This is a genomic window from Nonomuraea sp. NPDC049378 (assembly GCF_055586745.1).
Genome location: NZ_JBVJHP010000022.1, coordinates 1 through 112,602, shown reverse-complemented (window position 1 = coordinate 112,602; position 112,602 = coordinate 1). Strand labels below are relative to the sequence as shown.

Below are 112,602 nucleotides of genomic sequence, written 5' to 3'. Positions count from 1 at the left end.
GCAGTCCCATGGCGAGGCCGCGCTCCGGCGGCTCGAACCAGCGCAACACGATGCGCCCGCCGCCGACCATCGCGGCCGAGCCCCCGGCCCCGGCCAGGACCAGCAGCCCGATCACCGCCCAGATCTGGTCGGCGAACGCGACGGCGCCGAACAACACGGCGGCCAGGCCCACGCCCGTGCCCAGGATCACCCGCTCACCGTGCCGGTCGGCCAGCGCGCCCCAGGCCACGAGCGCCAGCAGGACGCCCAGGGAGGGCGCGTTCACCATGATCCCCGCCACGGCCAGCGGAACGCCGAAATGCCGCTCTATCTCAGGAATGACGAGGGGAAGGCCGAACAGCCCCAGCGTGACGCTCGCGTGGGCGTTGACCCCCAGCGCCAGCATCAGCCAGCGTTTCATGCGGAGAAACGTTTGAGGTACGCCAGTTCGCTCTCCGAGAGCCTGCGCGGGGCGGCCCGCTCGACGTCGTACGCCGCGAGCTCGGACGTGGCGGTGACGTAGACCGCGTCGTCGTCGCGGATCTCGTACGCGAGGGTGAAGCGCACCGGCCTGATCTCCGTCACCCACGTCTCGACGCTCACCGGCTCCGCGCGGAAGCCGAGCGGGCGGCGGTAGTCGATCTCGTGCCGGGTGACCACCAGGCCCTTGAACGGCTCGTCACCCGCGTTGTGCGGATCGATGTGGAACATGCCGAAACGGGCGTCCTCCAGGTAGTCGAGAAAGCGCACGTTGTTCACGTGCCCCTGGGAGTCGACGTCGGCGAATCTCACCGCTCGGGGGTAGAGGTGGCGCTGGGCCGGAGTGCGTTCAACCACGCCAGTCACCGTACCTGCCCCGGTCAGGAGGATCTGCGGCGGGCCAGGCAGGCGAGCACGGTCAGCACCGAGACGGTGGCCATGGCGGCGAGCGCCCAGCGGTAGCCGGTCACGAGTTGCTCGACCGCGCCGCCGTGCAGGTGGGAGAGCGTGCCCGCGAACACCTGCTCGTGCAGCGCGGCGGGCAGCGGCGCGGTGATGATCGACAGGACCAGGCCGGTGCCGACCACGTTCCCCGTGTTCTGCAGCATGAGCCGCATGGCGTTGACGATGCCGAGCCGCGCCGAGGGCAGGCCGTCCAGGATGGCGGTGGTGTTGGAGGGCATGAACACGCCCGAGCCGAGCCCGATCAGCACCAGCCCCGCCGCCACCGCCGCGTACGGCATGGTCGAGGACATCACCACCAGCATGACCACCAGCCCGCAGGTGGTCGCCGAGGCTCCGGCCACGGCCAGGGTGCGGGCGCTCATCAGGCGCTGCAGGAAGCCGGAGGCCACCGACGCGGTCATCGCCGCGACGGCCAGCGGCAGCACCTTCAGCCCTGCCTGCACGGGATCGTCACCACGCACGGCCTGGAAGTAGAGGGCTACGAGGAACACCATGCCCATGCGCGCGACGGCGTTGAGGAACGACGCGAGCGTGCCGAAGGAGAAGGCCCGGTCGCGGAACAGGCCCAGGTCAACGACCGGATGCGCCGCCCGCCGCTCCCTGACCAGGAACAACGGCAGCCCCACGGCGAAGCACGCGAGCCCGGCCAGCACCACGGGGTGTCCCCAGCCGAGCCGGGTGAACTCCGACAGCGCCAGTAGCAGCCCGCCCAGGGTGACCAGCACGAGCACGCTGCCGGGCAGGTCGAGCCCTCGGTCGCGGCGGTCGGGGACGGTCCTGCGCAGCACGAGCGCGCCCCAGACCAGGCAGATCACCCCGATCGGCACGTTGAACCAGAACACCCAGCGCCAGCCGAGGCCGTCGGCCAGCACCCCGCCCAGCGTCGGCCCGATCAGGCCGGCGATCGAGAACGAGGCCACGTAGACCCCCATGCCCTCCCCCAGCCGCTCGCGCGGGAACGCGTCGCTGACCAGGGCGGCGCTGTTGGTGAGCAGCATGGCCGCCCCCGCCGCCTGGACCACCCGCATGGCCACGATCACCCACGCGTTCGGCGCCAGGCCCGCCAGCAGCGCGGCCACCGTGTACGTCGCCAGCCCGAGCAGGTACAGCCGGCGCCGGCCGAACAGATCCGCAAGCCGCCCGAATACCACCATGAGCACGGTCGTGGTCAACTGGAAGCCGAGGAGGATCCAGCCCGCGGCCGTCGCGTCGGCGCCGGTGTGCCTGGCGATCTCGGGCAGGGCGACGTTCATCGCGCTGCCGCCGAGACCGGTCAGCACGCTCGCCAGGCTCACGACCGACAACGTCCGCCACGCGTGGCCTAAGGGGGTCGCAGCCGGCAAGGGCCTGTCCTTTCTAGATCTAGATACTAGAATATTATTCGAATCGTCAGCAGGTCGAGGAGCGAGGTTTCGGATGGGCGGGATCGTCGAAGGCCGCGTGGTGATCGTCACAGGTGCGGCCAGGGGCATCGGGCGCGGGCACGCGCTCGAGTTCGCCAGGCAAGGGGCGAAGGTGGTGGTCAACGACCTGGGCGCCGCGGTCGACGGCACCGGCTCGTCCGGAGCGTCCGCCGAGGTGGTGGCGGAGATCGAGGCCATGGGCGGCCAGGCCGTCGTCAACGGCGAGGACGTCTCCGACTTCGACGGCGCCGAGCGGCTGATCCGCTCGGCCGTCGACCACTTCGGCGGCCTCGACGTGCTGGTCAACAACGCGGGCATCCTGCGGGACCGTATGCTCGTCAACATGACGGCCGAGGAATGGGACGCAGTGATCAGGGTGCACCTCCGGGGCACCTTCGCGCCGCTGCGCCATGCCGCCGCCTATTGGAGGGCCAAGGCGAAGTCGGGCGAACACGTGGATGCCCGGATCATCAACACCACCTCGTCCTCCGGCATCTACGGTAACCCGGGGCAGGGCAACTACGGCGCCGCCAAGGCCGGCATCGCGGGCCTCACCGTCATCGCGGCCAAGGAGCTGGAGCGCTACGGCGTGACCGTGAACGCCGTGGCCCCCGCCGCGCTGACCCGCATGACCGAGAACCTCATGCCCGCCGGCGCCACGGGCGCCGACCCCGACGACATCGCGCCCCTGGTGGTCTGGCTGTCCAGCGCCGAGGCCCGCGGCGTCACCGGCCGGGTGTTCAACGTGCGCGGAGGCGCGATCAGCGTCGCCGAGGGCTGGCACGCCGGGCCGGGCGTCGACAAGGGCTCCCGGTGGGACCCGGCCGAGCTGGGCGGCGTCATCCCCGCCCTGGTCGACAAGGCCGCGCCCAACGCGATGACCAACGGCCGCATCCCCGGACGGGAGGACTGACATGCCGCTCGACCACTCCATCGTCGGTGTCGAGGGCCCGGCCCACGAGCGCACCTGGACCGCCAGGGACACCATGCTGTACGCGCTCGGCGTCGGCGCGGGCACCTCGGAGCTGGAGTTCACCACGGAGAAGGGGCAGCGGGTGCTGCCGACGTTCGCGGTGCTGGCCGCGCAGTCTTTCGGGCAGTCTTTCGGGCGGCGGCTGGGCGACTTCGACCCGGCCCTGCTGGTCCACGCCGAGCAGGGCTTCGAGCTGCACAGGAAGCTGCCTCCCGAGGGCGGCGTACGGACGACCTCGAAGGTGACCGGCATCTACGACAAGGGCTCGGGCGCGCTGGTGACCTCCGAGGCGCGGGCCGTCGACCTCGGCACGGGCGAGCCGGTCATCTCCAGCCGCAGCGCGGTGTTCATCAGGGGCGAGGGCGGGTTCGGCGGCGACCGGGGGCCGCGCGAGGCGTGGGCCGCGCCGGACCGCGCGCCCGACCACAAGGTGACCTACCCGACGCTGCCGGAGCAGGCGCTGATCTACCGCCTGTCCGGTGACCACAACCCGCTGCACAGCGACCCCGAGTTCGCCGCCAGGGCGGGCTTCGACCGGCCGATCCTGCACGGGCTCTGCACGTACGGCGTGACGGGCCGGGCGCTGCTGCACGCCGTGGCCGGATCGGACCCCGGCCGTTTCCAGGCCATGTCGGGACGCTTCACCAGCCCGGTCTTCCCCGGGGAGTCGCTCACGGTGTCGATCTGGGTGGACGGCGAGGACGTGCACTTCAGGACCGCCAAGGACGACGGCACCGTGGTGATCGACCGAGGCCGCGCCACGATCAGTCGCCGGTGATGTCCTTGAGGGGATCGAGGCGGCGGATCAGCTTCATCGCCGCCTCGATGACCTCCCTGGCCTCCTCCTCCGTGTCCGAGGTGGCGACCTCGCGGGCGGCCTCGCCGATGATGCTGGTCAGCACCGCCACGGTGAACCGGGCGAGCGCGTCGCCGCCGGCCCCGAGCAGGACGGCGTTCTGGCGTACCCACTCCCTGCCTCGGGTGCGGCGCAGCAACTCGAACCCCGGCGGCCCGTCGCCGTCGATGAACAGCCTGACCAGGTCGCGCCGCTCCCACGCCCCGTCGAGGTAGGCGCGGGCGCCGGCGATGAGCAACTCGACCGGGTCGTCGACGCCGGACTTCCTGGCCTTGGCCACGCTGGCGGCCGACGCCTGCTCGTGCGCCGCCTGATGGTCTTCGTAGAGGGCCAGGAAGAGCTCGGTCTTGCCGCCGAAGTGGTGGTAGAGGCTGCCGACGCTGGACCCGGCGCGGGAGACCACCTCGGCGACGTTGGACTCGGCGAAGCCGTGCTCGCTGAAGACCTCGCGAGCCGCCCGCAGCATGCTTTTGCGGGTCTGGGCCGTACGGCTCCACTCCCACGAGGACTTGCGTGCCATGCCGGCCATCCTACCGCGCATAATTCTAGAATTCTGTTCTTGACACGAGACCTCATCGGCCAGAACCTCTTCCTAGATAAATATTCTAGAAATTTCCGGGAGGCGGCCGTGGACTTCTCGCTCACCACCGAGGAACGCCAGATCCGCGACACCGTACGGTCCTTCGTGGAGAAGGAGGTCATGCCGCTGGAGCCCGAGGTCCTGCGCAACGAGCGCGAGGGCCGGCCTGCGCTGGACGCGGACGCCCTTCGCGACCTACGGACCAAGGCCAGGAAGTCGGGCTTCTGGGGCATCAACACCCCCGAGGAGTACGGCGGCGCCGCCCTGGGCCCGATCATGTCCGCGATCATCGCCATGGAGCTCGGCAGGACGTTCGTGCCGTTCTCGTTCGGCGGCAGCGCCGACAACATCCTCTACGCGGGCACCGAGGAGCAGAAACGCCGCTACCTGCTCCCCACCATCGAGGGCGAGCGCCGTTCCTGCTTCGCGATCACCGAGCCGGGCGCGGGCTCCGACGCCCGCAACATCCGCACCCGCGCCGTCAGGGACGGCGCCGAGTGGATCCTCAACGGCGAGAAGACCTTCATCACGGGCGGCAACGAGGCCGACTTCGTCATGGTGTTCGCCGTGGCCGAGCCGTACGGGGTGACGTGCTTCCTGGTGGACCGGGACATGGGCTGGCGCTCCGAGCCGATCCCCACCATGGGACAGTGGGGCCCGGCCTCGCTGGTGTTCGAGGACGTACGGGTGCCGGAGGAGAACATCCTGGGCGAGCCGGGCAGAGGCTTCGAGCTGGCCATGGAGTGGATCGGGCAGGGACGCTACATGATCCCGGCCCGGGCCATCGGCTCCGCCGAGCGCATGGTGCAGATGGCCGTCGACTACGCCAAGATCCGCAAGTCCATGGGGCGGGCGATCGCGGAGTACCAGGCCATCCAGTGGATGATCGCCGACTCCCAGGTCGAGATCGAGGCGGCGAAGTGGCTGACGCTGTACGCGGCGTGGCGGGTGCGGGAAGGGCTGGACGCGCGGCACGCCTCGTCGATCGCCAAGCTCAACGGGGCCGTGATGGCGAACCAGGTGGTCGACCGGGTGCTGCAGATCCACGGGGGCATGGGGTACACGAAGGAGCTGCCGATAGAACGGTGGTATCGCGAGCTGCGGCTGCTGCGCATCTTCGAGGGCACCGACGAGATCCAGCGGCGCACGATCGCGCGCAACCTGATCAAGGGACACGCGAGGCTCGGCCTGATCGGTGAGTGATCGCGGCGCCCGAGGCCGGAGCCCCGTCTCCCTACGGTGCAGGGCGGCGGCGGGCGGCCGCCGCCGTGCCGGGGAGCCGCGTTACCCGCCCCGGAAGCGGCCTGCCGTTCAGAGCGACGCCTCCTCCCGAGCGCGCGGTCTGGCCCGCATGTGCATGCGCTCCCCCTGGCGCCCGAACAGGACGTACAGTGCTCGGGGTCCTCGCGCGGCACACGCCGGCCGTCATCCCCCTCGTCCTGCTCCTCGGGATCGCAGGTTTCGTCCTCAACCCGGCCATCTACGCGCGGGTGTTCGCCATCGCGTCCGACGCCCCGACGCTTGCCGGGGCCACCACCGTCTCCGCGTTCCAGCTCGGCATCAGCCTCGTCCCGGCGCTCGCCGGGGCGGCACCTCAACGCCGGCGCGGGCATCACCTCCGTCACGTGGATCGGCGCGGCCCTGGCGGCGGCCGTCGTGCCGGCCGTCCTCACCGACCGGATGATCTCCCGTCGCGGGCCGCGCCAGGGTTGAGGGTCGCCGTGACACCGCCTATCGCTGCTGGGACCGGGATGTGGGGCAAAGGCCGGTGGGGGCACAGGAGATGGTCGACGACGCACCAAGCCAGGCCGGGGTAGGCCACGCTCGGCGAGGACCCAGCGGATCGGGGAGGCCGCACGCCCGGCGAGGACCCAGCGGATCAGGGAGGCCGCACGCTCGGCGAGGACCGGAGCGGGGTCAGCAGGGGTCCGGGCGGTCGGCGAGGGGTGCGGGGTCAGGGAAGGCGGTTGGCGAGGACCAGGGTGGCGGCCGAGGCGAACATGCCGCCGTTCCCCAGCACCACACCGACCTCCACCCCCGGCACTTGGGCCGCCGCCTCACCGCGCAGTTGCCGCACCGACTCCTGGATGGCGAACATGCCGTACATCCCCGTGTGCGTGTACGACAGGCCGCCGCCGTTCGTGTTCAGGGGGAGGCGGCCGCCCGGTGACGTGTGGCCCTCGGCGATGAAGGCGCCGGCCTCTCCCCTGCCGACGAACCCCAGGTCCTCCAGGCCGTAGATCGGCACGTGGGCGAACGCGTCGTACACCATGAGGTGGTCCACGTCGTCATGGCCGATCCTGGCCTCGGCGAAGGCCGCCTCGCCCGAGAGCCGGAACGCCTTCGACGTGGTGAAGTCCTCCATCTGCGAGATGATCGGGGACTCCGCCGACTCCCCCGAACCCAGCAGGTAGACCGGCGGCCGGCGGGACAGCTCCTCCGACGTGACGATCAGGGCGCCGCCGCCGTCCGTCACCAGGCAGCACTCCAAGAGGTGGAACGGGTACGCCACCATCCTCGACGCGAGCACGTCGTCCACCGTGATCAGGTCGCGGTGGAGGGCGCGCGGGTTGAAACGGGCCCACCGGCGCTGGGCCACGGCGACCTCCGCCAGCTGCTCGTGCGTCAGGCCGGTCTCCTTCATGTGGCGCAGGGCCGTGATCGTGAACGACGTCGGCGGGCCCATCACCCCGTACGGCAGCTCGAACTGGCCGATCAGCGAGTCGGGGCCCATTCCGTAACGGCCCGCTCCCACCCGTGACCTGCCGGACTCGCCATGGGTGATCAGCACCGTCCGGCACAGGCCGGCGCGGATCGCGGCGGCGGCGTGGCGTACGTGGAAGAGGAACGACGAGCCGCCCACACCCGTGCCGTCCAGCCAGGCGGGCGTGATGCCCAGGGCGTGGGCGATCTGGATCGGACCCGGGGTCCCGACCGTGGCGATGCCGTCTATGTCGTCCTTCGTCATGCGCGCGTCGGCGAGCGCGTTCCTCGCGGCCTCCAGGTGGAGCCGCATGGTCGAGTGGCCGGGAAGGCGGCCCAGCGCATCGGTCTCGGCGGCGCCCGCGATCACGACGGTCATCTGCGGCCCGCGGCGGGCTCGAAGAGGGGCACGTGCACGTCCCCCCGCTGCTCGAACACCACCCGCAACTCCATGTCGAGCGGCAGGTTCTCGGGGGTGCTGGGGACGCCCACGATGTTGCTCATCATGCGCACGCCCTCCTCCAGCTCGACCACCGCGATCGTGTACGGGGCATCGTCCTCGAAGCCGGGGGCGGGCCGATGATTGATCACGTACGAGTAGAGGGTCGCGCGGCCGCTGGCGCGTACCCACTCGACCTGGTCGCCGCCGCAGTGGGGGCAGCTCGGCCGCGGATAGAAGTAGTGTCGCGCGCACGTCTGACAACGCTGGATCCTGAGCTCGCCCGCGGCCGTGCCGTCCCAGAACGGCTGGGTCTCGGGCGTGGGCTTGGGTACCGGCTTCATCGGCTCCCCCATCTGGTTCTAGAATTTCACTCTAGATCCAGATCGGGCAGCCCTTCAAGGGCTCGGTACGCCGTCGCCGTCCCTGCCCCGGCCCGACAGCACCTCGTCGAGCGTCGGACGGGTGTCGCCGGGAAGGCGCGGCCCCGGCTGGGCGAGCTGGATCAGCACCCCATGCGCCTCCTTCGGGTGCAGGAACACCTCACGCCAGCGCGGGTCGGCCGTGTTGAGGCCGTGCAGCCGGTAGCCGCGGGCGGTCAGCCTGGCAACCGCCTCGTCCAGGTCATGGACATGGAAGTTCAGATGGTGAACGCCGCCCCTGCCTCTGGTGAGCTCGAAGAAGCTGTCGAAGAACGTCGAGCCCGACAAGGGCTCCATGAGCTCGACCTTGCCGCCGTTCGCGTACGTGAGTTGCAGCGTGCGGTAGCCGGCGATCCGGTGGTCGCCACCTCCGCCCAGGTGCCGGCCGCCCAGCAGATCGCGGTAGATCGGCAGCAGATCCCTGATCCGGGGAGCGGCCACGGCGGTGTGGTCGAAGGACACGTCGAGGCCGTCGAGTTCGAGATCCAACGCGGGCTCCTTGGGTGGGGGCGATCCTAGAATCCGATTCTAGCGGCCGCGGTTCGCACCGCCCTGACAGACGTCCGAACACCATCACCACCGGGGATCTCCGGAGCCGGCTACCACTCGACAGGCGGGCGCCGACACGAGCACGTCCGTCCCGGCTCACCACGTGCCTCGCCGTCTCGTCCGGCCGGAAAGCGTGTCCGCCGACCCCGGGGTGACCGATCGGTCCACCGCCCGGCGCAGCGCTCAGCGGCTCGCCGGAGGGTCGCACGGCTCTCACCCGAGAGTGCGCGCGCCGCACGGCGCTCCCCAAGGGTCGTGTACGCGCGCAACAAGGACGGCACATGCCCACGAAAACGCCCGGGTCCATGCCGTGTCACCACCCAGACGGCCGACGGGCCCGCCGTAACGGCGGGCCCGGTGTGCGGGTCAGCGGGCGTCACCCTGGACGCCACCAGCCACGGTCGGCGGATGGCGTGCCCCTGGCTGTGCCGTACAGACGAAGCTCTTCTCCGGGACCGATCCCGATACGGACCGATCCCGCCTTACAGATCCACCGTCGGGCGGATCACTCTCGGTGCAGCTTCCGGTAGGTGACACGGTGGGGACGGGCGGCGTCGGCGCCCAGCCGCTCGACCTTGTTCTTCTCGTAGTCGGCGAAGTTGCCCTCGAACCAGAACCAGTTCGAGCCCTCCTCCCACGCCAGGATGTGGGTGGCGATGCGGTCGAGGAACCACCTGTCGTGCGAGGTGATCACCGCGCAGCCCGGGAATTCGAGCAGCGCGTTCTCCAGCGACGACAGCGTCTCCGTGTCGAGGTCGTTGGTGGGCTCGTCGAGCAGCAGCACGTTTCCGCCCTGCTTGAGGGTGAGCGCCAGGTTGAGCCGGTTGCGCTCGCCGCCCGACAGCACCCCCGCCTTCTTCTGCTGGTCGGGCCCCTTGAAGCCGAAGGCCGCGATGTAGGCCCTCGACGGCATCTCCACGTTGCCGACCTTGATGTGGTCGAGCCCGTCGGAGACGACCTCCCACACGTTCTTGCCGGGGTCGATGCCACCGCGCGTCTGGTCGGCGTAGGAGATCTTGACGGTGTCTCCGACCACGATGGAGCCGCTGTCAGGCGTCTCCGAGCCCGTGATCATGCGGAACAGCGTGGTCTTGCCGACGCCGTTGGGGCCGATGACGCCGACGATGCCGTTGCGGGGCAGGTCGAACGTGAGCTTCTCCATCAGCAGGCGGTCGCCGAATCCCTTGGTCAGGTCGTCGGCCTTGATCACCGTGGTGCCGAGGCGCGGGCCCGGCGGGATCTGGATCTCGTCGAAGTCGAGCTTGCGGTGCTTGTCGGCCTCGGCCGCCATCTCTTCGTAGCGCTGGAGGCGGGCCTTGCTCTTGGTCTGGCGGGCCTTCGGGTTGGAGCGCACCCACTCCAGCTCGCCTTCCAGGCGCTTCTTGCGCTTGATGTCCTTCTGCCCTTCGACCTTGAGCCGCTGGGCCTTGGCCTCCAGGTAGGTGGAGTAGTTGCCTTCGTAGATGAAGGGACGGCCCCGGTCGAGCTCGAGGATCCAGCCGGCGACGTTGTCGAGGAAGTAGCGGTCGTGGGTGACGGACAGCACGGTGCCCGCGTATTTCTCCAGGTGCTGCTCCAGCCACTGCACGCTCTCGGCGTCGAGGTGGTTGGTGGGCTCGTCGAGCAGCAGCAGGTCGGGCGCCTCGAGCAGCAGCTTGCACAGCGCGACCCGGCGGCGCTCACCACCGGACAGCTTGGTCACGTCGGCGTCGGGCGGCGGGCAGCGCAGGGCGTCCATCGCCTGCTCGAGCTGGCTGTCGAGATCCCAGGCGTTGCGGTGCTCCAACTGGTCCTGGAGCTTGCCCATCTCCTCCAGCAGCTCGTCGCTGTAGTCGGTGGCCATCTGCTCGGCGATCTCGTTGTAGCGCTGGAGCATCGCCATCGTCTCCGCGACGCCCTCCTGCACGTTGCCGAGGACGGTCTTCTCCTCGTTGAGCGGGGGCTCCTGCTGGAGCATGCCCACCGAGAAGCCGGGCATGAGCTTCGCCTCGCCGTTGGACGGCTGCTCCAGGCCGGCCATCATCCGGAGCAGCGTCGACTTCCCGGTGCCGTTCGGCCCCAGGACACCGATCTTGGCTCCGGGCAGGAACGACAGGGTGACGTCGTCAAGGACAACCTTGTCGCCGTGCGCCTTGCGCACGCGCTGCAGCGTGTAGATGTACTCCGGCATGCTCTCTAGCTTAGGGGCTCCTGGCCCAGGCTTCCGCCGCTCCCTCCGTCGGCCTCCGCCCGGACGCGCTCCAGGCAGATGTACGGCCGCCGGAACAGCCAGGCCGTCCGTGCGGGGCGGGGGGCCGACCCGCTGGAGCGCCGATCCGGGACGTGCCATGGAAGCGCGCGGACATCGTCGCCGGAGCCGGGACGGGCAAGGGAGCGTCGGTCAGGAAGCGGGGTCGTCGGGGAGCGGTCGTGGGGGCGGCTGGACGACAGGAACGCAGACGCGGTCACGACCGAGCTCCTTGGCGCGGTAGAGGGCCAGGTCGGCGGCGGCCAGCAGCTCGATCAGGTCGTCGCCGTGCACGCTCATCAACGCGACGCCGACCGAGACGGTGACTCTGATCAGGGTGTCGTCGGCGGGGACGGCCATGTGGCCGGTGCGGGTGCGCAGGCGCTCGGCGACCCGGCGCGCCTCGTGGATGTCGGCCCCGGGCAGGAGCACGACGAACTCCTCACCGCCGAACCTGCCCACCACGTCGTAGTCGCGCAGCTGGCTGCGGAGCGTGGCCGCCACACCCACCAGCACCTGATCGCCCACCAGGTGGCCATGGGCGTCGTTGACACGTTTGAAATGGTCGATGTCGATGATCAGAAGCGCCAGTGTGTCGCCGGTGCGGCGCGCCCGGACGATCTCGGTGTCGGCCTCGCGCTGCCAGGCGGCCGCGTTGAGCAGACCGGTCTTGGCGTCGGTGCGGGCGGCTGCCTGCAATTGGGCGTGCAGGAGACTGCGCTGGAGCAGCACCACCGGCGGCAGCGCGAGGAGCAGCAGCACCGGGTTGACGCCGCAGCCGATCGACACCGTGACGCCCAGGCAGAGCTCGACGATGTCGAGCAGCAGGCTCTCCTTGTTCCACAACACCTCGCGCCAGGGCGTCTCGGGGTCGGCGGTGTGCGCGGCGATCGCGATCAGGGAGATGTTGAGCAGCGAGAAGAGCGCGGCCGCCGCCACCGCGTGGAAGATCGGCCCGCCGTCGCCCTGCGACAGCGCCCACGGGTCGTCGACGACATGGTGGAAAGCCAGGGAGGCCATACACCCTGCCAGGCCGATGGCGGCCGAGCTGAACACCCGCCGATAGAGCACCGTCGCCTTCACGCGCACCTGCAGCAGGATCTGCAGCACGATCGGCGAGAAGAGGGCGTAGACCGGCGGCAGCAGCAGCGCCACGGGCAGCCACCAGGCGGACAGCAGGTCTCGCGCGACTCCGGCGGGCATGCCGAGACGCCTGGTCGCCTCGATGCACACCGCGCCGCACCCCATGAGGGCGCAGAACATCAGCAGATCCCGCCACCGCAACGAGGTGGACGCTCCGAGCACCACCATCGCGACGAGATCGAGACCGACGATCGCGCACAGATAGATCACAAGCGGGCGGCGTTGCCCAAGCAACGGCCATCGACCAGCGAGTGTTGACACACCGTCATGAGACTTGATCGAGGCGTGACCGGTAGCCGCCATCGCATCTCCTCCCTAACTAACGATGTGTAACACAATAATTGCGGAGTGTGCGTTGCGCGATGGGAACCGATACGTTGATATGGACCCACTCCCGCTCAGTCCACGAGCGGGCGGTGTTGTGGAGCCGCGCTGGAAAGGAGCAGCCATGGTGCGGGGCGTGACCTGGACCTATCAGGTGCCTTAGCCACCTGATCAGAGCTACACTCCATCGGCCGCCCTCGGGGTGCCAGTTCGGGCCACGCCGGTGCCCCCTCCCCCTCCGCTCAAGCCACGCCTGCCTGCTCTCCCAGCGTGTGATCCATCTCCTCCTCGCCGTCCCCGCAACATGCGCAAAGCCCCGACCGGCCTCCCAGCGACACCCCGCATCCCCGCCATCCCGGGCCCACCATCGGTGCGCGGCCCTCGGAGACACCCTCCGCACCGGCCCACCGGCAACCCTGAACACCGGACTCGGCGGCGCCGGGTGTGCCGGACAGGGGGCATCGGGCGGCGCCGATGCCCCCTGCGCGACCCTCTGCGCGCGGGCCTACGCAGCCACGCGGTCCTCCAGCTTCACCTGGTGCTCCTCGTCGTCAGAGCGCCCGTCTCCGGTGACGGACCGGTCGGCTTCGGCCCCGAGGATGCGAACGGTGTCGCCCTTCGACCGGGCGGAAACTCCGGCGGTGTCGCCCTTCGACGGAGTGACGGCGCCGGGGGTGTCGGTTGCCGGGGTTGGCTCGGGGCGGGACAGGGCCCGGAAGGGACGCGAGCCCATGGCCCAGTCGCTGGTCTCCTCGTCCAGGCGCTCGCGCATCTCCTTGCTCATCGAGCCGAGCCCGCCGCCGCGCTCGGGCTTGGCGAAGACGCCGGTGCCCCAGCGCAGGTCGTGTCCGACCGCGCTGGCCTCGATCTCGGGCACGAAGCGCCGGTCGCCCTCCGCGCCGAACTCGCGGATGCGCAGCTTGCCCGACACCACCACGGGCTGGCCGGCGCGGATGGAGGCTGCGACGTTGTCTCCCAGGGCGCGCCAGCAGCGAACCGTGAAGCAGACCTTCTCACCGTCTGTCCACTGGCCCGTCTTCCTGTCGAAATAGCGGTGTGAGGTGAGCACCCGCAACGAGGTGACCTTGGTGCCTTCGTCGAAGCTGTATTGCCTCGGCTCTGCTGCGACGTTTCCGGTCAGCGTGACGTAGATGTCATTCATCCCTGTGCCTCCCCATCTGGCGGGCCGGGTGCCCGCGATCTGGGGCCCAGCGTGCCGCAGGGAGGCATGGCGGCGGCGTACGGAACGCGGTTCTGTGGACAGAGGGAAGGACGGCCGGAGAGCCTGTGGACGGAGGGTCAGACCGACAGGTCCCGCAACGCGGTGAAGAAGGAGTGATGGCGGCCCAGCTCCCGCTCGACCGGCTCCACCACCATCGTCGCGGACACGGCGGCCACCCTGCGCCTCATCTCCCGCTCCAGCCGCTCACGCTCCCGGGAGGCGCCCAGCTCCACGAAGTTGCGTGCGGCGATGCCCGACAGCGCCCCCAGCCCCAGCACCGAGGCCATCATCAGCCCCACCCAGGGCAGCGCCCCGCCCTCGCCGAGCAACTCCAGCTGCGGAGGCAGCTGTCCCGGCATGAGCAGCCCGGCCACCAGCCAGACCACCCCGGCCACGAACACCCCCACCAGGGTGTACTGCCACACCTTGAGCGCGCGCCACCAGCCGGGTATCCGGTCGAGCTGCGGCGCCACCTCCGTGAGGTCCTCGGTCAGCGCCTGCGGGAGCTGGCCGGAGCGCGACCTGGCGGCCTGGTGCACCGCGGAGCGCCACACCGGATGCATGCCGGCGGAGAGCCCGTCGGCGAGCGCCTGCACGGCGTTGGCGACCTCGGCGGACTGGGCGCTCACGGAACCGGTCGTGATGCCGCGGATCTCCGCGCTCACGTCCTCCAGGCGCAGGGCCTTCAGCGGATCGGGGCGCAGCTTCGCGAACCACCGAGGGTACGGCCACCCGACCCACTGGCCGGACCGCTCGGCGTAGACGTTCTCCAGCGCCTCGCCCACCGCGGGCACGCCCACGGCGTCGCAGAGCGCGTCGGTCAGCCCCATCCGGCGGGCCTCGTCGACCGACGACGGCGCGGAGAGCGCCTCGCCGAGCGGCATGGCCTCGCCGAGGCGCTGCTCCAGGCGGTGCAGGTCGGCCTCGAGCTTCTGGATGGCGGCGCGCCGCCGGGAGACGGCGGTCGCTATGACGCTCTTGAGGCTTTCGATGCCCCGCCCGGTGACCGCCGAGGTGGGGACGACGCTGGGGTGGTCGACGCCTTCGCGGCGCAGCAGGTCGTTGAGGTCGATGACCAGCTCGGCCAGCTCTTCGGTGGTGAGCCGGTCGGCCTGGTTGAGCGCGAACACGGTGACCGCGTCGTGCCCCGCCAGGTCCGTGACGTAGCGCCGGTGCGTGGAGGCGTCGGCGTATTTCTGCGGATCGAGCACCCACACCACGAGGTCGGCCAGCCCGATCAGCCGGTCGGCCTCGGTGTCGGTGAGCGCCCTGATGGAGTCATGGTCGGGCAGGTCGAGCAGGATGAGCCCGTGGAGCTGGCTGTCGCCCTTGTCGAGGGCGCTGGCGCGGGAGAAGCGGTGCCGCCACTGGATCTGCAGCCAGTCGAGCAGCGGCCCGGCGCCCTCCAGCCCCCACACGCAGGCGTGGGTGCGTGCGGTGGTCGGCCGGCGTACGCCGGTGGGCGAAAGCTCAAGCCCGGAGATCGCGTTGAACAACGACGACTTGCCGCTGCCCGTGCCGCCCGCGAGGGCGACGACGGTGTGCTCGGACGACAGCTTGAGCCGGTCTCCGGCCCGCACCAGCACCCCGCTCGCCTCGTCGAGCAGCTTCTTGTCCAGCCGCCCCGGGCCCAGCTCCACCACCTTGGTGAGCGCGGTCAACCGCGGAGCGAGCCCCGGCCTGGTGGTCGTGGTGGTGGTCATCGAGCGACCTCGAGGTTGTACGTTGCCTGGTAAAGGCGGGTTGCGACGGACTCGTCGGGGATGCCCGCGGAGTCGAGCGCTTTCACGTAACGCATGGCTTCCTCGTCGAACAGCATGCTGATCCTGGTGCGCAGGTCGCTGAGCGCCTTCGCGCCGATGCCGCGCAGGGACTCGGCACCGAGCAGGGCGTTGACCAGCCGATGCGGCACGCCCTCGCCGTTGCTCCCGCTGAACATCGCGACCATGAAGATCAGGGCGAGCGAGTCGGGGTCGAACGAGACCAGCTTCGACACCGACCGCTTGGCCACACCCTCCGTGCGTACGAGCTCGCCCAGGTGGTCCTGCCAGGAGGCGATGGCGCGGCCGGTGTGGCGGATGAGGTTGTCAGAAGGGCTGTCGAGGCCCTCCGAGATCTTGGCGCCCAGCTCAGAGCGGTGCCGCCATCGCGCCACCACCTCCTCGGAGGCCCGGTGGGCGGCGGCGACGATCACTGACTCGAGGCCCGTGCGGATCGCCGCCTTGAACGCCAGCACGCGCTCGGGCGCCTGCTTGGCCGCCTTTCCGCGCCTGCGCAGCTGCAGCGAGCGCATGAGGTCGCCGGAACCGGCGAAGTCCTGCCATCGTGCCAGCACCTCGCCGTGCAGCAGCGAGCCGTTCTTGTACGCCTTGTCGATCTCCGTCAACGCGCCGCGGAAGGCCGCCTCCACGTCGCTGCGCAGCTCGGTCCTGAACGCGACCTGTCCCTCCAGATGCTTGGCCAGCGCGGGTACGCGGGTGCGGAAGCTGTCCAGCACGCCGTTGAGCGTCTCGCGTACGGCCTGCGCCCGGCGATCCTCGTCGACGGAGAGCTCGGCCAGCCAGAGCCGCAGCTCGGTGACCTCGCTGTCGGGCAACCTGCCGTCAGCCACCTTCGCCTCGTTGATGACGAACCTGTCGATGTCGCCCATGCCGTATTCGGTGAGCATACGGACGAAGTGCTTGAGCACGACGTCGGCGGACCGGGGCTGCACGCGCGACAGCACGATGGCGAGCCGGGCGCCTCGCTCCTTGGCCAGGCGCAGCAGATTCCAGGCCGGGGCGTCGGCGTAGCGGGCCGCCGTGGTCACGAAGATCCACAGGTCGGCGGCGTCGAGCATGCGGTGCGCGATGTCGTGGTGCTCCTCCACGACCGAGTCGATGTCGGGGGTGTCGAGCAGCGCGACGCCCTGAGGGAGCTTCTCGGTCGAGACGACGACCAGGCTGCCCGGCCCGGCGTCGGGCGTGGGCGCGTCGAGACGCTGCAGGCCGCCGAGCAACTCGCCCTCCGCGAACCACGCGCGGTCGTCCGGGTGGCAGGCCAGGACGGGGGTGCCGGTGGTCGGGCGGCGTACGCCGGTGCGCGAGACGGTCTTCTCGGCGAGCGTGTTGACCAGGGTGGACTTGCCTGCGCCTGTCGAACCCGCGATCACGATGAGCGCGGGAGCGGCGCTGGTCCTGACCCGGGGCAGCACGTAGCCCTCGAGCTGGGCCAGCAGATCGGCCTGGGCCTGCCTGGCCTCGTCCACGCCTGGCAGATCGAGCCCGAAGTGCAGGTCGGCGACGCTCTCGCGGAGGGTGTCGAGCGCGTTCGTGAGCGTTTCGGCCGCCTCCGCCGGCAACTCCTCACCGGCCGCCTGCCCGCCCGCGTCCTGATCGCCGGCCTGCTCGGCCTCACTGACCGCCGCGCCGTCACCGCCGGCGCCGGACTCGCCGCCGGCCACCGCGTCGACGATCTCCTCGTCCCTGCTGCCGGTGGCGACATCGCCTACGGTCCCGGCATCGCCGCGCGACCCCGCCTCACCGACCGCCGCCGCCCCAGCGGCCGGCTCCGGCTTGCCGGCCGCTCCTGGCTCGCCACTCGTTCCTGGCACGCCGTCGCCCGCGGGCACGTCGACCGCCCCCGGGTCGTCGCCCGCCACCGAGCCGCCGGGCTCCGCGGGCACGTCGACCGCCTCCGGCTCGTCACCCGCCGCCGAAGCGCCGGGCTTCGCGGGGTCGTCGGTCGTTGCCGGGCGCTTCGCCTTCCGGGGAGAGTCGCCGGCCTGAGGCTCCGGCTCGTCGGCCGGCGATTCGCTGGAGTGCGGCTCATTCGACGATCGCCCGCCGGTGGTCCGCTTGCCGGGCCGCCGTCCGCTGGGTGAACGCTTGCCGGGGGAACGTTTGCCTGACGACCGGCCGGCAGTGGCGCCCTCGCCGGGAAGCGGCGCACCGGAGCTCTCGCCGCCCGGCCCCTCCGCCTCCGTGTCACCGGCGGCAGCGCGTGCGGGGGGCGTACCCCCTGCTCCCGGTCTGCCCCGGACGGCGGGCCTGCGCGCGAAGAGGCTGGGGCCGGCGGGTGGCGTGTCCTGCGCCGCGGGTCCGGATCCCGGCTCGGCTCCGGCCTCCAGCCCGGAACCGGCGCCAGATCCGGAACGGTCAGCGGGCACGGAACCGGCGCCAGACCCGGTCCGGGCTCCCTGCCCGGAGCCCGGCTGGGAGCCGGGACGGGCGGCGGGCTGACGAGTGAACAGGCCGCCGGCGGCGGGAGACCCCTCGTCCGCGGGCTGCTCTTCGCGGGCGGCAGGTCCGCGGCTGGAAGGGCCGTCATGGGAGGTCTTGCGCGGGCCCGGGCCGCCGAGTGAGGCGGGCTTGACGAAGAGGGAGGGGCGCTCGGCGGCGCCGGAGTCGTCGGGAGCCGAAGGGGCGCGCAGGGCGGCCGGCTTCTCGAACAGGGACTGCCCTGACGGCTCCTCGGCGGGCTCGAGCGCAATGGAAGGATTCTCGGCCGCCGCAGGCTTCTGCGAGGCCGACGGCTCACGTGCGCGTCTGTCCACCGCCTCCGGCTCCTCTCGTGCCCTCTCCGGGGCACTGTCGTCCCGGACCTCGTCGAGGTCATCGTCAGTCACCGGGCGGAAGCTCATCGTCTGCTCCCCGGGTGACCCTTGCCGCCCGTCATCCATGGCCGTGTTCACGGCAGGCGCTCCGCTCGAACCATCTCGACCTCCTGGCCGACCCTCACGACGTCACCGACGACGACGATCGCCGGCGGGCGGATCCCAGCCGCGGACACGCGGTCGGCCACGGTGGAAAGCGAAGCGGTGACCGCCCGCTGGGTCGGAAGGGTACCGTCCTGCACCACCATTGCGGGAGTCTCCGGGGCACGTCCGTCTCGAACGAGTGCCTCGGCCACCTTCGCGAGCCGCTCGACGGCCATCAGCAGCACCAGAGTGCCCTGGGAACGGGCCATCGCGGGCCAGTCGACGGTGGACCTGGGATCGTCGGGCGCCACGTGCACGGAGATCACGTGGAACTCCTGGCTGACGCCCCGATGCGTGACCGGCACCCCTGCCGCGGCGGGGACCGCGACGGCGCTCGTGATGCCCGGCACCACCAGCACCGGGATGCCCGCGTGGGCGCAGGCAATCATCTCCTCGCCACCGCGCCCGAACACGAACGGGTCGCCGCCCTTGAGCCGGACCACGAACTTGCCCTGCCGGGCGCGGTCGACCAGCAGCTCGCTGATCGTCTCCTGGGACAGCGCCCTGCCGTAGGGGACCTTGGCCGCGTCGATCAGCTCGACGTCGGGGGCGAGCTCGTCGAGCAGGGCGCGGGGCGCGAGCCGGTCGGCCACCACCACGTCGGCCTGCGCCAGCAGCTGCCGGCCGCGCACGGTGATCAGGCCGGGGTCTCCGGGCCCGCCGCCGACCAGGGCGACGCCGACGGGTTTGGTGCGGTTGCGCCGGGCGTCGACCGTGCCGTCGCGCAGCGCGCCGACGACGGCGTCCCTGATGCCGGCGGCCCTGCGCGGATCGCCGCCCGCGGTGACGGCCACGCTGATCTCGTCGACGCGGCCCGTCGCCGGGGTCCAGGCGGCGGAGGCGTCCTTGTCGTCGGCTCGCACGCACCACACGCGCTTGGCCTCGGCCTCTGCGGCGACGGCCGTGTTGACCGCTCTGTCGTCGGTGCAGGCCTGCACGAGCCAGGCGCCGTCGCAGTCGCCGACTTCGTAGGGCCGGGCGTGCCAGGTGATCCTGCCCGCGGCGATGAGGTCGTCAAGGGCCGGGGTCACGCCCGGCGACACGACGGTGACCTCCGCGCCGGCCTCCAGCAGCGCGGGGACCCGCCGCTGCGCGACGCGCCCGCCGCCCACCACGAGGACCCGGCGGCCGGAAAGCCGCAGGCCGAGGAGGTAGGGACCCATGGGGGGAATCTCCCATTCGCGAAGGTTGTGTTAGGAGGTAAAACCTACCGGCTGTCTCTGCGCCGAAGTGCTGCGCGCGGGCTAACGACCGTCAAGGAGCGGCTGACGGGGATCCCAGCGCGGCCCGCCCAGATCGTCCTTGCGGCGTCTGGCCGTCGCTGACAAGGCCTCAAGGATAACCCGGTTACCGAGGTGGGCGGTGATGTCCGCGTGGTCGTACGGAGGCGCCACCTCCACCACCTCCATCCCCGCCACGGGCAGCTCGTAACAGATCCTGCGGACCGCGTCGAGGAGCTGCCTGGCCGTCAGCCCGCCGGGCTCGGGCGTGCCGGTGCCGGGCGCGTGTCCCGGGTCGCACACGTCGATGTCGACGGACAGGAAGACCTGGTCGCAGCCGTCGAGCGCGATCTGGAACGACTCCGTGAGGCAAGCTTCGAGCCCTCGGGCGACGATCTCGGTCATCTCGTACGAACGCATGTTCCGGGCGGCCATCCAGTCCAGCGTCTCCGGCTCCGGCCAGTAGCCGCGCAGCCCGAGTTGCAGGAACCTGTCGCCCCTGATGGCGCCGGACTCGATGAGGCGCCGCATCGGCTGGCCGTGGCCGTACAGGTGGCCGAACGAGATGTTCCCCGTGTCGGCGTGCGCGTCGAAGTGGATCATCGACGTACGGCCGGGCGCGTACGCCCTGGCGGTGCCCCTGGCGTCGGGCAGCGCGACCGTGTGGTCACCGCCGAGCACGAGCGGGACGGCGCCGGAGGCGGCGACGCGGTGCACCGCCTCCTCGATCGCGGCCAGCGAACCCTCCACGTCGCCCGAGTAACACTCGACGTCGCCCGCGTCCAGCACCCGCAGGTCGCGCAGGGCGTCGACGCGCAGCGCCAGGCTGGGCCTGGAGCCTCGTGCGGCAGATAGCAGGCCTGGCGCAGCGCCATCGGCCCGAACCTGGCGCCGGGGCGGTTGGAGGTGCCCCCGTCGAACGGGGCGCCGACGATCACCACGTCGGCGCCTTCGTAGCTCGCCGGATCGGCCACGTCGCAGCGGTCAACGCCGAGAAACGTGATGTCGGGGCCGTACATGGGACCGTAGCGGGACAAGCTCTCACCTCCAGGTGTCACACGGGCTTCTCGGTCACCCCTGCAGCGTCGAACGTGGCCACGTCGTGCATCATCCGCACGGCCGCGCAGATCATGGGATGCGCGAGCAGCGCGCCGGTGCCCTCGCCGAGCCGCATCTCCAGGTCTATCAGGGGGCGCAGGCGGAGGTGGTCGAGCGTGGCGGCGTGGCCGGGCTCGGCGGAGCGGTGCCCGGCGACGCAGTGGTCGGTGGCGGCGGGGTCGAGCGCGGCCGCCGCGAGTGCCCCCGCGCCCGCGATCACGCCGTCGAGGATCACCGGCACGCGTGCCGCCGCGCCGTACAGGATGAAGCCCGCGATGGCGGCGTGCTCGAACCCGCCGACGGCGGCGAGGGCCCGCAGCGCCTCGCTGGGCGACGAGCCGGCGGCGGGCTGGGACTCCCCGTGCGACAGGCCGTTGACGTGCAGCGCCTCGCGGACGATGGCGACCTTGCGCTCGTGGGTCCCGTCGTCGATCCCGGTGCCCCTGCCGGTCACCTCGGCAGGGTCCTTGCCGGTGAAGACGGAGACGAGGGCGGCCGAGGCCGTGGTGTTGGCGATGCCCATGTCGCCGGCGATCAGGCAGCGCGCGCCCTCGGCCACCAGGCCCCTGGCCACGACGATGCCGGCCTCCAGCGCCCTGACGGCCTGGTCGACGGTCATCGCGGGCCCTCGGGACAGGTCCGCGGTGCCGTACGCGATCTTGCGCTTGACGAGGTCGGGAGCGTCGGGCAGGTCGGCCGCGACCCCGACGTCGACCACCGTCACCGGTACGCCCGCCTGGGCGGCGAAGGCGTTGGCGACAGCTCCTCCGGAGAGAAAGTTGGCGACCATCTGCACCGTGACCTCCTGCGGCCACGGGGAGACGCCGCGGGCGTGCACGCCGTGGTCGGCGGCGAAGATGGCCAGCGCCGCGGGTGCGGGCATGGGCGGCGGGCAGGCGCCCGCCGCGCCGGCGAGCCGAATCGCGACGTCCTCCAGCGCGCCGAGCGAGCCGCGCGGCTTGGTGAGGCGGTCCTGGTGGGCGCGGGCCTCGGCGAGTGCCCGCTGGTCGGCGGGGCGGATCGCGGCGAGCGTCTCTGCGAGCACGGCAACCTCCGGGTCAAAGGACGAGCTGGAGTGGACCTCCGGGAGCGGGACGAGCTGGAGGGGGTGAACCTCTGTCAAGGGGCGGTGGACCGGCGGTCACGGGACGAGCTGGAGCGCTTCCTCGTACCGGTCGATCACGACGTCCGCCAGGGTCTCACAGTCGCCGATCACCTCGGCGCAGCGGATGTCGAGATCGGGGTGCCCCGCACCGTACGCCAGCGCCTGCGCCCACACGCGCTCCAGCAGGCCGCCGGCGAACAGCAGGTAGGGCACCACGATCACCCGCTTGGCCCCCAGGCGGCGGCAGCGCTCGAGCCCGCCGGGCACCCCTGGCGGGGTGACGGACACGAACGCGGTCTCGACCGTCATGAAGTCGTAGGCGTGCGTCTCCCAGAACAGCCGCGAGACCCGGTGGATCTCGGCGTTGGCGGCCGCGTCGGTCGAGCCCTCGCCGACCAGGACGACGGCGGTGTCACCCGGCTCGACGTGCGCGTGGTGCTCCTCGGCGGGCAGCGAGTCGACGGCCCGCAGCCGCGGCCTGGCGCCCGCCAGTTCGAGAGCGCGCGGCCTGGAGATCTCGGTGGCGGCGTCGTTGAGCCGCTCGGCCAGCAGGGCGAGCACGCGGGGGTCGGGGCCGAGGGGACGGCCGTGGTCGTACATCAGCGTGGGGTGGCGCTGCTGCTCGCGGGCCATCGCGGCGGGGAAGTCGTCGCCCACCCTGCTGAGGCTCAGCGGCAGCGCCACGAGCCGGTGGTGCCCCCTGGCGACCAGGGAGGCGACGGAGTCGCTCAGCCTGGGCGTGGCGCGCTCGAGGTAGCCGCCCGAGACGTCGGCGCCCGTCTGGTCGAGGCGGCAGCGGAGCCGGTGTACGAACCTGCCGAACTCCGCGGCGTAGGCGTCATCCTGTGAGCCCTGCCCGATCAGCAGGAGCGGCGGCTTCATTGTGAGGGATTCTCCGGTGCGCTAGACAAAGTCACGCGAGGATAACCGATGCACAGCGGTAGGGAACAGGTCACGTTGTGTGCGCGGGTGTCGCGTGGACGACGAAAACCGGCTCGGCGGCGGTCAGGTGGTGGGATCCGTCGGGGTCGTGGGTGAGTGTCGAGGCCAGGATCTGGGTGCCTTCTCCGTGGTAACCCTGCTCGCGCAGGCGGCCGAGCACGGCGGGCACCTGCTCCACCTTCCTGACCACGCACACGAGCGAGCGGGGGCCTCGGGCGGCGCAGGCGACGATGACGTCGGGGCCGCCGCCGCCCACGTAGACGGCGTCGGGATCGGGCAGCGGCTCCAGCGCCGGCGGCGCCTGTCCCCTGGTCAGGGCCACTTTGACGCCGTGTTCGAGCACGTTGGCGCGGAGCCTGGCACACGAGTCCTCGTCGCGTTCGACGGCCACGACGGCCGCGCCCAGCCTGGCGCACTCGACGGCGATCTCGCCGGCGCCCGCGCCCACGTCCCAGACCAGGTCGCCGAGGCGGGGGCCGAGCTTGGCCAGGATGTACGCCCTGGCCTGCGCGGGCAGCGCGCCCTCGAACGGCAGCGCCCACTCGGCCGGCCCGGGCCGCGCCCCCGCGACCCAGCTCGGCTCCTTGGGCTGGTGGAGCGGGTCGACGACGAGCACCACGTCGGGGTCCTTCCACGGCCGGGTCGTGGCCTCCCCCATGCGGCTGTGGGTGACGCGCTCGTCGGGCCCGCCGAGGTCCTCGCACACCAGGAGCGCGCGCGGCGTGGTGGGCGCCAGTTCCCTGGCGACCTCGCCGGGACCGGCGCCGGGGGCCACGAGCAGCGCCACCTTCGGGTGGGCGCGGCAGGCGTTGACGACGCGGCCGAGCTCGGCAGGGCCGGACGGGGCGACGACAAGCGCGTCCTCCCAGTTGAGCCCGGCGCACGCGAAGGCGCGGGTGACCAGCGACATCGCCGGCAGCACGGCCGGCTTGGCGCCGTGGGCCCGCAGGGTGCGCACGACGCCGAAGAAGCCGGGATCGCCCTCCGCGAGCACGACCACGGGCCCTTCGCCGTGTTCGAGATGGTCGTCGAGGGTCTCCAGCAGCGAGCCGTCGGGCACGGCCGGCGCGGAGAGCTTGAGCTGTCCCAGGATGGCGTCGGGACCTATGACGAGCCGGGCCTCGCGCAGTTTCTCCGCCGCCTTGGGGGAGAGATCCGATCCGTCCCAGCCGACCACCGTGATCATCACGCCTCACCGTCCCTCATCTCAAGGGTGACGGCTACCGGGTGGTTTCACAAAGGGTGGAAGGGAAAGTCCGGTGTGCCTTCAGGCCAGGTCGGACGGGATGAGGCTGTAGACCACCAGGTCGCCGCCGCCCAGCGAGGCGCGGGCGACGCCCTCGCGGACGAAGCCGGCCTTCTCCGCCACGCGCTGGGAGGCGGCGTTCGGCACGGCCACGCGCAGCTGGAGCCGGTTGAAGCCGTGCCGCTCGAACAGCCAGCGGGCGATCGCGAGCACGGCCTCGCCCGCGTACCCCATGCCTCGCGCCCGGGGGGCGGTCATGTAGCCGATCTCCGCGGTCCGGTGGGACCAGTCGACGTCTCTGAGGTCCACGGTCGCGGCGTAGCGGCCGGTCTCCTGCTCCACCGCGGTCCAGGCGATGCCCGCCCCCCTGATCCGGGTGCGCTCGCAGAAGTCGATGAACTCCCGCGCGTGCTCTTCGGTGTAGCCGCGCGGCACGCCCGTCCTGGCCTGGGTGACCGGGTCGGCGGCCGTGGCGGCCAGGTCGGGGACGTCGTCGGGGGCGGGCGGCCTGAGCAGCAACCGTTCCGTGCGCAGCTCCGTCCTGGGCAGGGTGTCGGAGGGGACGCGGCGGTCCTCGCGCAGCAGGCCGAACATGACGAGGTCGTGCGGGCCGTCGTCGTCCAGCACCGCTGCCCGCAGCACGCCTTCCCAGGTGAAGCCCGCTTTCTGGGCCACGCGGAGCGAGGCGATGTTGCCGATGTCGGCGGTCAGGTCGATCCTGCGCAGTGCGGTGGCCTCGAAGGTCCAGGCCACCAGCGCGCGTACGGCCTCCGTGGCGAGGCCGCGCCCGCGGTAGAGCGGGTGGACCCCGTAGCCGACCTCGGTCGTGCCTGCGCTCCACGAGGTCTTGAACAGGCTGATGGCGCCCACGACGAGCCCTTCGGCGTCGATCATGGCCAGGTGGATGCCCTGCCCCGAGCGGCGCAGCTCGTGCACGCCCCTGGCCAGCCAGGCGGGGACGCCCGAAGCTCTGTCGGGCGCGCCCGGCGGGAGGAACCGGGCGTGTCGCTTGACGATGGCACGGATCCGCGCGGCGTCCTGGAGGCCGAACGGCCGCAGCGTCAGCCGTTCCGTCGCGATGCTCACGTCGGGATCGAACACCCTCGGCAGGGTACACACTCGCGATGTTTGCCCACGAAAGCAGGGGTAGGGGCGCAATTGAGAGGAGTGAGAGAACCATGGAACGTGGGAGCGACAAGCACGGTCCCCGGCTGGACGAAGAGCAGAAGCACGAGACCGAGGGCATGATCCGCGGCGGTGGCACGACGCACGCCGAGGAGTGGAAGGAGCCCGAGGCCATGCCCGCTCCCGGCGAGGAGGCGCAGTCGTACCCGCCAGGACACGAGCCAGGCACCCCCGAGGGCATCACGCAACGGGGGGTCGACGTCCGCAGCGAACTGGCCAAGTGGCTGAGCGACGCGCACTGGCCCGCGTCGAAACAGGACCTGGCTCGGCACACCGCACGTGTGGACGCGCCGGACCAGGTGGCCGACATGGTGGGCTCCCTTCCGGAGCGCCGCTTCACGAATGTGGCGGAGGTGGCGGAGGCGCTCGGGCTCGGCGTGGAAAAGCGGAGGTGGTGACGTGCGGCTCGACCTCATCCGCCCGCTGTACGAGCGGAAGGGCCCGTACGCCTCGGTCTACCTGGGCGCGCTCACCATCCCCGAGCGCAAGGCCCAGTGGCGCAGCCTGCGCGACCGGCTGCAGCCGAACGGCGAGAGCCGCAAGGCCACGCTGGACGCTCTGGAGGAGGAGGCACGCCTGGCCACGCCGGGGCGGTCGCTGTTCGCCGCCCACGGGGACGTGGTGCTGGCCGAGCCGCTGGCCGAGCCGCCGCACCTGCTGGCCCTGTGGTCGCCGCTGCCGTGCGTCACGCCCATGCTGGCGCGGCGCGGCGAGAACGTGCCGCACATCCGGGTGATCGTGGACCACGCGGGGGCGGAGGTGACGGTGTTCGGCGCCGGGTCGCCGCGCAAGACTGTCGTGGAGGCGGCCTCGTGGCCGCTGCAGAAGACCTCCCAGGGCGGCTGGTCGCAGAAGCGGTACGAGCGGGCGGTGGACGAGACCTGGGAGAAGAACGCCATGGCCGTCGCGCAGGAGGTCGACGAGCAGGCGCGCCGCATCGGTCCCGAGCTGATCCTGGTGGCGGGCGAGGCCAAGTCGCGCTCGTACCTGCTGCAGCACCTCGGCACCAAGACCGCCGACAGGGTGCTGATGGTCGAGCACGGCAGCCGCTCCAACCACGGCCAGTTCGAGGAGGACGTGGAGCGGGCGCTGGACGGCTGGCTCGACCGCAAGCGGGCCGAGCTGCTGGAACGTCACCAGGAGACGGGCGGGCCGACCGGGATGGCGCGGGTCGCGCACGCCCTGCGCGAGGGCCGGGTGCAGGCCGTGCTCACGCCCGGTGAGTTGCCGAAGCCGGTCTGGATCGGCGAGGGCGGCACCCAGCTCGCCACCGACCCGGACGAGCTGCGGCGCTGGGGCGTGTCCGAGCCCGTACGGGAGCGCTCCGACTCCGCGCTGGTCAGGGCGGCCGCGATGACGGACGCGGAGCTGTGGTTCACCGACGCGGTCGCCGACGTGGCCGCCGTGCTCAGGTACTGATGATCACTTCGAGCGTTCTGGGGCCGTGCACGCCTTCGACCCGGTTGAGCTCGATGTCGCTGGTGGCCGAGGGGCCGCTGATCCAGGTGAGCGGGCGCGACGGGTCGAGCCGGGCGACGGCCTCCGGCACGCCGGCCACGATCTGGCCGGCCCGCACCACGCACAGGTGGTAGTCGGGGACGAGCGTCTGCGCTCTCGTTCCCTGCCCGGGGCCGTGGTCGAGGACGATCGTGCCCGTCTCGGCGATGGCCACGGCGCAGCCGGTTATCACGCCGTCGGCCGTGCCGAGGTCGGACCAGCCGCCCGCGCGGCCGAAGCCGTCGGGGATGATCATCCGCCGGTCGCCGGTGAGCTCGTCGATCCTGCCGGGGACGTCGCCTTCGGGGAGGACGTGCACGATCGCGCGGTAGTCGTCGACCCGCTCGGCGAACAGCCCCACGAGATCGTCCACCCGCTGGGTCGTGCGGTAGCCGCGCGGGATCTCGACGTCCTCCGCGCCCGCCACGGCCCGGCCGATCCTGGCGAGGATCTCGTCACGCGCGCTCATCCGGCCCTCCTCGCTTCCACCAGTCCCTGAAGGACTCGGCCGGGATCTCGGGGAGATCCCGGGTGTCCGTCCACGCCGACGCCGGCCCGGGCAGCCGTTTCGGCAGCAGCCCGCGCAGGCGGGCGGCCGCGCGCTGGGCCCCGGCGAGCCGTACGTGGTCGTTGAGTATCCAGCCGGCGACCTTCATGCCCGCCCGCTCGGCGGCCGCGTGAGGGGCCTTGGAGCGCAGGTCCACCAGGACCTCCGGGATGTCGATGGCGACCGGGCAGACGTCGTAGCAGGCCCCGCAGAGGCTGGAGGCGAACGGCAGCGAGGCGTCGAGCTCGGACGACATGCCCCTGAGCTGCGGGGTGAGGATCGCGCCGATCGGGCCGGGGTAGACCGAGCCGTACGCGTGGCCGCCCGCGCGCTCGTAGACCGGGCAGACGTTCAGGCAGGCCGAGCAGCGGATGCAGCGCAGGGCCTGGCGGCCCACCTCGTCGGCGAGCACGTCGGTGCGGCCGTTGTCGATCAGGACCAGGTGGAAGTCCTGGCCTTCGACGGCGCCCGTCCACATGCTCGTGTAGGGATTCATCCGCTCGCCTGTGGAGCTTCTCGGAAGGAGCTGGAGGAACACCTCGAGATCCCGCCATGAGGGGAGGAGCTTCTCGATCCCCACCACGCTGATGAGCGTCTCGGGGAGGGTCAGGCACATGCGGCCGTTGCCCTCGGACTCCAGCACGACGAGGGTGCCGGTCTCGGCCACCACGAAGTTCGCGCCGGAGATGGCGACCTTGCTCCTGAGGAAGCGTTCGCGCAGGTGAAGCCGGGCCGCCTCGGTCAGCGCGGGTGGGTCGTCGGTGAGGTTCTCCGGGACCTCGGGCATCTTGTCGAGGAAGATCTCCCGGATCTCCGACCGGTTGCGGTGGATCGCGGGGACCAGGATGTGGCTGGGGAAGTCGTCGCCGAGCTGGACGATCAGCTCGGCGAGGTCGGTCTCGTACGCCGCGATGCCCTGCTCGGCCAGCGCCTCGTTGAGCCCGATCTCCTGGGTGGCCATCGACTTGACCTTGACGACCTCGCGCTCGCCCGTGGCCCGCACCAGGCCGGTGACGATGCGGTTGGCCTCGGCGGCGTCCCTGGCCCAGTGGACGGTGCCGCCCGCCCTGGTCACCGCCTCCTCCATCATGACGAGGTAGCGGTCGAGGTTGCGGAGGGTGTGGTCCTTGATGGCCTTGCCGGCCGCGCGCAGCTCCTGCCAGTCGGGCAGTTCGGCGACGACGCCGGCGCGCTTGCCTCGGATGGTGTGGGTGGCCTTGCGGAGGTTGTAGCGGAGCTGTGAGTTTTGTACGGCCTGCGAGGCGTTTTTCGAGAAGTTTCCTGGCATGCCGAGGAACGTGGCACTCATTGGGCCTCCTCTGTCGATGCGAGGATCTCGGCCAGGTGCATCGTCCTGACCCCGGTCCTCTGGCGGCTGAGGGTGCCGCCGATGTGCATCAGGCACGAGTTGTCCGCCGCGCAGAGCACCTCGGCCCCCGTGTCCAGGATGTTGCGGGTCTTGTCGGCGCCCATCGCGGCGGAGACGGCCGGGTTCTTGACCGCGAACGTGCCGCCGAAGCCGCAACACTCCTCCGCGCCGGGCAGCGGCACGAGCTCGAGCCCGCGGACGTTCCGCAGCAGCCTGGCCGGCCGGTCGCCCAGGCGGAGCCCGCGGAGCGAGTGGCACGTCGGGTGATATGTCACCCGGTGCGGGAAATATGCGCCAACGTCGTCTTTCTTCAGAACGTCGACCAGGAACTCCGACAGCTCGTACACCTTCGGAGCGACCTCGGCGATCGCCGCCGCTCCCCTGCTGCCCGGCCGGGCCAGCTTCGGGTACTGCTCGCGGACCATGGCCGCGCACGACCCCGACGGCGCCACGACCGCGTCATACCCGGCGAAGACCTCGGTGAAGTGCCGCGCGAGCCGCACGCCCTCCTCCCGGTAGCCGGTGTTGACGTGCATCTGCCCGCAGCAGGTCTGGGCGGCGGGGAAGTCCACGTCGCAGCCGAGCCTGCGCAGGAGCGACACGACGGCCTTGCCCGTGCCGGGGAAGAGCGTGTCGTTCACGCATGTGATGAACAGAGCGACTCGCACAACTCTCCCTCTGAGGTATGGTCCGACCACAGTATGGTCAGACCATATCGAACCGTACTCTTTTCGGCCACCATGGGGAGGTTCCGTTGGGCGACGGCGGCTGGCGTCCCGTGAAGCGGACGCGGACGTTCGAGGACGTGCTCGCCCAGATCGAGCGGCGCATCTCGGAGGACGGCCTCACCGCCGGCGACCGGCTGCCCGCCGAACGCCAGCTGGCCGAGCAGCTCGGCGTCAGCCGGTCGTCCGTACGCGAGGCCATGCGCGTCCTGGAGTCGCTCGGCGTGGTCTCCTCGCAGGTGGGCAGGGGCCCCGACGCGGGCGCGGTGCTGACCTCCCGCCCCGACACGGCGCTGACCGACCTGCTCCGGCTGCACCTCGGCATGGCGGGCCTGGAGCTGCGCGAGGTCATCGACGCCCGGCACATGATCGAGCAGTGGGCCGCCTCCCACGCGGCCTCGGCGCGGGCCGGCACGTCCGCGCTGGCCGCCGCGCTCTCCGGCATGGACGGGGCGAGAACGGCGGAGGAGTTCGTGGAGCACGACACCGCCTTCCACTGCGCGATCGCTGACGCGTCCGGCAACCGGCTCATCGCGGCCATCATGCGCTCGCTACGCGACTCGATGCGGAGGTACGCGGTCGAAGCGGTCGAACGCCTCGGGGACACCACGATCCTGCGCGCCGGCCACGTACGCATCCTGCGGGCCATCGAGGCAGGCGACGCGGACGAGGCCGCCAGGGCGGTCTCGGAGCACCTGGCGCAGGCGTATCCGTCGTTGTCCGGTCACTGAGCCATGTCCGCCTGCCGGCAGGTGGCGCCCGAGCAGGCCGTCATCGCCTGCAGCCGCCGCTCCAGACCGGCCACCAGCGCGGGATCGGCGCTCCCCGCGAGGTTGTCCAGCTGGTACGGATCCTCGTGCAGGTCATAGAGCTGCCGCTCCCCCGTGTCGTACCGGACATAGGTGTACTGGTCCGTGCGCAACGCCCGATAACCCGGCACGGGGGTCTGCCGGGCCGACTCCCTGTTGGCCGGCCTGGCGAACTCGACGAGCACGTTCCTGCGCCACTGTGCCGGCGGCCGGCCCCCGAGCAGCGGCACCAGCGAGCGCCCCTCGGCGAACGGCGGCAGCGGGGCCCCGCCCAGCGCGGCGAACGTCGCCGGCAGGTCCACCACGGAGGCCAGGGACGAGACCCTGGAGCCCGCGGCCACGCCGGGGCCGCGGACGACGAGCGGCACCCTGACCGCCTCTTCGAACGGGGTGGTCTTGCCTCGCTTGAGCCGGTGAGTGCCCAGGTGGAAGCCGTTGTCGGAGGCGAAGAACAGGTAGGTGTCGTCGAGCTTGCCCGACTCGCGCAGGGTCTTCACCAGCGAGCCCACGAGGTCGTCCACGCCGAGCATGGCCCGCAGCCTGGCGCGGAACCGCTCGTCGATCCGCCTTTCCCCGGCCGGCCCGATCCTCGGCAGCTCGCGCATCCACAGCGGCTCGCGGCTGACGTCCTCCTGGTCGAATGACGGGGTCCGCGGCGCCTTGGCGGCGGGGAAGGCGCCGGCGTGCCGGGGCGCGGGGTTGGCCGGGTTGTGCGGCGGGATGGCCCCCAGGTAGAGGAAGAACGGCTGCTTCGACTTCGTGACGAAGTCGCGGGCCTTGCGGGACAGCACGTCGGTCAGGTAGTCGTTCTCCGACCAGCCGTAGTCGGCCACGCGGCCGTTCTCGTTGAGCCGGTAACCGTACTCCTGGTAGAGCTCGCGCACCGGCACGGCCCACTCGTCCCAGCCGGGCGGCACGTACGTCTCCCGGGCCGCGGCGCCGGGATAGTGGTTGAGATATTTACCCATGAGGGCGGTGCGGTAGCCGGCCTGCTTCATCCAGGTCCCGATGGTGGAACGTTCCAGGCCTTGCCGATGAAAGCGGTCGAACCCGCCTTCCGGCGCGGTGTTGGTCCATACGCGATGGCTGTGGACGTACTGCGAGCGCAGCGTCGACGCCCTCGACGGGCAGCACCAGGGATTGGTCGCGAAATACCGCTCGAACGAGGCGCCCCGGTGGAGGAGATGCCGGGTGATGTTCGGGAAATAGCCGAGCGTCCCGGTTTCGAGGTCGTCGGCCAGCACGAACACGATGTTCGGCCGGGAGCCGCCCTCGGCCGTCGCGATCCCGCCCGCCGGCAGGAGAAGCAGCAGGCAGACGAGTCGTGACAGGGCCTTCAGCACGAGCTTCCACTTCCCCCGAGATGTCCGTTGACACGGAGGAGCGCCCCGGGGTGAATGGAATCTACCTCCGGAGGTGGATCATGAAGCTCGGCCTGAATCTCGGTTACTGGCAGCGCGGCGCCGACGACGCGACGGAGTCGGTGCTCGCCGCCGAGCGGCTCGGCTACGACTCGGTGTGGACCGCGGAGGCGTACGGAAGCGACGTCTTCACCCCGCTGGCCTGGTACGGCGCGCGCACCAGCCGCATCAAGCTGGGCACCTCGATCGCCCAGATCTCGGCCAGGCCGCCCGTCACGACGGCGATGACGGCGATGACCCTCGACCACCTCACCGGCGGCCGCCTGCTGCTCGGCGTGGGCGCGTCGGGCCCGCAGGTCGTGGAGGGCTGGTACGGCCGGCCGTTCGCGAAGCCGCTGGCCAGGACCCGCGAGTACGTCGAGATCATGCGCAAGGTCTGGCGCCGCGAGGAGCCGGTCACCAGCGACGGCCCGCACTACCCGCTCCCGCTCGCGGGCGGGCTGGGCAAGCCGCTCAAGCTCATCACCCATCCGCTCCGCCCCGACATCCCCGTCTACCTCGGGGCCGAGGGCCCGAAGAACGTGGCCCTGGCCGCCGAGATCGCCCAGGGCTGGCTGCCGCTGTTCGCGTTCCCCTCCAAGATCGAGGAGATGTACGGCGCGTCGCTGGCGGGCGCCCCCGAGGGCTTCGACGTGGCGGCCATGGTGATGGTGGTGATCTCCGACGACGTCCGCTCCGCCCTCGACGGCGTGAAGATGATGCTGACCCTCTACATCGGCGGTATGGGGGCGAAGCAGCGCAACTTCCACGCCGACATCATCGGCAGGATGGGGTACGCCGAGGCCGCCGAGCACATCCAGTCGCTGTACCTGGCCGGGAAGAAGGACGAGGCGTTCCGGGCGATCCCGGACGAGCTGGCCGACGGCATCTCGCTCGTCGGCCCGCCCGGCCGGATCAAGGAACGGCTGGAGCTCTGGCGGGCCAGCCCTGTCACGAGCCTGCTGGTCATGGGCCCGCGCGACGAGCCCTCGCTGAAGCTGGTGCGCGACCTCGTCCTGGGCTGACCGGCCCTACGGGCACGCCGGTCAGTCGGGACGCGGCGCCGGGTCGGTGGTGACCGACCGCAGCAGCGGCCGGCTCAGCGCCCCCGCCCCGACCACGCCGGCGAAGCCGACCGCGACGCAGGCGAGCAGCGTGACCGCGCCCACCGTGCTGATCCCGCCCAGCATGAACGGCGTCGCGCAGAACACCCCCACCAGGATCGCGCCGCCGCCCATCACCGCCAGCGGGATGAGCGTCTCGGCGCGGCGGGCCCTGTCGAGCACCTCCAGCGGCGTGCCGGCCAGGCGCAGCAGCCCGTACGTCTGCCGCCGGTCCAGGATCGCCGACGCGGCCGTGATGCCCGCGCTGGCGATGGCCACGAGGAACGACACCGACAGCACGACGATCGTGCCCACGCGGACGTCGGCCAGGATCTGCGTGCCGAACCGCTGGTCGTCGTCCTTCGTCGTGGGGGTGCGGCCGGGAACGAGCCCGGCGAGCGCGGTGCGCGCCCGATCGACGGTCGCCGCGTCGGCGGTGCTGCCCAGAGCCGCGACGACGACCCCGTCCGACGCCTTCACGGTGGCCGGCACCTTGGCCGTCGCCAGCCGCTCGCGGGCCTGCTCGGTCGCCTTCGCCGCCTGCCCGGCGGGCGCGGTGACCCGGAGCTGGGGCGGCCCGGCCTGCTCCTCGAACGCCCCCGGGCTGAGCAGGCCGAGGAAGCCCGCCACGAAGCCGGTCAGCGCCACGCCGCTCACGGTGCGCCAGGCCGAGCGCGGGTCGTCCACCAGCCGCCGGCCGGCCAGCAGCCGGGCGGGCCCGCGCGCGCTCGCGGCCGTGATCCTGCCGATCATGCCGACGACCCAGGGCCCGGCCAGGTTGACGCAGAGGAACGCCAGGCCGAGCGCCGCGGCGACGATCGAGACGCTGGAGTCCCGGGTCAGCATGGGGAACACGGCCAGCGCCGCCAGCAGGGCGAGCACCCGTACGAACCGCATGGCGGGCGGGGTCTCCCGTCTGGCCACGCCGAGCGGGCTCACCACGACGCGCCGCAGCCCGATCACCGCGGAGAGCCCCACCAGCAGCGGCACCGCGACCAGCACCGCGGCCAGGACCAGCGGGCCGGGGAACAGGTCCGCGGCGAACCACGGGCCGCCCTGCATCTCGATGCCCGCCAGCAACGGCACGGCCAGGGCGAACGCGACCGTCCCCACGAGGGCGCCGGCCAGCGCCACGATCATCGCCTCCGCCACGGTCATGCCGACGACCTGCCCCGGCGTCGCGCCGACCAGGCGCAGCGCGGCCAGCCGCTGGTCACGCCTGGCCACGGTGAGCCTGGCCGCGGCGCCGCCGAAGACCAGCAGCGGCACCACCATGAGCACGCTCGCGATGAGCGCGAGCACCCGGTACGCCTCCGAGTCCTCGCTCGGCGTGCCCGCCAGATCGGCCACCTTGACCGGCGGCTTGGCGATGACCCAGTCGTCACTGCGGGCAGCGGTCAGCGCGGGGGCGTCAGGCTGGTGCCCGACGACGGCGACGAGCTCGTCCGGATGGATCAGCGCCTCGTCGCCGAGCACGCCGGCGGGATCGGGGTACCGGCCGGCGAGCTCGGCCGCGGGCAGCCGCGCGGCCAGCTCGGCCAGCGCGGGTGAGAGCCACACCTCGCCCGGGGCGGGGAAGCGCGGCATGCCGGGAGGCGCCGGCGCCCGGCCGAGCGCGCCCAGGTCGACGACGGTGATCGCCTGGTCGCGTACGTAGTCGAAACGGGACGCCTGGACGGCCACCGCGCCGGACGTCGCCGGGACCGGGTTGCGCCAGGCGCCACGCTCGCCCCTGGCCTCGAAGGCGAAGTTCGCGGCCACGGCGAACAGCAGCAGCGCCGTGGACACGGCGACGGCGCCCAGGGTGAGCCAGGTGCCGAGCATCCCCTTGCCGCCGCCCTTCAGCAGCCGCCAGGTCAGGCCGAGGTTCACGCGCGCACCCCGTTCGGCAGGATCAGGCCGTCGCGCACCTCGACCGTGCGGTCGCACCACGCGGCCACGTCCGGGTCGTGGGTGACGACGATCAGGGATGCGTCGTTGTGCCTGGTCGCCTCCGCGAGCAGCCGCATCGTGTCGTGGCCGGTCCGCTGGTCGAGCGCGCCCGTGGGCTCGTCGGCGAACACCACGGCCGGCCGGCTCACCAGCGCCCTGGCGATGGCCACCCGCTGCGCCTGGCCGCCGGACAGCTCGCCGGGCCGCCTGGTCTCCATGGACTGCAGGCCGAGCGGCCCGAACCACTCGCGCGCCCGGCGCACGGCCTGCGCTCGCGGCACCCCGTCCAGCATGAGCGGGAGCGCCACGTTCTCCTCGGCGGGCAGCTCGGGCAGGAGCTGGCCGAACTGGAAGACGAAGCCGAAGCGGGTGCGGCGCAGGGCGCTGCGCCGGCGCTCGGACATGGCGTCGATGCGCTGGCCGAGCAGGTGCACCTCCCCCGAGTCCGGTTTCATGATCCCGGCCAGGCAGTGCAGGAGCGTCGACTTGCCGGACCCGCTCGGGCCCATGATCGCCACGGCTTCGCCGGCTCGTACCGTGATGTCCACGCCGCCCAGGGCGACCGTCTGCCCGAACCTCTTGGCCAGGGCTCGTCCAACAAGTACGTCGTTCATGGCGTCCAGCCTCGGGCCGGCCGGGGGTGCGGCGGATCGGCCGGGCGGCCGGGACCGCATCGGCCGAACGGCCGATCTCTAGAGTTGGTGCGTGACTATTCGGGTTCTCATCGCCGACGATCAGCAACTGGTACGCACCGGCTTTCAGATGATTCTGGACGCACAACCGGACATGGAGGTCGTGGCCGCGGTGGCCGACGGCGCCGAGGCCGTCGCGGAGGCCCGCCGGCTCAGGCCCGACGTGTGCCTGCTCGACATCAGGATGCCCAAGCTCGACGGCCTCGAGGTGACCCGCGTCCTGGCCGGCCCGGGCGTGGAGAGCCCGCTGCGGGTCGTCATCGTCACCACCTTCGACCTGGACGAGTACGTCTACGGAGCGCTGCGCTCCGGCGCGACGGGGTTCCTGCTCAAGGACAGCGGGCCCACGCTGCTGATCGAAGCCGTCAGGGCCGCGGCGGCGGGCGACGCGCTGGTGTCGCCCTCGGTGACCGTGCGGCTGCTCCAGCACGTGGCCCGGCCCCGGCGGGCCCCGGCCCCCGTGAACGACCCGCTGACCGGGCGCGAGCTGGACGTCGTGCGCCTGATCGCCAGGGGACGCACCAATCAGGAGGTGGCCGCTGAGCTGTTCGTGTCGCTGTCGACGGTCAAGACGCATCTGGGCAGCATCTTCGCCAAACTCGGCGTCAGGAACCGGGTGGAAATCGCGGCGTGGGCGTGGGAATCCGGCGTGGTGAGCTGATTAAGCGAAGGGCTGGCGGGATACAAGTGAATCAGAACCTCAGCGCATGGCCCGGGGGGAGAACAACGTGCGCCACACCCAGGCATCGCCCGCGAGAGCCGCCCTCGCCGTACACGTGACCTTGGTCGCCCAGGTCCTCTCCCTCGGCGCTCTCGTGATCTTCGAGCAGGCGCGGGGCCGTGACCTCGCCGTCCAGCTCGCCACGTTCGGCGGCCGGCCGACCGGTGCCGACGCGGAGGCCGTGGTCGGGGCGGTGACGGTGTTCGCGGTGCTGATGATGCTGGTGGCGGGCACCTCCATCGCGGTCGCCGCGGCCTACGTCACCTGGCTCGTGCGGGCCAGGCAGGCCAACGACCGCTCGGCCGCCACCGGCCCCGTGGCGGCCGCCTGGCTGATCCCCGGCGTCAACCTGATCGCCCCCGTGGTGCTGGTCGACGAGGTGTGGCGCGGCGCCCGGCCGCCCGCCGGCCGCCGCGGCCGGTGGCTGGCGCTGCTGACGGGCTGGTGGCTGAGCTGGCTGGCCATGCTGGCGCTGGTCACCGTGCGGCTGCCGCTCGGCTCGTCGGAGCTCGACCTGACGGGGGTGGGGATGCTGGAGCTGTCCTGCTCGGCGCTGGCCGCCCTGCTGTGCGCGGCCACCGTACGCGAGCTCACCCGGCTCCAGCGGAGCTCCGGCGCTCCCCAGCCGGCGGAGCCCGGCACCGTACGCGCCTTCGCTCCCCAGCCCCGCCCGGCCTCCGGCTCCACCCCGATCGGACGCACGGGCTAGGCCCGGGGTTGCAGTCGATTGCTAGCCGAATGGCAGGGCCGAAGGCCGACTCGTCATTCCGGAGCCGGTGCTCGGCGAGGTACGCGGTTTTCTGCGTAACAACGTGCGCAACGGCCCCACGTTGGAGGTGCAGTTCCTCGAAGCCGTGGAGTCCCACTCCCATGGCGGGGATTTTGAGATCGTTTCGCCTGTTCCAGTGGACCGTGCCCGCGCGACAGAGCTGTCCAAGCGGCTCGTGTCAGGACCATTGGGCTACGTGGACGGGATCGTGTTGGCGATGGCGGAGCGGCTGAAGATCCCGGACATCGCGACCGTCGACTACAAGTTCCCGGGCATGGCGAGCCCGGTGAGCCGGCTCAGGCCGCTTTGCCGGGTTCTTCAGGAGACATCGGCCTAGGCGGCGGTGGGGCCTGAGCTTCCCGGGCTGGCGTGCCAGAGCCGCCTGGGCGGTTCGGTGACGGCCGGGGCGAGGTCGGAGTAGGGCGAGAGCCTGAACCCGTTGGCATATTCGATGGCGCGGCCCCCGACCCCAGCGTGGTCGTCCGGGGTGCGGGTGATGACGGCGCGGACCGCCTCGATGCCCTGGGAGCGCCAGAGCGCGTCGAGATCCACCAGGTTCCAGCAGTCGACCGCGCGCATCGACACCGCCCGCGTGCCCGTGCGCCTGACCACTCCCCTGGCCAGCATGAGCCACGAGCCGAACACGATCGACGCGCACCGCCCCTGCACCGACTCGAAGAACGTCAGGTCGACCGGCCCCGTCGAGTCGTCGAGCGTGGCGAAGATGACCCGCTGGCCCGAGCGCACGGCAGGCGTCTGGGTCGCCACCTTGACCCCCGCGACCAGCACCTCCGCGCCGTTGCGCTGGGCGAGAAGCTCTCTGGAACGTACCACTCCGAGCGCGTCGAGCAGCTCGTCGTGGAAGCTGATGACGTGCCGGCTGACGTCGATGCCCAGGATCTCCAGCTCGGCCTCGACCATCTCGGTCTCCGTCATCTCGGGCAGCTCGCCCGGCGGGAGGTGCTCGCCGAAACCGAGCGGGAGCTGCACGGACGGGTGTTCCTCCCGGGAGGGCGGGGCGGCGTAGCGCCTGGACCTGGGCGGGCCCGCCCGCACGCCGATCGCCGAGACCCGGTCGAGCGCGCCGACCTGGGCGATCAGGTCGCGGCGGGTCAGCTCGCCCGGACGCCAGCGGGGCCCGCCGGGGTGCAGGTCGTGGAGCGCGTCCAGGCCGCCGACCTGGACGATCCGCTCGATCGTGGGCCGGGAGGGCCGGGCGCGGTCCCAGAAGTCGGCCAGCGAGGTGTACGGCTGGCCGGCGACCATCCGCTCGACCTCCGCCTCGCTCACCCCCTTGACCGCCGAGAACGGCACCCGCAACGCGTACCCCTTGCCGATCTCCTCCTGGCGGAAGCCCCGCCGCCCGGCCGGGCCGTCGCCCAGCTCGGACGGGCGCACGCGCACCCGCACGCGCGGCCCGAGCCGCTCGACCAGCCAGTCCTTTCCCGACCGGTTGACGTCGAGCGGCAGGATCTTGACGCCGCACTGCCTGGCCTCGTCGATGAGGACGCGCGGTGGGTACATGCCGGGCTCGTGCGTGAGCACGCCGGCGAAGAACGCCGCCGCGTGGTGCCGCTTCAGCCAGGCCGACTGGTAGGTGGGCAGCGCGAACGCCGCCGCGTGCGCCTTGCAGAACCCGAACGCCCCGAACGCGTCCAGCACCTTCCAGGCCCGCTCGACGGCCGCGTCGCCGAACCCGTTGGCCCTGGCCATGGGCACGAACGTCCTGCGTACCCGTTCGCGCCCCTCCGGGGTGTCCAGGGTGCGCCGCAGCAGCTCGGCGAACGACAGGTCGCGCCCGGTCATCACCGAGATGATCCTGAGCACCTGCTCGTGGAACACCACGACGCCGTGCGTCTCCTTCAGCGCTCCCCGCAGCCTCTCGTGCGGGTAGTACGGCTTGCGCCACCCGTGCCTGGCCTCCAGGTAGGGGGTGACCATGTCGGAGTTGACCGGGCCGGGACGGAACAGCGAGATGTCCACGATCAGATCGTGCATCCTGCGCGGCTCCAGCTTGGCGACCAGCTCGCGCTGCCCGGGCGACTCGATCTGGAAGCAGCCGAGGGTGCGGCCGGCGCTGATCATGTCGTAGGTGTCCTGGTCGTCGTGGGGGACGTACTGGGCCTCCGGGTCGTCCCCCCGCTGGGTGTCCAGCTCGACCACGACGTCATCCACCCGCTTGATCTCGCCCAGCGCGTACGCCAGCGCCGACTGCATCCGCACGCCCAGCACGTCGAGCTTGAGCAGCCCGGCCTCCTCGACGTCCTCCTTGTCGAACTGCGACATGGGGAACTCCAGCAGGCTGCGCTCCACCGGCGTCCTGTCGCGCAACCCCGCGTTGCCGACCAGCACGCCGCACGGGTGCAGCGCGATGTGCCTGGGCAGGCCGTCGAGCTTCTCCGCCAGCCGGAACACCCGCTCCAGCCCCGCGTCGCCGAGCCGGCTCTCGCGCAGCTCGGGCAGGTCGTTCAGCGACGCGGTGATCTGCTTGGCCCTGATGTGCGGGAACGCCTTGGCGATGGCGTCGATCTCGTGCGGCGGCAGGCCCATCGCGCCGGCGACGTCGCGGATGGCGCTGCGCGCCCGGTAGGTCTCCATCATGGACACGCAGGCCACGCGCGCCTCGCCGTAGCGCTCGAAGATGGCTTTGTAGCAGTCGAGGCGGCGGGCCGACTCGACGTCGATGTCGATGTCGGGCAGCCCGATGCGGCCCTCCGACAGGAAACGCTCCATGAGCAGGCCGTGGTCGAGCGGGTTGACCTCGCCGATGCCGATGAGGTGGTTGACCAGGCTGCCCGCTCCCGAGCCGCGGATGGCGCAGCGGATGCCCATGCCGCGGATCATGTCGGTGATGCCGGCCACGGCGATGAAATATCCGGACAGGCGCTTCTTCTCGATGATGGCCAGCTCGTCCTGGAGGCGCCGCCTGGCCTCGGCGGAGCGGTCGAGGCCGCGCGCGAGCAGGCCGTCCTCGACGCGGTGGCGCAGCAGCGGCACCGGGTCGCGGCCGATCTCGGGCAGGTGCAGGTCGGGCGGGTCGTTCCGGAGCGCGAGCAGCCGGTTCGGGTCGATCGCGCACGCCTCGGCCAGCCGCCTGGTGGTGAGCCACACCTTCGCCACCCGCTCCTGGTCGGCGCCGCAGACCTTGGCCGCGACCTGCGCCATCTCCTTGCCGCTCTTGAGGTAGGCGTGGGAGGTGGTGCGGTCGAGGTGGCGAGGGTGCAGCGGGACGAGCTGGCGGGCCGCGTCGAGCACGTCGCCGACCTGGTGGTCGGCCGGATCGAGGTAGCGGGCGGCGTTGGTCAGCACGGCCGGCACGCCCGTCGACTCGGCCAGGCCGAGCATGCGCACGGCCGTGATGGCGTCGCGGAAGCCGTACTGGTCGACCAGCTCGATCACCACGCCGGGCACCGCGGCGCGCCACAGGCCGAGCAGCGTCCTGGCCTGCTCGTCGCGGCGTTCGGCCACCGCGCGGCCCACGTCGGACCTGGGGCCGAGGAGCACCACGAGCCCGTCGTCGGCGCCGAACCCGTGCTCGCCGCCCGGCCCGCCCGCCCACTCGCCGGCCAGCTCGCGGGTCAGCCTGGGCGCGCCCCGCCGAGCTCCGTCGCCGGCGTGGTGGGCGGCCGTGACCAGGCGGCACAGGCGGGACCAGCCGCCACCGCGGGCCAGCACCGTGACGCGGTCCTCCGCGCCTGGGCCGGTCCTGGGGCGGCGGGGTGGCGGCAGCCCCGGCAGCAGGCTGGGCGCCGGGACGTCGAGCGCGAGGTTGACGCCCAGCACCGGCGCGATGCCGGCCTCGGCGCACGCCTGGACGTGTTTGATCGCGCCGTAGAGCCCGTCGCGGTCGGTCAGCGCCAGGATGTCCATGCCGTGCTCGGCCGCCCGGCTCGCCAGCGCGCGGGGGAAGGCGGTGCCGTAGCGCATGGAGTAGGCCGAGCACACGTTGAGGTGCGGGAACGGGGGCGCCATCAGTCCCACGCCCTCAGCAGCAGCCAGCCGTTGCCGGCGGTGTCGTAGCGCAGCTCGTAGGAGCCCACCTCTCGGCCGGGGCCCGCCTCGACCCGCCAGAACCGGCGCTCGCCCGGATCGCCCTCGCCGGTCTTCCACCACTCGCGCGCGACCACCCAGTGGTCGAGGATCCGGCGCACGAGATAGAGGCGGTCGCGCCAGACGAACTGGGTCGGCTCCCCGTCCCTGGTCCACACCTCTATCGGATCGCCATAGAGTCTGCTCAAGACGCTTCTCCCCGCGGCTCTGGTCTGTATGTGGAGCCGCCCGGGGGAAGGCGGGCGCTTACCTATCGAACATATGTTCTCAGCGCCAGAAACGCAAGTCGTTCGCCCCTGCCCCGAGGCGGCCCTTCTTCCCCCGTACGGGGGAAGGGAACGCCCCTCATGGGGAGGCGCTGGCCGGCGGGGCCGTCGCAGGATGGCGGCCATGAGGAAGCTCTCCGCCGCCCTCGCGTCCGTGCTCCTCTACGGAGGGCTCCGGGTCTACTGGCAGCTCGGGCACATGCCGCAGCGCCTGTCGCCGATCGGTCCCGACCTGGTCGTCTTCACCGGCTGGGGAGCCGTGGCCCTGTGCGGCGCGGCGGCGGGGACGCTCGTGGCCATGATGACCGTCCGTCCGGCCGCCCCGGCCAGGACGGCGCTCGCCGCCGTGGCGTGGGCAGTGGGCGGCGCGTTCGTGGTGTCGGGGGCTCTGCTGCTGCTCGACGTCGTCGGCACGGTCGTCCCCGGGTCCGGGATCCCGGTCCATCCGCTGGGCGCCGCAGGCAAGGCGGCCTGCGTCGGCTGCGGGCTGCTGGTGTGGCGGGCCGCGCGGGCGTACCGGCCCGTGGAGCTCAAAGGGCTGGACCACACGCCGCTCTGGGCGTACGCGGGCGCCTACGCCGCCGTCGGCGGCTTCCTGACGCGGGTGGCGGCGCAGGCGACGGTCGGCTTCGGGAACACCCCCCTCGCAAGCGGGACGGCGGTGTTCGAGACCGGGTTCCTGCTGGGCGGGACCGTGTTGCCGCTGGCGCTCGTGCACCGGTGGGGGCGGGTGTGGCCGCGCTGGGTACCCGGGCTCGCCGGCCGCTCCGTGCCGCGCCGGCTGGTGTTGTGGCCGGGCGTCGCCGTGTCGGGCGGTCTGCTCGCGTACTTCGGGGTCGGGCTCGGGCAGATGGTGGCCGAACGGCTCAGCGGGCGCGTCCCGTTCGGCGCGGGCGGCCTGCCGGAGGCGTTCTACTGGGTCGCCGTGCCCGCCTACCTCGTGTGGGGCGCCGGGCTGGCCGTGGCGGCGCTGGCGTACGCGAGGCGCACACGGGATTTCTACGGATCTACGCCAAGCAGGCCGGTATCGGTAAGCTAGCGCGGCGTGAGCGGTGAAACATCCCAGATCGGGCGCTACCGGCTGCTGAACGTGCTGGGCCGAGGCGGGATGGGCACGGTCCACCTGGCCGAGGATCCCGCCGGGCAGCGCGTCGCCGTCAAAGTGATCAACCCGGAGCTCACCCAGCACGAGCAGTTCCGCATGCGGTTCCGCCGGGAGGCCGACGCCGCCCGGCGGGTGCGCAGGTTCTGCACGGCCGCGGTGATCGAGGCCGCTCTCGACGGCGACCAGCTCTACGTCGTCACCGAATACGTGCCCGGCCCCAACCTCGAGGAGGCCGTACACCGGTCAGGGCCGCTGCGCGGGTCCAGCCTCGACGCGCTGGCCGTCAGCGTCGCCACCGCGCTCACCGCCATCCACGGCGCCGGGGTCGTGCACAGAGACCTCAAACCGTCCAACGTGCTGCTGTCCCCCGTCGGCCCGCGGGTGATCGACTTCGGCATCGCGCGGGCGCTCGACACGCTCGGCGGCGTCACGGGCACCGGCGAGCTGGTCGGCACACCCCGCTACATGGCCCCCGAGGTGCTGCGCGGCGATCCGGTGTCGCCGGCCTGCGACGTGTTCTCGTGGGGGTGCCTGGTGGCGTACGCGGCCAGCGGGCGGGCGCCCTTCGGCGGCGACACGCTGCCGTCGATCGTCTACCAGGTCCTCAACACCGAGCCGAACCTCGACGCCGTCGAACCCGGCCTGCGCGAGCTGGTCGGCGCCGCGCTGCGGAAGGACCCGGCCGCCCGGCCGACCGCGCAGCAGCTGCTCGACCATCTCGTCGGGCGCTCGGCCGCGCCGGAGCAGGCGGCGCAGACCGTACAGGTGACCTGGCAGCAGGCCGCCACCGCCGCCTACACCGGCGTGCGGCCGGGCGCGGCGAAGGGGCGCGGCAAGCTGATCGCGGGGATCGCGGCGGCCACGGCGCTGGTCGTGGCCGGCGGGGTGACCGCGTGGGCGCTGCTCGGCCCCGATGGGCCGCCCGACGACCTGCGCGTCCTCTACCGCGAGGACTTCACGCAGACCAGCGGCGGCTGGAACGGCACCTACGACCCGGACCAGAGCTCCAGCTACGGATATCGTACGGACGGCACCTACGGGCTGGACGTGGAGAAGTACAACGAGGAGCGCTGGGCGGAGGCGCCCATCCCCTTCCTCGTCGCCGAGCCCACGACCACGCCCGACCCCTCGGCCACGCCCACGCCGATGTTGCCGTCGTCCGTCGTGGTCGCCGTCACCTCCGAGGTCAAGAAGTCCGCGAGCGCCGGCGAGTACGGCGTCTACTGCCACAACCCCGAGGACAGCACCTACTACGAGTTCGGGCTCGACACGAAGGGGCAGGCCAGGATCCGGCGCATCTTCGACGGCGCCGGCGGCACGCTGGCCCAGCCGGTGCAGGTCGACGGGCTGCCCGGCAAGCCCGCCCGCATCGTTGCGTCGTGCGAGCAGCGGGGGACGGCGGTGCGGCTGACGATGTGGGTGAACGACCAGCGGGTGCACCAGGTGGACGACCCCAACGGGATCGGCAACGGCAATGTGGGGTTGTTCGCGCGTACGGCGAAGGACGGCACGTCGCTGCTGAAGACGACGTTCGACGACTTCGAGCTGCGCGCCCAGAAGGAGCCCTGAGCGCGCCCGTTCAGCGGGCCGTGGCCCCGCTCAGAGGACGCCGGCGCGGGCGGCGGCGAGCGCGGCGTCGGCGGCGCGGTCGGCGTCCTGCTCGGTCACCGGCTCGTGCGCGACGAACAGCCGGTAGTAGACGGGGGCGACCGCGACCCTGATCACCTCGCGCACGTCGATGACGTCGGGCAGCTCCCCCCGCGTGATCGCCCGCCTGACCACCTCGGCCGACTGCTCGTGCCGCGCCTCGAAGAACTCGTGCAGTGCCCGCGCCGCGCCGGGATTCTGCATGGCGGCCGCCACGAACGCCGACGAGACCGGCCCCAGCTCCGGATCGTCGAACCCGGTGCGCACCAACTGCACGATGCCCCGCAGATCGCCTTCGATCGAACCGGTGTCGGGAACGGGCCACGGCTCGTCCGTGGCCAGCTCGAGAGCGTCGGAGATCAGCCCTTCGACGTTGCCCCATCTCCGGTAGACCGTCGTCTTGTGCACCCCTGACCGCTCGGCGATGTTCTCCACCGTCAGGCCCGCGTAGCCGCGCTCGCCCAGCTCGGCGAGCGTCGCCCTGCGTACGGCGTCACGCACGCGCGCGCTCCGCCCTCCTGGACGCTTGTTCGACTGCAAAATCTACTCCAGTTGCATTAACTGTCCCCCGCATGCCACACTAAGGCTACATCAGTTGCGATTGGAGTTCCATCCTGATCAGCCTCCGCAGAGTTTCCAAGGCCTACGGCGATCGCGCCGTGCTCGTCGACGCGTCCATGTCCGTGGGCCCCGGCGAGCGGGTGGGCGTCGTCGGCGACAACGGCTCGGGCAAGTCCACGCTCCTCCGGCTGCTGGCCGGGGTCGAGGCGCCCGACGACGGCGAGGTCACCGTGCCCGACGACGCCGGCTACCTCGGCCAGACGCTCGGCCTGCCGCCGTCCCGCACGGTGCAGCAGGCGATCGACGCCGCGCTGGCCGGCCTGCGCGCCATGGAGCGCCGGATGCGCGAGCTGGAGTCGTCACTCACTGACGAAGTCATGGGCGAGTACGGCGAGCTGCTCACGGCGTACGAACTGCGCGGCGGCTACCAGGCGGACGCGCGGGTGGACAAGGCGTTCCACGGGCTGGGCCTGGCCCGCGTGGGCCGCGACCGGGTGTTGTCGAGCCTGTCGGGCGGCGAGCAGGCGCGGCTCGGCCTGGCCTGCGTGCTGGCCGCCTCGCCCCGCGTGCTGCTGCTCGACGAGCCGACCAACCACCTCGACGCGCCGGCGCTCGCCTGGCTCGAGGACCGCCTGCGCGAGCACAGGGGCGCGGTGGTCGCCGTGTCCCACGACCGGATCTTCCTCGACCGGGTGGCGACGGCGGTGCTCGAGGTCGAGCGGGGCGCCATCACCCGGTTCGGCGGCGGCTACACCGGTTTCCTCGCCGCCAAGGCGGCGGCCAGGGCGCGCTGGGAGCAGTCCTACGCGGCGTGGTGCGAGGAGGTGCGCCAGGTGCGCGAGCGCGCGGCCACCACGGCGCACCGGGTGGCCGCCGGGCGGGTGATGCGCGACAACAACAAGGTGGCCTACGACCGCGACGCTGGGCGGGTGCAGAGCTCGGTCGCCAGCCGGGTCCGCAACGCCCACGAGCGGCTGCGCCGGCTGGAGGCCGACCCGGTCCCACGCCCGCCGGAGCCGCTGCGCTTCCGCGGCACCTTCGGCGGCGCGCCGACGGCACGCATGCCCTCCGGCGCCGCGGCGGGCGAGCACGACACCGCGCCGGCGGCACCCGTCTCCTCCGGCCCGGCCGTGGCCGCGGCGGCCCGCGTGGTCGTGGAGCTGCGCGACGTACGCGTCGGCGAGCGGCTGCGAGTCGACTCGCTGACGATCAGGGCCGGTGACCGCCTGCTGGTCCGGGGCCCCAACGGCGCGGGCAAGTCCACGCTGCTGCAGACCATCGCCGAGCACGCGGGGAGCGGGGTCGGATTCCTGCCGCAGGAGGTCACGTTCGACCCGGGCCAGACCGTGCTCGACGCCTACGGCATCGGCTACGCCGACGAGCGCAGGGCCGCCCTGCTGGCCACCGGCCTCTTCCGGCCGCACACCCTCGACCAGAAGGCGGGCGCCCTGTCGGTCGGGCAGCAGCGCAGGCTCGCGCTGGCCAGGCTGCTGGGGCGGGAGCACGACCTGCTGCTGCTCGACGAGCCGACCAACCACCTGTCGCCGGTGCTGGCCGAGGAGCTGGAGCAGGCACTCGACGCCTACGACGGCACGCTCGTCGTGGTGTCACACGACCGCGCCCTCGCCCGGCGCTTCCGAGGCGACGACATCGAACTCATCGGGGGAACCATATGTTGACCAGGATCAGTGCCGGCGCACCGTACGGCATCACGACAGGGGCGGACGGAGCCCTGTGGTTCACGCTCGTCCACGAAGGGCGCGTCGGCAGGCTGGTGCCCGGCCAGGAGCCGGTGATCCACCAGCTCGACCCGGCCGACGGCCTGCCGACCGTGATCACGCCGGGTCCCGGCGGGGACCTGTGGTTCACCGAGGGCAAGGGCGGGCGGGTCTGCCGCATCACCGCCGACGGGCAGGTGACGGCGCACGCGGCCGACTCCCCCTACGGCATCGTCGCGGGCCCCGACGGCGCCATGTGGTTCACCCAGATGCAGAGCGGCAGGATCGGGCGCATCGCGGCCGACGGGACGCTGAGCGAGTTCCAGGTGCCGGTGGAGGGCGGCATGCCCGCATTCCTCACGGCGGGGCCCGACGACGCCCTCTGGTTCACGATCAACCAGGGCAACGCCATCGGCCGCGTGTCGATGGACGGCAAGGTGACCGTTCACCCGCTCCCCACGGAGGGCGGCGCGCCGGTGGGCATCACGCCGGGGCCCGACGGGGCGCTGTGGTTCGTGGAGATCGGCGCGGGCCAGATCGGCCGGATCGACACCGCCGGCGACATCAGCGAGTTCGCCCTTCCCGACCGGGAGGCCCGCCCGCACGCCATCATCACCGGCCCCGACGGCGCCCTGTGGTTCACCGAATGGGCCGCCGGCCGCCTCGGCCGCATCACGATCGACGGCGTCATCGATCACCATCCGCTCCCCCGCCTTCCTGAGGATCTCGCCCACGGGCCTGACGGCGTGCGCAAGGGCGAGCCGCACGGGCTGACGGTCGGGCCCGACGGGGCGATCTGGGTGGCGCTGGAGGCGGGCGCCCTGGCCCGCATGTCCCCGGCACCGCCGGCCTGACCCCCGCGGTTCGGTTCCTGGCCGGTCCGCCCCCGTCCGTGCCTGCTGTGCGGGCACCGTCAGCGGGCGGGTCCCGTCCCCTCCCGGACGGGGCCGGTTGGATCGGAGCGGCGGCGAGGGAGTTGACTAGGGGCATGCAGAGCATCGTCGTTTCCGCCCAGGGCGGCCCAGAGGTTCTCGAGTACGCCGAGCGTCCCGACCCGGTGCCGGGTGAGGGCGAGGTCGTGGTCGACGTCGCCGCAGCCGGGGTCAACTTCATCGACATCTACCATCGATCCGGCGCCTACCCGCTCAACCTTCCGACGTCCATCGGTCTGGAGGGCGCCGGCACGGTCTCGGCCGTGGGGCCAGGGGTGCGCGACCTCGCCGTGGGTGACACCGTGGCCTGGGCTGACGTCATGGGAAGTTACAGCGGCAAGGTGGTGGTGCCGGCGGCCCGTGCGGTGCCGGTGCCCGACGGCGTGCCGGCCGACGTGGCGACGGCGGCGATGCTCCAAGGGATGACGGCCCACTACCTCACCCACTCCACCCACGAGGTGGGCGAGGGCGACCAGGTGCTCGTTCACGCGGGGGCGGGCGGCATGGGCCAGCTGCTGATCCGGCTGGCCAAGCTCAAGGGCGCCACGGTCCACACGACGGTCTCCACCGACGAGAAGGCCAAGCTGGCCCGGCAGGCGGGCGCCGACGAGGTGCTGGGCTACGACGACTTCACCGACGCCCTGCGCGGCAAGATCGACGTCGTGTACGACGGGGTCGGCAGAACGACCTTCGACGGCGGCCTGGAGGTCCTGCGGCCGCGCGGCCTCATGGCCCTGTACGGCGCCGCCAGCGGCCCGGTCCCGCCGCTCGATCCCCAGACGCTCAACCAGAAGGGCTCGCTCTTCCTCACCAGGCCCACGCTCGTGCACCACATCGCGCGGCGCGAGGAGCTGCTGCAACGCGCGTCCGACCTGTTCGGCTGGATCTCGGCGGGGCAGCTCCCGATCACCATCTCGCGCCGCTACCCGCTGGCCGAGGCGCGTCAGGCCCACGAAGACCTCGCGGCCCGCCGCACGACAGGAAAGCTCCTCCTCCTACCCTGACGGGCATGGACATCGCTGGATCGGTATTATCCTTCGCCGCCGTGGTCGCCCTGCTCACGCTCACCCCGGGCCTCGACACGGCCCTCATCCTCCGGACGTCGTTGCTGGCGGGCCGGGGGCCGGCCTGGGGAGTGACGCTGGGCATCCAATTCGGCACCCTGATCTGGGGTGTGCTCACGGCGGCGGGCCTGTCGGCGCTGCTGGCGGCCTCGGAGACGGCCTACCAGGTGCTGCGCTGGGCGGGTGTGGCCTACCTCGTGTGGATGGGCCTGCGCATGATCCTGACCGGGGCGGGCGCGCATGCGCTGCCGGAGCAGCAGGCTGCCGGGTTCAGGAAGGGGTTCGGCCGCGGGCTGGTGACCAACCTGCTCAATCCCAAGGTCGGCGTCTTCTACGTGGCCATGTTGCCGCAGTTCATCCCGGAGGAGGCGCCGCACGCGGTCATGGGATTGCTGCTGGCCGGGGTGCACGTGGTCGAGGGGCTGCTGTGGAGCGTCGTGCTGATCTGGTTCGCGTCGATGATGAGCGGGTTCCTGCGCTCGCCCGGCGTGCGGCGGTTCCTCGACCGGCTGACCGGCGTCGTCATCGTCGGCTTCGGCGTACGCCTGGCGTTCACCGACTGATCTGCGCGGCCTTCGTCCAGGTGCGGGAGGTACGCAGGTAGCCGGCACGCCCTGCCCATGCCCGGCGGACCGCACCCCGGACCGCGAACGACGCTCGGCTGCGACCCACCGGTCGAGCGTCTCGTTCGCCGGACATCGCATTATAGGGTCTATAAAAGTATAGACTCTCTACTCTGGTGTTAGGGTGCGGGCATGGACTTCCCGAACACCACGTCGTTCATCACCGGAGCAGCGCAAGGCATCGGCCTCGGCATCGCCCGTGCCCTCGCCCGCCAGGGCGGCAGGCTCGCCATAGCCGACATCGACGACGCCGCGCTCGGCGAGGCCGCCGCCGAGCTGGCCGAGCTGACCGAGGTGGCCGCCTTCCCTCTCGACGTACGCGACCGCGAGGCCTACGCTCGCGCGGCGGACGAGGCCGAAGCGCGGCTCGGCCCGGTCACGGTGCTGTGCAACAACGCCGGGCTGGCGTTCCCGGAGCGGCCCGCGGACATGACCTACGAGTTGTGGGACCTCGCCCTGGACATCAACCTCGGCGGGGTCGTCAACGGTGTCCAGACCTTTCTGCCCCGCATGCTCCGCCGCGGCGGGCCCGCGCACATCGTGAACACCGCCTCCGCCGCCGGGTTGATCGGCGCGGGAGTCGGCCCGATGTACACCTCGTCGAAGTTCGCCGTCGTGGGCCTGTCCGAGTCGCTGCGTCACCAGCTCGAGACGGCGGGGCATCCCGTCGGCGTCACGGTCCTGTGTCCCGGCGGTGTCGCCTCGAACATCGCCCGGTCCTCCCGCTCCCTGGTCGCCACCCAGCATGGCGGCCCCGAACTCAGGCGGGCCCAGGACAGGATCGACCAGCTCATGCCCAGGATCGACGCCGCCGTGGCGCGGTTCGGCGTCCCCGCCGACACCGTCGGCGAGCTCGTGATCGGGGCCATCCGGGCGAATGACCTGTACGTGCTCACCGACCGCGCGGGGATCGACCTCATCACCGCCCGGACCCAGGCCATCCTGGCGGCCATGCCCGCGACCTCCCCGGTCGAGGGAGACCTGGACCACGTCCGCGGCGCGGTCCATGAACCGTGAGCGCCCCCCGGCGAGAGCCCTCGCGGGTGGCTCAGGGGGCGCCCGGGGGCAGGACGGGCACCTCCGGAGGGCCGTGCTCGATGAGCCGGAGCAGGGCGGCGGTGTCGAGGTGCCGCTCGACGAGGTCGGCCAGCGCGTCGAGCCGTTCTTCCCTCAGCCGGGCGAAGTCGGTGCCCGGAGCCGGCACGAAGGCCCGCCCGGCGCGATCGGCCACGTCGGCCAGGAAGGCGCGGCGGAACCCGTCGTTCTCCAGGGCGCCGTGCCAGGTGGTGCCCCAGACGTGACCGGCCCGGCACCCGTCGAGGAACGGCTCGCCTCCCTCCACGGTCGCCCGGCCGTGATGGATCTCGTACGCGCGTACGGGCTGCCCGTACGCGACGCCCTCCGGCCGGCCGAGCCGCTTGTCCTGCGCGAACTCGACCCGCACCGGCAGCCGCCCCAGCCCTTCGACCCGGCCCGCGCCTGATTCGACCGTGTCGACGATCTCCCGCCCGAGCATCTGGAACCCGCCGCAGATGCCCAGCACGGGCCCCTCCCTCTCGCTGATCGCCGCCGCCAGGCCGGTCGCGCGCAGCCACGCCAGGTCGTCGACGGTGGCCCTGGATCCGGGCAGCACCACCAGGTCGGCGTCGTCCAGCTCGACCGGGTCGGTCACGAAACGCACCACCACCCCCGGCTCGGCGGCCAGGGCGTCCAGGTCGGTGAAGTTCGAGATCCTGGGCAGCCGTACGACCGCCACCCGCAGGGTTTGCCGGCCGTGTGGCGGGCCGGCGGCGACCCTGCGGCCGTCGAGGGCCAGCGAGTCCTCCACGTCGAGCCAGAGCCCGTCGAGCCACGGCAGCACGCCGTAGACCGGGCGTCCGGTCAGCCGTCCGAGCATGTCGAGACCGGGCTGCAGCAGTTCGGGGGCGCCGCGGAACTTGTTCACGACAAATCCTGCGATGTGGGATTGATCGGCAGCGTCCAGGAGCCCCACCGTGCCGTAGAACGCGGCGAACACCCCTCCCCTGTCGATGTCGCCGACCACGATCACGGGCAGGTTCGCGGCCCTGGCCAGGCCCATGTTGGCGATGTCGCCGCGGCGCAGGTTGATCTCGGCGGGGCTGCCCGCGCCCTCGCACACCACCACGTCGTACTGCTTCCTGAGCCTGCCCAGCGCCTCCAGCGCCGTGGTGCGGAGCAGGTCCTTGAGCGCGCCGTACTCCATCGCGTCGACGTCCGCGACCGGGCTGCCCATGAGCACGACCTGGCTGCGGCGGTCGCTGCCCGGCTTGAGCAGGACGGGGTTCATGTCCGCGACGGGCTCGACGCCGGCGGCCTGCGCCTGCATGGCCTGTGCCCGGCCGATCTCGGCGCCCTCGGCGGTGACGTACGAGTTGAGCGACATGTTCTGGGCCTTGAACGGCGCGACCCGGACGCCCCGGCGGGCGAGCCAGCGGCAGATGCCGGCGGTGACGACGCTCTTGCCCGCGTCGGACGTGGTGCCCGCGACCAGCAACGCTCCCTTGACCATGCGAGCACCGTACCGGAGCCGACCGATCACGAAATTTCCGCGAAACCCCCCATTTACGAATGCTGTGACTTCTGCCACTCTGGCTAGAACATCACCCTAGAACGCAATTCTAGAGTTCCCTAGGGAAAGGGTGGGCATGGTCGGTACGTTGGGCTCGCCACGCTCCGGCGCCATCGACGCGCAGGCCCGCGCGCCATTCGGCTGGGCACCGCTGATCGTTCTGTTCATCGTCGGACTCGTCGACCGCATCGAGCACAACCTCCTGTCGGGCGTGCTCCCCCTCGTCCAGCGCGAATGGGGCTTCAGCGACACCGCCGCCGGCTCCATCCCGACGGCCGCCGCCCTGGCCGCCGCGATCGTGTCGCTGCCCGCCGGCTACCTGGCCGACCGGTTCAGCCGTACGCGGATCATCGCGGTGGTCGTCTTCGTCTGGGCCATCGCCACGCTCGGCTCCGGCCTGGCCACCGGCTTCGTCATCTTCTACCTGATGCGGGTGCTCCTGGCCGCGGCCGAGAACATCGACAACCCGGCCGCCGGCAGCCTGCTCGCCGACTACTACCCGCCGGTCAGCCGCGCCAAGGCGTACGGGCTGACCCGCGTCACCACCTACCTCGGCGGCGTCGGCACGCTGCTCGGCGGCGTGCTGGCCGAGATGTTCTCGTGGCGCACGGCGTTCCTCGTCATGGTCGTCCCCGGCGTCCTCACGGCACTGCTGGTCTGGTTCCTGCGCGAGCCGCGCCGCGGCGAGCTGGACCGGCTGGTGGCCCAGGGCGAGCCCGCCCCCGCCGCACCCGCGGCGGAGCCGAAGCCGCCGTTCCGGCGGCAGTTCAGGCAGGTGCTGGCCATCCCCACGCTGATCTTCGTCTGCATCGGGCTGTCCTTCCTCACCCTCGGCCTGGCCGGCATCTTCTACTGGCTGCCCACGCTCATGGTGCGCGGCTTCGACGTCGGCGTGGGCACCGCCGGCTCGCTGAGCGGCCTGATCACGGTCGCGGGCACGCTGACGGGCACCCTGGTGGGCTCGTGGCTGGGCCGCAAGTGGCACGGCAGCCGCAAGGGCGGCCGGCTGCTCGCGGGCGGCGGCGGCATCACCGCGGGCTCACTGGTGCTGGCGCTCGCGCTGTCGATGGACTCGATCGGCGCGCTGACGGCGCTCGTGCTGCTGGCCTGCTCCCTGATGTCGATTGCGATCCCCAACATGATGGCGTGCGTGGCCGACGTGGTGCCGGCCGCCGCGCGGGGCCTCGGCTTCGCGGTGCTGCAGCTGCTCATCACGGCGGGCGGCGCCTTCGGCTCGCTCATCGTCGGCATCGCCTCGGACCGGCTCGGCTCGCTGGTGTCCGGCATGTACCTGCTGGTGATCCCGATGGTCGTGGGCGGCCTGCTCACGCTCGGGGCACGGGCGTCGTTCGAGCGCGACGCGCGCCGGGTCCTGGAGGACGCCGCCCGCCGGCCCTAGGCTGGACAGATGCCGTCCGACCTGCCCATCTGCCGCACCTGCGGCGTCCAGTACGGCGAGCCGCGCGCCGACTGCCCGATCTGCGAGGACGAACGCCAGTACGTGGGATGGGACGGCCAGCAGTGGACGACCATGGCCGGGCTGGCGGACGAGGGCCATCGCGGACGTGTGGCGGAGGAGGGCCCCGGCGTGGTGGGCATCGGCACCGCCCCGCCCACGGCCATCGGCCAGCGCGCCCTCCTCGTCCGCACACCGGCGGGCAACGTCATGTGGGACATGGTCTCCTACCTGGACGACCAGCTGATCGCCGAGGTCAGGGAGCTGGGCGGGCTGGCGGCCATCGCGATCAGCCACCCCCACTTCTACGGTTCCATGATCGAATGGTCCCGGGCCTTCGGCGACGTCCCGATCTACATCCACGCCGCCGACCGTCAGTGGGTGGCCCGCCCCGACGACGCCGTGGTCCTCTGGGAGGGCGACACCCACCAGATCGCGGACGGCCTGACGCTGGTCAACGCGGGAGTGCACTTCGCGGGCGGGCAGGTGCTGCACTGGTCGGACGGCGACGGCGCCCTGTTCTCGGGCGACATCGTCCAGGTCGTCCAGGACCGTCGCTGGGTGAGCTTCATGTACAGCTATCCCAACTACATCCCCGAACGCCCGCACACCGTGCGCCGCGCCCTGTCGCTGCTGGAGCCGTACGCGTTCGACCGGGTCTACGGCGGCTGGTGGAACCGCGTCGTCCACACGGACGGCGCGGCGGCCGTGCGCCGCTCGGCCGAGCGTTATCTCGGCTTCGTCGAGGAACGCTGAGCGCCCTCAGCCCTGCGGCGGCCTGCGCTGCTCCTGCGAGCCCGGCTGCGCCTGCTCCTGGGCCTGCTCCTGGGCCTGCCCCTGCTCCGGCCCCTGCTGGGCGCGCCGCTGCTCCTCCTCCGAGCCCGCGGCGCCTCCGCCGCCGTAGCGCTGCTGCACCGCGTCGGCTCCCTTGCTGATCTGGTCGTCGTACTTGTGCCCGGTGCGCTCCTTGGCGTACTGCTCGGCGCGGTCGAGCACCTGGTCGGCCTGCTTGGAGTGCCCCCTGGCCAGGTTCTCCGCCTTCTTCAGCCATTCTCCGATGCGGCTCATGACCGATTCCCCGTTTCTTCAGGCTACGGTCGCCCTCTACCCGGACCGAAACGCATGATGTTCTCCCAGGTCATCGGGTTTGCCGCCGTCCGCGTCAGTCGAACAGCGGCCGGTTGGCCACGCTCCAGGCGATCCTGCGGCCCACCTCGTCGAGATACCCCTCCTCGACCCACCGGGCCTGCGGCTGGTGCCCCGCTTCCGCCATCGTGCGGACGAGGGCGGCCACGCCCCGCTGGACCTCGACCACCCGGTCGGCCAGGCCGGCGGCGCCGGCGAGGCCGTAGGCGGCGGCGAACGACTCCATCCGGTGGCGGCGGTCGGGCGGCTCGGGGTAACGCAACCAGCGCAGGCACTCGGCGTCGTCGCGGAAGGGCGCGAGGTATTCCAGGGCGTAGGCGACGTCGTACAGGCGCTCCGCCGGCCGGGCGTAGTCCCAGTCGAGGATCCCGACCGGCACGTCCCCCTGCCAGACGATGTTCCACGGCCCGAAGTCGCCGTGGCAGACCACCTCGCCGCCGTCGAGCCCGCGCTGCCCCGTGTGCCAGACGAGCTCCTGCGGCGGATCGAAGCCGGCGACCGCGTCGTGGTAGGCGCGCAAAAGCCCGGCGCACGCCTCCAGCCCGGCGTCGCCGACCACCTTCGCCCAGCTCCGCGGCCCGGACTCGCCCTCCAGGTAGGTGAGGACCTCGCGTCCCTGCTCGTCGATCCCGAGCACCCGCGGCGCGTAGGGGAACCCGGCATCCTCCAGATGCCGGAGCAGCGCGTGGACCGCCGGCGTCCACGGCTGGACCGGCCTGCGCACGGTGTCGCCCACCCGCACCACCCGGCGATGCGGCGTGTCCTGCAGCACGATCTCCTCGGCCATGGGAACGCGGGCTCCTCTCCTCGGCCATCCGGGAGTCTCACGATGCCATGCCGATCGCGGGACGTCGCCCCGCGGCGCGGCGAGAGCGGAACCGCCGCGCCACGGGGCCGCCGTCACGACCGGAACGCGGGCAGGTCCAGGCCACGCGGGTGCGGCAGGCCTCCCCTCCGCAGGTCCTTCAGGCGTTCCCGCAGCTCGCCGAGGTCCGGCGGCGGACTCGTCACGAAGGACGCGGTCCGCCTGCCGCCCGCGCGCGTGCCGGCGACCATGACGTCGTCGCCCGCCTTCAGGTCGGCCACGGACGCGTCGTCCTTCCCGTCCGCGCGCACCTCGGTGTCGCCGTCGAGCACCCAGGTCCAGCTGGTGCCGTCGGCGCTCCTGACCGTCATCGACGTGCCCGCGACCTCGGTGATCCGGCCCCGCTGGTGGTTGCGCACCGTCGTCCGGCCGTCGTCGTCGCGCGTCACGGTCTCGCCGTACAGCACCTCGCCCCGTTTCGGCGGGTGCGCGGAGAAGGCCGGGGACGGGGTGACGCCCGGCGTCGCGGCGTACGCCGCGCTGCCGAGCCCTCCCACGAGTACGGCCGCCGTCGCGACGGCCACCAGATGTTTCATGTGGTTCCTCCTTGTCGGTCGCCAGGCAGTCTCCGGCGGCGGCGCTAACACGGGCGTAACACCGCGGGCGTTACACCCGTGTTATCGGGTCGCGGCCAGGGTGGACAGGCAGAGGCGACGCGCGGCGGAGGTGGCGATGCGGGTGCTGGTCGTGGAGGACCAGGCGGATCTGGTGGAGATCCTGCTCGAAGGGCTCCGGGCCGAGGGCATGGCGGTGGACGCGGCGTTCGGCGGGGCGAGCGCGCTGGAGCAGCTCGCGGTCAACCGGTACGACGTCGTCGTGCTGGACCGCGACCTGCCGGACGTGCACGGCGACCAGGTGTGCGCGGAGCTGGTGGCGGGCGGCGCCCACCCGCGGGTGCTCATGCTCACCGCGGCGGGCACGCTCGGCGACCGGGTCGAGGGGCTCGACCTGGGCGCCGACGACTACCTGGCCAAGCCGTTCGCCTTCGCCGAGCTGGTGGCGCGGATCCGCGCGCTGGCGCGGCGGTCCAACCCGGCGCTCCCGCCCGTGCTGGCGCACGGCGACCTCACCGTGGACACCGCGCGCCGCGTGGCCACCCGCGCCCGGCGGCCCCTGGACCTGACGCTCAAGGAGTTCGGCGTGCTGGAAGTGCTGCTGGGCGCGCGCGGAGCCGTCGTCACCAGCGAGGAACTGCTGGAACGGGTCTGGGACGCCCACGCCGACCCGTTCACCAACACCGTCAGGGTCACGATGATGCGCCTGCGCCGCAAGCTCGGCGAGCCGGGCGTCATCGACACCGTGCCCGGCGCCGGCTACCGGATCGGCCGGCCATGACGGCGGCGGGGTCGATCGCCCGGCTGCGTCCCGCCGCCACCATCCGGCTGCGCCTGACCGTGCTGTACGGCGGGCTGTTCGTGGCGGTCGGCGTGCTGCTTCTCACGATCACGTACGGGCTGTTCGCGCAGCAGTTGCAGGCGCGCGGCCGGGGCGTCCCCCGGCCGGATCCGCCCGTCCTGACCCCTCACCCGAACGATCCCGGATCCATCCGGGAACGGATCGTCGAGGCGCTCGCCCAGCAGCGGGCCGAGGCGCTCAGCGAGCTGCTCACGCAGTCCGTGCTCGCTCTCGCGCTCGTGTCGGTCGTCGCGACGGCGCTCGGGTGGGTGATGGCGGGACGGGTGCTGGGCCCGCTGCGCGACATCACCGCGGCCGCGCGGCGGTTGTCGACGCACAACCTCGACGAGCGCATCAACCTGCGCGGTCCGCGCGACGAGCTGAAGGAACTCGCCGACACGATCGACGCCATGCTCGGCAGGCTGGCCGCGGCGTTCGAGGCGCAGCGCCGCTTCGTCGCCAACGCCTCGCACGAGCTGCGGACCCCGCTCACCGTGCAGCGCGCCGCCGTCGACGTCGCGCTCGCGCGCCCTTCGCTGGAGTCGCTGCTGACCATGGCCCGGCGGATCCGCGCCGCGACCCGGCGCCACGAGCACCTCATCGCCAGCCTGCTCACCCTCGCCCGCAGCGAGCGCGGGATCGAGCGCTACCAGCCCGCCGATCTCGCGGCGGCCGTACGGGACGCCCTGGCGGCGGCGGCCGGCGACATCGAGCTCAAGGGCCTGCGGCTCGCGCACGCGCTCGCCCCCGCTCCCCTGTCAGGCGATCCCGTGCTGCTGGAACGGCTGGCCGGCAACCTCGTCGAGAACGCGGTCCGCCACAACGTCGAAGGCGGCTGGATCGACGTGCGCACGGAGGCCGGTCCCGGCTCGGTGACGCTGCACGTCGCCAACGGCGGCGCGCGCGTCGCCCCCGAGGCGGTGGCCGCGCTCTTCGAGCCGTTCCGCAGGCACGCCCCCGACCGGGCCCGCGGGGCAGGGCAGGGGCACGGGCTCGGACTGTCCATCGTCGCCGCGATCACCCACGCCCACCTGGGCCGCTACGCCGCCAGGGCCCGGGAGGGAGGCGGCCTCGAGGTGTCGGTCACCCTGCCGCGGGCCGCCCACGCCCCCGTGCCGGCTGCGAAGGACGCGCGTGCCGCCCCTACCATTCGCGCATGACCACGTACGACTTCACGCTCACCGCCGAGGGCCCGTTCGACTTCGGCGCCTCGCTGCGCTTCGTCGAGGAGTGGCCGGCGACCAGCGCGCTGCCGTCCGACGGCCGCTCGCTGCGCTTCGCCTACAACGCGGAGGCGGACTGGCTGCCGATCGGGGTGACCGCGAGGGCCGCGCCCGGCGGGGTCACCGTCACCACCACCCGCCCCGCCGGGCCGGACATCCGGGACGAGGTGGCGCGCATCCTCTCCCTCGACGTCGACGGCTCCGGCTTCGCCAAGCTCGGCGAGGCCGACCCGGTGCTCGGCGACCTGCAGCGGCGCAGCCCGGGCCTGCGGCCGGTGTGCTTCTGGACCCCGTGGGAGGCGGCCTGCTGGGCGGTGATCGTGCAGCGGTCGTCGATGGTCATCGCCTCCCGGCTCAAGCAGCGCATCGCCGAGCGTCACGGCGCCCGGGTCACCGTGGACGGGCGGGCGTACGCGGCCTTTCCGCCGCCCGTGTCCCTGCTGGACGCCGGCGGTCTCGGCCTGCCGGGCCAGAAGGAGGAGTGGCTGCGCGGCCTGGCCCGCGCGGCGCTCGACGGCGTGCTCACCACCGAGCACCTGCGCTCGCTCTCCCCCGCGGACGCCCTGGCCGAGCTCCGTGACCTGCCCGGGGTCGGGCCGTTCTCGGCGGGTCTCATCCTGATCCGCGGCGCCGGCGCGCCCGACGCGTTCCCCGGTGACGAGCCGCGCCTGTTCGCGATCCTGCGGGAGGCGTACGGCCTGCCGGAGGACGCGCCGCCCGCCGCGTACCGGAGGCTGGCCGAGGCGTGGCGGCCGTACCGCTCGTGGGCCTCCTTCCTGTTCCGGGCGGCCACGTACGGGGTGGCGGACGACCGGCCCGCGCAGTAACCGATTTCCCCCGCGTGATGCTTCCCCTCGCGATGCCCGTCACCGCCACGGTCACCCCGCTGACGTTCCTCGCCACGTGGAACGCCTTCTTCCTGCCGCTCGTCTTCACCTTCAGCCGGCCGGACCCCGCGCACCCTCAGCGTCGGCACGCCGGCCTTCGTGGGCGAGAACTCCGTCGGCTGGAGCGGCATGGCCGCCGCGGCCGTCATCTCGCTGCTTCCCGTCGTGATCCTCTTCGTGCTGCTGCAGCGCTGCTTCGTCGAGGGGATGGCGGGCGCCGTGAAGTCGTGACCGCACGCCCCGCCCTGGCCGTCCCGGTGACCGGCTACGCGAGGAGCCGGTCGGCCCGGTCCAGCAGGGCACGGCGTTCGGCCTCGCCGCCGGAGAGCGCGGCGGCCCGCCGGAACAGCGCCGCGGCCCGCTCCCTGCCGCCGTCGCGGGCGATGAGGTCGGCCTCGGCGGCGAGCGCGGGCGGATAGCCGTCGAGCGCGCCGCCCGCGCGGGCCGCGGCCAGCAGTTCCAGGCCCGCCGCCGGACCGTACGCGTACCCGTGCGCCACGGCCCGGTTCAGCTCGATCACCGGGGAGGGCTGGATCCGGACGAGCGCGTCGTAGCAGGCCGCGATCGCCGTCCACTCGGTCGCGTCGGCGCACGCCGCCGTGGCGTGGCAGGCCGCGATCCTGGCCTGCAGCACGTACGGGCCGTCCTCGCGCACCGCGGAACCGCCCCGCCGCGCCCCCGCGCTGCGCTCCCGCGTCCCGGAGCCGCCCCGCCGCGCCCCCGCGCTGTCCTGACGCGTTCTTGCCAGGGCGGCCACGCCCTCCGCGATCGCGGCGTGGTCCCAGCGGGAGCGGTCCTGGCGGTCGAGGGTGAGCAGGTCGCCGTCGCCGTCACGGCGGGCATCGCGCCTGGAGTGCTGGAACAGGAACAGGGCCAGCAGCCCGGCGATCTCCGGCTCATCCGGCATGAGCCGTTCGAGCAGCCGGGCCAGCCGGATCGCCTCGTCCGCGAAGGCGGGCTCGCCACCCGCGTCGTAACCGCGAGTGAACAGCAGATAGAGCACGGCGAGGACGCCGGGCAGCCGTTCGGCGAGCGCGGGACCGGCCGGCACCCGGTAAGGGATGCCGGCGTCGGCGATCTTCGTCTTGGCCCTGGTCAGGCGACGGGTCATGGTGGACTCGCTGACCAGGAAGGCCCGCGCGATGTCGGCGGTCGGCACCCCGCAGACCGTGCGCAACGTCAACGCCACGCGCCCCTCCAGGGGGAGCGCGGGGTGGCAGCACGTGAAAACCAGGCGCAACCGGTCGTCCACGACCTGCTCCTTCCCTGTGCCGGGGCCGGGGTCGGCGAGCGCGAGCACCGCCACTTCCTCGAGCTTGCGGCGCTCGGTCGACGCCCGTCGCAGGGCGTCGACCGCGCGGTTGCGCGCCACCGTCATGAGCCATCCGCCCGGGTTGGCGGGCACGCCGTCCGCGGGCCAGCGTTCGAGGGCGAGCGCCAGCGCCTCCTGAGCGCAGTCCTCGGCCAGCGTCCAGTCCCCGGTGACGCGGATCAGGGCGGCGACGATCCGCGCGAAGCTGTCCCTGCCCGCGACGGCGACGGCTCCCGCAGCGTCGCCATCCGTCCGCACCGGGCCGGCGTCCGCCCGCGCCGCGTCGCCGCCGGTCACCGCCGTGCCGTCGAGGGCCGGGTGCGCGTCAGTCACGCGGCGGGCCGTCCGGGCCGGTGAACGGGCGCAGCTCGAGCCGTCCCGCCCGCGCCATGGGGTGGGTCCGCGCGACCTCGATCGCCTCGTCCAGGTCGGCGCATTCGAGGAGGTCGTATCCCACGATCACCTCTTTGGTCTCGGTGAACGGCCCGTCGGAGACCAGCAGCTCGCCGTTGCGCACGCGTACGGTCGTGGCCGCGGACGTGGGGGCCAGCGCGTCGCCGTCGAGGCGCCGGCCGCGGGCGTCGTTCTCCGCCACCCACGCCTCAATGTCCGGCATGTCCGACTTATCGGTGTCCGGCGCTGTGTCGCTGCAGACGAACATCATGTACTTCATCTCTACGCTCCTTCGTGTCGTGTTCTCAGCAAAGGTGACGAACGGGCTGCCCCGATCCGGACAACGGAACGGCGGAAATTTCCGCCGCCGCGTCCGGCGCACATCCGGGTGAGTATGCAGACACGACACGTGCCCGGGAGTCATCGCTCTGCGCGACAATCGTTCCCGGGCACGGCCAAGCGGCACAGCACGGCGGGGCCCGCAAGGCGCTGACGTGCGCCCTCGCGGCGAGCGCACCCCGGATCCGGCGGGCTGGGAATCGACGGAGACCGCATGTCTCGTATGATCCGGTGGACGCGGAGGAAGGCACGGTGATGACGGGCGACCGGTTCGCCACCCACGACCTCGAGCTCCGCGACGGCGTCGTGGTCAAGCGCTACCGGTCGTGGGAACGGCAGGAGCCCCAGCGGGAGTGGGAGGCGCTGACCGTGCTGGCCGCGCACGCGCCCGGCCTCGCCCCGGCGCCGGTTGTGGCCGCCCTGGACGCGGTGCCCCCCAGCGTGACGATGACCCGGCTGCCGGGCGTCCCGCTGCGCGGCGAGCGTACGACGGACGAGCAGGCCGAAGCGCTGGCCGACGCCCTCGGCCGGTTGCGCGAGGCGGTGCCCGCCGCGGTCGTGTCGTCCATGCGGCCGGCCGCGTGGACCCCGGCCAAGGCCGTGGCGAAGGCGCGGACCTATGCCGCCGGGCAGCAGCCCGATCCCGGGGACGACCCCCTCGTGCGGAAGGCGTACGCGCAAGGGACGGCATGGCTGGCGGGCCCCGACCCTGACGAACTGCTCGCCGATCCCTTCCCTCCGGTCCTCGGGCAGGCGGACGGCAACCACGCCAACTACCTGTGGGACGCACACGAGCGCCGGATCCGGCTCCTGGACTGGGAGGACTCCGGCCGCAACGACCGCGCGTTCGAGCTGGGCGACCTCCTGGAGCACGTTTCGCGGCTCGACGGCGACCTCGACGCGGCGCTGCTGCTGGACCGCATCGGGCTCGCGCGGGCGGAGCGCGCCCGCGTGCTGGGTTTCCGGCGGCTGATCGCGTTCTCCTGGTTCTCCATGCTCGGGCCCGCGGGGCCGTTCGCCGCGCGTAACCCGGCCGGGACGTGGGAGCGGCAGGCGGGACGGGTGCTGGAACTGCTCGGCTGAGCGCGGGATGGCCGGCTCATGAGGGTTTTCTCATCTCACGACTGTATACAGAGAGTTCCGTCTTCATTACTGTCTGTAGCTGACAGTGATCCTTCACAAGGAGGTTCCCCGTGCGTCCATCCCCTCGTAAGATCGCCGCCGTCGCGATGTTCGCCGTCGCCGCAGGCCTGACCCTGTCGGCTCCAGCCCATGCCGTCGTCGACCCCACGCAGCTCAACAGCTTGGAGTCGATCACCAAGATCGACCCCATCGTGATGGCCAACTGCGCCACCGGCGGCATCGCCGACCCCGTCGGCGCGGTGGCCGTACCACCCGAAGTCCCGCTCGTGGGCTGCCTCACCCTCTGATCACCGGCGAGGGGGGGGGGGGGGGGGGGGGGGGGGGGGGGGGAGGGCGGGAGGCATCCGACACCCTGCGGCCATTCCTCCCGCCCACACCCCGCACCCTCCCCCCCTCCCCCCCCCACCCCCCCCCCCCCCCCGCCCCCTCCCCCCCCCCCCCCCCCCCCCCCCCCCCCCCCCCCCACGCCATGCCCTCCGGGCCCGGCTCCGTCAACGCACCGCCGTGCCGTCCTCCCGGGAGCTGCCGTCACAGGGTGGGGCCGCCCGCTGACCGCGTCCATGGGCCGGGCGCCTGAGCGAGCAGGTACGCCTCCAACGCCCACCGCGCGTCGGCCAGCGCGGAGTGCCGCTCGATGCCCTGCGGCGGTTCGGCGCCCACCGCGGCCAGCAGCCGGTCGGCATCCCAGGGAGCGTGCGTCACCTCCAGCGGCGGCCCGGCGAGCTCCGCCACCAGCCCCGCCGGTCCCCCGAGCCGTTCAGCGGCGGCCGCCAGCGCGGCATGCCAGCCGTGGATGAACCCGCGAACATGAACCTGTGCACAAATCACGTGGTAGTGATAGGAGGGTCGCAGATCGTATTCAGATAGAAGCGCCCTGAGGAACATGTCGTCGAACCCGGGAACGATGCCCACGATATGTCTGCCCTGCAGCAGCGCGGCGATCTCGGTCGCCGCCTCCCGCCGGGAGGTCCGCCGCCATGATCCGTCGGTCCCCAGGGTGGCGACGCCCCACTCCCGCAGGCGGGGATGGTGCCGGCGCGCGAAGTTGCTCATAGCCAGGAACTCCGGGTCGGCGACCGCCTCCGGCCAGAACTCCCAGACCCGCTCCAGCCTCGCCCTTTCGTGGGGAACGACGATGGCGTACTCCCACAAGGTGTCGGGATTTTTCGCCAAGAAAGGGTCACGGCCGGTTGTCTCACCATCGACACCGGCAATTTTCTCGAACCCTTCGAAGGAGGGATCAGAGGCCATCAATTCTCTCCTTCATGGCGATTTTATGAATTTCCTCGACCAGCCGGCCCGTCGCCACCCTGTCCGGGCCCTCGCAGAACGCGGCGTTCACTGCCGACAGCGCTCGTGCCCGCCGCTCGATCAACGAGGTGACCGTGCCGGTCTCCAGCCCGGTGCCGCCCCGCCGGATGCTCTCGATAGCGAGCCGGAGCACCTGGAAGCTCGACGCGCGCAACATCAGCAGCGCGGAGGTGGCCACGCGCAGGAGATCCGGCCGGTCACGACCCGTCCTGACCACATTGCGGATCAGCTGGTACGCCTGGTCCAGCCCGCTCCACCACTCCAGCCCCATCTGCCGCGCCCGAGCCACGCGCGGATCGGCGTAGTCCCAGGAATAGGCCATCATGTTGGGATCCATCGTGGTCAGCATCGGTGCGAGACGGCGACTGCGCGCCATCGGCGAGTCGACCTGGATCCGCAGTTTTCCGAACGGCGCGCCCGCGTGCCGCCACAACCCGCTGGAGAGCATCAGGTCAACGCTTTCCGCCAGTTCCTCCAGCGTGACGAGAGGGTCGAAGAGGATCAGCCCGATCTCCACGTCGAAACCGCGACGGACCAGGCGCCGCACCGCGCTGATCGAATGGTCGGCGGTGGCCCGCTTGCCGAAACGCCGGATCTGTGACCCGGACAACGTCTCCACACCGAGGTACACCTGGCGAAGACCCGAATCGTACAAGTCGGCCAGTTCCGCCTCCGAGGTCCTCATCCCCTGTCGATCCCCCTGGCGTCCCATCAGGGTGTCCACCCGCATCGAGACCGTGTAGGTGAACGGTCCGTGGTCCCGTACGAGTGCGGCGAGCCCGGCACCGGGCTGGAAGTCCTCGTCGGTGAAGGTGAAGCGGCGCACCCCCATCACAGCCAGCGCCGACAGGTCGGCGGCGATCCGTTCCCGCGCGGTGGCGCTCCACTGGTCGGCCCGTCCCGGCGGCCGCGTGCAGAAGGTGCACCGGCCGAACTGGCAGCCGCGGCTGGCCTCGACCCGGCGGAAATAGTCGCCGTCCACCCGCAACGGAGGCGGGTACACCGGCTGGCCGTCCGACCGGGCGGGGGTGCGCACGAGTTCCCCGCGCTCCATGAACACGACGTCGGCGAGCCGATGCCGCGGTTGCCCGGACAGGTAGGCACGGAGCGCGTTCTCGCCCCAGCCACGGATGATCAGTACGTCCGGGTCGACGCCGAGGAAACGTTCCGGCAGGTGGGTCGGCAGGGCATGCCCCAGCAGGACCTCGGGGTGACCCCGCGCCGACCGTAGCGCGCGCAGCAGTTCGATGATCTCCAGTGCCGTGTCGTACGTGCCCTGGGGTACGGACAGGCCGACCAGTTCGTGCCGTTCGCGGCGGACGTAGGCCACGAAGTCGCTCACCGCCCGTGGGTCGGTCACCGGGTTGACCGTACGGACCTCGACCTCCGTCAGGTCCTGGACCGCGGAGGCCAGCGTGGCCACGGAGAGGGGCTCGGCATCGGCAGGCTGTAGCGGGCTGTACAGCTGAACGAGCAGGAGCCTCCGGGACGAGGCGGTCACGAGCGTGCCTTGTTCAGCGAGATGTGCGGTTTGTTCATATGGCAGCTGAACAGGCAGCCAGGACAACGATCCTGTTTGATCTCCTCGCGAACCGCCCGCATCTCGGGAGCTCGCCAGATCCGCACCAGATCGAACCCCGGCTGCGCGAGCGAGGCCACGGCCGGCATGGACCAGCAGGGACGCAGGTTGAGGTCCTGGTCGATCACGACATCGGTGTAGGCCACCGTGCATCGTTCCGGATGGAAGGTCCGGTCGCGGAAGAAGCGGGGAATCTGCTGGAGGAAGTCCGGCCGGCTGTTGATGGGGAACGTGCCGTCCTGTGCGCCACGGACGAGTTCGGCGATGATTCCGTCCAGCCGGGCCAGATCGGGCTCGGCCGGCCACAGATGGGTCAGGATATGGTCGTCGAGGCCGGTACCGGCGAAGTGCACGGGCTGATACTGCACGGTGATGCCCAACCGGCGGGCGTAGTCGGCGAGGGGGATCAGGTCGTCGAGGTTGGCCCTGGTGACGGTGACGTAGAGCGCCACCCGTGGCCTTGTCCGCTCGTCACCGGCCAGAATCTCGATGGTCCGACGCACGCGAGCGGCCTTCAACCCTCGGATGGCCATGAGCCGGTCAGGAACCAGGCTGTCGATGGAGATGCCGACCTTCGTGATCCCCAGGCCGACGAGGGCTCTCACGTGTTCCCGGGTGATCAGGGAGCCATTGGAGATCACCCGGATCTCGAATCCGCACTCGAGCGCCGTTTCCAGCACGGCGGGGAGGTCACGGCGTAGGAACGGCTCTCCGCCGCTGACCACCAGATCGCCGACGCCCAGGCGGCGTAACTCGCCGAACAGGTAGGCCAGCTGCTCCAGCGGCGGGTCGAGCCTCGGATCACGGGGCGCGGTCCAGTCGGCGCAATATCCGCAACCGGCGTTGCACCGTTTGACGACGTTGACGTAGGCGGTGCGTGGTGGCAGCAGAGGTTCGCCGCGGCTGAAGGACTCCAGCAAGAGGTCCGCATCCGGTGGAGTCATGACCACCTCCCGGGCGTCAGCCGGGGTTCACGTCGACCATCGTGGACTGCTCGGGATAGAAGGCCGGCGTGGTCGCCGTCACGTATTTCAGGTTGCCCTCGATGTACCAGCGTTTGCCGGCCAGCACGGTGGCGACGTCCTGGGCGCCGAGCTTGAACTCCTCACCCTCGATCCAGATCGTGCCGGCGCCGTCGATGATGTAGATGGCGAACGTGCAGTCCTCTTCCAGGAAAGCCTTGCCCGGCTCGCCGGGACGGCGGCCGTTGACCTCCATATAGGACATGCGAAGCGCATGGGACTGGTTTGGATATTCGTAGATGACGCCCTTTTGATCGGGACGCACCACGAACGCGTCGCTTCTTGAGTATTTCGGCGATTCCACTGGAATACCCTCCATTATTCGAAGAGCGCGTAGCCGTCGATGCCCGGCGGTCGAACCGTATCACCCGGCGGGGCCGCCAAGAAGAGTCAACGATCGCAGAACCCGTTCAACGCACCTGGTCGCCGGACTCGTCGACCGGATTACGGTGACGGTGTTCGCCGACGTGTCGAAGCGGAGGTGCTCGATTGCACCATCCTGTCTCAGTGGATCGGTCTCGGCGGATCGAAGGCGATAGTACAGCATACGATCACCCTGGTTTTCCGGGCCCGGCACGCCAAGCCGGCGACGTGTCCGAAACGCGATGTCAGAGACTTTCGCCTGGCACTCCACGACAACGGCGACGAGCCGCGAACGTTCTGCGAGACGATATGCGGCCGCCCGATATGCCGATCGCAGAAAAGAGGCGTCCAGCACCGCACCAGACTCCGTCACCCCGTGTAAGAGCCTCTTGTAGACCTCGTCCCGCATCTCCGGCCGGTAGAGGTCGCCGGAGGCGAACCCCAGCGCGGCCCGCAGGTCGTGGCTGGCGTGCAGCGGCAGGTCGAGCCGCCTGGCAAGGGCTCGCGCCGTCGTGGTCTTGCCGGTCGCCTGCTGACCGGACATGAGGACCAGAAGGTCGCCCGGCATCAGCGTTCCGAAAGATCGAGCAACTCGAGCATCTGCTCGACCCCCTCCATAGCGCCGCCGTCCGGTCCGGCGCCGAGCTTGGCGAGATCGAGGGCACGCTTGCGATGTCGCTGCAACTCGGCCCCGAACCCGTCGAGCAGTTCGCCGGCTTGCCCGCGGGTCAGGTCGGGGCTGGTCGCCATCGCCGAATAGAGCGCCACCATGTGAGACTTCGCGATCGACCACTGCGGACGGCCCGGTTCGAGGGCGTGCCGGAGCGCCTGTTCCCAGATCGCGTAGAACGGGAGCAGCGAGACGTCGTCACGGGAGCGGCTGCCGTTGACGCTGAAGTGCACGAAGTCGTGGTCGACGATCCTGGAGAGGCTGCCGGGTGATGAGCCGATGCGCAGTTCACCGTTCGCGATCCACAGCTCATCGGGACTCAGCTCACCTGACGGCCGATCCATCAATGCGATATGAAGGGATTTAAGCGGCTCGTTCCCACCGCCGAAATCCTTGGCGAAGGCCAGCACGGGCACCACCGCGTCCTGCAGACCGACCACGGCCTCCAGAGCCGACAACACCGAGTTGCTCACCACGCTCAGGGACTCGCCGACCACGCGCGGCGCGAACGGCTGCAACACCCCCGACAGGGTCTCCGCGATGTTGATCATGGATGAGATGAGGTTCTCCCGCACCACCTTGTAGAGCACGATGCGGATCCGGATCGGGCTTCCCAGGTAGGGCAGAGGACCCACCGTGCGGATGTCGCGGATGATCGCGTTGGGCCCCACCTGCATGCCCGCCGACTCGAACAGGGCCGGCCCGACGACGTACGGGATGCTGATGTGTCTACTCCCGTAGACGCAGTCCACAGCGATCAGCACCATCGGGTCGTATCTGGTGAACCATTCGCGGGCCGCCGCGAGTTGCACCTGGTTCACGCGCACCTCGAAATAGCCCTCTCCGGGCCCGAACCACGCCGCCTCCCCACCACCGTCCAGGTTGTGATCGTCCTGGACGGCGGAGTAGGAACGGGTGTCGACGCGTCCGGTCCTGGCCCTGCCCAGCAGATCACCGATGCGCTGCGGCAAGGGGCGCATCATCCCTCGCCTCCGCCCGGTTTGGTGGCCCCGATGATCAGGTTGTTGGCCGTGAAGTGGAAACGCGTCAGCTCGGGCCGGCGCCGGTCCCGCGACATGCTGGTCTCGGCGAAGCCGGTCAACGCGAGGGAGGCCGCCAGGACGGCCTGCACGTAGGTCTGGATGGGCCGGTGATAATGGGTGAGCCGGGCGGGCGGATCGAGCCCGACCAGGGTTTTGACGTAGCTGAACTCCTCGACGTAGCGACGCCGTGGCCGGTAGACCGGCTGCCCGTCCTCGCTGCGCCACTCCCCTGTGGCGTCGAAGAACGTGGGGTGGACGACGGAGAAGACGAGCCGGCCGCCCGGTTCGAGAACCCGTGCCGCCTCCGATATGGCGTGGTCTATGTCGTCGACGTCCATCAGCACCATGTTGCAGACGATCAGCTCGAATGCGCCGGAATCGTAGGGCAGCTTCCCGCAGATGTCGCCTTGACGGAAGCTGACGGGCAGGTCTCCGGAGAGGGCTCGCGCGATCCGCAGCATCTCTCCCGCGCCGTCGATGGCCTCCACGGCGGCGCCCGCCCGCGCGAGGTGACGGGAGAGATATCCCTCGCCGCAGCCCAGGTCGAGAACCCGCTTGCCGGCCGGATCACCGGCCATGTCGAGGACCGCGTCAGTGACGATGTCGGTGAAGGCCCGACCCGAAATGTTCTCTTCGTCGTTCAGCCAGGCGGCATAGCGCTCGGCGATCGAACCCCATTCAAGAATCTCACGTCGAGCCATTCGTTGGTTCCTTCCGCTGCAGTTCTGCCAATCGTGTGACGATTTCGTGCAGAGCGGGCACCACCGCCTCGTAGTGCGCCGCGAGCTCTTTCCTTCCCAGGTCACGGAAGACCCCGTGTGCCGACTCCGCGTACGCCAGCCCGCTCCGCAGGTGGGCGAGCCCTTCCGCGAGGTGGATGATGGCCGCGCTGTCGGCGAGTTGCCCTTTGGACGTGAGCTGCCCGTACCGCTGCACGAAGCCCTCCAGTTCCGCTATCGACCCGAAAGCGTCGTTCTTGCTGCCCAGGAAGTACAGGGCAGCGGGCCGCCAGCCATAGACCAACGCCATGGTGCGCCGATCTCCCGCCGACTCCGCTATTTCCATTGCCTGGTCGAAGTAACGTTGCGCGTCCTCCCAGCGCCCCTGCCGGGCATTGAAGGCGCCCATCCACCACAGCGTGCCCGCCTTGCGCCAGCGCTCTCCGATGCTCTCGATGAATTCGAGGTCTTCCTCGAAGTACTGCTGCGCGGCGGCATCGCGCCGGATCGCGGCCGCGGCCGCCCGGCAGAACAAGAAGGTCTCGTACAGCTGAGGAGGGATCCGGTCCAGGTGCTCGAACATCTCGAGCACGAGCGTCAGCTGCTCGCGCATGGCGTCGGCGTCGAACCGGTCCATGTAGGCCAGGGCCGCGTCCAGCGCCACCTTCGCGACCGCCTCCCAGTCGCCGGTCTTCCTTCCCGACGCTCCGATGCTCTGGGCGATCTCGAACAGTTCGGCCCAGAGCCCGTGCACCCACACGAATGAGCTGTACTCGACGCACAGCTTGACGTAATCCTGGTCAGCCCCTTCCGCGTCCTCGTCGGCCCTCTCGGTCTGCAGGGCTCGGATCAAGGCCCGGATGTTGTGAACCTCTTGCCAGAACGGCTCCGTCTCTGGTGTGGAATCCTGTTTGGGGTTGTATTTCTTGAGAAACCCGAGGTAGTAAGCCACCTGCCGCGTTCGCGGCTCAACCAGCTCGTCCGCGTCGCCGACGAGTTTCAGGATGAGCCGCTTGATCACGGGCAGCATGCGCAGCCGATCACCCGTCTGCTCCAGCAGATTCATCCCGAGCAGCGTCGCGATGCACTCGTCGCGCACGTGCGGCGAGTCGAGCGCGGCAACCTCGCCGAAGGCCTCCCTCGACATCGACCCGGCGAACACCGACGCGCTGATGAGGCTCTGATACGCGTCGTGGTTACGCATCCGCAGCGACTCCACCGAGGTGCCGAAACAGTACGCGGCCAGGTCGTCGGCGCCGCTGGCCAGCTTGGCCAGCACGGAGTCAGGAGCATGCCCGGCGGCCAGGTGGCCCACCACCCACTTGATGATGAGCGGGAGCGCGTTGCTCGCCGCCGCCAGCCGCTCGTTCTGATCGCGGCTCTGCTGGATCCCTCTCCTGCTCAGCTCCAGCTCCAGCAACCTGATCGCCTCGGACTCCCCCATCGGTCCGAGCCGGATGTGATCGGAGCACTCGACGAACTCGCGTGACGTCAGCAGCACCCGAGTCGGGGCGGGCAACTCGCTGACGAACTCGAGCACCCGGTGGTCGTCCACCGTCTCGAAGTTGTCGATGACGATGAGCACGGGCTGGTCGACCATGGCCAGCCGGAGCCTTTCGACCTGTTCGGGCACCGGGAGCCGCAGCAGCTCCGAACGTCCCATCGTCAAGGCCGTGCTCTGGAGCACGTCTTCCAGCGCGTTGACGTGCGAGTGCGGCTGAACACCCGCTCTGGTGAGCACCTGCGTCTGCGCGCTCACCCAGATCACGGTGTCGAACGCGGGTTTGGGCGCCTCGATCACGCGGTGCACGATTTCCAGCGCGAGCGTGCTCTTGCCCGAACCCGCCGGTCCGAACACCCCGATGACCGGGCAACTGGAGTCCGGCGGAAGCAGGTTGCCCAGCTGGCGCAGCTCCCGGTCACGGCCCACGAAGGTGGCGTAGTCGCGCTGCCGCAGGTTGTGCCGGACGCGCGGAGCCTGGGAGGCGACCTGATCCTCCGGCCCGGTCTCGGGCGCCGGCGGGTGCTCGGCCGCCCCCGACAGCAGGAGGTTCGCCACGCCGAACCACGGGCGGGTGAAGCCGAACTCGCGCCCCAGCCCTCTCCTGGCCAGCTGGACGGCGTACTCGATGGTGGCGCCCGTCCTCGTCAGCTCACGGTAGAACTCGTTGGAGAAGGCCACGGCGACCTCGTTGGAGATCGGGGCGCTCATCCCGACGACGCGGAGTGGCCCTTTGGCCGCCATGGCGTCCGTGATGCTCACGTGCTGGTCGCCATCGGATGCTTCGCCGCCGGGGCGGGCCGCGCTGTCACACGTGTGCAGCAGCACCAGCTCGGGCTGCCAGCGGTCGAAGACCGTGGCCAGCTGGTCCGCGGTGTGCCAGTGGGTGCTGTCGCCCCGGTGCGACAGGGCGATCTCGCCCTGTCCGTCGCGGACGCGCCCGTGAGCGATGAGATGCAGGATGTGCGGCCGGTCCCTGACCAGCGCCTGGTCAAGGTCGCGCAGCTCGCAGTCCTCCAGCGGTTCCAGCACTTCGTAGTGCCTGGTGCTGAGCAGCTCATGGATCGCGCCGGCCTGGATCGGCCCCTCCTGCTGGGATCCGGACGCGACCAGGATCTTGGGCCGGTCGGGCAGCCGGTCCGCGGGCCTTCCGCCCACGGCCCGCGCGACGTGCCGGGCGAGGACGAAGTCAGCGTGCGTGGCGAGCCAGCGGTCGCGGAAACGCAGGAATTCCCAAGGGAGCGGCGCCAACGTCGCGTCCAGCCGCAGCCGAACCCGCAACACCGAAGGGTTCCGCCTGGCGAGCTGCCACGCGGTGGCGAAATGCTCCGCCACCCGCCCGGGGAACGCCAGACGCTCCATCGCGTCACCCAAACGTTTGGGCGAGCCGCCGGGAGCGAACACGTTCGCGGCCAGAGGCCCGATCGCGAGCAGGTCGGCATCCACCCACTGACCGCTCGCCTCGTGCCCGTCGGCGGATCGAGAGTGCACACCGTGGACCGCGTCGAGCCGGAGTTCGAACTCACTGAACCGCTGGGCCATCTCACCTCCCGAGAATGACCCGTTCAATCCCGCCAGAATGGCATCGGCACGAATCGTTCAAGCGTAACCACGTCCGCTGCTTCGCGCAGCGCTACTTCACGTGCGATGCCCCGGGAGGGTCATCCGGCAGGGCGCGAAGCCAGGAACTCATGGGGCGGCAGACCGGGCGAGGAGGACAACACCGAGCACCCGGTGCCGCATCTCCCTGAAAGCATCTGTTGATAATAATGTTATTGAATTCCCGATGCAATACGCGATCGATTCCCCCAGCGCCCTCTGAACGTTGCCATTCTCTCCTGGCCCCGTAAGGCATTTCTCCCCGCCAGGTCAGCCCGGATGGGCCCCGGTGAGGGCGGCGCTCACCCGGGCGTTCCCACCCGCTCGGTCCCCTCAGAGGGCGATCAGGCCGGCACCCATCAGGACGAGGCTCGCCACGCCGGCCGCCGCGCGGACCGTGTTCCACGCGGTCCACCTGCTCGCGTAGTCCTTCCACGGCATGGTCCCCGCTTCCAGGGCGTTGTTCATCGGTACGTTGATCGCCACCGTGACGAGGAACGATCCGGCGAAGTTCACCGCTGCGGCGGCGAGGAACCAGCGGGCCGCGGGGGCGTCCGCGAGCAGCCCGGCCACCAGCGCCGCCAGCGGCGACCCGAGGAACACGAGGTAGAGCCAGGGGTTGAGAATCTTACGGTTGATGCTGCGCATGGCCGCCTCCGCCTGGGCGGGGTCGACGGCCTTCAGGCCCGGCATGACGGACATGGAGAAGGTGTAGAACAGGCCCGCGAGGGCGCCGTGCAGCGCGAGTGCGACAAGGGACAGAGCCAACATGTGTTCATCGTGACGCCCGCGGCATGAGACGGTCCATGCATCGGACGCTCGATCGCATACGCGAGCGTCCACGGCGCCACCGCCCGGACCGGACGACCGGGTCCATCCGGCCGCCGGGCGTGCGCGGCCGCCTCCAGCCCCGAGGTCTCGAATCCGCCGGCAACTCCCCCGTCCGGTCAGGCGGGGCGTCCGCTGTGGTCACGGGGCGTGAACCACGACCGGCGCGACCGCAGCACGGCCACCTCGACGAGCCGCGCGCGATCGGCCTCCGACATGCCATAGGCGTCGGCGAGGATCCGGCAGCGGCGCGGCGCGTCCACGTCCCGCAGCGGCGGGTCGGCGTCGACAGGGTCCATCAGCGGCGCCCAGTACACCATCGTGTTGCACATCTCGTCGACCCTGGCAACCGGCTTGGCGAGGTCGAAGTCGATCAGTGCCACCGCACGGCCGCCGCGGAAGACCACGTTGTCCGGAGTGTAGTCCATGTGGCCGACCACCTCGGGCGGGTGGGGCGGCAGGGGAGGCATGTCGGGCTGTTCGGTGAACCCCGGGACGGGCTCCACCCCTTCTGGCAGGACGAAGCCCGCCGCGGCGTCGTCATAGGCGCGCACGAGACGCCCGACGGAGGCCAGCCGCTCCTCGTCGGCGATCCACTCCGGGCGCGGCCACCCGGCGACCTCGCCGGGGACGAAGGTCAGCACCTCGCGACCGGCCGCGTCGATGCCGAGGAAACGCGGCGCACCCGCGAATCCGGCCTCCTCCAGGTGGCGCAGCAGCGCGTGGACGAGAGGCGGCAGGCCCGGAACCACCGCCTGGCGAGCGCCGCCCGCGAGCCCTGTCCAGCCGGGCAGCGCACCGGGCCGGACCGGTCAGGGAGCCGAACCAGTCAACGGAGCAGACCGGTCAGCGCAGCGGGTCGAACTCGTGCAGGAGGGCGGGCTGCTTGCCGGTCGTGATCTGCTCGGCCAGCAGCCGGCCCGTGATCGGGCCGTGGGTCAGGCCCCACATGCCGTGCCCGCCGGCGACGTAGATCCCCGGCCGGGCGGTCGCGCCGACGAGCGGGCGCCCGTCGGGGGTGACCGGCCGCGGGCCCACCCAGACGTCGGTGCGTTCGTCCCAGCGCACGCCGTCCAGCAGCGGGCGGGCGGAGGCGATGATCGCCTCCGTCCGGGCGGGGACGCCCGGGGCGTCGGGGTCGCGGAACTCCATGGTTCCCGCCACGCGCAGCGCCCCCTGGTACGGCGTGCACGCCACCCGCACGTCGGGCAGGTAGATCGGGCCGGGCACCGGGCGGTCGACCGGCACGGTGAAGGAGTAGCCCCGGCCGGCCTGCACGGGGACGCGGACGCCCCACTGCGAGGCCAGGCGTGGCAGCCACGCGCCGGTCGCCACCACCACCGCGTCGGCCGACACGGACGTGCCCTGGCGCGAGCTGACGGTGATCTTGCCGTTCTCGTCGCGCACGTCGGCGACCTCGAAGGCGTACACGGTGGCGCCGCGGGCCATGACCGCCCTGCCCAGGGCGTGGACGAAGCCGCCGGGGTCGACGTACCGCTGCCCGTCGATCCGCACGCCCGCCCGCAGGGCCGCGGAGGCGAGCGGCACGTGCTCGGCGAGGCGCGCGCCCTCCAGGACGGCGTGGTCGACGGGCTGTCCCGCGTCGGCCATCCGGCGCAGCTCGCGCAGCAGGGTTTCGGCCTGTTGCGGGGTGCGGAAGGCCGCGGTGATGGGCGCGTCGACGACGGGGGAGTCCACGCCGTTGGCGGTGAGCACCTCGTACGCCTCGATGCACTCCTCGTTCAGCGGCAGGTTGGCGCGCACGGCCCGCGTCCACGACGACCACCGGGAGTTGGCGGCGAACCGGAGCAGGAACGCCCACAACGTCGGATCGACGGTGGCGGGCACGTGCAGCGGCGCCGACGGGTTCACCAGCGACTTGAGGCCGTAACGCAGGACGGAGGGCTCGTTCAGCGGGATGGCCAGGCCGGGCGCGACCCATCCCGCGTTGCCCCAGGACGCCCCGGCCGCCACGCCGCCGCGATCGACCACGTGGACCTCGACGCCGCGTTCCTGGAGGAACCACGCGGTCGACAGGCCGACGATGCCGGCGCCCACCACGATCGCCGATCGCGGCGGGTTGGTGATGCGCTCGTTGCCGGTCATGGCATGCCTCCGTACTGGACAGATGACGCTCTTTCTCCCAGGATCGCGCGCGCGAGAGCGTCCAGCGTTGTGCGGATCCGACAATTGCGGCGGCCGGATTGTCCGGGCGTCACAACGGGCGGTCGTCCTCCAGCGCCGCCAGCGTGATGATCATGGCCAGGCGCTGGCGGGCGTCGTCCAGGTCGAGCGGCGTGATCTGAACGATCCTGCGAAGCCGGTTGCGGACGGTGTTGGGGTGCACGCCGAGCCGTTCAGCGGCGACGGCGGGGTCGCCCTGGGCCTCCAGCCACGCCCGCAGCGTGGCCATGTAGTGGGTGCCGTGGCGGGCGTCGTGCCGGCGCAGCGCGCCGACCGGCCCGCGGGCGGGGGTGCGGCCGGTGCGCGCGGCGGCCCGCAGCCGCCGCAGCAGGATGTCGTCCCAGGACTCGTCGTACGCCGGCGGCGCGGCCTGAAGGGGGCCCGTCTCGTGCAAAGCCAGGCACTCGTCGGCCTCCTGCCTGCTGGCCGGCAGCTCCGCAGCCCTGGCCGGCGCCCCGATCCCGGCGAGGAGTTTCACCTGCGCGGGCAGGGCGGACCCCAGCGCGGACACCCAGGCGCGCGCCGCGTCGGCCTCCTCGCCCGGCAGGATCGTGTAGAGCGTGTTGCCCAGCAGCGTGCTGCGCCCGGGCCGCGACCAGCCGAAGCCGGTGGTGGCCCGTTCGAAGGCCAGCAGCAGCGCGGCGTGGCGCTCGTTCCCGGCGTGCGCGCGGACGGCGATGACGCGCAGCGTCTCGCCGGCCAGCCCCAGCTGGCTGAGCACTGTCGCGGCGTCGGCGCTGCCCTCCAGCAGCCGGATGGCCAGGTCGGACTCCACCTGCCGCTCCAGGTCGGCGCTCGCCCGCTGGCGCAGCAGGTGCAGCGCCACCGTGCGCGCCCCGTCGGTCAGGGCGCCGAGCCGCGCTCCGGTCAGCGGGCTGCCGCAGGTCACCCAGACCGAGCCGAGCACCTCGCGGCCCGCCCGCACGGCCACCGCCATCCGCCCGGTCAGCCCGTGCTCCGGGTCCTGCTCGACGAACACCGGCTCGTCGGACGCGGCCAGCCGGTCGAACACCCCGCGGGACCTGAACAGCTCCCGCAGCCGGTCGGGAACCTGCCGGACCAGGATCGTCTCCAGCCGGGCCGGGTCGCCCGCCTGCTGGGAGCGTGAGTACGCCAGCACCCGCGACAGCCGGTCCTCGATGGTGACCGCGCCGCCGACCACGTCGGCCAGGCTGTCGGCCAGCGCGAACAGGTCCGTCGGCCCGCGACCCGCCTCCGTCTCCCGCCCTTCCAGGACGAGCCCGTACACCACGCCGGCGAGCTGGCTCCACGACACGGCGGGGTCGACCAGCATCACCGCCACGCCCTCGCTCTCGCCGGCCGAGGACGCCTCGCGGGCGGCCTCGGCGCCGGCGCGCACCATCACCACCGTGGCCCGCGCCGACACCGCCCACCGGACCGCCTCGGCCGCCGACGGGGCGCCGACCGCCAGCAGCACGTCACCCTGGAGGCGCTCGTCGGTGGGGTCCGGCATCGCCACGCTGCGCAGCTGGACCGAGCGCGTCCCGGGCCGCCCGCACAACCGCACCCCGTATCCGCCCAGCACGTTGACCAGGCGATCGAGTCGGATCACGGGCTTACCCTGCCCCGGCGGTCAGCGGCCACGCGCGGCGAGGCCGGCGGCCAGCGCGGGCTGCAGGCACAGCCGCATCAGGCCGCGTACGGTGGCGTGCTGCGGCTCGGGCGGCGTGCTGACCGGCATGCGCAGGACGGTGTCCAGGCGGCTGAGCAGCTGCGCCTGCAGGGCGCCGCCCCCGGTCACCGTCAGGCCGTGGGCGCGCGCGGCGACGCGAAGTTGGGCGGGCAGGCGGCGCAGCAGCGCGGCCGTCATGTCGACGACGCCGTCCAGCACGTACGGCAGCAGGCCCGCGCTGGTCGTGGCGCCCAGCTGGATGGCCACGGCGTCGCTGATGGCGCCGTCGCGGATGGCGACGGCCTCGACGATGCCCGCGCCCACGTCGAGCAGCAGGAACGGCCGCGAGCCCGTGACGTCGAGGCCGACGCCGACGGCCGCGGCCAGGGGCTCCTCCACGAGCGTCACCCCGCATCCGGCGGCCTCGGACACCGCGGTGCGCACCGCTCGCCGGTCGCTGGGCGAGGCGGCCACGGGCACGCCGACCACCACCTGCTCCATGGAGCGGTCGCCCGCCGTCTGGACGTCCCGCAGGACGAGGCGTACGAGGCGCAGGCACGCGCCCGGGTCGGCGATCATCCCGTGCCGGATCGGGCGTACCGGGTCGGCGACATCGGCGACGGGCGGGGAGGCGACGACGGCCGAGGGGCGGTCGGCGATGGCGACCCCGCTCGAGGTCAGCGCTCTGGTGCGCGCGGTGCCCAGATCGAGCGCCACCCGTCCGTGGCGGGTGTGCTGGAGGGTGCGGGCTGATGCGAGCTCGGCCATGGCGGTGTTCGGCTCCTTGCTTGACGCGAGAAGGAAGGAATGAGGGCGTGTCCCGCATGGGGACGGCCGCGCCGGCGGGCAGCCGGGCGCGCACGGCCGGGCCGCGCGGCGCGACAGTGGACGAAGGTCAGACCAGCGGCGGGCTGCGTGACCCCGCGGCGCGGTGCCCGAACTGCTGGGGGTCTCCGACGGCGGCCGAGCCGTGCGGCGGGGGCAGCAGCGCCAGATGGGCGGCGTCGCCCTGCCGCGCGCCGGACTCCGGCACCAGGGGTTCGCGGCCGGTGGAGAGCTGGGGCGGCAGGCCCGTCAGCCGGTGCTCCGTGGTGCCGGGGCTCCACGTCGTCGCCTCCTGGGCGACGGGGTCACCGGCGGCGTGCCAGACGCTCGACGCGCCGGCCACCAGCGAGCACACCAGGACCAGGCTCAGCACGATGAGCCTGCATGGGGTGTTCCACGGTCCCGTCACACGGCCGACCATAGCCCAACTGAGACAATGGCGGCATGCAGAAAGTCTCGCTCACGGCCCTGGCCCGTCAGCAAACCGATCTGGCGGGCGGCGCCGGCGGCGGTCACACCGCCGACACCGTGTACGGCGGGCACGAGAAGGTGCTGCGCCAGACGGTCATCGGCATGAAGCAGGGCTCGCACCTCGCCGAGCACGAGAATCCGGGAGAGGCGACGGTGCAGGTGCTGCACGGCCGGGTGCGCATGCTGGCCGGTGGGGAGTCGTGGGAGGCGCGCACCGGAGACCTGCTCATCGTGCCCGACGCCCGCCACAGTCTCGAGGCGCTTGAGGACTCCGCGGTCCTGCTGACCGTCGTCAAGCGGCGCTGACCCGGCGCGACCGATCCGCTGTCACCGGTGGGGCGCCCACCGGTGCGCCTTCCTGCGCCCGCCCGGGGCCTGCGGGGCGACCTCTTGACAGGGGGCCCGCGATTTGAAAACTTCCTTGACAGATTGAGGCTGACAACGTTGTCATCCTCCTGCCGGCAGATCGTTGTGAGCACCCCTGGCCATCCGGTCCATCCCGGTCCCGTCCCCGTCCCGTCCCGACCAGGCACGACCCACGCAGCCGCCTTCGTGACGCTGCTCGACCGAGTCCCCGTACCGGCTGACGCACGGAAGGTTCCCCCCGATGAAGCACCCTCGCCGACGATCCCTCATGACGGCGGCCTTATGCGCGGGCGTCGCCCTCGCACTGTCCGCCCCGGCCGCCGCCGCGCTGACCACCCAGTACGGCCCGGCAGGCGCCACCGCACAGAAAGGTCCAGACCCGATTCCCAATCCCGGCCCTTCGGGCACCCCGACCCCCGGCCCGTCCTACAGCCCGCCGCCCGACCCCGAGGCGAGCGAGCCGGCTCCGTCCGCGGAGCAGGCGCGGCGAGCGGCGCAGGACGGGCAGAAGCTGGCCCAGGCGGAAGGAGCGGCCTTCGCCTCCTCCTTCGAGCCCGGCGACCCCCAGCCGACCTGGACCAACACCACCGAGACCGACGCCAAGGGCGACAAGAAGGCCGAGAACGTCGCCGGCACCCTGCCCGGCGGCATCGAGGGCAGCATCTCCGACAAGATCGCCCGGATCGACGTCAGCGGCGAGTTCTTCGACGCCGGCGAGGTGAAGGAGAACCTCGCCGACACCGACCCGAGCACCAAGTGGCTGGTGGACAGCGGCACGGGCTGGGCACGGTACGAACTGTCCGAGCCGGTCGCGGTCGTGCGCTACGCGCTGACCTCCGCTGACGACGCGCCCGAGCGCGACCCCCGCGACTGGCAGCTCCAGGGCTCGCAGGACGGGAGGACCTGGACGACCCTGGACACCCGGAGCGGCGAGACGTTCTCGGCGCGCCACCAGCGCAAGGAATACCGCTTCGCCAACACGACCGCCTACGCCCACTACCGGCTGAACGTCACCCGCGTCGGCGGCGCCCCCATGCTGCAACTGGCCGAGTGGGAGCTCTCCGACGGCCACACCGGCGCCAGGCCGCCCAGCGACATGCGCAGCCACGTCGGCGACGGCCCGACCCGCGGCCACACGTCCAGGCCGCGCGCGGGCTTCAGCGGCCTGCGCGCCCTCCGGTACGCGGGCGGCACGACGTCGGGCAAGGGCGGCTACTCCACCAACAAGGTGTTCGAGGTGGACATCCCGGTCACGTCCGGGATGGAGCTGTCCTACCTGGTCTTCCCCGAGTTCACCTCGGCCCACCTGGGCTACCCCAGCACGTACGTCTCCGTGGACCTGGCCTTCAGCGACGGCACCTACCTCAGCGACCTGAAGGCCGTCGACCAGCACGGGGTCCGGCTGGCGCCCCGGGAGCAGGGCGAGTCCAGGACCCTCTACGCCGACCAGTGGAACTTCAAGCGCGCCGAGATCGGCAAGGTGGCCAGGGGCAAGCGGATCAGCCGCGTCCTGGTGGCCTACGACAGCCCCGTGGGCGAGGCCGGGTTCCGCGGCTGGGTGGACGACATCAAGATCGTCAAGGAGCGGAAGCGGCAGCCGTACGAGGGCCGTGACGGGCGCGACGGGCAGCGGCCCTCGGAGTACGCGGTGACCACCCGCGGCACCCACTCCACGGGCGGGTTCTCGCGGGGCAACAACTTCCCGGCCACGGCCGTGCCGCACGGGTTCAACTTCTGGACGCCGATGACGGACGCCGCCTCGACGCGGTGGCTCTACGAATACCACCGGGCCGGCAACGCGGCGAACCTGCCCGAGATCCAGGCGTTCACCGCCAGCCACGAGCCCAGCCCGTGGATGGGCGACCGGCAGACGTTCCAGTTCATGCCGTCGGCGGCCGAAGGGGCGCCCGACCCGTCGAGGACCGCCCGCGCGCTGCCCTTCCGCCACGAGCGGGAGGTCGCTCAGCCGCACCTGTACGCGGTCACGTTCGACAACGGCCTCAGGACGGAGATCGCGCCGGCCGACCACGCGGCGCTGGCCCGGTTCACGTTCCCCGGCGCGTCGGCCAAGCTGATCTTCGACAACGTGAACGACAGCGGCGGCCTGACCCTCGACGTGTCCGGCGGCGTGGTCACCGGCTATTCCGACGTGCGCAGCGACCTGTCCACCGGGGCGACGCGCATGTTCTACTACGCCACCTTCGACCGCCCGGTCACCGGCGGCGGCAGGCTGACCGGCCAGGGACGCGACAACGTGCTGGGCTATCTGGCGTTCGACGCGGGCGAGACGCGCACGGTGACCATGCGGATCGCGTCCTCGCTGATCAGCGTGGAGCAGGCCAGGAAGAACCTGGAGCTGGAGATCGGCGCCTCCGACACGCTGGAGCAGGTCAGCGAGCGGGCGCGGAAGGCGTGGGACGCCAAACTCGGCGTCATCGAGGTCGAGGGCGCGAGCCACGACCAGCTCGTCACGCTGTACTCCAACCTCTACCGGCTGTTCCTCTATCCCAACTCCGGTTACGAGAACACCGGCACCGCGGACGCCCCGGTGTACAGGCACGCCGTGCAGTCGGCCACCGAGACCCCGCCCAGCACGCCCACCGAGACCGGGGCGAAGGTGGCGGACGGCAAGGTGTACGTCAACAACGGCTTCTGGGACACCTACCGCACCACCTGGCCCGCGTACGCGCTGCTGACGCCCGAGGCGGCCGGGGAGATGGTGGACGGGTTCGTGCGGCAGTACGAGGACGGCGGCTGGATCGCGCGCTGGTCCTCGCCGGGCTACGCCGACCTGATGGTCGGCACCAGCTCCGACGTCGCCTTCGCCGACGCCCATCTGAAGGGGATCACCGGTTTCGACGCCGAGACCGCCTACGAGGCGGCGCTCAAGAACGCCACGGTCGCCCCGCCCACCCGCCACGTGGGCCGCAAGGGCCTGTCGACCTCCGTCTTCCTCGGCTACACGAGCACGGAGTCGACGGGCGAGGCCATGTCGTGGGCCATGGACGGCTACATCAACGACTTCGGCATCGCCAACATGGCCAGGTCGCTGGCCGAACGGTCGAAGGGCGCGAAGCGCGCCCGCTACCTGGAGGAGTACGAGTACTTCAGGAACCGGGCGCTCAACTACGTGCACCTGTTCGACCCGGCGGTCCGCTTCTTCCAGGGCAGGAGCGCCGACGGGTCGTTCCGGCTCAAGCCGGACGCGTACGACCCGCGCGAGTGGGGCCACGACTACACCGAGACGAACGGCTGGAACATGGCCTTCCACGTGCCGCAGGACGGCCGCGGCCTGGCCAACCTGTACGGCGGCGCGGACAAGCTGGCCGCCAAGCTCGACGCGTTCTTCGACGACCAGGAGACCGCGCTGTTCCCCGGCTCGTACAACGGGATCATCCACGAGATGCGCGAGGCCCGCGACATCCGGATGGGCCAGTACGGGCACAGCAACCAGCCCTCGCACCACATCGCCTACATGTACGACTACGCGGGACAACCGTGGAAGACCCAGGCCAAGGTGCGCGAGGCGCTCTCGCGGCTCTATCTGGGCAGCGAGATCGGCCAGGGCTACCCGGGTGACGAGGACAACGGGGAGATGTCGGCCTGGCAGGTCTTCAGCGCCCTCGGCTTCTACCCGCTGCAGATGGGCAGCCCCTCCTACGCGATCGGCTCGCCCCTGTTCACGAAGGCGACCGTGCACCTGGAGAACGGCAGGAAGCTGGTGATCAGGGCGCCGGGCAACAGCGCACGCAACGTCTACGTGCAGGGGCTGAAGGTCAACGGCAGGCCGTACGGGAAGACGTACCTGCCGCACGACCTGATCGCCAAGGGCGGCGAGCTGGTGTTCGAGATGGGGCCGAAGCCTTCGCGCTGGGGCACGGGCAAGAACGCCGCGCCGCCGTCGATCACCGGCGACGACCGGGTCCCGACGCCGCTGCACGACCTCACCGGGCACGGCACGGCGTCGGCGCCGGGCGGCGCCGACGTGAGCGCGCTGTTCGACGACGACTCGGCCACCGGGGCGACGGTGCCCGAGTGGGTGCGCCTCGCCTTCGACGGCGAGCGCACGGCGCGCTACTACACGCTCACCTCCGGCTCTGGCGATCCGGCCCAGGATCCGTCCAGCTGGGTCCTGGAGGGCTCCAGGGACGGCAACGCGTGGAAGTCGATCGACAAGCGGACCGGTGAGAGCTTCGCGTGGCGGTCGCAGACCCGCCCGTTCAAGATCACCAGCCCGAGCGCGTACGCCCACTACCGGATCAGGTTCACCGGCGGCTCGGCGGTCTCGCTGGCCGAGGTGGAGCTGCTCGCTCCCGAGCCGCCCGCCACGTCGACGCTGGTCATCGAGAGCTCCGGGGTCTTCGCCGCCCCAGGCGAGACCGTGCGGCTCTCGGCGACCGTGGCCAACCACGCCACGAAGCCCGCCCGCGGCCGGCTCACCGCCACGGGACCCGAGGGCTGGACCGTCCAGCCCGCGTCTGCCCGCTTCGGGCCCGTGGCGCCGGGCGCGTCCCAGACCGTGGCGTTCGAGGTGGCGGTGCCGGCGACGGCCGGTCCCGGCAGCCACCTGATCCGGCTCGACGCCACCTCCGACCAGGGGTCCACCGGCGAGCAGGTGGCGGTCACGCTGGTCGGCGACACGGTGGAGTTCACGCCCGGCACCCCGGCGGAGCAGCCCTGGCTCCTGGACGCGGGCGGGTCCAAGCTCGACGGCGAGGTGCACGACGGGCGTGCCCGCTTCACCGACGGCGACAGCCACGCGACCTACCGGTTCGAGCTGCCCGCCCAGGTCACCGGCGGCTCGCTGACGCTGGACCTCGCCAACCACTTCCTCGTGGAGGTCTCGACCGACCAGCAGGCCTGGCGGACCGTGCTGCGGGAGGAGAACGACGTGCGTGACCGGTCCAACCGGGAGGAGCGCACGCTCGACCTCGCCGACCTGCGGGGCGAGTCCCGGGCGTTCTACCTGCGCATCGGCGACAGCCGGCCGGACGACGGCTGGGGGACCTGGCTGGCCAGGGTACGCCTGCAGCTGGAGCGTACGCGGGCCTGACGGGTGCAGCGGCGGTCACCCGGCCGGGGACAGGACGAGAGCCGGGTCCAGGGCCAGGGTGGCCGTCGCGAGCCCGAGGAACACCATCGCCAGGTAGAACTGCGGCACGTAGTCGCGGACGCGGAGATGGGCGAAGAGGGCGCAGACGAAGTAGAGCACGAGCCCGGCGGCGGCGGCCGTCCCGGCGAGCGGCACGCCGAGCAGCCCGAGCGCCAGCCCGAGGGCGCCGAGCAGCTTCAGCACGCCGATCGGCCAGACCAGCCAGGACTCCGGCACGCCGGCCCGGTCGAGCGCGGGGCCCAGCGTGCGCATGATCGGCTTGAGCCGGGTCATGGCCGCGAGCCCGGAGAAGGTGTTGGCGGCGATGGTCACCACGGCGGTGACGACGTAGGCGGTTGACATGGGTGCTCCTGGTGGATCGACGAGGGAGGCGGTGACCTCCTCTGCACCCAAGAGGGCCGGCGGGCCCGGAGTGTGACGCCTCCTCCGCGCCCGACGGGCGGGCGCCCTCTTGACGACGCACTCCCAAGATCCAACAATGGAGTTGAGAAATCGATTTCAGCTGCGGAGGTGACGGCAGATGAGGCTCGGCTCACGCGCCCGCGCATCGGCGGGGAGCGCGCTGCTCCTGCTCGTGGTCACGGGAGGGACGGCCTGCCTGCCGGCTCAGGCGACCACGGCCCGGTCACCGGCGATCGTGGTCAGCAAGATGACCGGGCCCGGCTCCCTCAGCGACACCCCCGCCACCTGGCAGGTGAAGGCCACCGACCTGGGCGTCATGTGGGACAACGGCAGCGGGGAGGTGCTCGCCGCATTCGGCGACACGTTCGGCGCCGACTGGGAACCCCCGGGCGCCAACGGCGGCGACTGGCGCAGCCAGGTGCTGCTGCGCAGCACCGACCGCGACCTCTCCGACGGCATGACGTTCTCCAGCGCGGCCACCGACCGGCAGGGGCACGCCAAGGAGCTCATCCCGAGCAAGAAGGTCGACGGCGACGAGATCACCGTCATCCCCACCGCCGGCGTGTCCGTGGGAAGCCGCCAGTACCTCGCCCACATGTCGGTACGCCACTGGGGCGACCCGGGCGAGTGGGACACCAACCACGCCGGGATCGCCTTCTCCGACGACAACGGGCAGACCTGGACGACCGAGGGCGGACCCCGATGGGACAACCCCGACGGGGGCAACCGCTTCCAGATGGCCGCGCTCGCCCGCAGGGACGGGTTCGTGTACCTGTTCGGCACGCCGAACGGCCGCGCCGGAGCCGTGCACCTCGCCCGGGTTCCCGAGGCCGAGGTACTGGCCGAGGACGCCTACGAGTACTGGACGGGAACCGCCTGGCGAAGCGGCCCCGACACCGCCGCCGCGCCGGTCGTCCCCGCCCCCGCCGGCGAGCTCTCTGTGCGCTACAACGACTTCACCGGCAGGTGGCTGATGACCTACCTGCAGGGCAGCGACATCGTGCTGCGATCCGCGCCCGGCCCCACGGGCCCGTGGAGCGCCCCGGCGGTCGTCGCGAGCTCCGCCGACTATCCAGGGTTGTACGGCGGTTTCATGCACCCGTGGTCGTCCGGGCCCGACCTGTATCTGGCGCTGTCGCAGTGGACGCCGTACAACGTGTATCTGACCAGGATCACGCTCACCCGCGACGCCGCCGTCACCAACCCCAACCTCGTCGAGGATCCGGGCTTCGAACGGCAGAGCACGGGGTCGGCATCCGCGCCCTGGGCCTGCCGCGGGAACTGCGGCATCGACCGGGCCACCTGGGGCTTCACCGGCGACCGCAACGGATTCGCCCGCCACGACAGCGGCTGGCACGACCTGCACCAGGTGGTCGAGGTCGAGCCGGACACCACCTACACCCTCACCGGATGGTTGCGGACGTCCGCGAACAACGACAACGGCTTCTTCGGCGTACGGGTGCCGGGAGGATCGCCGATCAAGGAGGTCAACTTCCGGGCGGTGAACGCGTGGACCCCGTTCACCGTCACCTTCGACAGCGGGACGCGCACCTCGGTCGAGGTGTTCGCCGGCATCTGGACCGACAACGGCGACATGTGGCTGCAGGCCGACGAGGTCGCGCTGGTGGCCTCCTGACCGTCCGTCCCGGCCACCAGCGGAAGGCGGGGACGGTCGGCGAGGCTCGGGGCTCCGGTGATGCTCGCCCGGCCGGCGCCGTCCCGCTCGGCGAGGTCGGGCGCGGGCCGGCGAAGACGACGTCCGGGCGGCCGAGATCCGCTCGATCTTCCTGAGGAACGCGGCGGGCGGCATCGGCTCGCCACCGAACCGCTCCGGCGTCGAGGCACGGCAGAGGCCGAGCCGTTTGAGCCGGGCCACGAAATCCTCGGGGACGTAACACTGCTCGCGGAACTCGTTGACAGGGTGGCGGGTGAGGCGAAAGATACGGTCATCCGTACAAGTGTGGAGGATGCATGAAGCTCATGGTCGCCGTGGTGCTGCTGCTGGGGGTCCTGGTCTCCCCCGCGCGGGCCGCCGACACGATCGAAGCCCATTACGCGGCGGCCGGGCCCTGGACCGTGGCCACCGCGGACGTCGGCGGCGAATACCGGATCCACTATCCGGCCGGCCTGGGCGAAGGAGGCGTCAAACACCCGATCGTCACCTGGGGCAACGGCACGGACGCCGTCCCCACCCACTATCCGGGCGTGCTGAACCAGCTCGCCTCCTGGGGGTTCGTGGTGATCGCCACGACGGACACGACGACGGGCACCGGCACCGAGATGATCGAGGCCGCCGAATACCTGGTGGCCAGGAACGGCGACTCCTCCAGCGTGTTCCACGGCAAGCTCGACGTGGGCAAGGTCGGCGCCGTCGGCCACTCGCAGGGCGCGGGCGGCTCCGTCAACACGGCCACCAGGTCGGGCGGCCTGATCTCGTCGGTCGTCCCGATCGCCCTGCCCGCCCCGATCTGGGTCGGCGCGGACGACAGGTTCCACGTGGACCAGCTGGACTGCCCCGTGCTGTTCCTCAGCGGCACCCGCGACGGCCTGATCTCCCCGCACTCGGCCATCCGGAACTACTACCGGGCCGTTCCAGGGGCCGCCGCCAAGGCCATGCTCAAGGGCGCCGGGCACAACACGATCCAGGGCGACGGCGGCGGCTTCCTCGGATATCTGACCGCCTGGCTGATGTACACCCTCCAGGGCGACACCCACGCCCGCGGCGCCTTCGCCGGCTCCACGCCGGAGATCGGCACCAACGCCTCCTGGGACAACGCCGCCCGGAAAAACCTTCCCTGAACCTCGGCGGATCGCGAAGGCCGCCCCGGCAGGGGTGGGGCGCGGCGGCGAGCAGGCGCCGTCCGGACACGCCGTTCAGCTCGGCTCCTGGCCCATCAGGGCGTTCTTCGCGTCGTTGAGCTCGACGGAGAACACGGCCAGGTCGCCTCTGGCGTGGCGGATCGTGTATTCGAGCGGCAGCCCGCCTTCGGTGACCGTCGACCGGGCGGTCGCCAGCAGGGCCGCGGCCATGGGCACGCGCAGCAGCCCCGCCAGGCGGTAGTCGGCGTTGACCGCGCCGATCGTCTCCTTGCCCGAGGCCGGGGTCAGCCCGTACTTCAGCCGAAGGAGGCCGTAGAGCGACCCGGTCAGGTCCTCGTCGAGGATGCCGGGAACCAGCTCGGCCGGGAGATGGGCGCTCTCGATCATGCAGGGCTCGCCGTCGAGCAGCCGGAGGCGTTCGAGGAAGACGACCTCGCCGCCGGCCTCCAGGCCGAGCGCGGGGGCGAGGTCGGCGGCGCACGGCTGCGCGCGCGCCACGAGCACCCGCGTGGTCGGCCTGCGTCCCAGCCTGGCCATCGTCTCGGTGAAGCCGGCCGGCCTGGAGCCCAGAAGCTCGGAGGTGACCCCGACCGGTGCGGTGTAGGTGCCGCTGCCCTGCCGGGCCACCAGCAACCCTTCCTGGACCAGGTCGCCGATCGCCCGCCGCGCGGTGGCCCGGCTCACCCCGGCGAACACCATGAGGTCCTTCTCCGCCGGGATCGGGGTGTCCGGCTCGCACTCGCCGATCACCGCGCGCAGGCGCTCGCGCAGCTGGTAGTAGAGCGGCACGGCGGCGCCCGGCTCCAGAGCCAGCCGCCGCGCCCAGTCGATGTCGGTCATCCGGCGCCTCTTGCCACGAAGTTGTACGGACGACCGTATCTTTTCGACCGGCCAGCACACCTGTCAATGGCCGCTGTTCACGTACGGCCGATCGCTCAACCTTCCGCGGCAGGCCCGGACAGCCGGGCGCGGATCCCCTCGCGTACGGGTAGGGCCAGCGCGTCCCGGTGGGCCTGTTCGAGCAGCGCCCCGATGTGGACCCGCGCGCCCGACTCCGCCGAGCGCACCGCCGCCTCCACCATGGCCAGGGAGCGGATGTTGCGGGCGATCGATCCCGACGGCTCCGCGCCCGTGCGCAGTGCCGTGAGGAACTCCGCCAGCGCCCCGGCGATCTCCTCGTGCGTGCCCGCCGGCACCTCCGACGCGCCGACGGTGCTGGAGGCGACGCGGTCCTCGCCGTCCCAGGTCACGGTGCCCCCGGGGCAGGAGGCCCGCCACCGGCCGTTCCAGGGCGTCTCCAGACCCTCCGCGACCCAGGAGCCGGTGAAGACGTAGCGGGTGCCGCCCTCGAACAGGAACGTCGCGGTCGCCGCCGCGTCGCCGCGGTACCAGCTCCAGGCCGGGTTCCAGCTCTCGCACACGACCGAGATCGGCTCCGCGCCGAGCAGGTGGCGGGCCGCGTCGAAGGCGTGGATCGCCATGTCCACCAGCAGCGGCTGCTCCATGACGTCGCGGAAGCCCCCGAAGCGCTCGCCACGGTAGAAGCCGGTGGTGAGCAGGCCGGGAGTGCCGAGCTCGGCGATGCGGCGGCGGTACTCCTCCAGGGCGGCGTAGTAGCGGCGTGACTGGCTGATCATCACCAGCCGGCCGGTCGCCTCGGCGGCGGCGACCTGGACGACCGCCTCGGCCAGGGTCGGCGCGGCGGGCTTCTCGCACAGGACCGGGAGCCCGGCGAAGAGCGCCTCTATGGTGACCTCGTTGTGGGCCGCCGGGACGGTGACGTTCACGACGGCGTCCGGCGCGGTGTCCGCGAGCAGGTCGCCGAGCGAGGCGCCGACCTTGGCGTCGGCGCCGGCGGCGCGTACGGCGGCCCGCGCCCGATCGACGTCGAGGTCGGCCACCCCGACGAGGTCGACGTCGCGGGACGCGGTCAGGGTGCGCATCCAGACCAGGCCCATCGCGCCCGCTCCGACCTGGACCACGCGCAGCGGCCGCGCCCGGCCGGCGGCGCTCACTCCGCGGCCCCCTTGTCGTGCGTCGCGCCGCGGTGACCCCGGCCGAAGTCGCCCGTCTCCTGCCGGAGCGAGGCCGGCAGGTCGCGCCGTGGCGGGTCGGCGGCCACCCACTCGACCCCGTTGGCGATGACGTGCAGCACGTCCGGGTGGTGGTACACCGGGTAGTCCTGGTCGCCGGGGCTGAAGTAGAAGATCTTCCCGTTGCCGCGCCGGAAGGTGCAGCCGCTGCGGAACACCTCGCCGCCGGTGAACGAGCTGATGAAGATCAGCTCGTCGGGTGCCGGGATGTCGAACTGCTCGCCGTACATCTCCTGGGCGGGGATCTCGATGGGGTGGGGGATGCCGCGGGCGATGGGGTGCGACGGGTTCACCGTCCAGACCAGCTCGCGGTCGTTCGCGCTGCGCCAGCGCAGCGTGCACGTGGTGCCCATGAGCCTGGTGAAGATCTTCGAGTAGTGGCCGGAGTGCAGCACCACCAGCCCCATGCCGGCCAGGACGTGCCGGTGCACCCGGTCGACCACCTCGTCCGACACCTCGCCGTGCGCGGCGTGGCCCCACCAGGTGAGGACGTCGGTGCCGGCGAGCACCTCCTCGGTCAGCCCGTGCTCGGGGTCGTCGAGCGTGGCCGTGGTGACGGTCGCCCGCTCCCCCAGCCAGTGCTCGATGCCGCGGCGCACGGCGTTGTGCATGCCGTCGGGATAGATCTCGGCCACGCTGGGTTCGGTCTGTTCGTGCCGGTTCTCGCCCCACACCAGGACGGTGACGGATCGAGCGTTCATGGGTGTTCCCTTCGTCGTTCATGTGACCGCGCGGCTGACGGTGATCACGCCGGCGGCGTGCAGGCTGGTCAGCAGGGCCCAGTCGCCGGCCGGGTCCAGCCAGATCTGGAGGTCCGCGGGCCCCTGTGGCCTGGGCAGCGGGCCGGCGGGCTCGTAGAAGGTCGCGACCAGCACCAGGGGGACCGGCGCCTCCCACCGGGTGAGCGCCGGGGGTTCGTGCCGCCCGCCGAGGATCACGGCGCGTTCCGCGTCGCCACAGGCGTCGAGCCGGGGTCCGGCCGCGAGCCGGGCCTGCAGCCTGACCTGCAGGTCCATGGCGAGGCGTACGCGCGCCGTCGCGCGCTCGCCTGCGGTGGCGAGCGCGGCGTAGCCGGGGGCGAGCAGGTCGACGAGGTCTGCGGCGTCGTCGGCGTAGCCGCGGCGGGCCCCGCCTGCGTAGATCATCTCCAGGTGGTACGGCCGTCCGTCGTGCCTGACGGGAGCGGCCGGAGGAGGCTCCGCCGCCGAGCCGTTACGGACAATCACGACGTTGTCCCGTTCCTTCATGGGCCCGGCATCCAGCGAGTGGCGGCGAACAGGGCCGTGAGCTGCTCCTTGTCGGCGGCCCGCCAGAAGAGCTCGTCCATCAGGATACGGAAGGAGCGACTTCCCCGCTCCGTGACGTCCAGCGCGGGATCCTCGGCGAGGAGCGCGGCGTGGGCGCCCAGGCGGTCGCGCCGGTCGCCGTTCGGCGGATGGCCCAGCGTCGCGGTGCGGAACGCCGCCTCGACCAGCGCCAGCGACAGCTTGACCTGTGACTGGATCACGGCGGGGTCGAGCGAACCGTCCCACAGCCGCAGCTCGATGTGGTCCTTCGCGGTGCCGCGCATGGCCTCCATGTTCAACGCCAGCTCCTGGCCGGTGTTGGCGTGCCGTACCGGACCGATCTGCTGGTAGCCCGCGGCGGGCAGGTCGTTGGGCCGGCAGTGGGAGAGACCCCGGTGACCGGCCCGCTCCGGGTTCTGCGCGAGCCTGAACAGGGTGTCGGCGTGATGGTCCGCGTAGCGCAGCACGGCGGCGTAGTTCTCCACGATGTGGTCGTAGTCGTGGGTGCTCACGTAGACGTGCCCGCCGGTCGAGAGGCTCGCCGTGCCGCCGTGCGACCGGATGATCTCGCAGGCGACGCGGAGGTTCTCCCACGTCGCGGGCTCGTCGTACAGGATGGGCGAGACCAGTTCGCCCGCGACCGTGCCGTCCCGTTCCAGGTTCCACAACCCGCGCCCGCCGTTCCTGCCCGGACGGTAGCCCTCCCCCTGCATGGTGTGGCGGCCGTGCACCTGGGCGTCGCCGGTCAGGCCGGCCTCGCGCAGGGAGCGGGCGATCGCCTCCAGCGTCCTGACGTCGGTACGGTCCGGCAGGTCGAACTCCAGCTCCAGCCCGAACCCCCGCCCGCCGTCACGGTCCGCGAGGGAGGCGGTGGCGTTCTCCGCCATGTACGGGATCACCTCCTCCCCCGCGACCGCGCGCTCCATCGCCCGATCGTAGGCACGGCGGAACGCGCCGGCGTCCCTCGTGAACGACACCTCCGGCCGCTCCGGCCAGCGCCGCCACGCCTGGGCGCGGGAGGCCAGCGAGGCGACCCGCTCCTGCTCCGCCACGGCCAGCGGATCGGGCCCGGTGAGCAGGGACAGCGAGCGGCGCAGGGGGGAACGGGCACTCCGGTACGCCTTCTGCGCCTCCGCGTGTTCCTGGGCCGCGGCCCGCCTCGCCTCCTGAACGGCGGAGGAGGAGAGATCGTGCAAGCCCGGGGGCACGTTCCGCGGCTCCGGCGGCGGGCCCGCCCGGGCCCGGCCGGCGGGCGGGGTCAGGGCGTCCAGCACCTGCCGGCGGTCGACCGGCGCGAACAGGTCGAACCCGGCCTGCTGAACGTCGGCCGCCCTGCGCGCCAGCCGTTCCACGGACTGTCCGAGACCCGCCTCCGTGGCCAGCCGGCGCAGGGGGTCGAACACCCACAGCCGGGACGGCGCATCGGAGCGGGTGAGCTCGGCCAGCCGCGCCAGAACCCGCGCCTCGTCGTCGCGCGGGCGCGGGAAACCGTGCTCCGCCGCGATCCGCAGGCCGTCCCATCGGTACGGGTCCCGCGCCCGGCGCGCGGCGAGCAGGCCGGCGAGCTCCTGGACGTGGGCCGCCCGCGCGAGGTCGGCGCCGTGCGCCTGCACCTCCTCGGCCAGGCGGACGAGGTGCCCGACGGAGCGTCCCAGCCCCACGTCCTCGGCCAGCCGCTCCAGCGGAGGACCGGCTCGCTCCCTGCCGGGGCCCGGCGGCGCGGCGAGCTCGTCCAGGTGCGCGAGCAGCCGGGCCGTCGCCTCGCCTGGATCGGTCACGGCGTGCCTCTCGGCGAGCAGCACGCCGTTCCACAGGTAGGGGTCCTCGTGCCAGAACCGCTCCATGCCTTGGCGGAAGGCTGCGGCCCCGCTCGTCCCGGCGGGGAAATAGCCGTTGTCCTGGGCCGCCCGGACGACCGGCAGCACCTCGGCGACCCGGCCCGCGCCGGGTCCCACGTGCCCGTCGAGCAGGGGCCTGACGAGGTCCCTCGCGCCGCTCTGGGTGAGCCGCTCCCCCATCATGCCGACCATGAGCCCGACCGCGCGCGCCTGCGTGGCGGTGACGTCCCGCAGGCCGAACAGGTTCCGGTGACGGTATCCCGTCCAGCGGATGGAGTCCGCCGCCATGGTGGCCCGGAGGGTGTCCACCAGCGCCGCGCGGCCGGCAGCGCCGTCCGGGGCCATCGCGAACCGCTCGGCGTCGTTGTAGAGATCGACCAGGGCGTCGATGTCGCGGTGCAGGCCGAGCTCGGCCGCCAGCCGGCGCACGGCCCGCCCGGCCGCCGGCTCGCCGGAGATCCGGCTCATCCGTGCCAGCGCCCACGCCGTCGTCGCGCTGTCGTTGACGACATCCAGCTCCCGTCTGAGACGACGGCCCTCGGCCAGGAGCTCCGCGTCCGGCACAGGCCGCCGGGCGTCCCCGCCGTCAGGCGACCTGCTGTCGGGCGCGGGCCGCCGGGCACTCCCGCCGTCAGGCGACCAGCCATCGGGCGCAGGCCGCCGGGCATCCCCGCTGTCAGGCGTCCAGCGGTGCACCATCGCCGCGGCCTCGGCGAAGTTCCGCGGCCGGGGGTCCGCGACCGCCGGGAGGTCTCCGATCGGGTGGCGAGCGCCCGCGGGGTCCACCGGGCCCAGGACCGGCATCGTCCCCGCATGGGGCGTCCACGTCAGCGCCGTGGCCCGCGTTCCGGCGTCCGGCGGCGTGCTCGGGTCGCGTGGCTGCCGGACGGCAGGGCCGGCCGGGTCGCCGCCTGGCCCGCTCCGGCCGCCCGGCCCCGCTTCGCCGGACGTCGCGGGCCGCTCGTCGCCGGACTCCAAGGACCGCTGGTGTCCGAGGTCGCCGTCCACGGACCGCTGGCCGGGCGGGAGGTCAACGGGCCGCTGGTGGACCGGAAGATCCACGGGCCGGTGGTGGACCGGAGCGTCCGCTGGAGGGGCGGGGACGTCCGCGGGCCGCTGGTGGGCCGGGACGGTGTCCGCGGTTTTCAGATCGTCGTCGTGGTGAGGTTCGACTGTGCCTTCTGGGGGCGCGTTGATCGTCGGGATGGTGGCCGGGAGCAGCGAGTCACGGGGGAGCTCACCCGGACGAGCCACCTCCGGCCGCGGCGGTCCGGCCGGGCTCTGCTCGGCCGGGTGGCTCTGGGCCGGCCGCGCGGGAACTCCGCCCTGTTCGGCGCCGGCCAGGGGCGTGTCGTGACGCCGGGTGACCTCACCCACGATCGTCTCGCCCTGGTGCGGCTGGGCAAGAGCGGCTCCCGGTTCAGAGGTCTGCCGGTTGATCAGGGCGCCGACGTCACCGTGGCGTTCGGGCCGGGACTGGTGCGCCGGGGTCGAGGAGCCGGCGACCGGTGCGCCGACGCCCGCTTCACCGCTGACCGAGCTGCCGGCGGACGCGTTGCCCGTGTCCGAGGTGCTGGCGGGCGGAGTGCCGGTGGGCGGAGTGCCGGCGGACGCGCGGCCCGTGGCCGAGGTGCTGGCGGGCGGAGTGCCGGTGGGCGGAGTGCCGGCGGACGCGCGGCCCGTGGCCGAGGTGCTGGTGGCCGGGGTGCTGGTGGCTGGGGGGTCGCCGAGGTGGGCGACCGCCTGCATCGGGGTGTAGCTCACCCTCGCCGCGGCCGGGACGTCGAGGCCTCCTGAGACGCCGGCGATGAGGGAGAAGGCCAGGTGGGAGGTGTCGAGCTGGCCGCTGAGCGCCAGTCCCGGGACGGCGCCGCCGGTGCCCGCCAGCCCGCCCAGCAGCGCCTGACCGTACATGCTCTGCCCGTACGCCACGATCCTGTCACGCACGGCCAGCTCGGCTTCGGAGGCGAGGTAGACCATGTTCCGGCTCAGCAGCCGCGAAAGCCCCGCGTTCGCGCCGGCGAACAGGGCGCCGGTCAGGGCGCCGCTGCCGGTTGACAGCGCCAGCGACGCGACGTCGAAGTCACCGGCCTCGCGGTCTCCCCAGATCTGCTGAGCCACCTGCACGCCGAGGTCGAGGCCGCCGCTGATGCCGGCGAACGTCAGCATGCCGCTGAGAACGAGCCGCTTGATCGTCTGGATGCGCATCCGGGTCAGCAGCGTGTTGTGCTGGATGAGTTTGAGTACGGCCGGGCCGTTGACGTAGATCCACACCAGCAGCCTGACGATCGCCGCGCCGAGCAGCGCCAGCGAGGCGTAGATCATCCATTCGGTGTGCTGCATCCGCACGCCGTGTTCGCGCAGGGCCGCCGCCTCGTCACGCAGCGCCTGTTCCAGGAGGTCGAGCAGCGCCGGCCCGGTATCGGGCCCGGTGGCGCCCGGCTGCCCGCCGAGCGCGGCGAACGCCTGCTCGAACGCCTCCTTGGCGGGGCCCTGCCATTCCCAGCCGCGCAACATTCGTGCGACCGCGCCGGCGTCGTCGGCTCTGAGCCCGGCCAGGAGGTCGGCCAGGTTCTCCAGCGTGGTGGCCTCGGCGAGGATCCCGGGGACGTCGGCCTCCGGGACCGCTCCGCCGGTCAGCGGCTGCGCCAGCGGCTTGACGATGTCGGGCACCAGGCTGAGATCGAGCCCCATCAGAGCCCCCTGAGGGGACCGTCGCCTTCAGGCGACGGGCAGGTCGTGCGGGTCACGAGGGCGGTCGTGGCTCGCGTGACCCCGGTGCGCCGGGTCGCGGCGGGAACGACTCGAAGCCCGTCTCCTCGCCGAACAGGTCATCGAGAGGGAGATCGGAGGTGAAGGGCTCCATCAACTCCTTCATCTCGCCGGAGACCTGCCGGGTCGCCCTGCCGATCTGCTCGACGATCGAGGCGGACAGCTCGGACGGCGACAGCTTGCGGTAGACCCGCGGGTCGAGGTGGATCGTCCGCACCTCGCCGCTCGGGCCGACGGTCACGGTCACCATGCCGTCCTTCGAGGTGACCGTCGCCGACAGCAGCCGTATCCTTTCCTGCATCTGCTTGAGCTGCTCGGTCTCCTGGTTCACCTCCTGGACGAGCTGCTCCAGCAGCCGCCACGGCTCGTCCGTCGTCATCGCCCGCCCCTCACGCCGACCAATCAGCACCGTAGGTCTCGTATGTACCATCCTTTTCCAGAAGACGCTGCCTGTCGACCTCGGGCAGCGCCCTCGCTAGGCTGCGATCCCGTGGAGTTCAACGGCGTGGTCGCCCACAGCCAGGGTCACCTTCACCGGCTGGCGTGCGCTGCCGACGACCTGGCCGGCGACGTGTCCGGCGTCCAGACCAGGTTCGAGGAGTCGTGGCGCGCCGCGTGCGCCGCCCTGGGCGCCGACGACTACGGCCGCGGCTACCGGCGGGGGCGCGGGCAGCGGCTGGACGGCATCGGCGCGGGGCTCGCGCTCCTGGCCACCGCGCTCAAGGAGCAGGAGACAAGCTTGCGGGAGGCGTCGAAGCACTACCAGGGCTGCGAGGACGCCAGCACGCTGCGCACCTGACCCGCTCAGGCCCGTCAGGGCGCGAGCGCCGCAGAGACGCCTGACCCGCTCACGTCCGTCAGGCGCGTGCGCCGCAGACGCCCGGCATCTTTCCGATCATGGTGTCGTCCTCGGCTGCGTCGAGGAGCACCATGGCGTAGTCGGCGCGCGACAACATCGCCTCGCCGCCGGTGGCGTCGGCCTCGAAGTCGATGTGCGCCCGCCCCTTGCCGGGCTTGTCGACCAGCCGGGTGGCCCGGACGACCGTCCAGTCGAGGCCGGAGATCTCCAGCATGCCCTCGGCACGCGCCAGGTCCGCGTAGGCCTTCCTGAAGATCATCCAGGCCATGCCGACGGCGAGGCGGGGCCGGGTGGCGGGGACGGAGCGGCTGCTCGTCATCACCACCCTGCGCACGCCGGCCTCGCGCATCGTCGCGATCAACGTGCGGGCGATGCCGCTCCCGCCGACCGCCGCGACGACGGCGTCCTGACCGGCCATGGCCCCGCGCACGCTCGACGGGTCGGTGGCGTCACCTCGCACGACGGCGAGCAGGTCGCCGCGCCCGTCGAGGAGCTCCGGCTTGCGGGTGAACGCCGTCACCTCGTGGCCGCGCGCGACGCCCTGCTCCAGCACATGCATTCCGGTACGACCCGTCGCACCGATCACCAACAGCTTCATATAGCCTCCTTCTATATGGCAAAATGCACTAAAGCAACACGCATGTCAACCCGCGTACGCCTTGCGGAAGGAGGAATGGCGCGTGTCTATGCGGTCGTGGTCTTGTCCTTCCACCAGGACGGGTTGTCGGTGTACCAGCGCACCGTCTCGGCCAGGCCCTCGTCGAAGCCGACGCGCGGACGGTAGCCGAGCGCCCGCAGCTTGGCGCCGTCCAGCGAGTAGCGGCGGTCGTGCCCCTTCCTGTCGGTCACCCGTTCCACCACGTCCCAGCCCGCGCCCACGGCGTCGAGCAGGCGCCCGGTGAGCTCCATGTTGGTGAGCCGGGTGTTGCCCGCCACGTGATAGACCTCGCCCGGCACGCCGCGCTCGGCGACGAGCCGGACGGCCCGGCAGTGGTCGTCCACGTGGATCCACTCCCGGACGTTGCCCCCGTCGCCGTAGAGGGGGAGCCTGCGGCCGGTGAGCAGGTTCGTGACGAACAGGGGAATGATCTTCTCGGGGTACTGGCGGGGTCCGTAGGTGTTGCCGCACCTGGTGATCACCACGGGCAGGCCGTGGGTCGTCGCGTCGGCAAGGGCGATCAGGTCGCCGCCCGCCTTGGCCGCCGCGTACGGCGAGCGCGGGCGCAGCGGCGCGTCCTCACGCCACGAGCCCGACTCGATGCTGCCGTACACCTCGTCGGTGGACACGTGCACCACCTTCGGGACCCCGGCGTCGAGGCAGGCCCGCATGAGCGTCTGGACGCCGAGGACGTTGGTGCGGACGAACTCCGCCGCCCCTTCGATCGACCGGTCCACGTGCGACTCGGCCGCGAAGTTGACCACCAGGTCGTGGCCGGGCACGAGCTTGGCGAGCAGGCCGGCGTCACAGATGTCGCCCTCGACGAGGTCGCAGGCGACCCCATCCAGGTTCGCCGGGTCCGCGGCGTAGGTGAGCCGGTCGAGCACCGTGATCGTTTCCGCGTCCGTGGTACGGGCGAAGTGGGAGCCGATGAACCCGGCACCGCCGGTGACGAGGATCCTCATGGGCGTTCACGAGGCCATGGCGGTCTCCACGACCACCGCGCTGTCCTCGTCGCCCCGTCCCGCGGCGACCACCTCGTCCAGCCGTTCCACCGCGCGCGAGCACACCGGGAGGTCCAGCCCGCCTGCGTCCGCGTCCGCGACGGCCAGCCGCAGGTCCTTGGCCATGAGCCGGGCGCGGAAGGCGGCCGGCTCGTAGGTTCCGTCGCGCATGAAGGTGGCGCGGAAGGCCAGGGCCGGTGAGCAGAACGCGCTGCCGGTGATCGCGTTGATCAGCATGGTGCGGTCGAGGCCGGCTCGCACGCCCAGGGCCACCGCCTCGGCCAGGGCCACGGTCTGGACGCCGAGCAGGAGGTTGAAGGCCAGCTTCATCGTGCACGCCATGCCGGGCGGGCCCAGATAGCGCAGCTCACCTCCGATGGCCGTCAGGACGTGCTCGACCTCGGCCACGTCGCGCTGGTCCCCGGCGGCGAACAGGCGCAGCTGGCCCTGCGCGGCCATGGCGGGGTTGCCGATCAGGCAGAGCTCGACCCGGCGCACCCCGTGGGCGCTCAGCCGCTCGGCCGCCTCGGCGGCGTAGGCCGCCGAGACGGTGGTCGTGTCGACGACGATCGTGCCGGGCCTGAGCGCCGGCACCATGCGCTCGAACAGCGTCTGCTCCACGGCGCTCTCGTCGGCGAGGCTGAGCAGGACGACGTCGCTGTCGCGGGCGGCGTCCCGCGGCTGGGGTGCCCACCGGGCGCCGGCCTGCCGCAGCGGATCGGCCTTGGCGGCCGTCCTGTTGTGCACGGTGAGCGGGAAGCCGGACTCCAGCAGGCGCCGGGCCATGCCCGCGCCCATCGCGCCGAGCCCGACGACGGCGAGCCTCATGACGCCTCCGCCGGCCTGGTGTCGGCGGACAGCTGGGAGATGCAGCGCATCGTGGCGTCGCGGAAGTAGGTGCCGAACTTCTCCGGCGAGCTGGTGTCGCGCTCCTTCAGCAGGTAGGGGGCGAGCTGCTTCTCCAACGCGTGCACGCCGCCGTGGCGGGCCATCTTCGCCGAGACGGCCTCCAGCGTGCCCTCGTAGTGGATGATCCGGACCATGAAGTCGTCCTTGATGAACACGGCGGTGCCGAGCAGGCGGCCCACCTCGTTGCCCTGCTCGTCGTGGAGCTCGGAGCTGTCCACCCGTCTGAAGTTCCGGAAGATCTCGGCGATCTCGTCCTCGTGCCCCGGCTTGACCCGGTAGGTGATCGCGGCGTACGTCATCACATTCCTCCATCGACGTTGAGCGTGGTTCCGGTGATGTAGCGGGACTGGTCTCCGGCCAGGAACAGCACGGCGGCCGCCACCTCGTCGGCGGTGCCGAGCCGGCCCAGCGCGGTCATGCCGGCCAGCCGTTCGCGCAGGTGCGGGGGCGGCCCCTCGCCGGGGCCGGCCGCGTCTATGACGCCGGGCGCGACCGCGTTCACCCTGATGCCGCGCGGCCCCAGCTCGCGGGCGAGCGACCGGGTGAGCCCGATGAGGGCGGCCTTGGACGCGGTGTAGTGCGCGCTGGCGGGCCGGCCGCGCAGCGCGACGGACGCGGACAGGTTGACGATCGAGGCGCCGCCGGACATCAGCCCCAGCGCCTGGCGGGTGACGAGGTAGGCGGAGGTCAGGTTGGCGTCCATGATCTCGTGCCACTCGCCGGGGTCCAGCTTGTCCACGGGGCGGACGCCGTCCACCCCGGCGTTGTTGACCAGCACGTCGAGCCCGCCCAGGCGCTCGGCGCAGGCGCCGGCGAGCGCGGCCACGTCTTCCTCCCGGGTGACGTCGGCGGTGACCAGCTCGTACGGGAGCGAGGCGGGCGCACCCCGGTGGCAGGCGACGACGCGGGCGCCGGCCGCGGCCAGCGCCCGGGCGGTGGCCGCGCCGATGCCCCGCGAGCCGCCGGTGACCAGCACCCGCTTGCCGGCGAGCGCGGCGTCGTACGTCATGATCGCTCCTCGGGGTAGGCGGCGGTGACGGCGTACAGGGCGAAGCTCTGCCCGTGCGAGCCGTCCTGGAAGGAGCGCAGCGGCGCGGTCGTCTGCCGGTGCCGGGTGCCGGCCTCCCACGTGCGGAAGGACTCCAGGCTGTCCCACTCGCTCAGCACCAGGAACCCGCCCGGCTGGGTGAGCGAGCGCAGCAGCTCGTTGCCGAGCAGGCCGGGCGTGCCGGCCAGCTCGCGGCTGACCTGGTGGTAGGCCTCGGCCAGCTCGGCGTGGGAGTCCCCCGAGGCCCTGGCGTAGACGAGCACGCGCACTCTCGGGCTGGTCATGTCCTGGCCACGGGGTCCATGGCGTAGACCACGTTCATCGTGACCATGGAGCCGCCCGAGCGGAACGGGTGCAGCCGGACCCGGTGCTGGAGGTGCTGCTCGCTGGTCTCGAACTCCCGGAAGCGGGGCTCGTCCACCCAGTCGCTGACGATGTAGTAGACGCCGTCCTCCTCGGCGCTCTTCGACAGCCACTGGCCCTCGTTGGCCGGGTGCTCGGTGACCGCGGTGCCGACCCGCAGCCAGGTCTCCTCGAACTCGCGCTCCGCGCCCGGTTTGATCTGCATGCGCAACATCACGCGAAAAGTCATCGCTAGATCCCGCCGTCCACGTTGATGGTCTCGCCGTTGATGAACGCCGACTGGTCGCCGGCCAGGAAGGTCACCACGGTGGCGATCTCCTCGGGGCGGCCCATCCGGCCGAGCGCGATCAGGCGCCGGTAACGCTCGCGCACCTCGTCGGGCACGCCCGCCTCCGTCTCGACGGGGCCGGGGGCGACCAGGTTGACGCGGATGCCGCGCTCGCCGAGCTCCTTGGTCAGCGACCTGGTCAGGCCGATGAGTCCGGCCTTGGCCGCGGTGTAGTGGGCGCGCAGCGGGATGCCGACGGTGGCCACCTTCGAGCCGATGTTGACGATCGAGCCGCCCTGGCCCATCAGCGGCAGCGCCCGCTGGATGACCATGGCGGTGGCGGTCAGCCCGGTGTCCACGACCCGGTGCCACTCCGCCGCGTCCAGCTCGGCGAACGGGACATGGCTGATCGCGCCCGCGTTGTTGACGACGATGTCGATCCGGCCCCATCGGCGCTCGCACTCGCCGACCAGGGTGTCGATGTCCCGCTGCTCGGTCACGTCGGCGGTCGCGACGTGGTGCTCGCCGCCGATCGCCCGCAGCTCCTTCTCCAGGGTCCGCGCGGCCTCGCCGCCCTGCCGGGTGCAGGTGACGACGCTCGCGCCCGCCCTGGCCAGGTCGAGCACGATGGCCCGGCCGATTCCTCTGGCGCCGCCGGTGACCAGCGCCTTCCTGCCGTTGAGTCGCATGGTTTCTCCGATGTCACATCAGGGTGGCCGCGCCGGCGCCGGCGGCCGCGAGCGCGGCCAGGACGAGCACGGTGCGGATGAGGTTCCAGGTACGCCACCGGGTCCTGGGGTCCCGCGCGGCCCAGTCGGGCGGCGGGTCGCCGGGGTCCAGCGACGTCACGTACTTGTTGATCGGCACGTTCTTCACGACCGAGATGGCCATGACGAGCGCCAGCAGCGCCGCCGCCGCGGTGTAGAGGGAGCGCGCGCCGGCGGACGGGGCCAGCACCGCGAGCGCGGCGTTGGCCAGGAAGGTGATGGCGTTGACGATGGGCATGAGCGGGTCGTAGCGCGGCCACAGGAAGCTGATGGCGCGCACGTACCCGTCGTAGGGCATGGCCTTGGTGTACGGCTCGATGCCGATGACGGTCGAGAGCATGACCCCCGCCGCCAGGCCGCCTCCGGCCAGGGACAGCGGGATGAGCAGCGAGATCATCGCACCGTCTGCGCCGCGGCTTCCACGCGGCGCCGGATCAGGTCGAGCTGGACGGCGGAGTTGCCGTTGATCCTGGCGGCCATCGCCGCGTCGTCCAGCGGCGCGCCCGGCTTCATCTGGAAGTCCTGCCTCCAGCGCATCAGGACGCCGCCGTCCACCTCGGTGTAGTCCCACGCGATGTGCATGTGGTCGAACCAGCCGGTCTCCACGCGGTGGGCCCGCACGGTCCGCTTGACCGGGTCGGCGGTCCGCTCGGACACCCAGCTCCAGGCGTTGCCGTCGGCGTCGGGGTGCATGGTGAGCCGGAAGCGGACGGTGTCGCCCTTGCGCTCCAGGATCTCTGCGGCGGCGTACTCGCTGAACAGCCGCGGCCAGTTCTCCACGTCGTTGGTCATGCTCCAGACCACCTCCATCGGCGCGGCGATGACGATCTGGTTCTCGGTGTGTGCTGCCATGGTCCTGTCCTTACGCTCTGACGACGATTGCCGAGTTGAATCCGCCGTAGCCCCTGGCCAGCACCAGTGCCGCGCGCAGCGGCGCCTGCCTGGGGGTGTCGCGGACGAGGTCGAGCCCGAGTCTCTCGACGGGTTCCGAGATGCCGACGGTGGGCGGGATGACCTGGTCGCGCAGGGCCAGCAGCGCGGTGGCCAGGTCGAGCGCGGCGCCGCCCGCGTACAGGCGCCCGGTCATGGTCTTCGGCGCGGTGACCGGGACACCCAGCGGCCCGAACACCGCGGTGACCGCCTCGGCCTCCTGGCGGTCCAGCTCGGGCACCCCGGCGGCGTCCGCGAAGACGACGTCGACGTCGCCGGGCCGGACGCCGGCGTCGGCCAGGGCGGCCTCGATGGCGCGGCGCAACCCTGGAGGCCGGTCGGTCCACGGCGGCGGATCGAACGTCGCCGCGTGACCGGCTATATAGCCATAGGTGGTCTTTTTCGTGTCGGTGGGCTCGATGACGAACATCGCCCCGCCCTCGCCCGGCAGGTAGCCGTCCGCACGGGCGTCGAAGGGCAGGAACGTCCCCGACGGGCTGAGCCGGCGGTTGCTGAGCTGCGCGACCAGCCCGTACGGGCACAACGACGCGTCGGTGCCACCCGACAGCGCCAGCCGCACCTGGTCGCGCAGCAACCGGCACGAGTGGGCCACCGCGTCCAGCCCGCCGGCCTGCTCCGCGCAGACGACGCCGCACGGGCCGCGCATCTTGTGGCGGATCGCGATCTGGCCCGTGCTGGCCGCGTAGAACCAGGCGATGGACTGGTACGCGCCCACGTGCCGGGGCCCGTTCCGCCACAACTTCTCGATCTCCCGCTGCCCGAAATCCGTGCCGCCGGAGGAACTGGCCGTGGTCACCGCCATCTCGTACTCGGGCAGCCCGGCCGGGTCCACCTCGGCGTCGGCCAGCGCCATCTCGGCCGCCGCCAGCGCCATGTGGGTGAACCGGTCGGTCTCGGCGACGAGCCTGCCCGGCACCCGGCCCTTGGCGGTGAACGACGACTCGCCGCCCCTCGTCACCGGGTAGCCGCCGGCGTCGAAATGCGTGATCGGCCCGAGCCCGGACCTGCCGTCCAGGACCGCGCGCCAGTAGTCCTCCGCGCGGTCCCCGTTGGGCGCCACCACCCCCATCCCGGTCACCGCGCTCATCGTTCCCCCCGCCCCAGCACCATCGCCGTCTGGAAGCCGCCGAACCCGCTGCCCACGCTGAGGACGGCGTCCACCCGCCGGTCGCGGGCGGTCAGCGGCACGTAGTCGAGGTCGCACTCCGGGTCGGGGGTGTGCAGGTTGGCCGTGGGCGGCACCACGTTGTCCCGCATCGCCAGCAGGCAGGCCGCCGCCTCGATCGCGCCGATCGCGCCGAGCGAATGCCCGACCATCGACTTCAGCGAGCTGACCGGCACCTCGTAGGCGCGCGGCCCCAGAGCCCGCTTGAAGGCGGCGCTCTCGTGCCGATCGTTCTGCTTGGTGCCCGAGCCGTGGGCGTTGACGTAGTCGATGTCCGACGGATCGAGCCTGGCGCCGTCCAGCGCGGCGCGGATGGCCTCGGCCATCTCCCTGCCGTCCGGCTTGAGCCCGGTCATGTGGAAGGCGTTGCTGCGGGAGGCGTACCCGGCGATCTCACCGTAGATCGTCGCGCTGCGGCGGCGCGCCGACTCCAGCTCCTCCAGCACCAGGACGGCCGCGCCCTCTCCCAGCACGAACCCGTCCCTGTGCAGGTCGAACGGGCGCGAGGCGTGCTCGGGGTCGTCGTTGTTGGGCGAGGTGGCCTTGATGGCGTCGAAGCAGGCCGAGGTGATCGGCGAGATCGGCGCGTCGGTCGCGCCGGCCACCACCACGTCGGCCGTGCCCTGCCGGATGAGACGGGCGCCGAGGCCGATGGCGTCCAGGCCCGACGTGCAGCCGGTCGAGATCAACCCGACCTGCCCCTCGGCCCCGCAACTCCACGCCACCTCGGCGGCCAGGGTGCTGGGCGCCATGAACCCGTACAGGTGCGGCACGCCGTACGCGTCGTCCACCAGCCAGCGCCTGCCGCCGTCGCTCAGGACGACGTACTCCTCCTCCAGGCTCATCGTGCTGCCCACGGCGCTGCCCAGGCTGACGCTCACCCGCTCGGGCGCGACGTCCTGGCCCAGGCCGCTGTCGGCCCACGCCTCCCTGGCCGCGACCACGCCGAGTTGCGCGGCCCGGTCCATCCTGCGGACCTCCTGAGCCGACAGGCCCTCCGACACCGGGTCGAAGTCGCACTCGGCGGCCATCCGGGAGCGGAAGCCCGACGGGTCGAAGAAGGTGATGGTACGCGTCGCCGTGCGGCCCGCCGTGAGCATCTCCCAGAAGGCCTTGGTGCCCGGGTCACCGGGAGCGACGACGCCGATCCCGGTGACCACGACGCGGGCGGACGACATCAGGCCTCTCCCGCTCGTTCTTCTGTGTCGACGTGACCCAGCTCGGGGCGGGGCGCCAGCGGGCACAGGTGGAAGACGATGAGCGCGTCCTCCGTGCCGGTGTTCTCGACGCGGTGCCGGGTGAACTTCGGCACCATGACGCTCTGGTCGGCGCTCATCTTGACGTCATCGCCGTCCAGCCTCGCGACGATCGTGCCGCGGGCGACGAACATGTACTCGTCGGAGTAGGGGTGGTAGTGCTCGGCGACGGACTCGCCCGGCTTGAGCAGCGTCACGCCCATGAAGCCCGTGGTCGAGCCCACGGTCTTGGGGCTGAGCAGCACCCGCAGGTCGCCGCCGCGGCGGCGGTTGGGCTCGACGTCGTCGATGTGGACGATGCGGGGTCCGGCCTGCTTGTCGGTCACGAGCTCTCCCAGGTGTAGAAGGGGATGGCCATGGCGTCCTTCGGCTCGCGCCAGTTCGGGTCGTACGGGCTGACGTGCTCCGACAACCTCTGGCTGACGTCCACGTAGAGCGGGTGACGGCGCGCCTTGTCCAGGTCGGGCTTGATGTCCTGGTCGGCCTCGACCAGGTGGAAGTACAGGTCGTGGAAGCGGAAGAGGGTCCTGCGGGACACGCCGATCAGGTGCGGCAGATCCGTGGCGTCGGAGTCGGCGAAGATGCCCGCGATGGCGTCGGCGTGCGAGGCCTCCATGTGCGCGACGATGAGCGTTCTGTGCGGCAAGGTGATCTCCTACTTGATCGCGATGGCGAGGGTGTCGGTGGGGCCGAGCGGCTGGACGGAGGTCTGCTGGAATCCCGCCTCGCGCATCCACGCCAGGCACTCGCCCTGGGTGTACTCCGACCCGTCGGTCGTGGTGAGGATCATGTGCAGGCTGACCAGGAGGTTGTCGGCGTCGGCCGGCTCCTCCTCGATCATGCGGTCGTAGACGAGCAGCACCCCGCCGGGAGCCAGCGCCTGGTAGGCCTTGCCGACCAGCATCCGGCGCTCCTCCTCCGACCAGTCGTGCAGCACGTGCCCCATGATCAGCACGTCGGCCTGCGGCAACGGGTCGTTGAAGAAGTCGCCGGGCACGAACGAGGCCCGCCCGGCCAGCCCGAGCCCGGCGAGGTGCGCGTCGAACCTGGGCTCCATCTCCGGCAGGTCGAACACCATGCCCTTGAGGTGGACGTGCGCCCTGACCAGGTGGGAGATCAGGTTGCCGCGGGCGCCGCCGATGTCGGCGACGGAGTCGTGCGCGGTCCAGTCGTAGGCCTTGGCCAGCTCGGGGCCGAGGTGCCCGCTGAGCGAGTCCATCATGGTCAGGAAACGGTCCAGGAACGCGGGGTTGCCGACCAGCTCCCGGAAGTCGCCGTCGTTGGCCTGCGGCCGGCCGGTGCGCAGCGTGTCGGTGAAGCTTCCCCACGCGGGGTAGAGCATCTCGCCGGAACGCGACAGGAAACCGCCGACGTAGGCGGGCGCGCCGCGGACCAGGAAGCGGGAGGCGGCCGGGCTGTTGCCGTACCTGCCGTTCTCGCGCTGGAGCAGGCCGGTGACGACGAGGGTGTCCAGCCACTGGCGGGTGGCGCGGGGGTGCAGGCCGAGGCGCTCGCACACCTCCTCCGCGGTGGCCTCGACGTCGTCGAGCGCGGTGAACAGGTCGAGCTCCACTGCGGTGAGCACGACCTTGGACATCGCGTACATGCTGCCGATCCGGAAGATGTCGGCCGGGGTGCTGATCGATGCGTCCGTTGCCACGGGGGCTCCCTTCTGAGTGATGATCGGGTCAGGCGTCGGGCGTCACGGCCTCGATCAGCCGCAGGTCGCCCGCCTCCCCGCGAACGCCGCCGAAGCCGAGGCCGGCACGGTCGAACAGCTCGGCGAACTCCTTCTCGGTGCGCTCCTTGCCGCCCGCGACCAGGAGCATGTGCAGATCCATCAGCCGGGCCCGCCGCTCGGCGGGGCCGCTCGCGAGGAGCTGCTCGACGACGATCACGCGGGCGCCGGGCGGCGCGGCGCGCCGGCAGTTCCGCAGAACGCGCAGGCACGTCTCGTCGTCCCACATGTGCAGGGTCTGCTTGATGAGATAGACGTCGCCGCCACCGGGGACGGCCGTCTGGCAGTCGCCGGGGAAGGCGCGGAAGCGGGAGGCCAGCGGGCCCTCGCGCAGCGCCGGGTCGACGGTGTCCAGCGCCTGCTCGGTCTCGACGAGCACGCCGGTGACGCCGGGGTGGCGTTCCAGCACCGCGCGCAGCAGGTTGCCCTTGCCTCCCGCCAGCTCGACCACGCACTCGCCGTCCTTGACCGGCAGCGCCTCGGCGACCAGCGGGTCCTCCCGCTGCGCCACGACCGACAGGCCGTGCTGGAACGCCTCGCCTGCCTGCCTGTTCTGGTCGAAGTAGGCGAAGATGTCCTGGCCGTAGTGCGCCTGGAAGGCGGCTTCGCCCGTTCTGACCGAGTGGGCGAGCAGTCCCCACAGGATCCAGTTCCAGTCGCCGCCCAGGCGGATGATCTCCGCGGGGCCGCCGGGCGCGTCCGAGCGCAGCGCCCGGGACAGGGGGGTGTGCTCGTAGCGGCCCTCCGCCTCGGCGAAGATGCCGTACGCGGTGAGCAGCCGCATGAAACGTTCGAGCGTGTCCCGCCGCGCGCCCGCGGCCGAGGCGAGCTCCTCCAGGGTGACGGGCTCGCCGTCCACCGCGTCGGCCAGGCCGAGCTGGACCGCCGCGCGCACCACCGCGCTGGCGTGCACGCCCGTCGAGAGCTCGAACACCTTCGCGGCCGCTTCGTCGCGCATGACCGCCATTGCCATGTGATACCTCCGGGTCATCCGGCGGCCGGGTCCTCGAGACCCGCCGACTGCAGAGGCTGGCGGCGAGGGCTCAAGGATCGCTCCAGCACCGCTTGAGCAGCGGCCCGCGGATCGCTGGGGGCCGGGTCGGGCGCCGGCCGGCCCCGCTCAGGTGATGCTCGAGCGCGGCGAGCCAGCATGGGCGTCCCGGCGGGCCTGCTCCGCCCGTCGTGCCGATCAAAGGGAGTGACGGATGGAACTGGGGCTCACTGGAAAGAGCGTGCTCGTCACGGGCGCCAGCAGCGGCATCGGACGTGCCGCGGCACGCCTGTTCGCCGCGGAAGGGGCCAGGGTGGCCCTCACGTACCGCGTCAACAAGGACGGTGCGCAGAGCACCGTGACCGAGATCGAGCGGGCGGGCGGCACCGCGATCGCCGTGCAGTACGACCTGGGCGACGCGGACTCCATCAGGACCGCCGTGGCCGGCGTGATCGACGCCCACGGCGGCGTGGACGTGCTGGTCGCCAACGCCTCACCCTGGTCGGGGCCGCACCTGCCGCCCCGCGCCTTCGAGGACGTGCCGGTCGCGGAGTGGCAGACCCAGCTCCGCGAGGAGCTCGACGGCGCCTTCCACACGGTGCAGGCGGTGTTGCCGTCGATGAAGGCGCGCGGCTGGGGACGGCTGGTCTTCGTCTCGGCGGCGTCGGTGCGCTCGGGCATCCCCGGGGAGGAGGCGTTCATCGCCAGCAAGGCCGGCCTCAACGCCTTCAGCCGCACCCTGGCGGCCGAGGCGGGCACGAGCGGGATCCTCAGCGTGGTGGTGTCGCCCGGGGCGACGGCGACCGACACCACCCGGCGCGCTCTTCCCCCTCAGGTGATGAGCAAGGTGGCCGCCTCGGCCGCCACGGGCCGCATCTCGACGCCCGAGGAGGTGGCCAGGGCCATCGTGTTCCTCGGCTCGGAGGCCAACGGGAACATCACCGGCACCATCGTCGAGGTCACCGGCGGAACCTGATCCGCCGCTGCGCCGCCGCGGGCCCGAGAGGCCCCGCGGCGGCTTTCCGCACTCAGCAGGGCCTGCGCCGTTCCTCCGGGCCCGAGGGACCGCGACCCTCGATCAGCTCGCGGCCATTCCCTCCGGACACGAGACGACCGCGGCCTCCGGTCAGGCCGCGGTCGTCCCCTTCCGGCACAGCGCGCCGTACCGGCCGGTCAGGCTGTGGCGATGCGTTCCAGCTGCGGGACGACGGCGGAGGGGGCCGGGCGGGCGGCGATCTCCTCGCGCAGGCGGGCCGCGGCCTCCTTGGCCCGCTCGTCGTGCAGCAGGCGCAGCGCCCGCTCCCGCAGCTCGGCCGGAGCGGCGTCGTCGGGCGGCAGCAGTTCGGCCGCCCCGGCACGCACCAGGCGGGTGGCGTGCGCCTCATGGTCGGGCAGCTGCGGCACCAGCAGCTGCGGCAGGCCGGCGGCCAGGCCGGTCAGCGAGCTGCCGGCGCCGCCGTGCGCCACCAGCAGGTCGCATGACGGCAGTACGGCGTGCAGCGGCGCGTCCTCGACGACCCGCACGCCCTCGGGAAGGGCGCCGAGCAGCGGGCGCTGCTCGGCGGTCACGGCGGCGACGACCTCGGCCTCCGGCCCCGCCAGCGCGCTGACGGCGTCCCTGGCCAGGAAGCGGCGCGCGTCCACGCGGGCCATGGTCGTGCCCCACGTCACGCAGATCCTGGGCCTGTCCGCCGGGCCGAGGCGGGGGTCCGCGCCGGCCCCGTTGTACGGGACGTACCTGATGGGCGTCGGCCGGTAGTCCACCTCCACCTGCACGCCGGCGGGGAACGGGTCGATCGTGGCCGCCCCGAGCGGATCCAGGTCGTCCAGGCCGTGCCGCTCCGCCATCGGCGCCAGCAGCTCCGGCAGGAACCGGCGGGCGCGATGGACGAGGTCGGCCCCGTACAGGTGGCGCACGGCCGGCACTCCGGCCGCCGCCGCCGCGACCGGGGCCGCCCAGGCCGTCGGATCGTGCACGACCAGGCCGGCCCGCCATTCCCCGGCCAGGCGTACCAGGTCGTCGACCATGGCCTCGGCGTTGGCCTGGAACATGCGCAGCGCGCGGGGGGCGCGCCCGTTCGTCAGGGGTCCCGGGGGCACGGGCGGGGTGCCGAAGCGCCGGGTCGGCAGCGCGTACCCGCGGACCAGGTCCACCGAGTCCACGTCGGAGCCGACCACGGCGTACGGCAGCCCGATCCGCCGCGCGGCGGCCGTCAGCGACGGCTGGCAGGCCACCAGCACGTCGTGCCCGGCCGCGCGGGCCGCCCAGACGAGGGGCACCATGGCGTACAGATGGGACGGCCACGCCCAGGCCGTGAACAACACCCGCACCGTTCCACCAGCTCTCAGCTCAGGACCGCATCGGCGATCAGATCAACCTGTCCGGGGTCTGCCGTGCACGGCAGCAGGATCAGCTCGTCGCAGCCGGCCTCGGCGTAGCCGCGGGCCAGCTCGCGCAGCCGCTCCGGGTCCGTGGCCGCGCCGGAGACCACCAGCGCCGCCTTGTCGCCGATGAAGGCGTAGTAGGAGCGCAGATAACGTTCGGCGTGCTCGCGCCCGCCCGGGCCGAGCGCGACGTAGGACAGCGCCAGCAGCCTGGGCGCCTGCGCCCTCCCCTGCCGCCGCCATTCCGCGCGCACCGCGGCGGCCAGGTCGGCGTAGCGGGAGACCGAGCTGCCGCCGCCGATCCACCCGTCGCCCACCCGCGCCGAGCGGCGCATGGCCGCCGCCGAGTGGCCGCCGACCAGCAGGGGCGGGCGGCGCCGGGGGCGCAGGCCCTGGCCCGGCTCCGACCAGGCGTCGCGCAGCTCGCGCACGACGGTGTCGAGGCGCTTGCCCCGGCCGGCGAACGGCGTCCCCGTCGCGTCGAAGTCGTCCTCGCGGTCGCCCGAGGCGAGGCCGACCACCAGGCGCCCGCCCGACAGGTGGTCGAGCGTGGCCAGCTGCTTGGCCAGCAGCGCGCTGTCGCGGCAGGCGGCGATGAGGATGGTGGTGGCGAGCTTGATCCGTTCGGTGACGGCGGCGGCGGCCGCCAGGGCCAGCAGCGGCTCGTAGTTGCGGTACACGATGCGGTCGAGCGCGCCGAGCGTGCTGAACCCGAGCCGGTCGGCCCTGCGGGCCCACTCGACGAGCCGCTCGCCGGTCAGGTCCGGCACGGTCGTGGGCAGGGCGAGTCCGATGTCCATGGTGACGGGCCTCTCAGCCGCGGTCGAGGATCCGGCCGGCCACCGCGCGCAGCACGGCCTCCGGGTCGGCCGGGAGGACGGGCGCGCGCCAGGCGACGAAGCCGTCGGGGCGGACCAGCACCGCGCCTGACGGGCTCACCCCGTACGTGCGCGGCCAGCGGCCCTCCGGGTCGGCCAGTTCCGCGCCGCCGATCATCCGCGCGTCCAGGCCGGCGCGGGCCGCCGCCTCGTGCCAGCCGCCGCCCTCGGAGCCGGTGAGGAGCACCGTTCCCTCGCCGAACAGGTCCAGCGTGGACACCGGCACGCCGTCGCGGACGATCGGGCAGTGCGGGGCACGGGTGCCCGGCGCGCCGAGCAGGGCGGGCTCCAGCGCGGGCGGGCCGCCGGTCTCCTCGGGGAGCACGGCCGCGGAGTCGTACCGGTAGCCCAGGATGATCGCGGCGTAGCTGACGGCCTTCCCGTCGCCGTCGGCGGTGCTGGTGCGGTCGCGCATCGTCTTCATGGCGTAGTCGATGGTGTGCCCGGCGACGGCGCGGCGCTCCCGCTCGTAGGTGTCCAGGAGGCCGGGGCCCGCGTCGCCGGCCAGGACGGCGGCCAGCTTCCACGCCAGGTTGTGGGCGTCCTGCACGCCGGTGGCGGCGCCGAGCGCGCCGGTCGGGGGCATGGCGTGCGCGGCGTCGCCGACGAGGAACACCCGTCCGTGGCGGTAGCGCTCGGCCAGCTGGGCGGCGACCTCGTAGCCGAGCACCTTGGCGCCGGTCCGCTCGATCTGCACCTCGATGTTGTCGACGCGCAGGTCGGGCACTCCCACGGCGGCGCGGATGACCGCCACGCACCGGTCGTCGTCGAAGTCGTCGGCGTTGCCGGCGGCGGGGTCGTAGGGGGTGACGAACACCCAGCGCGAGCCGTCCATCGGCATCATGCGGGTGCCGGGCTCGGGCTGGTCGAAGTAGCCCAGGCCGAGGTCCCGGCCGCGCAGCGGGCCGCTGAGGTCGGCCTTGAAGACGAGGCTGACGATGTTCTGCAGCACGCCGGGGCCGGTCACGCCGATGCCGAGCCGCTGCCGCACGGAGCTGCGGCTGCCGTCGGCGGCGACGAGATAGCGCGCGCGGATCCGGCGCTCGCGGCCGGTGTCGGCGTCGCGCACGGTCGCCGTCACCCCGTCCCCGTCGTCGTCGAACGACGTCAGCTCGGTGGAGTAGCGCACGTCGGCGCCCAGCTTCACGGCGTGGTCGGCGACGATCTCCTCCAGCCTGTTCTGGTCGATGGAGCACCAGTCGCACGGCGTGGCCGCGCTGAGCCCCGGCGCCTCGTTGCGCATCGGCATGGAGAACAGCTCGGCGTCGTTGAGCGTCCTGGCCCTGATCACCGTCTTGGTGCTCAGGTCGGAGGTCAGGGACTGCGCGGCGACGATCGTCTCCTCCAGACCGGCCGACCGGAAGATCTCGACGGTGCGCGGGTTGATCACCCGCGCCCTGGGGTGGCGCAGCGTGCTGGGCTTGCGCTCGACGAGCGTCACCCGCACTCCCGCCCTGGCCAGGAACAGGGCCGTGGTCAGGCCGACGACGGCGCCGCCGGCGATCAGCACCTCGGTGTCTTCGTGTGGCATGGCTGGCCTCATCCCTTCGGTCATCGGCACACCTACCAGGGAGCAGAACCGGCGTCGCGCGGCGCTGGACGCCCGGTCGAGTTCCGCTCCAGCCCTCGTCCGCCCCGGATCCAGCGCGGCTCGAACGCGGCCTTCCACGATGGCCTCGCGACGATCTGATCCGAGAGAGCGGGGCACACCATGCGACTGGGGATCAACGTCCCTCTGAACGACGCCGACCTCGTCATGGAGGCGGAACGGCTCGGGTTCGAGGTGGCGTTCGTACCGGAGGGATTCCGTTCGGACGCTGCCAGCGCGCTGGGATACCTCGCGGCCAGGACCACGCGGATCCACGTGGCCTCCGGGGTGTTCCAGATCCCGGCGCGGACCGCGGCCATGACCGTGATGACGGCCGCGACGCTGGACGGCCTGTCCGGCGGCCGGTTCCGGCTCGGGCTGGGCGTCTCCAACGCGTTCGTCACCGAAGGCTGGCACGGCACGCCGTTCGGCCGCCCGCTGGCCAGGACCCGCGAGTACGTCTCCATCGTGCGGGCCGCGCTCGACGGCCGCCAGGTCGACCACAAGGGCGAGCACCTGCAGGTGCCGCTGCGCGGCGGCCGGGGCACCGGCTTCCGCCTGCACGCCACGCTGGTCAGCCCGCGCATCCCGATCTACCTGGCCGCCGTCGGCCCGCGCGGGCTGGAGCTGGCCGGGGAGATCTCCGACGGCTGGTTCGGGGTCTTCAGCTCGCCCGAGCGGGTGGCCGAGGCGGTCGGGCACATGGAGGCCGGGCGGCTGCGCGGCGACCTGGCCGGCGAGCCGTTCGAGGTCATCCCCTCGGTGTCGATCGCCGTGGACGACGATCTGGAGGCCGCCGCGCTGCCCGTCAGGCACCACGTGGCGCGGTTCGTCAGCCTCGGGCACCGCGCCGACAACTTCTACTTCCGCCTGCTGGAGCGGCTCGGCCACGGCGATGCGGCGGTGGAGATCCAGGACCGGGCGCGGGCCGGCGACGCGGCGGGCGCGGCGGCGGCGGTGCCGTTCGAGTTCGTCGACAGCACCTCGCTGCTGGGACCCCCGGACCGGGTGGCGGAGCGCGTGGCCGCGTACGCGCGTGCCGGCGTCACCACGATCGCCCTGTCCCCCGTCGGCTCCGACCCGGTGGCGCGGCGCACATCCCTCCAGGTCGCGGCGGAGGCCGTCGGCCTGGTCACTCCCGGCAGATAGGACCGGCACACAAGGAGGAACCATGTCAGACAAGGCAGGCAAGCGTCCCGGGATCGCCCGGCGCGTGGCGCTGGTGGCGGCGGCGGGCACCCTGGCCCTCGGCTCGGTGGCCGGCCTGGCCGGCTCGGCCAGCGGCGACACCGAGTGGCGGCGCTCGCCGGTCGGCACGTGGGCCGTGGAGATCACGTTCGCGTCCGGCACGAAGACGGAGCGCGGCCTGTTCGCGCTGCGGCCGGACGGCAGCTTCAGCCTCGCCGTCGGCAAGCGGACCGGGTTCGGCAGCTGGCAGCCCACCGCCGACGGTTTCCGCTACGCCTTCAGGCACTACGCGTTCAAGGCCGACGACACCTTCGACTTCGAACTGCGCGGCGTCCAGGAGGGGCAGGTGGACGCGGACGGCACGTTCACCACGACGGGGACGGGAACGTCCCTCGACGCCGACGGCAACGTCCAGGGCGTGTTCGAGACCCAGGTCGAGGGCGAGCGCTACAGCCTCCAGTCACCGTGACGGCAACCGGGGGCGGGGGGGGGGGGGGGGGGGGGGGGGGGGGGGGGGGGGGGGGGGGGGGGGGGGGGGGGGGGGGGGGGGGGGGGGGGGGGGGGGGGGGG

106 protein-coding genes and 1 pseudogene (1 of these 107 only partly in view) are annotated in these 112,602 nt (G+C 72.2%); 33 read left to right on the top strand and 74 right to left on the bottom strand.

Translation table 11 applies throughout. The features are described 5' to 3' along the window. The 3 genes in view from ACZ6SA_RS38765 to ACZ6SA_RS38755 are tightly spaced (at most 23 nt apart) and all read right to left on the bottom strand, a layout consistent with a single transcriptional unit that may run on beyond the window. Positions 1-400: the start of an MFS transporter gene (locus tag ACZ6SA_RS38765; RefSeq protein ID WP_465833855.1), read on the bottom strand. The gene continues 764 nt to the left of window position 1, outside the view; only the first 400 of its 1,164 coding nucleotides appear in the window; it begins with the start codon at positions 398-400; its stop codon lies off the left edge, out of view. After that, positions 397-816, bottom strand: a complete 420-nt coding sequence (locus ACZ6SA_RS38760; RefSeq protein WP_347649041.1) for an acyl-CoA thioesterase — start codon at positions 814-816, stop codon at positions 397-399. Before ACZ6SA_RS38760 ends, ACZ6SA_RS38765 begins: the two co-directional genes overlap by 4 nt. Positions 817-839: 23 nt before the next feature. After that, positions 840-2,219 (bottom strand): MFS transporter, encoded by a 1,380-nt coding sequence (locus tag ACZ6SA_RS38755; RefSeq protein WP_443156130.1) that lies wholly within the window; start codon positions 2,217-2,219, stop codon positions 840-842. A gap of 121 nt (positions 2,220-2,340) precedes the next feature. Here ACZ6SA_RS38755 and ACZ6SA_RS38750 point away from each other — a divergent pair, with 121 nt between their 5' ends. Together ACZ6SA_RS38750 and ACZ6SA_RS38745 are read left to right on the top strand one after the other, a co-directional pair. After that, complete coding sequence (locus ACZ6SA_RS38750) at positions 2,341-3,240, top strand: SDR family oxidoreductase (RefSeq protein WP_465833852.1); 900 nt, start codon at positions 2,341-2,343, stop codon at positions 3,238-3,240. A 1-nt stretch (position 3,241) separates the two neighbouring features. Beyond that, entirely contained in the window at positions 3,242-4,078 is an 837-nt protein-coding gene (locus ACZ6SA_RS38745; RefSeq protein WP_465833850.1) for a MaoC/PaaZ C-terminal domain-containing protein, read from the top strand. Here the strand turns inward: ACZ6SA_RS38745 and ACZ6SA_RS38740 are convergent. After that, a complete protein-coding gene (locus ACZ6SA_RS38740) occupies positions 4,065-4,676 on the bottom strand; it encodes a TetR/AcrR family transcriptional regulator (RefSeq protein WP_347649045.1) in 612 nt (203 codons plus the stop codon). The two genes, ACZ6SA_RS38745 and ACZ6SA_RS38740, sit on opposite strands and share 14 nt — an antisense overlap. 108 nt (positions 4,677-4,784) lie before the next feature. Here ACZ6SA_RS38740 and ACZ6SA_RS38735 point away from each other — a divergent pair, with 108 nt between their 5' ends. Then, positions 4,785-5,939 carry an acyl-CoA dehydrogenase family protein gene (locus ACZ6SA_RS38735; RefSeq protein WP_347649143.1) on the top strand — a complete coding sequence of 385 codons (1,155 nt, stop codon included), beginning with the start codon at positions 4,785-4,787 and terminating at the stop codon, positions 5,937-5,939. A 751-nt stretch (positions 5,940-6,690) separates the two neighbouring features. Here the strand turns inward: ACZ6SA_RS38735 and ACZ6SA_RS38730 are convergent. From ACZ6SA_RS38730 to ACZ6SA_RS38660, 15 genes and pseudogenes are all read right to left on the bottom strand, one after another. After that, complete coding sequence (locus tag ACZ6SA_RS38730) at positions 6,691-7,818, bottom strand: thiolase C-terminal domain-containing protein (RefSeq protein ID WP_347649047.1); 1,128 nt, start codon at positions 7,816-7,818, stop codon at positions 6,691-6,693. Next, on the bottom strand, positions 7,815-8,222 hold the full coding sequence (locus tag ACZ6SA_RS38725) for a Zn-ribbon domain-containing OB-fold protein (RefSeq protein WP_347649048.1): 408 nt from the start codon (positions 8,220-8,222) through the stop codon (positions 7,815-7,817). Before ACZ6SA_RS38725 ends, ACZ6SA_RS38730 begins: the two co-directional genes overlap by 4 nt. A gap of 54 nt (positions 8,223-8,276) precedes the next feature. Further along, on the bottom strand, positions 8,277-8,789 hold the full coding sequence (locus ACZ6SA_RS38720; RefSeq protein WP_347649049.1) for a VOC family protein: 513 nt from the start codon (positions 8,787-8,789) through the stop codon (positions 8,277-8,279). 565 nt (positions 8,790-9,354) lie between these two features. Beyond that, a complete protein-coding gene (gene ettA, locus ACZ6SA_RS38715) occupies positions 9,355-11,019 on the bottom strand; it encodes an energy-dependent translational throttle protein EttA (protein ID WP_347649050.1) in 1,665 nt (554 codons plus the stop codon). Positions 11,020-11,229: 210 nt separating this feature from the next. Continuing rightward, positions 11,230-12,429, bottom strand: coding sequence for a GGDEF domain-containing protein (locus ACZ6SA_RS38710; protein ID WP_347649051.1), 1,200 nt, complete (start codon positions 12,427-12,429; stop codon positions 11,230-11,232). 619 nt (positions 12,430-13,048) lie between these two features. Next, positions 13,049-13,705, bottom strand: coding sequence for a single-stranded DNA-binding protein (locus ACZ6SA_RS38705; protein ID WP_347649052.1), 657 nt, complete (start codon positions 13,703-13,705; stop codon positions 13,049-13,051). Between the two features lie 137 nt (positions 13,706-13,842). Next, complete coding sequence (locus tag ACZ6SA_RS38700) at positions 13,843-15,468, bottom strand: GTP-binding protein (RefSeq protein WP_347649053.1); 1,626 nt, start codon at positions 15,466-15,468, stop codon at positions 13,843-13,845. Next, positions 15,465-18,371 carry a GTPase gene (locus ACZ6SA_RS38695; RefSeq protein WP_465833845.1) on the bottom strand — a complete coding sequence of 969 codons (2,907 nt, stop codon included), beginning with the start codon at positions 18,369-18,371 and terminating at the stop codon, positions 15,465-15,467. Before ACZ6SA_RS38695 ends, ACZ6SA_RS38700 begins: the two co-directional genes overlap by 4 nt. A 62-nt stretch (positions 18,372-18,433) precedes the next feature. Then, a complete protein-coding gene (gene cobA / locus ACZ6SA_RS38690) occupies positions 18,434-19,666 on the bottom strand; it encodes a uroporphyrinogen-III C-methyltransferase (RefSeq protein WP_443156123.1) in 1,233 nt (410 codons plus the stop codon). 81 nt (positions 19,667-19,747) lie between these two features. Further along, positions 19,748-20,512, bottom strand: coding sequence for an agmatinase family protein (locus ACZ6SA_RS38685; protein ID WP_465833843.1), 765 nt, complete (start codon positions 20,510-20,512; stop codon positions 19,748-19,750). A gap of 101 nt (positions 20,513-20,613) precedes the next feature. Continuing rightward, positions 20,614-20,742: pseudogene (locus tag ACZ6SA_RS38680) on the bottom strand (agmatinase); the annotation flags it as partial. 35 nt (positions 20,743-20,777) lie between these two features. Beyond that, positions 20,778-21,866 carry a nicotinate-nucleotide--dimethylbenzimidazole phosphoribosyltransferase gene (gene cobT, locus ACZ6SA_RS38675; RefSeq protein ID WP_347649057.1) on the bottom strand — a complete coding sequence of 363 codons (1,089 nt, stop codon included), beginning with the start codon at positions 21,864-21,866 and terminating at the stop codon, positions 20,778-20,780. Positions 21,867-21,962: 96 nt separating this feature from the next. Then, positions 21,963-22,808, bottom strand: coding sequence for a sirohydrochlorin chelatase (locus tag ACZ6SA_RS38670; protein WP_347649058.1), 846 nt, complete (start codon positions 22,806-22,808; stop codon positions 21,963-21,965). Between the two features lie 70 nt (positions 22,809-22,878). After that, entirely contained in the window at positions 22,879-24,054 is a 1,176-nt protein-coding gene (gene cbiE, locus ACZ6SA_RS38665) for a precorrin-6y C5,15-methyltransferase (decarboxylating) subunit CbiE (protein ID WP_465833840.1), read from the bottom strand. An 81-nt stretch (positions 24,055-24,135) separates the two neighbouring features. Next, a complete protein-coding gene (locus tag ACZ6SA_RS38660; RefSeq protein WP_465833838.1) occupies positions 24,136-25,215 on the bottom strand; it encodes a GNAT family N-acetyltransferase in 1,080 nt (359 codons plus the stop codon). A 77-nt stretch (positions 25,216-25,292) separates the two neighbouring features. Here ACZ6SA_RS38660 and ACZ6SA_RS38655 point away from each other — a divergent pair, with 77 nt between their 5' ends. Together ACZ6SA_RS38655 and ACZ6SA_RS38650 are read left to right on the top strand one after the other, a co-directional pair. Further along, complete coding sequence (locus tag ACZ6SA_RS38655) at positions 25,293-25,697, top strand: DUF2795 domain-containing protein (RefSeq protein WP_465833836.1); 405 nt, start codon at positions 25,293-25,295, stop codon at positions 25,695-25,697. Between the two features lies 1 nt (position 25,698). Next, complete coding sequence (locus ACZ6SA_RS38650; protein ID WP_443156117.1) at positions 25,699-26,718, top strand: baeRF2 domain-containing protein; 1,020 nt, start codon at positions 25,699-25,701, stop codon at positions 26,716-26,718. On the opposite strand, the gene ACZ6SA_RS38645 is transcribed toward ACZ6SA_RS38650, so the two are convergent. From ACZ6SA_RS38645 to ACZ6SA_RS38635, 3 genes are read right to left on the bottom strand one after another with little or no spacing between them, the layout of a single operon-like run. Continuing rightward, positions 26,708-27,265, bottom strand: a complete 558-nt coding sequence (locus tag ACZ6SA_RS38645; RefSeq protein WP_347649063.1) for a LutC/YkgG family protein — start codon at positions 27,263-27,265, stop codon at positions 26,708-26,710. The two genes, ACZ6SA_RS38650 and ACZ6SA_RS38645, sit on opposite strands and share 11 nt — an antisense overlap. Next, the gene (locus ACZ6SA_RS38640; RefSeq protein ID WP_465833834.1) at positions 27,252-28,652 is read right to left on the bottom strand and encodes a lactate utilization protein B; all 1,401 of its coding nucleotides are present in this window, start codon (positions 28,650-28,652) and stop codon (positions 27,252-27,254) included. Before ACZ6SA_RS38640 ends, ACZ6SA_RS38645 begins: the two co-directional genes overlap by 14 nt. Further along, positions 28,649-29,380 carry a (Fe-S)-binding protein gene (locus tag ACZ6SA_RS38635; RefSeq protein ID WP_347649065.1) on the bottom strand — a complete coding sequence of 244 codons (732 nt, stop codon included), beginning with the start codon at positions 29,378-29,380 and terminating at the stop codon, positions 28,649-28,651. The genes ACZ6SA_RS38640 and ACZ6SA_RS38635 overlap by 4 nt, the downstream gene beginning before the upstream one ends. Positions 29,381-29,490: 110 nt before the next feature. Between ACZ6SA_RS38635 and ACZ6SA_RS38630 the strand changes: the two genes are divergently transcribed. Beyond that, complete coding sequence (locus tag ACZ6SA_RS38630) at positions 29,491-30,168, top strand: FadR/GntR family transcriptional regulator (RefSeq protein ID WP_465833832.1); 678 nt, start codon at positions 29,491-29,493, stop codon at positions 30,166-30,168. Here the strand turns inward: ACZ6SA_RS38630 and ACZ6SA_RS38625 are convergent. Next, a complete protein-coding gene (locus tag ACZ6SA_RS38625; protein ID WP_347649067.1) occupies positions 30,162-31,589 on the bottom strand; it encodes a sulfatase family protein in 1,428 nt (475 codons plus the stop codon). The genes ACZ6SA_RS38630 and ACZ6SA_RS38625 overlap by 7 nt on opposite strands. 80 nt (positions 31,590-31,669) lie before the next feature. Between ACZ6SA_RS38625 and ACZ6SA_RS38620 the strand changes: the two genes are divergently transcribed. Next, positions 31,670-32,671, top strand: coding sequence for an LLM class F420-dependent oxidoreductase (locus tag ACZ6SA_RS38620; protein WP_347649068.1), 1,002 nt, complete (start codon positions 31,670-31,672; stop codon positions 32,669-32,671). 21 nt (positions 32,672-32,692) lie between these two features. Here the strand turns inward: ACZ6SA_RS38620 and ACZ6SA_RS38615 are convergent, their stop codons facing one another. Continuing rightward, positions 32,693-34,621: an FtsX-like permease family protein gene (locus ACZ6SA_RS38615; RefSeq protein ID WP_465833830.1), complete on the bottom strand. Its 1,929-nt coding sequence runs from the start codon at positions 34,619-34,621 to the stop codon at positions 32,693-32,695. Continuing rightward, entirely contained in the window at positions 34,618-35,295 is a 678-nt protein-coding gene (locus ACZ6SA_RS38610; protein ID WP_347649070.1) for an ABC transporter ATP-binding protein, read from the bottom strand. The genes ACZ6SA_RS38615 and ACZ6SA_RS38610 overlap by 4 nt, the downstream gene beginning before the upstream one ends. 91 nt (positions 35,296-35,386) lie before the next feature. On the opposite strand from ACZ6SA_RS38610, the gene ACZ6SA_RS38605 reads away from it, so the two are divergent. From ACZ6SA_RS38605 to ACZ6SA_RS38595, 3 genes are read left to right on the top strand one after another with little or no spacing between them, the layout of a single operon-like run. Beyond that, entirely contained in the window at positions 35,387-36,034 is a 648-nt protein-coding gene (locus ACZ6SA_RS38605) for a response regulator transcription factor (protein WP_347649071.1), read from the top strand. Positions 36,035-36,080: 46 nt separating this feature from the next. Continuing rightward, complete coding sequence (locus ACZ6SA_RS38600) at positions 36,081-36,803, top strand: DUF4328 domain-containing protein (protein WP_465833827.1); 723 nt, start codon at positions 36,081-36,083, stop codon at positions 36,801-36,803. A gap of 55 nt (positions 36,804-36,858) precedes the next feature. Further along, the gene (locus ACZ6SA_RS38595) at positions 36,859-37,200 is read left to right on the top strand and encodes a hypothetical protein (protein WP_465833910.1); all 342 of its coding nucleotides are present in this window, start codon (positions 36,859-36,861) and stop codon (positions 37,198-37,200) included. Here the strand turns inward: ACZ6SA_RS38595 and ACZ6SA_RS38590 are convergent. Together ACZ6SA_RS38590 and ACZ6SA_RS38585 are read right to left on the bottom strand one after the other, a co-directional pair. After that, the gene (locus tag ACZ6SA_RS38590; RefSeq protein ID WP_465833825.1) at positions 37,197-40,835 is read right to left on the bottom strand and encodes a DNA polymerase III subunit alpha; all 3,639 of its coding nucleotides are present in this window, start codon (positions 40,833-40,835) and stop codon (positions 37,197-37,199) included. The two genes, ACZ6SA_RS38595 and ACZ6SA_RS38590, sit on opposite strands and share 4 nt — an antisense overlap. Further along, positions 40,835-41,101, bottom strand: coding sequence for a DUF6504 family protein (locus tag ACZ6SA_RS38585; RefSeq protein ID WP_132506970.1), 267 nt, complete (start codon positions 41,099-41,101; stop codon positions 40,835-40,837). The genes ACZ6SA_RS38590 and ACZ6SA_RS38585 overlap by 1 nt, the downstream gene beginning before the upstream one ends. Before the next feature lie 202 nt (positions 41,102-41,303). Between ACZ6SA_RS38585 and ACZ6SA_RS38580 the strand changes: the two genes are divergently transcribed. Together ACZ6SA_RS38580 and ACZ6SA_RS38575 are read left to right on the top strand one after the other, a co-directional pair. Further along, on the top strand, positions 41,304-42,218 hold the full coding sequence (locus ACZ6SA_RS38580) for a hypothetical protein (RefSeq protein WP_465833822.1): 915 nt from the start codon (positions 41,304-41,306) through the stop codon (positions 42,216-42,218). A 6-nt stretch (positions 42,219-42,224) separates the two neighbouring features. Continuing rightward, a complete protein-coding gene (locus ACZ6SA_RS38575) occupies positions 42,225-43,853 on the top strand; it encodes a serine/threonine-protein kinase (protein WP_465833820.1) in 1,629 nt (542 codons plus the stop codon). Positions 43,854-43,883: 30 nt separating this feature from the next. Here ACZ6SA_RS38575 and ACZ6SA_RS38570 read toward each other — a convergent pair whose 3' ends face one another. Then, positions 43,884-44,432, bottom strand: a complete 549-nt coding sequence (locus tag ACZ6SA_RS38570; protein WP_347649076.1) for a TetR/AcrR family transcriptional regulator — start codon at positions 44,430-44,432, stop codon at positions 43,884-43,886. Between the two features lie 110 nt (positions 44,433-44,542). Here ACZ6SA_RS38570 and ACZ6SA_RS38565 point away from each other — a divergent pair, with 110 nt between their 5' ends. The 5 genes from ACZ6SA_RS38565 to ACZ6SA_RS38545 all read left to right on the top strand — a co-directional run bounded on the left by ACZ6SA_RS38565 (position 44,543) and on the right by ACZ6SA_RS38545 (position 49,846). Next, positions 44,543-46,171, top strand: coding sequence for an ABC-F family ATP-binding cassette domain-containing protein (locus tag ACZ6SA_RS38565; RefSeq protein ID WP_465833908.1), 1,629 nt, complete (start codon positions 44,543-44,545; stop codon positions 46,169-46,171). Then, positions 46,165-47,064 carry a Vgb family protein gene (locus ACZ6SA_RS38560; protein WP_443156104.1) on the top strand — a complete coding sequence of 300 codons (900 nt, stop codon included), beginning with the start codon at positions 46,165-46,167 and terminating at the stop codon, positions 47,062-47,064. Before ACZ6SA_RS38565 ends, ACZ6SA_RS38560 begins: the two co-directional genes overlap by 7 nt. 134 nt (positions 47,065-47,198) lie before the next feature. Next, positions 47,199-48,146 carry a quinone oxidoreductase family protein gene (locus ACZ6SA_RS38555; protein WP_347649079.1) on the top strand — a complete coding sequence of 316 codons (948 nt, stop codon included), beginning with the start codon at positions 47,199-47,201 and terminating at the stop codon, positions 48,144-48,146. Between the two features lie 5 nt (positions 48,147-48,151). Further along, positions 48,152-48,769: a LysE family translocator gene (locus tag ACZ6SA_RS38550; RefSeq protein WP_465833817.1), complete on the top strand. Its 618-nt coding sequence runs from the start codon at positions 48,152-48,154 to the stop codon at positions 48,767-48,769. Positions 48,770-48,961: 192 nt separating this feature from the next. After that, positions 48,962-49,846, top strand: a complete 885-nt coding sequence (locus ACZ6SA_RS38545; protein ID WP_347649082.1) for an SDR family NAD(P)-dependent oxidoreductase — start codon at positions 48,962-48,964, stop codon at positions 49,844-49,846. 31 nt (positions 49,847-49,877) lie between these two features. Here the strand turns inward: ACZ6SA_RS38545 and ACZ6SA_RS38540 are convergent, their stop codons facing one another. Continuing rightward, a complete protein-coding gene (locus tag ACZ6SA_RS38540; protein ID WP_347649083.1) occupies positions 49,878-51,359 on the bottom strand; it encodes a cobyric acid synthase in 1,482 nt (493 codons plus the stop codon). Positions 51,360-51,495: 136 nt separating this feature from the next. On the opposite strand from ACZ6SA_RS38540, the gene ACZ6SA_RS38535 reads away from it, so the two are divergent. Both ACZ6SA_RS38535 and ACZ6SA_RS38530 read left to right on the top strand, forming a co-directional pair. Then, positions 51,496-52,818 (top strand): MFS transporter, encoded by a 1,323-nt coding sequence (locus ACZ6SA_RS38535; protein ID WP_465833815.1) that lies wholly within the window; start codon positions 51,496-51,498, stop codon positions 52,816-52,818. A 9-nt stretch (positions 52,819-52,827) separates the two neighbouring features. Further along, on the top strand, positions 52,828-53,631 hold the full coding sequence (locus ACZ6SA_RS38530; RefSeq protein WP_347649085.1) for an MBL fold metallo-hydrolase: 804 nt from the start codon (positions 52,828-52,830) through the stop codon (positions 53,629-53,631). A gap of 6 nt (positions 53,632-53,637) precedes the next feature. On the opposite strand, the gene ACZ6SA_RS38525 is transcribed toward ACZ6SA_RS38530, so the two are convergent. From ACZ6SA_RS38525 to ACZ6SA_RS38515, 3 genes are all read right to left on the bottom strand, one after another. Further along, a complete protein-coding gene (locus ACZ6SA_RS38525) occupies positions 53,638-53,943 on the bottom strand; it encodes an antitoxin (protein WP_347649086.1) in 306 nt (101 codons plus the stop codon). Between the two features lie 94 nt (positions 53,944-54,037). Continuing rightward, the gene (locus ACZ6SA_RS38520) at positions 54,038-54,808 is read right to left on the bottom strand and encodes an aminoglycoside phosphotransferase family protein (protein WP_465833812.1); all 771 of its coding nucleotides are present in this window, start codon (positions 54,806-54,808) and stop codon (positions 54,038-54,040) included. Positions 54,809-54,921: 113 nt separating this feature from the next. Continuing rightward, complete coding sequence (locus tag ACZ6SA_RS38515; protein ID WP_347649088.1) at positions 54,922-55,422, bottom strand: DUF5666 domain-containing protein; 501 nt, start codon at positions 55,420-55,422, stop codon at positions 54,922-54,924. Positions 55,423-55,558: 136 nt separating this feature from the next. Between ACZ6SA_RS38515 and ACZ6SA_RS38510 the strand changes: the two genes are divergently transcribed. From ACZ6SA_RS38510 to ACZ6SA_RS38495, 4 genes are all read left to right on the top strand, one after another. Continuing rightward, the gene (locus tag ACZ6SA_RS38510) at positions 55,559-56,221 is read left to right on the top strand and encodes a response regulator transcription factor (protein WP_347649089.1); all 663 of its coding nucleotides are present in this window, start codon (positions 55,559-55,561) and stop codon (positions 56,219-56,221) included. Then, on the top strand, positions 56,218-57,441 hold the full coding sequence (locus ACZ6SA_RS38505; RefSeq protein ID WP_465833810.1) for a sensor histidine kinase: 1,224 nt from the start codon (positions 56,218-56,220) through the stop codon (positions 57,439-57,441). Before ACZ6SA_RS38510 ends, ACZ6SA_RS38505 begins: the two co-directional genes overlap by 4 nt. Then, positions 57,438-58,331 carry a DNA-3-methyladenine glycosylase family protein gene (locus tag ACZ6SA_RS38500; RefSeq protein ID WP_465833808.1) on the top strand — a complete coding sequence of 298 codons (894 nt, stop codon included), beginning with the start codon at positions 57,438-57,440 and terminating at the stop codon, positions 58,329-58,331. Before ACZ6SA_RS38505 ends, ACZ6SA_RS38500 begins: the two co-directional genes overlap by 4 nt. A gap of 159 nt (positions 58,332-58,490) precedes the next feature. Further along, a complete protein-coding gene (locus ACZ6SA_RS38495; RefSeq protein WP_465833806.1) occupies positions 58,491-58,622 on the top strand; it encodes a hypothetical protein in 132 nt (43 codons plus the stop codon). A gap of 34 nt (positions 58,623-58,656) precedes the next feature. On the opposite strand, the gene ACZ6SA_RS38490 is transcribed toward ACZ6SA_RS38495, so the two are convergent. Beyond that, on the bottom strand, positions 58,657-60,036 hold the full coding sequence (locus ACZ6SA_RS38490) for an RNA polymerase sigma factor (protein WP_465833804.1): 1,380 nt from the start codon (positions 60,034-60,036) through the stop codon (positions 58,657-58,659). Further along, positions 60,029-60,376 carry a YciI family protein gene (locus ACZ6SA_RS38485; RefSeq protein WP_465833802.1) on the bottom strand — a complete coding sequence of 116 codons (348 nt, stop codon included), beginning with the start codon at positions 60,374-60,376 and terminating at the stop codon, positions 60,029-60,031. The genes ACZ6SA_RS38490 and ACZ6SA_RS38485 overlap by 8 nt, the downstream gene beginning before the upstream one ends. A gap of 290 nt (positions 60,377-60,666) precedes the next feature. Here ACZ6SA_RS38485 and ACZ6SA_RS38480 point away from each other — a divergent pair, with 290 nt between their 5' ends. Together ACZ6SA_RS38480 and ACZ6SA_RS38475 are read left to right on the top strand one after the other, a co-directional pair. Next, positions 60,667-61,518 (top strand): aminoglycoside phosphotransferase family protein, encoded by an 852-nt coding sequence (locus ACZ6SA_RS38480; protein WP_347649094.1) that lies wholly within the window; start codon positions 60,667-60,669, stop codon positions 61,516-61,518. 110 nt (positions 61,519-61,628) lie between these two features. Continuing rightward, the gene (locus tag ACZ6SA_RS38475; protein ID WP_347649095.1) at positions 61,629-61,865 is read left to right on the top strand and encodes a hypothetical protein; all 237 of its coding nucleotides are present in this window, start codon (positions 61,629-61,631) and stop codon (positions 61,863-61,865) included. Positions 61,866-62,106: 241 nt separating this feature from the next. On the opposite strand, the gene ACZ6SA_RS38470 is transcribed toward ACZ6SA_RS38475, so the two are convergent. The 14 genes from ACZ6SA_RS38470 to ACZ6SA_RS38405 all read right to left on the bottom strand — a co-directional run bounded on the left by ACZ6SA_RS38470 (position 62,107) and on the right by ACZ6SA_RS38405 (position 77,264). Then, on the bottom strand, positions 62,107-62,751 hold the full coding sequence (locus tag ACZ6SA_RS38470; protein WP_465833799.1) for a hypothetical protein: 645 nt from the start codon (positions 62,749-62,751) through the stop codon (positions 62,107-62,109). A 67-nt stretch (positions 62,752-62,818) separates the two neighbouring features. Further along, positions 62,819-64,390: a B12-binding domain-containing radical SAM protein gene (locus tag ACZ6SA_RS38465; RefSeq protein WP_465833797.1), complete on the bottom strand. Its 1,572-nt coding sequence runs from the start codon at positions 64,388-64,390 to the stop codon at positions 62,819-62,821. Beyond that, positions 64,387-65,412 (bottom strand): radical SAM protein, encoded by a 1,026-nt coding sequence (locus ACZ6SA_RS38460; RefSeq protein ID WP_347649098.1) that lies wholly within the window; start codon positions 65,410-65,412, stop codon positions 64,387-64,389. Before ACZ6SA_RS38460 ends, ACZ6SA_RS38465 begins: the two co-directional genes overlap by 4 nt. 16 nt (positions 65,413-65,428) lie before the next feature. After that, the gene (locus tag ACZ6SA_RS38455; RefSeq protein ID WP_443156089.1) at positions 65,429-65,695 is read right to left on the bottom strand and encodes a cupin domain-containing protein; all 267 of its coding nucleotides are present in this window, start codon (positions 65,693-65,695) and stop codon (positions 65,429-65,431) included. Positions 65,696-65,854: 159 nt separating this feature from the next. After that, entirely contained in the window at positions 65,855-66,421 is a 567-nt protein-coding gene (locus ACZ6SA_RS38450) for a P-loop nucleotide/nucleoside kinase family protein (protein ID WP_465833794.1), read from the bottom strand. Beyond that, positions 66,421-67,494 (bottom strand): hypothetical protein, encoded by a 1,074-nt coding sequence (locus ACZ6SA_RS38445; protein WP_443156087.1) that lies wholly within the window; start codon positions 67,492-67,494, stop codon positions 66,421-66,423. Before ACZ6SA_RS38445 ends, ACZ6SA_RS38450 begins: the two co-directional genes overlap by 1 nt. A gap of 8 nt (positions 67,495-67,502) precedes the next feature. Continuing rightward, the gene (locus ACZ6SA_RS38440) at positions 67,503-68,267 is read right to left on the bottom strand and encodes a class I SAM-dependent methyltransferase (RefSeq protein ID WP_465833792.1); all 765 of its coding nucleotides are present in this window, start codon (positions 68,265-68,267) and stop codon (positions 67,503-67,505) included. After that, positions 68,254-71,328 carry a CHAT domain-containing protein gene (locus ACZ6SA_RS38435; RefSeq protein ID WP_465833790.1) on the bottom strand — a complete coding sequence of 1,025 codons (3,075 nt, stop codon included), beginning with the start codon at positions 71,326-71,328 and terminating at the stop codon, positions 68,254-68,256. Before ACZ6SA_RS38435 ends, ACZ6SA_RS38440 begins: the two co-directional genes overlap by 14 nt. Before the next feature lie 390 nt (positions 71,329-71,718). After that, positions 71,719-72,156 (bottom strand): anthrone oxygenase family protein, encoded by a 438-nt coding sequence (locus ACZ6SA_RS38430; protein WP_465833788.1) that lies wholly within the window; start codon positions 72,154-72,156, stop codon positions 71,719-71,721. A 176-nt stretch (positions 72,157-72,332) separates the two neighbouring features. Further along, positions 72,333-72,965: a phosphotransferase gene (locus tag ACZ6SA_RS38425; protein WP_465833786.1), complete on the bottom strand. Its 633-nt coding sequence runs from the start codon at positions 72,963-72,965 to the stop codon at positions 72,333-72,335. Between the two features lie 94 nt (positions 72,966-73,059). Next, entirely contained in the window at positions 73,060-74,319 is a 1,260-nt protein-coding gene (locus ACZ6SA_RS38420) for an NAD(P)/FAD-dependent oxidoreductase (protein WP_465833784.1), read from the bottom strand. 109 nt (positions 74,320-74,428) lie between these two features. Then, positions 74,429-75,970 (bottom strand): PucR family transcriptional regulator, encoded by a 1,542-nt coding sequence (locus tag ACZ6SA_RS38415; RefSeq protein ID WP_465833782.1) that lies wholly within the window; start codon positions 75,968-75,970, stop codon positions 74,429-74,431. A 21-nt stretch (positions 75,971-75,991) separates the two neighbouring features. Continuing rightward, positions 75,992-76,798, bottom strand: coding sequence for a rod shape-determining protein (locus ACZ6SA_RS38410; RefSeq protein WP_443156082.1), 807 nt, complete (start codon positions 76,796-76,798; stop codon positions 75,992-75,994). 127 nt (positions 76,799-76,925) lie between these two features. Then, the gene (locus tag ACZ6SA_RS38405) at positions 76,926-77,264 is read right to left on the bottom strand and encodes a hypothetical protein (RefSeq protein ID WP_443156081.1); all 339 of its coding nucleotides are present in this window, start codon (positions 77,262-77,264) and stop codon (positions 76,926-76,928) included. Positions 77,265-77,299: 35 nt separating this feature from the next. On the opposite strand from ACZ6SA_RS38405, the gene ACZ6SA_RS38400 reads away from it, so the two are divergent. Together ACZ6SA_RS38400 and ACZ6SA_RS38395 are read left to right on the top strand one after the other, a co-directional pair. After that, positions 77,300-77,632 carry a cupin domain-containing protein gene (locus tag ACZ6SA_RS38400; RefSeq protein WP_443156080.1) on the top strand — a complete coding sequence of 111 codons (333 nt, stop codon included), beginning with the start codon at positions 77,300-77,302 and terminating at the stop codon, positions 77,630-77,632. A gap of 328 nt (positions 77,633-77,960) precedes the next feature. Further along, positions 77,961-82,745, top strand: a complete 4,785-nt coding sequence (locus ACZ6SA_RS38395; protein ID WP_347649111.1) for a GH92 family glycosyl hydrolase — start codon at positions 77,961-77,963, stop codon at positions 82,743-82,745. Positions 82,746-82,760: 15 nt separating this feature from the next. On the opposite strand, the gene ACZ6SA_RS38390 is transcribed toward ACZ6SA_RS38395, so the two are convergent. After that, positions 82,761-83,147, bottom strand: coding sequence for a DoxX family protein (locus ACZ6SA_RS38390; protein WP_347649112.1), 387 nt, complete (start codon positions 83,145-83,147; stop codon positions 82,761-82,763). A gap of 178 nt (positions 83,148-83,325) precedes the next feature. On the opposite strand from ACZ6SA_RS38390, the gene ACZ6SA_RS38385 reads away from it, so the two are divergent. Then, positions 83,326-84,843 (top strand): DUF4185 domain-containing protein, encoded by a 1,518-nt coding sequence (locus ACZ6SA_RS38385; protein ID WP_347649113.1) that lies wholly within the window; start codon positions 83,326-83,328, stop codon positions 84,841-84,843. A 335-nt stretch (positions 84,844-85,178) separates the two neighbouring features. Beyond that, positions 85,179-86,006 (top strand): alpha/beta hydrolase family protein, encoded by an 828-nt coding sequence (locus ACZ6SA_RS38380; protein WP_347649114.1) that lies wholly within the window; start codon positions 85,179-85,181, stop codon positions 86,004-86,006. A gap of 75 nt (positions 86,007-86,081) precedes the next feature. On the opposite strand, the gene ACZ6SA_RS38375 is transcribed toward ACZ6SA_RS38380, so the two are convergent. The 6 genes from ACZ6SA_RS38375 to ACZ6SA_RS38350 form a co-directional block, all read right to left on the bottom strand. Beyond that, positions 86,082-86,867 (bottom strand): GntR family transcriptional regulator, encoded by a 786-nt coding sequence (locus ACZ6SA_RS38375; protein ID WP_347649115.1) that lies wholly within the window; start codon positions 86,865-86,867, stop codon positions 86,082-86,084. Between the two features lie 95 nt (positions 86,868-86,962). Next, a complete protein-coding gene (locus ACZ6SA_RS38370) occupies positions 86,963-88,042 on the bottom strand; it encodes a Gfo/Idh/MocA family protein (RefSeq protein ID WP_347649116.1) in 1,080 nt (359 codons plus the stop codon). Next, positions 88,039-88,821 (bottom strand): ThuA domain-containing protein, encoded by a 783-nt coding sequence (locus ACZ6SA_RS38365; protein ID WP_443156074.1) that lies wholly within the window; start codon positions 88,819-88,821, stop codon positions 88,039-88,041. Before ACZ6SA_RS38365 ends, ACZ6SA_RS38370 begins: the two co-directional genes overlap by 4 nt. Before the next feature lie 18 nt (positions 88,822-88,839). Beyond that, the gene (locus tag ACZ6SA_RS38360) at positions 88,840-89,346 is read right to left on the bottom strand and encodes a hypothetical protein (RefSeq protein ID WP_465833776.1); all 507 of its coding nucleotides are present in this window, start codon (positions 89,344-89,346) and stop codon (positions 88,840-88,842) included. A 17-nt stretch (positions 89,347-89,363) separates the two neighbouring features. Further along, complete coding sequence (locus ACZ6SA_RS38355; RefSeq protein WP_465833774.1) at positions 89,364-93,938, bottom strand: hypothetical protein; 4,575 nt, start codon at positions 93,936-93,938, stop codon at positions 89,364-89,366. Positions 93,939-93,990: 52 nt separating this feature from the next. Continuing rightward, complete coding sequence (locus tag ACZ6SA_RS38350; RefSeq protein ID WP_465833772.1) at positions 93,991-94,395, bottom strand: YbaB/EbfC family nucleoid-associated protein; 405 nt, start codon at positions 94,393-94,395, stop codon at positions 93,991-93,993. 111 nt (positions 94,396-94,506) lie between these two features. On the opposite strand from ACZ6SA_RS38350, the gene ACZ6SA_RS38345 reads away from it, so the two are divergent. Continuing rightward, positions 94,507-94,815, top strand: a complete 309-nt coding sequence (locus tag ACZ6SA_RS38345; protein ID WP_347649121.1) for a hypothetical protein — start codon at positions 94,507-94,509, stop codon at positions 94,813-94,815. 58 nt (positions 94,816-94,873) lie between these two features. Here ACZ6SA_RS38345 and ACZ6SA_RS38340 read toward each other — a convergent pair whose 3' ends face one another. The 16 genes from ACZ6SA_RS38340 to ACZ6SA_RS38265 form a co-directional block, all read right to left on the bottom strand. Further along, complete coding sequence (locus ACZ6SA_RS38340) at positions 94,874-95,473, bottom strand: NAD(P)-dependent oxidoreductase (RefSeq protein WP_347649122.1); 600 nt, start codon at positions 95,471-95,473, stop codon at positions 94,874-94,876. Between the two features lie 86 nt (positions 95,474-95,559). Continuing rightward, complete coding sequence (gene rfbB / locus ACZ6SA_RS38335) at positions 95,560-96,498, bottom strand: dTDP-glucose 4,6-dehydratase (protein ID WP_347649123.1); 939 nt, start codon at positions 96,496-96,498, stop codon at positions 95,560-95,562. 6 nt (positions 96,499-96,504) lie between these two features. Then, positions 96,505-97,365: an NAD(P)-dependent oxidoreductase gene (locus ACZ6SA_RS38330; RefSeq protein ID WP_347649124.1), complete on the bottom strand. Its 861-nt coding sequence runs from the start codon at positions 97,363-97,365 to the stop codon at positions 96,505-96,507. Further along, a complete protein-coding gene (locus ACZ6SA_RS38325) occupies positions 97,362-97,745 on the bottom strand; it encodes a SchA/CurD-like domain-containing protein (RefSeq protein ID WP_347649125.1) in 384 nt (127 codons plus the stop codon). Before ACZ6SA_RS38325 ends, ACZ6SA_RS38330 begins: the two co-directional genes overlap by 4 nt. Continuing rightward, positions 97,745-98,455 carry an SDR family NAD(P)-dependent oxidoreductase gene (locus ACZ6SA_RS38320; protein WP_465833768.1) on the bottom strand — a complete coding sequence of 237 codons (711 nt, stop codon included), beginning with the start codon at positions 98,453-98,455 and terminating at the stop codon, positions 97,745-97,747. The genes ACZ6SA_RS38325 and ACZ6SA_RS38320 overlap by 1 nt, the downstream gene beginning before the upstream one ends. Then, on the bottom strand, positions 98,452-98,778 hold the full coding sequence (locus ACZ6SA_RS38315; RefSeq protein WP_347649127.1) for an antibiotic biosynthesis monooxygenase family protein: 327 nt from the start codon (positions 98,776-98,778) through the stop codon (positions 98,452-98,454). The genes ACZ6SA_RS38320 and ACZ6SA_RS38315 overlap by 4 nt, the downstream gene beginning before the upstream one ends. Then, positions 98,775-99,086, bottom strand: a complete 312-nt coding sequence (locus ACZ6SA_RS38310; RefSeq protein WP_347623824.1) for an antibiotic biosynthesis monooxygenase family protein — start codon at positions 99,084-99,086, stop codon at positions 98,775-98,777. Before ACZ6SA_RS38310 ends, ACZ6SA_RS38315 begins: the two co-directional genes overlap by 4 nt. A 2-nt stretch (positions 99,087-99,088) precedes the next feature. After that, entirely contained in the window at positions 99,089-99,814 is a 726-nt protein-coding gene (locus ACZ6SA_RS38305; protein ID WP_465833765.1) for an SDR family NAD(P)-dependent oxidoreductase, read from the bottom strand. A gap of 13 nt (positions 99,815-99,827) precedes the next feature. Beyond that, positions 99,828-100,289, bottom strand: a complete 462-nt coding sequence (locus ACZ6SA_RS38300) for a DUF1772 domain-containing protein (protein WP_347649129.1) — start codon at positions 100,287-100,289, stop codon at positions 99,828-99,830. Beyond that, entirely contained in the window at positions 100,286-100,744 is a 459-nt protein-coding gene (locus ACZ6SA_RS38295; protein WP_347649130.1) for an SRPBCC family protein, read from the bottom strand. Before ACZ6SA_RS38295 ends, ACZ6SA_RS38300 begins: the two co-directional genes overlap by 4 nt. Positions 100,745-100,754: 10 nt before the next feature. Next, positions 100,755-101,930 carry a ketosynthase chain-length factor gene (locus ACZ6SA_RS38290; protein ID WP_347649131.1) on the bottom strand — a complete coding sequence of 392 codons (1,176 nt, stop codon included), beginning with the start codon at positions 101,928-101,930 and terminating at the stop codon, positions 100,755-100,757. Then, positions 101,927-103,186: a beta-ketoacyl-[acyl-carrier-protein] synthase family protein gene (locus ACZ6SA_RS38285; RefSeq protein WP_347649132.1), complete on the bottom strand. Its 1,260-nt coding sequence runs from the start codon at positions 103,184-103,186 to the stop codon at positions 101,927-101,929. The genes ACZ6SA_RS38290 and ACZ6SA_RS38285 overlap by 4 nt, the downstream gene beginning before the upstream one ends. Continuing rightward, a complete protein-coding gene (locus tag ACZ6SA_RS38280) occupies positions 103,186-103,590 on the bottom strand; it encodes a cupin domain-containing protein (RefSeq protein ID WP_347649133.1) in 405 nt (134 codons plus the stop codon). The genes ACZ6SA_RS38285 and ACZ6SA_RS38280 overlap by 1 nt, the downstream gene beginning before the upstream one ends. Next, positions 103,587-103,910, bottom strand: coding sequence for a TcmI family type II polyketide cyclase (locus ACZ6SA_RS38275; protein WP_347649134.1), 324 nt, complete (start codon positions 103,908-103,910; stop codon positions 103,587-103,589). Before ACZ6SA_RS38275 ends, ACZ6SA_RS38280 begins: the two co-directional genes overlap by 4 nt. A gap of 9 nt (positions 103,911-103,919) precedes the next feature. Further along, positions 103,920-104,924 carry a methyltransferase gene (locus ACZ6SA_RS38270; RefSeq protein WP_347649135.1) on the bottom strand — a complete coding sequence of 335 codons (1,005 nt, stop codon included), beginning with the start codon at positions 104,922-104,924 and terminating at the stop codon, positions 103,920-103,922. A gap of 28 nt (positions 104,925-104,952) precedes the next feature. Beyond that, positions 104,953-105,975 (bottom strand): methyltransferase, encoded by a 1,023-nt coding sequence (locus tag ACZ6SA_RS38265; protein ID WP_465833760.1) that lies wholly within the window; start codon positions 105,973-105,975, stop codon positions 104,953-104,955. Positions 105,976-106,207: 232 nt separating this feature from the next. Here ACZ6SA_RS38265 and ACZ6SA_RS38260 point away from each other — a divergent pair, with 232 nt between their 5' ends. Next, positions 106,208-106,969, top strand: coding sequence for an SDR family NAD(P)-dependent oxidoreductase (locus tag ACZ6SA_RS38260; protein ID WP_347623815.1), 762 nt, complete (start codon positions 106,208-106,210; stop codon positions 106,967-106,969). 197 nt (positions 106,970-107,166) lie between these two features. Here the strand turns inward: ACZ6SA_RS38260 and ACZ6SA_RS38255 are convergent, their stop codons facing one another. Genes ACZ6SA_RS38255 through ACZ6SA_RS38245 form a run of 3 tightly spaced genes read right to left on the bottom strand, consistent with a single transcriptional unit; the run spans position 107,167 to position 110,787 of the window. Beyond that, positions 107,167-108,324: a nucleotide disphospho-sugar-binding domain-containing protein gene (locus tag ACZ6SA_RS38255; protein WP_465833758.1), complete on the bottom strand. Its 1,158-nt coding sequence runs from the start codon at positions 108,322-108,324 to the stop codon at positions 107,167-107,169. A 14-nt stretch (positions 108,325-108,338) separates the two neighbouring features. Beyond that, a complete protein-coding gene (locus tag ACZ6SA_RS38250; protein ID WP_347649138.1) occupies positions 108,339-109,178 on the bottom strand; it encodes an LLM class flavin-dependent oxidoreductase in 840 nt (279 codons plus the stop codon). Between the two features lie 13 nt (positions 109,179-109,191). Next, positions 109,192-110,787, bottom strand: a complete 1,596-nt coding sequence (locus tag ACZ6SA_RS38245; RefSeq protein ID WP_347649139.1) for an FAD-dependent monooxygenase — start codon at positions 110,785-110,787, stop codon at positions 109,192-109,194. A 180-nt stretch (positions 110,788-110,967) separates the two neighbouring features. Here ACZ6SA_RS38245 and ACZ6SA_RS38240 point away from each other — a divergent pair, with 180 nt between their 5' ends. Both ACZ6SA_RS38240 and ACZ6SA_RS38235 read left to right on the top strand, forming a co-directional pair. Then, positions 110,968-111,993, top strand: coding sequence for an LLM class flavin-dependent oxidoreductase (locus tag ACZ6SA_RS38240; protein WP_347649140.1), 1,026 nt, complete (start codon positions 110,968-110,970; stop codon positions 111,991-111,993). A 22-nt stretch (positions 111,994-112,015) separates the two neighbouring features. Then, on the top strand, positions 112,016-112,501 hold the full coding sequence (locus ACZ6SA_RS38235; RefSeq protein WP_347649141.1) for a hypothetical protein: 486 nt from the start codon (positions 112,016-112,018) through the stop codon (positions 112,499-112,501). Positions 112,502-112,602 lie beyond the last annotated feature (101 nt).

Coding starts and splice junctions, on each gene's coding strand:
- ACZ6SA_RS38725 (WP_347649048.1), bottom strand. CDS start 8,222: ATGAAGCCGGTACCCAAGCCCACGCCCGAGACCCAGCCGTTCTGGGAC.
- ACZ6SA_RS38655 (WP_465833836.1), top strand. CDS start 25,293: ATGGAACGTGGGAGCGACAAGCACGGTCCCCGGCTGGACGAAGAGCAG.
- ACZ6SA_RS38245 (WP_347649139.1), bottom strand. CDS start 110,787: ATGCCACACGAAGACACCGAGGTGCTGATCGCCGGCGGCGCCGTCGTC.
- ACZ6SA_RS38640 (WP_465833834.1), bottom strand. CDS start 28,652: ATGAGTGCCACGTTCCTCGGCATGCCAGGAAACTTCTCGAAAAACGCC.
- ACZ6SA_RS38315 (WP_347649127.1), bottom strand. CDS start 98,778: ATGACCAGCCCGAGAGTGCGCGTGCTCGTCTACGCCAGGGCCTCGGGG.
- ettA (WP_347649050.1), bottom strand. CDS start 11,019: ATGCCGGAGTACATCTACACGCTGCAGCGCGTGCGCAAGGCGCACGGC.
- ACZ6SA_RS38330 (WP_347649124.1), bottom strand. CDS start 97,365: ATGAGGCTCGCCGTCGTCGGGCTCGGCGCGATGGGCGCGGGCATGGCC.
- ACZ6SA_RS38310 (WP_347623824.1), bottom strand. CDS start 99,086: ATGACTTTTCGCGTGATGTTGCGCATGCAGATCAAACCGGGCGCGGAG.
- ACZ6SA_RS38340 (WP_347649122.1), bottom strand. CDS start 95,473: ATGAAGCTGTTGGTGATCGGTGCGACGGGTCGTACCGGAATGCATGTG.
- ACZ6SA_RS38485 (WP_465833802.1), bottom strand. CDS start 60,376: ATGAAGTACATGATGTTCGTCTGCAGCGACACAGCGCCGGACACCGAT.
- ACZ6SA_RS38560 (WP_443156104.1), top strand. CDS start 46,165: ATGTTGACCAGGATCAGTGCCGGCGCACCGTACGGCATCACGACAGGG.
- ACZ6SA_RS38400 (WP_443156080.1), top strand. CDS start 77,300: ATGCAGAAAGTCTCGCTCACGGCCCTGGCCCGTCAGCAAACCGATCTG.
- ACZ6SA_RS38295 (WP_347649130.1), bottom strand. CDS start 100,744: ATGGCAGCACACACCGAGAACCAGATCGTCATCGCCGCGCCGATGGAG.
- ACZ6SA_RS38550 (WP_465833817.1), top strand. CDS start 48,152: ATGGACATCGCTGGATCGGTATTATCCTTCGCCGCCGTGGTCGCCCTG.
- ACZ6SA_RS38730 (WP_347649047.1), bottom strand. CDS start 7,818: ATGACCGTCGTGATCGCGGGCGCCGCCGAGACCGATGCGCTGGGCCGC.
- ACZ6SA_RS38240 (WP_347649140.1), top strand. CDS start 110,968: ATGCGACTGGGGATCAACGTCCCTCTGAACGACGCCGACCTCGTCATG.
- ACZ6SA_RS38265 (WP_465833760.1), bottom strand. CDS start 105,975: ATGGCAATGGCGGTCATGCGCGACGAAGCGGCCGCGAAGGTGTTCGAG.
- ACZ6SA_RS38450 (WP_465833794.1), bottom strand. CDS start 66,421: ATGCCGGGCGACCTTCTGGTCCTCATGTCCGGTCAGCAGGCGACCGGC.
- ACZ6SA_RS38290 (WP_347649131.1), bottom strand. CDS start 101,930: ATGAGCGCGGTGACCGGGATGGGGGTGGTGGCGCCCAACGGGGACCGC.
- ACZ6SA_RS38600 (WP_465833827.1), top strand. CDS start 36,081: ATGGCCCGGGGGGAGAACAACGTGCGCCACACCCAGGCATCGCCCGCG.
- ACZ6SA_RS38700 (WP_347649053.1), bottom strand. CDS start 15,468: ATGACCACCACCACGACCACCAGGCCGGGGCTCGCTCCGCGGTTGACC.
- ACZ6SA_RS38300 (WP_347649129.1), bottom strand. CDS start 100,289: ATGATCTCGCTGCTCATCCCGCTGTCCCTGGCCGGAGGCGGCCTGGCG.
- ACZ6SA_RS38385 (WP_347649113.1), top strand. CDS start 83,326: ATGAGGCTCGGCTCACGCGCCCGCGCATCGGCGGGGAGCGCGCTGCTC.
- ACZ6SA_RS38580 (WP_465833822.1), top strand. CDS start 41,304: ATGAGGAAGCTCTCCGCCGCCCTCGCGTCCGTGCTCCTCTACGGAGGG.
- ACZ6SA_RS38435 (WP_465833790.1), bottom strand. CDS start 71,328: ATGGCCCAGCGGTTCAGTGAGTTCGAACTCCGGCTCGACGCGGTCCAC.
- ACZ6SA_RS38590 (WP_465833825.1), bottom strand. CDS start 40,835: ATGGCGCCCCCGTTCCCGCACCTCAACGTGTGCTCGGCCTACTCCATG.
- ACZ6SA_RS38460 (WP_347649098.1), bottom strand. CDS start 65,412: ATGACTCCACCGGATGCGGACCTCTTGCTGGAGTCCTTCAGCCGCGGC.
- ACZ6SA_RS38555 (WP_347649079.1), top strand. CDS start 47,199: ATGCAGAGCATCGTCGTTTCCGCCCAGGGCGGCCCAGAGGTTCTCGAG.
- ACZ6SA_RS38320 (WP_465833768.1), bottom strand. CDS start 98,455: ATGACGTACGACGCCGCGCTCGCCGGCAAGCGGGTGCTGGTCACCGGC.
- ACZ6SA_RS38235 (WP_347649141.1), top strand. CDS start 112,016: ATGTCAGACAAGGCAGGCAAGCGTCCCGGGATCGCCCGGCGCGTGGCG.
- ACZ6SA_RS38510 (WP_347649089.1), top strand. CDS start 55,559: ATGCGGGTGCTGGTCGTGGAGGACCAGGCGGATCTGGTGGAGATCCTG.
- ACZ6SA_RS38355 (WP_465833774.1), bottom strand. CDS start 93,938: ATGGGGCTCGATCTCAGCCTGGTGCCCGACATCGTCAAGCCGCTGGCG.
- ACZ6SA_RS38390 (WP_347649112.1), bottom strand. CDS start 83,147: ATGTCAACCGCCTACGTCGTCACCGCCGTGGTGACCATCGCCGCCAAC.
- ACZ6SA_RS38520 (WP_465833812.1), bottom strand. CDS start 54,808: ATGGCCGAGGAGATCGTGCTGCAGGACACGCCGCATCGCCGGGTGGTG.
- ACZ6SA_RS38645 (WP_347649063.1), bottom strand. CDS start 27,265: ATGAGCGCGCGTGACGAGATCCTCGCCAGGATCGGCCGGGCCGTGGCG.
- ACZ6SA_RS38285 (WP_347649132.1), bottom strand. CDS start 103,186: ATGTCGTCCGCCCGCGTCGTGGTCACCGGGATCGGCGTCGTCGCTCCC.
- cbiE (WP_465833840.1), bottom strand. CDS start 24,054: ATGATCACGGTGGTCGGCTGGGACGGATCGGATCTCTCCCCCAAGGCG.
- ACZ6SA_RS38750 (WP_465833852.1), top strand. CDS start 2,341: ATGGGCGGGATCGTCGAAGGCCGCGTGGTGATCGTCACAGGTGCGGCC.
- ACZ6SA_RS38515 (WP_347649088.1), bottom strand. CDS start 55,422: ATGAAACATCTGGTGGCCGTCGCGACGGCGGCCGTACTCGTGGGAGGG.
- cobA (WP_443156123.1), bottom strand. CDS start 19,666: ATGGGTCCCTACCTCCTCGGCCTGCGGCTTTCCGGCCGCCGGGTCCTC.
- ACZ6SA_RS38375 (WP_347649115.1), bottom strand. CDS start 86,867: ATGACCGACATCGACTGGGCGCGGCGGCTGGCTCTGGAGCCGGGCGCC.
- ACZ6SA_RS38305 (WP_465833765.1), bottom strand. CDS start 99,814: ATGCGACTCAACGGCAGGAAGGCGCTGGTCACCGGCGGCGCCAGAGGA.
- ACZ6SA_RS38745 (WP_465833850.1), top strand. CDS start 3,242: ATGCCGCTCGACCACTCCATCGTCGGTGTCGAGGGCCCGGCCCACGAG.
- ACZ6SA_RS38455 (WP_443156089.1), bottom strand. CDS start 65,695: ATGTCCTATATGGAGGTCAACGGCCGCCGTCCCGGCGAGCCGGGCAAG.
- ACZ6SA_RS38505 (WP_465833810.1), top strand. CDS start 56,218: ATGACGGCGGCGGGGTCGATCGCCCGGCTGCGTCCCGCCGCCACCATC.
- ACZ6SA_RS38530 (WP_347649085.1), top strand. CDS start 52,828: ATGCCGTCCGACCTGCCCATCTGCCGCACCTGCGGCGTCCAGTACGGC.
- ACZ6SA_RS38545 (WP_347649082.1), top strand. CDS start 48,962: ATGGACTTCCCGAACACCACGTCGTTCATCACCGGAGCAGCGCAAGGC.
- ACZ6SA_RS38410 (WP_443156082.1), bottom strand. CDS start 76,798: ATGGCCGAGCTCGCATCAGCCCGCACCCTCCAGCACACCCGCCACGGA.
- ACZ6SA_RS38380 (WP_347649114.1), top strand. CDS start 85,179: ATGAAGCTCATGGTCGCCGTGGTGCTGCTGCTGGGGGTCCTGGTCTCC.
- ACZ6SA_RS38670 (WP_347649058.1), bottom strand. CDS start 22,808: ATGAAGCCGCCGCTCCTGCTGATCGGGCAGGGCTCACAGGATGACGCC.
- ACZ6SA_RS38350 (WP_465833772.1), bottom strand. CDS start 94,395: ATGACGACGGACGAGCCGTGGCGGCTGCTGGAGCAGCTCGTCCAGGAG.
- ACZ6SA_RS38540 (WP_347649083.1), bottom strand. CDS start 51,359: ATGGTCAAGGGAGCGTTGCTGGTCGCGGGCACCACGTCCGACGCGGGC.
- ACZ6SA_RS38620 (WP_347649068.1), top strand. CDS start 31,670: ATGAAGCTCGGCCTGAATCTCGGTTACTGGCAGCGCGGCGCCGACGAC.
- ACZ6SA_RS38535 (WP_465833815.1), top strand. CDS start 51,496: ATGGTCGGTACGTTGGGCTCGCCACGCTCCGGCGCCATCGACGCGCAG.
- ACZ6SA_RS38260 (WP_347623815.1), top strand. CDS start 106,208: ATGGAACTGGGGCTCACTGGAAAGAGCGTGCTCGTCACGGGCGCCAGC.
- ACZ6SA_RS38610 (WP_347649070.1), bottom strand. CDS start 35,295: ATGAACGACGTACTTGTTGGACGAGCCCTGGCCAAGAGGTTCGGGCAG.
- ACZ6SA_RS38705 (WP_347649052.1), bottom strand. CDS start 13,705: ATGAATGACATCTACGTCACGCTGACCGGAAACGTCGCAGCAGAGCCG.
- ACZ6SA_RS38365 (WP_443156074.1), bottom strand. CDS start 88,821: ATGAACGCTCGATCCGTCACCGTCCTGGTGTGGGGCGAGAACCGGCAC.
- ACZ6SA_RS38325 (WP_347649125.1), bottom strand. CDS start 97,745: ATGACGTACGCCGCGATCACCTACCGGGTCAAGCCGGGGCACGAGGAC.
- ACZ6SA_RS38440 (WP_465833792.1), bottom strand. CDS start 68,267: ATGGCTCGACGTGAGATTCTTGAATGGGGTTCGATCGCCGAGCGCTAT.
- rfbB (WP_347649123.1), bottom strand. CDS start 96,498: ATGAGGATCCTCGTCACCGGCGGTGCCGGGTTCATCGGCTCCCACTTC.
- ACZ6SA_RS38740 (WP_347649045.1), bottom strand. CDS start 4,676: ATGGCACGCAAGTCCTCGTGGGAGTGGAGCCGTACGGCCCAGACCCGC.
- ACZ6SA_RS38395 (WP_347649111.1), top strand. CDS start 77,961: ATGACGGCGGCCTTATGCGCGGGCGTCGCCCTCGCACTGTCCGCCCCG.
- ACZ6SA_RS38420 (WP_465833784.1), bottom strand. CDS start 74,319: ATGACCGGCAACGAGCGCATCACCAACCCGCCGCGATCGGCGATCGTG.
- ACZ6SA_RS38500 (WP_465833808.1), top strand. CDS start 57,438: ATGACCACGTACGACTTCACGCTCACCGCCGAGGGCCCGTTCGACTTC.
- ACZ6SA_RS38250 (WP_347649138.1), bottom strand. CDS start 109,178: ATGGACATCGGACTCGCCCTGCCCACGACCGTGCCGGACCTGACCGGC.
- ACZ6SA_RS38430 (WP_465833788.1), bottom strand. CDS start 72,156: ATGTTGGCTCTGTCCCTTGTCGCACTCGCGCTGCACGGCGCCCTCGCG.
- ACZ6SA_RS38525 (WP_347649086.1), bottom strand. CDS start 53,943: ATGAGCCGCATCGGAGAATGGCTGAAGAAGGCGGAGAACCTGGCCAGG.